The 91,248-nt window shown below is 73.7% G+C and carries 90 protein-coding genes (1 of these 90 only partly in view); 37 read left to right on the forward strand and 53 right to left on the reverse strand.

Annotation, left to right across the window (positions count from 1 at the left end; genetic code table 11):
• From AB0O21_RS10905 to AB0O21_RS10915, 3 genes are all read right to left on the reverse strand, one after another.
• Positions 1-36: the beginning of an NUDIX domain-containing protein gene (locus AB0O21_RS10905; protein ID WP_365168999.1), read on the reverse strand. It extends 516 nt beyond the left edge of the window; 36 of the gene's 552 nt are visible here — the first part of the coding sequence; the start codon lies at positions 34-36; its stop codon lies beyond the left edge, outside the window.
• Between the two features lie 37 nt (positions 37-73).
• Positions 74-1,600, reverse strand: a complete 1,527-nt coding sequence (lnt, locus tag AB0O21_RS10910; RefSeq protein ID WP_365169445.1) for an apolipoprotein N-acyltransferase — start codon at positions 1,598-1,600, stop codon at positions 74-76.
• Between the two features lie 142 nt (positions 1,601-1,742).
• Entirely contained in the window at positions 1,743-2,258 is a 516-nt protein-coding gene (locus tag AB0O21_RS10915) for a hypothetical protein (protein ID WP_365169001.1), read from the reverse strand.
• A 114-nt stretch (positions 2,259-2,372) separates the two neighbouring features.
• Here AB0O21_RS10915 and AB0O21_RS10920 point away from each other — a divergent pair, with 114 nt between their 5' ends.
• Positions 2,373-2,846: a VOC family protein gene (locus AB0O21_RS10920; RefSeq protein ID WP_365169003.1), complete on the forward strand. Its 474-nt coding sequence runs from the start codon at positions 2,373-2,375 to the stop codon at positions 2,844-2,846.
• A gap of 3 nt (positions 2,847-2,849) precedes the next feature.
• On the opposite strand, the gene AB0O21_RS10925 is transcribed toward AB0O21_RS10920, so the two are convergent.
• Positions 2,850-3,902: an NAD(P)/FAD-dependent oxidoreductase gene (locus AB0O21_RS10925; RefSeq protein WP_365169005.1), complete on the reverse strand. Its 1,053-nt coding sequence runs from the start codon at positions 3,900-3,902 to the stop codon at positions 2,850-2,852.
• Between the two features lie 96 nt (positions 3,903-3,998).
• On the opposite strand from AB0O21_RS10925, the gene AB0O21_RS10930 reads away from it, so the two are divergent.
• Both AB0O21_RS10930 and AB0O21_RS10935 read left to right on the forward strand, forming a co-directional pair.
• Entirely contained in the window at positions 3,999-4,574 is a 576-nt protein-coding gene (locus AB0O21_RS10930; RefSeq protein WP_365169007.1) for a TetR/AcrR family transcriptional regulator, read from the forward strand.
• Positions 4,571-5,512, forward strand: coding sequence for an ADP-ribosylglycohydrolase family protein (locus AB0O21_RS10935; RefSeq protein ID WP_365169009.1), 942 nt, complete (start codon positions 4,571-4,573; stop codon positions 5,510-5,512). Before AB0O21_RS10930 ends, AB0O21_RS10935 begins: the two co-directional genes overlap by 4 nt.
• Here the strand turns inward: AB0O21_RS10935 and AB0O21_RS10940 are convergent.
• From AB0O21_RS10940 to AB0O21_RS10950, 3 genes are all read right to left on the reverse strand, one after another.
• Positions 5,440-7,092 (reverse strand): ATP-binding cassette domain-containing protein, encoded by a 1,653-nt coding sequence (locus AB0O21_RS10940; RefSeq protein WP_365169012.1) that lies wholly within the window; start codon positions 7,090-7,092, stop codon positions 5,440-5,442. The two genes, AB0O21_RS10935 and AB0O21_RS10940, sit on opposite strands and share 73 nt — an antisense overlap.
• A gap of 136 nt (positions 7,093-7,228) precedes the next feature.
• The gene (locus AB0O21_RS10945) at positions 7,229-8,020 is read right to left on the reverse strand and encodes an aspartate/glutamate racemase family protein (RefSeq protein WP_365169015.1); all 792 of its coding nucleotides are present in this window, start codon (positions 8,018-8,020) and stop codon (positions 7,229-7,231) included.
• A gap of 432 nt (positions 8,021-8,452) precedes the next feature.
• Positions 8,453-9,193, reverse strand: a complete 741-nt coding sequence (locus tag AB0O21_RS10950; protein WP_365169018.1) for a nucleotidyltransferase domain-containing protein — start codon at positions 9,191-9,193, stop codon at positions 8,453-8,455.
• A gap of 152 nt (positions 9,194-9,345) precedes the next feature.
• Here AB0O21_RS10950 and AB0O21_RS10955 point away from each other — a divergent pair, with 152 nt between their 5' ends.
• The 5 genes from AB0O21_RS10955 (at position 9,346) to AB0O21_RS10975 (ending at position 15,596) form a co-directional block, all read left to right on the forward strand.
• The gene (locus AB0O21_RS10955; protein ID WP_365169020.1) at positions 9,346-10,524 is read left to right on the forward strand and encodes a glycosyltransferase; all 1,179 of its coding nucleotides are present in this window, start codon (positions 9,346-9,348) and stop codon (positions 10,522-10,524) included.
• A gap of 257 nt (positions 10,525-10,781) precedes the next feature.
• Positions 10,782-11,309 carry a DUF6643 family protein gene (locus AB0O21_RS10960; RefSeq protein WP_365169022.1) on the forward strand — a complete coding sequence of 176 codons (528 nt, stop codon included), beginning with the start codon at positions 10,782-10,784 and terminating at the stop codon, positions 11,307-11,309.
• Positions 11,310-11,361: 52 nt separating this feature from the next.
• Complete coding sequence (locus AB0O21_RS10965; protein WP_365169025.1) at positions 11,362-12,186, forward strand: MOSC N-terminal beta barrel domain-containing protein; 825 nt, start codon at positions 11,362-11,364, stop codon at positions 12,184-12,186.
• A 251-nt stretch (positions 12,187-12,437) separates the two neighbouring features.
• The gene (locus tag AB0O21_RS10970) at positions 12,438-13,049 is read left to right on the forward strand and encodes a hypothetical protein (protein WP_365169027.1); all 612 of its coding nucleotides are present in this window, start codon (positions 12,438-12,440) and stop codon (positions 13,047-13,049) included.
• Between the two features lie 99 nt (positions 13,050-13,148).
• On the forward strand, positions 13,149-15,596 hold the full coding sequence (locus AB0O21_RS10975) for a right-handed parallel beta-helix repeat-containing protein (protein WP_365169030.1): 2,448 nt from the start codon (positions 13,149-13,151) through the stop codon (positions 15,594-15,596).
• Here AB0O21_RS10975 and AB0O21_RS10980 read toward each other — a convergent pair.
• On the reverse strand, positions 15,547-17,937 hold the full coding sequence (locus tag AB0O21_RS10980) for a hypothetical protein (protein ID WP_365169448.1): 2,391 nt from the start codon (positions 17,935-17,937) through the stop codon (positions 15,547-15,549). The genes AB0O21_RS10975 and AB0O21_RS10980 overlap by 50 nt on opposite strands.
• A gap of 184 nt (positions 17,938-18,121) precedes the next feature.
• On the opposite strand from AB0O21_RS10980, the gene AB0O21_RS10985 reads away from it, so the two are divergent.
• Positions 18,122-18,610 (forward strand): SRPBCC family protein, encoded by a 489-nt coding sequence (locus AB0O21_RS10985; RefSeq protein ID WP_365169033.1) that lies wholly within the window; start codon positions 18,122-18,124, stop codon positions 18,608-18,610.
• Here AB0O21_RS10985 and AB0O21_RS10990 read toward each other — a convergent pair.
• The 3 genes from AB0O21_RS10990 to AB0O21_RS11000 form a co-directional block, all read right to left on the reverse strand.
• Positions 18,604-19,413: a hypothetical protein gene (locus AB0O21_RS10990; RefSeq protein WP_365169036.1), complete on the reverse strand. Its 810-nt coding sequence runs from the start codon at positions 19,411-19,413 to the stop codon at positions 18,604-18,606. The two genes, AB0O21_RS10985 and AB0O21_RS10990, sit on opposite strands and share 7 nt — an antisense overlap.
• Before the next feature lie 138 nt (positions 19,414-19,551).
• Positions 19,552-20,364: a hypothetical protein gene (locus tag AB0O21_RS10995; protein ID WP_365169039.1), complete on the reverse strand. Its 813-nt coding sequence runs from the start codon at positions 20,362-20,364 to the stop codon at positions 19,552-19,554.
• A 131-nt stretch (positions 20,365-20,495) separates the two neighbouring features.
• Positions 20,496-21,677: a PLP-dependent cysteine synthase family protein gene (locus tag AB0O21_RS11000; protein WP_365169042.1), complete on the reverse strand. Its 1,182-nt coding sequence runs from the start codon at positions 21,675-21,677 to the stop codon at positions 20,496-20,498.
• A 200-nt stretch (positions 21,678-21,877) separates the two neighbouring features.
• On the opposite strand from AB0O21_RS11000, the gene AB0O21_RS11005 reads away from it, so the two are divergent.
• Entirely contained in the window at positions 21,878-22,420 is a 543-nt protein-coding gene (locus tag AB0O21_RS11005; protein ID WP_365169045.1) for an ATP-binding protein, read from the forward strand.
• A gap of 168 nt (positions 22,421-22,588) precedes the next feature.
• On the opposite strand, the gene AB0O21_RS11010 is transcribed toward AB0O21_RS11005, so the two are convergent.
• Positions 22,589-23,845, reverse strand: a complete 1,257-nt coding sequence (locus AB0O21_RS11010; protein WP_365169048.1) for an ROK family protein — start codon at positions 23,843-23,845, stop codon at positions 22,589-22,591.
• A gap of 42 nt (positions 23,846-23,887) precedes the next feature.
• The gene (locus tag AB0O21_RS11015) at positions 23,888-24,553 is read right to left on the reverse strand and encodes an alpha-ketoglutarate-dependent dioxygenase AlkB (RefSeq protein WP_365169051.1); all 666 of its coding nucleotides are present in this window, start codon (positions 24,551-24,553) and stop codon (positions 23,888-23,890) included.
• 36 nt (positions 24,554-24,589) lie between these two features.
• On the opposite strand from AB0O21_RS11015, the gene AB0O21_RS11020 reads away from it, so the two are divergent.
• The 3 genes from AB0O21_RS11020 (at position 24,590) to AB0O21_RS11030 (ending at position 26,257) form a co-directional block, all read left to right on the forward strand.
• Positions 24,590-25,333: a maleylpyruvate isomerase family mycothiol-dependent enzyme gene (locus tag AB0O21_RS11020; protein WP_365169054.1), complete on the forward strand. Its 744-nt coding sequence runs from the start codon at positions 24,590-24,592 to the stop codon at positions 25,331-25,333.
• Between the two features lie 71 nt (positions 25,334-25,404).
• Positions 25,405-25,656, forward strand: coding sequence for a DUF6332 family protein (locus AB0O21_RS11025; RefSeq protein WP_365169057.1), 252 nt, complete (start codon positions 25,405-25,407; stop codon positions 25,654-25,656).
• A gap of 55 nt (positions 25,657-25,711) precedes the next feature.
• Entirely contained in the window at positions 25,712-26,257 is a 546-nt protein-coding gene (locus tag AB0O21_RS11030) for a hypothetical protein (RefSeq protein WP_365169060.1), read from the forward strand.
• 6 nt (positions 26,258-26,263) lie between these two features.
• On the opposite strand, the gene AB0O21_RS11035 is transcribed toward AB0O21_RS11030, so the two are convergent.
• Both AB0O21_RS11035 and AB0O21_RS11040 read right to left on the reverse strand, forming a co-directional pair.
• A complete protein-coding gene (locus tag AB0O21_RS11035) occupies positions 26,264-27,235 on the reverse strand; it encodes a spherulation-specific family 4 protein (RefSeq protein WP_365169063.1) in 972 nt (323 codons plus the stop codon).
• Between the two features lie 759 nt (positions 27,236-27,994).
• Entirely contained in the window at positions 27,995-28,693 is a 699-nt protein-coding gene (locus AB0O21_RS11040) for a TetR/AcrR family transcriptional regulator (RefSeq protein WP_365169066.1), read from the reverse strand.
• 162 nt (positions 28,694-28,855) lie between these two features.
• Between AB0O21_RS11040 and AB0O21_RS11045 the strand changes: the two genes are divergently transcribed.
• Entirely contained in the window at positions 28,856-29,314 is a 459-nt protein-coding gene (locus AB0O21_RS11045; RefSeq protein WP_365169068.1) for a nitroreductase/quinone reductase family protein, read from the forward strand.
• A 33-nt stretch (positions 29,315-29,347) separates the two neighbouring features.
• Here AB0O21_RS11045 and AB0O21_RS11050 read toward each other — a convergent pair whose 3' ends face one another.
• Entirely contained in the window at positions 29,348-30,289 is a 942-nt protein-coding gene (locus tag AB0O21_RS11050) for an aldo/keto reductase (protein WP_365169070.1), read from the reverse strand.
• A 70-nt stretch (positions 30,290-30,359) separates the two neighbouring features.
• On the opposite strand from AB0O21_RS11050, the gene AB0O21_RS11055 reads away from it, so the two are divergent.
• On the forward strand, positions 30,360-31,367 hold the full coding sequence (locus tag AB0O21_RS11055; RefSeq protein WP_365169450.1) for a winged helix-turn-helix domain-containing protein: 1,008 nt from the start codon (positions 30,360-30,362) through the stop codon (positions 31,365-31,367).
• Between the two features lie 349 nt (positions 31,368-31,716).
• On the opposite strand, the gene AB0O21_RS11060 is transcribed toward AB0O21_RS11055, so the two are convergent.
• Positions 31,717-32,949 (reverse strand): geranylgeranyl reductase family protein, encoded by a 1,233-nt coding sequence (locus AB0O21_RS11060; protein WP_365169453.1) that lies wholly within the window; start codon positions 32,947-32,949, stop codon positions 31,717-31,719.
• Positions 32,950-33,194: 245 nt separating this feature from the next.
• Between AB0O21_RS11060 and AB0O21_RS11065 the strand changes: the two genes are divergently transcribed.
• Together AB0O21_RS11065 and AB0O21_RS11070 are read left to right on the forward strand one after the other, a co-directional pair.
• On the forward strand, positions 33,195-34,559 hold the full coding sequence (locus AB0O21_RS11065) for a dipeptidase (RefSeq protein ID WP_365169072.1): 1,365 nt from the start codon (positions 33,195-33,197) through the stop codon (positions 34,557-34,559).
• 108 nt (positions 34,560-34,667) lie between these two features.
• Positions 34,668-35,366, forward strand: a complete 699-nt coding sequence (locus AB0O21_RS11070) for an MBL fold metallo-hydrolase (protein WP_365169074.1) — start codon at positions 34,668-34,670, stop codon at positions 35,364-35,366.
• 10 nt (positions 35,367-35,376) lie between these two features.
• On the opposite strand, the gene AB0O21_RS11075 is transcribed toward AB0O21_RS11070, so the two are convergent.
• Entirely contained in the window at positions 35,377-36,414 is a 1,038-nt protein-coding gene (locus tag AB0O21_RS11075; protein WP_365169077.1) for an NUDIX domain-containing protein, read from the reverse strand.
• A gap of 189 nt (positions 36,415-36,603) precedes the next feature.
• On the opposite strand from AB0O21_RS11075, the gene AB0O21_RS11080 reads away from it, so the two are divergent.
• Positions 36,604-37,596: a LacI family DNA-binding transcriptional regulator gene (locus tag AB0O21_RS11080; protein ID WP_365169456.1), complete on the forward strand. Its 993-nt coding sequence runs from the start codon at positions 36,604-36,606 to the stop codon at positions 37,594-37,596.
• Positions 37,597-37,651: 55 nt separating this feature from the next.
• Here AB0O21_RS11080 and AB0O21_RS11085 read toward each other — a convergent pair whose 3' ends face one another.
• The 5 genes from AB0O21_RS11085 to AB0O21_RS11105 all read right to left on the reverse strand — a co-directional run bounded on the left by AB0O21_RS11085 (position 37,652) and on the right by AB0O21_RS11105 (position 42,293).
• Complete coding sequence (locus AB0O21_RS11085) at positions 37,652-38,950, reverse strand: aldolase (RefSeq protein ID WP_365169079.1); 1,299 nt, start codon at positions 38,948-38,950, stop codon at positions 37,652-37,654.
• Positions 38,951-39,132: 182 nt separating this feature from the next.
• Positions 39,133-40,095 carry an electron transfer flavoprotein subunit alpha/FixB family protein gene (locus AB0O21_RS11090; RefSeq protein WP_365169082.1) on the reverse strand — a complete coding sequence of 321 codons (963 nt, stop codon included), beginning with the start codon at positions 40,093-40,095 and terminating at the stop codon, positions 39,133-39,135.
• Positions 40,096-40,152: 57 nt separating this feature from the next.
• Entirely contained in the window at positions 40,153-40,938 is a 786-nt protein-coding gene (locus tag AB0O21_RS11095; RefSeq protein ID WP_365169085.1) for an electron transfer flavoprotein subunit beta/FixA family protein, read from the reverse strand.
• Between the two features lie 201 nt (positions 40,939-41,139).
• The gene (locus AB0O21_RS11100; RefSeq protein WP_365169088.1) at positions 41,140-41,673 is read right to left on the reverse strand and encodes a flavin reductase family protein; all 534 of its coding nucleotides are present in this window, start codon (positions 41,671-41,673) and stop codon (positions 41,140-41,142) included.
• Between the two features lie 284 nt (positions 41,674-41,957).
• Entirely contained in the window at positions 41,958-42,293 is a 336-nt protein-coding gene (locus AB0O21_RS11105) for a thioredoxin family protein (RefSeq protein WP_365169091.1), read from the reverse strand.
• Between the two features lie 259 nt (positions 42,294-42,552).
• Between AB0O21_RS11105 and AB0O21_RS11110 the strand changes: the two genes are divergently transcribed.
• Positions 42,553-43,275, forward strand: coding sequence for a lysophospholipid acyltransferase family protein (locus AB0O21_RS11110; protein WP_365169094.1), 723 nt, complete (start codon positions 42,553-42,555; stop codon positions 43,273-43,275).
• A 130-nt stretch (positions 43,276-43,405) separates the two neighbouring features.
• Here AB0O21_RS11110 and AB0O21_RS11115 read toward each other — a convergent pair whose 3' ends face one another.
• Positions 43,406-43,966: a CGNR zinc finger domain-containing protein gene (locus AB0O21_RS11115; RefSeq protein WP_365169097.1), complete on the reverse strand. Its 561-nt coding sequence runs from the start codon at positions 43,964-43,966 to the stop codon at positions 43,406-43,408.
• Between the two features lie 80 nt (positions 43,967-44,046).
• On the opposite strand from AB0O21_RS11115, the gene AB0O21_RS11120 reads away from it, so the two are divergent.
• Positions 44,047-45,285 (forward strand): MFS transporter, encoded by a 1,239-nt coding sequence (locus tag AB0O21_RS11120; RefSeq protein ID WP_365169100.1) that lies wholly within the window; start codon positions 44,047-44,049, stop codon positions 45,283-45,285.
• Here AB0O21_RS11120 and AB0O21_RS11125 read toward each other — a convergent pair.
• The 6 genes from AB0O21_RS11125 to AB0O21_RS11150 form a co-directional block, all read right to left on the reverse strand.
• Positions 45,221-45,820, reverse strand: coding sequence for a transglutaminase family protein (locus AB0O21_RS11125; RefSeq protein ID WP_365169103.1), 600 nt, complete (start codon positions 45,818-45,820; stop codon positions 45,221-45,223). The genes AB0O21_RS11120 and AB0O21_RS11125 overlap by 65 nt on opposite strands.
• Before the next feature lie 75 nt (positions 45,821-45,895).
• Positions 45,896-46,972: a low specificity L-threonine aldolase gene (locus tag AB0O21_RS11130; RefSeq protein WP_365169106.1), complete on the reverse strand. Its 1,077-nt coding sequence runs from the start codon at positions 46,970-46,972 to the stop codon at positions 45,896-45,898.
• Positions 46,969-47,730: an SDR family oxidoreductase gene (locus AB0O21_RS11135; RefSeq protein ID WP_365169109.1), complete on the reverse strand. Its 762-nt coding sequence runs from the start codon at positions 47,728-47,730 to the stop codon at positions 46,969-46,971. Before AB0O21_RS11135 ends, AB0O21_RS11130 begins: the two co-directional genes overlap by 4 nt.
• A gap of 26 nt (positions 47,731-47,756) precedes the next feature.
• Positions 47,757-49,163: a DUF6421 family protein gene (locus AB0O21_RS11140; RefSeq protein ID WP_365169111.1), complete on the reverse strand. Its 1,407-nt coding sequence runs from the start codon at positions 49,161-49,163 to the stop codon at positions 47,757-47,759.
• An 81-nt stretch (positions 49,164-49,244) separates the two neighbouring features.
• Positions 49,245-50,297 carry an alpha/beta hydrolase gene (locus tag AB0O21_RS11145; RefSeq protein WP_365169113.1) on the reverse strand — a complete coding sequence of 351 codons (1,053 nt, stop codon included), beginning with the start codon at positions 50,295-50,297 and terminating at the stop codon, positions 49,245-49,247.
• Positions 50,297-51,418, reverse strand: coding sequence for an LLM class flavin-dependent oxidoreductase (locus tag AB0O21_RS11150; RefSeq protein ID WP_365169115.1), 1,122 nt, complete (start codon positions 51,416-51,418; stop codon positions 50,297-50,299). Before AB0O21_RS11150 ends, AB0O21_RS11145 begins: the two co-directional genes overlap by 1 nt.
• A gap of 49 nt (positions 51,419-51,467) precedes the next feature.
• On the opposite strand from AB0O21_RS11150, the gene AB0O21_RS11155 reads away from it, so the two are divergent.
• Positions 51,468-52,082 (forward strand): PadR family transcriptional regulator, encoded by a 615-nt coding sequence (locus tag AB0O21_RS11155; protein ID WP_365169118.1) that lies wholly within the window; start codon positions 51,468-51,470, stop codon positions 52,080-52,082.
• 191 nt (positions 52,083-52,273) lie between these two features.
• Positions 52,274-52,957 carry a glycerophosphodiester phosphodiesterase family protein gene (locus AB0O21_RS11160; RefSeq protein ID WP_365169121.1) on the forward strand — a complete coding sequence of 228 codons (684 nt, stop codon included), beginning with the start codon at positions 52,274-52,276 and terminating at the stop codon, positions 52,955-52,957.
• Between the two features lie 21 nt (positions 52,958-52,978).
• On the opposite strand, the gene AB0O21_RS11165 is transcribed toward AB0O21_RS11160, so the two are convergent.
• A complete protein-coding gene (locus AB0O21_RS11165) occupies positions 52,979-53,518 on the reverse strand; it encodes a GNAT family N-acetyltransferase (RefSeq protein ID WP_365169123.1) in 540 nt (179 codons plus the stop codon).
• A 181-nt stretch (positions 53,519-53,699) separates the two neighbouring features.
• Here AB0O21_RS11165 and AB0O21_RS11170 point away from each other — a divergent pair, with 181 nt between their 5' ends.
• From AB0O21_RS11170 to AB0O21_RS11185, 4 genes are all read left to right on the forward strand, one after another.
• A complete protein-coding gene (locus AB0O21_RS11170) occupies positions 53,700-54,221 on the forward strand; it encodes a DUF5134 domain-containing protein (protein ID WP_365169125.1) in 522 nt (173 codons plus the stop codon).
• 79 nt (positions 54,222-54,300) lie between these two features.
• Complete coding sequence (locus AB0O21_RS11175) at positions 54,301-55,239, forward strand: M56 family metallopeptidase (RefSeq protein ID WP_365169128.1); 939 nt, start codon at positions 54,301-54,303, stop codon at positions 55,237-55,239.
• Between the two features lie 49 nt (positions 55,240-55,288).
• Positions 55,289-55,936: a phosphatase PAP2 family protein gene (locus tag AB0O21_RS11180; protein ID WP_365169131.1), complete on the forward strand. Its 648-nt coding sequence runs from the start codon at positions 55,289-55,291 to the stop codon at positions 55,934-55,936.
• A 103-nt stretch (positions 55,937-56,039) separates the two neighbouring features.
• Complete coding sequence (locus tag AB0O21_RS11185) at positions 56,040-56,660, forward strand: helix-turn-helix domain-containing protein (protein WP_365169134.1); 621 nt, start codon at positions 56,040-56,042, stop codon at positions 56,658-56,660.
• A 22-nt stretch (positions 56,661-56,682) separates the two neighbouring features.
• Here the strand turns inward: AB0O21_RS11185 and AB0O21_RS11190 are convergent, their stop codons facing one another.
• Positions 56,683-58,170: a hypothetical protein gene (locus AB0O21_RS11190; RefSeq protein WP_365169137.1), complete on the reverse strand. Its 1,488-nt coding sequence runs from the start codon at positions 58,168-58,170 to the stop codon at positions 56,683-56,685.
• Between the two features lie 84 nt (positions 58,171-58,254).
• Between AB0O21_RS11190 and AB0O21_RS11195 the strand changes: the two genes are divergently transcribed.
• The 3 genes from AB0O21_RS11195 to AB0O21_RS11205 are packed head-to-tail and all read left to right on the forward strand — an operon-like array spanning position 58,255 to position 60,795.
• Entirely contained in the window at positions 58,255-58,938 is a 684-nt protein-coding gene (locus AB0O21_RS11195; protein WP_365169459.1) for a DUF305 domain-containing protein, read from the forward strand.
• 52 nt (positions 58,939-58,990) lie between these two features.
• Positions 58,991-60,349, forward strand: coding sequence for an FAD-dependent oxidoreductase (locus AB0O21_RS11200; RefSeq protein WP_365169140.1), 1,359 nt, complete (start codon positions 58,991-58,993; stop codon positions 60,347-60,349).
• Between the two features lie 35 nt (positions 60,350-60,384).
• A complete protein-coding gene (locus AB0O21_RS11205; RefSeq protein WP_365169142.1) occupies positions 60,385-60,795 on the forward strand; it encodes a hypothetical protein in 411 nt (136 codons plus the stop codon).
• Here AB0O21_RS11205 and AB0O21_RS11210 read toward each other — a convergent pair.
• The 3 genes from AB0O21_RS11210 to AB0O21_RS11220 form a co-directional block, all read right to left on the reverse strand.
• Positions 60,792-61,136 carry a transcriptional regulator gene (locus AB0O21_RS11210; RefSeq protein WP_365169144.1) on the reverse strand — a complete coding sequence of 115 codons (345 nt, stop codon included), beginning with the start codon at positions 61,134-61,136 and terminating at the stop codon, positions 60,792-60,794. The two genes, AB0O21_RS11205 and AB0O21_RS11210, sit on opposite strands and share 4 nt — an antisense overlap.
• Before the next feature lie 74 nt (positions 61,137-61,210).
• A complete protein-coding gene (locus tag AB0O21_RS11215) occupies positions 61,211-62,329 on the reverse strand; it encodes an NADH:flavin oxidoreductase/NADH oxidase (RefSeq protein ID WP_365169147.1) in 1,119 nt (372 codons plus the stop codon).
• An 80-nt stretch (positions 62,330-62,409) separates the two neighbouring features.
• Positions 62,410-63,765 (reverse strand): wax ester/triacylglycerol synthase family O-acyltransferase, encoded by a 1,356-nt coding sequence (locus AB0O21_RS11220; protein WP_365169150.1) that lies wholly within the window; start codon positions 63,763-63,765, stop codon positions 62,410-62,412.
• 208 nt (positions 63,766-63,973) lie between these two features.
• Here AB0O21_RS11220 and AB0O21_RS11225 point away from each other — a divergent pair, with 208 nt between their 5' ends.
• Positions 63,974-65,062: an exo-alpha-sialidase gene (locus AB0O21_RS11225; protein ID WP_365169153.1), complete on the forward strand. Its 1,089-nt coding sequence runs from the start codon at positions 63,974-63,976 to the stop codon at positions 65,060-65,062.
• Between the two features lie 59 nt (positions 65,063-65,121).
• Here the strand turns inward: AB0O21_RS11225 and AB0O21_RS11230 are convergent, their stop codons facing one another.
• Positions 65,122-66,711 carry a von Willebrand factor type A domain-containing protein gene (locus AB0O21_RS11230; protein WP_365169156.1) on the reverse strand — a complete coding sequence of 530 codons (1,590 nt, stop codon included), beginning with the start codon at positions 66,709-66,711 and terminating at the stop codon, positions 65,122-65,124.
• 165 nt (positions 66,712-66,876) lie between these two features.
• Entirely contained in the window at positions 66,877-67,554 is a 678-nt protein-coding gene (locus AB0O21_RS11235; RefSeq protein WP_365169159.1) for a uracil-DNA glycosylase, read from the reverse strand.
• A 187-nt stretch (positions 67,555-67,741) separates the two neighbouring features.
• On the opposite strand from AB0O21_RS11235, the gene AB0O21_RS11240 reads away from it, so the two are divergent.
• Positions 67,742-68,656, forward strand: coding sequence for a hypothetical protein (locus AB0O21_RS11240; RefSeq protein WP_365169162.1), 915 nt, complete (start codon positions 67,742-67,744; stop codon positions 68,654-68,656).
• A 15-nt stretch (positions 68,657-68,671) separates the two neighbouring features.
• Here AB0O21_RS11240 and AB0O21_RS11245 read toward each other — a convergent pair whose 3' ends face one another.
• The 4 genes from AB0O21_RS11245 to AB0O21_RS11260 all read right to left on the reverse strand — a co-directional run bounded on the left by AB0O21_RS11245 (position 68,672) and on the right by AB0O21_RS11260 (position 72,200).
• Positions 68,672-69,808, reverse strand: a complete 1,137-nt coding sequence (locus AB0O21_RS11245) for a lactonase family protein (RefSeq protein ID WP_365169170.1) — start codon at positions 69,806-69,808, stop codon at positions 68,672-68,674.
• 47 nt (positions 69,809-69,855) lie between these two features.
• Entirely contained in the window at positions 69,856-71,001 is a 1,146-nt protein-coding gene (locus AB0O21_RS11250; protein WP_365169173.1) for a nitric oxide synthase oxygenase, read from the reverse strand.
• Positions 71,002-71,228: 227 nt separating this feature from the next.
• Entirely contained in the window at positions 71,229-71,810 is a 582-nt protein-coding gene (locus AB0O21_RS11255) for a GNAT family N-acetyltransferase (RefSeq protein WP_365169176.1), read from the reverse strand.
• Positions 71,811-71,954: 144 nt separating this feature from the next.
• Positions 71,955-72,200: a hypothetical protein gene (locus AB0O21_RS11260; RefSeq protein ID WP_365169179.1), complete on the reverse strand. Its 246-nt coding sequence runs from the start codon at positions 72,198-72,200 to the stop codon at positions 71,955-71,957.
• Positions 72,201-72,269: 69 nt separating this feature from the next.
• Between AB0O21_RS11260 and AB0O21_RS11265 the strand changes: the two genes are divergently transcribed.
• The gene (locus AB0O21_RS11265) at positions 72,270-74,237 is read left to right on the forward strand and encodes an ATP-binding domain-containing protein (RefSeq protein ID WP_365169182.1); all 1,968 of its coding nucleotides are present in this window, start codon (positions 72,270-72,272) and stop codon (positions 74,235-74,237) included.
• 14 nt (positions 74,238-74,251) lie between these two features.
• On the opposite strand, the gene AB0O21_RS11270 is transcribed toward AB0O21_RS11265, so the two are convergent.
• The 3 genes from AB0O21_RS11270 to AB0O21_RS11280 form a co-directional block, all read right to left on the reverse strand.
• On the reverse strand, positions 74,252-75,754 hold the full coding sequence (locus AB0O21_RS11270; protein ID WP_365169462.1) for an FUSC family protein: 1,503 nt from the start codon (positions 75,752-75,754) through the stop codon (positions 74,252-74,254).
• Positions 75,755-76,123: 369 nt separating this feature from the next.
• Complete coding sequence (locus AB0O21_RS11275; protein ID WP_365169185.1) at positions 76,124-76,309, reverse strand: hypothetical protein; 186 nt, start codon at positions 76,307-76,309, stop codon at positions 76,124-76,126.
• A 98-nt stretch (positions 76,310-76,407) separates the two neighbouring features.
• Positions 76,408-77,037: a TetR/AcrR family transcriptional regulator gene (locus tag AB0O21_RS11280; RefSeq protein ID WP_365169187.1), complete on the reverse strand. Its 630-nt coding sequence runs from the start codon at positions 77,035-77,037 to the stop codon at positions 76,408-76,410.
• A 74-nt stretch (positions 77,038-77,111) separates the two neighbouring features.
• Between AB0O21_RS11280 and AB0O21_RS11285 the strand changes: the two genes are divergently transcribed.
• On the forward strand, positions 77,112-77,501 hold the full coding sequence (locus AB0O21_RS11285) for an ester cyclase (protein ID WP_365169190.1): 390 nt from the start codon (positions 77,112-77,114) through the stop codon (positions 77,499-77,501).
• A 57-nt stretch (positions 77,502-77,558) separates the two neighbouring features.
• Here the strand turns inward: AB0O21_RS11285 and AB0O21_RS11290 are convergent, their stop codons facing one another.
• Entirely contained in the window at positions 77,559-78,662 is a 1,104-nt protein-coding gene (locus AB0O21_RS11290; protein WP_365169193.1) for an NAD-dependent epimerase/dehydratase family protein, read from the reverse strand.
• Between the two features lie 268 nt (positions 78,663-78,930).
• Here AB0O21_RS11290 and AB0O21_RS11295 point away from each other — a divergent pair, with 268 nt between their 5' ends.
• Positions 78,931-79,206: an isoamylase early set domain-containing protein gene (locus AB0O21_RS11295; RefSeq protein WP_365169196.1), complete on the forward strand. Its 276-nt coding sequence runs from the start codon at positions 78,931-78,933 to the stop codon at positions 79,204-79,206.
• 27 nt (positions 79,207-79,233) lie between these two features.
• Here the strand turns inward: AB0O21_RS11295 and AB0O21_RS11300 are convergent, their stop codons facing one another.
• Positions 79,234-80,646, reverse strand: coding sequence for an FAD-binding oxidoreductase (locus tag AB0O21_RS11300; RefSeq protein ID WP_365169199.1), 1,413 nt, complete (start codon positions 80,644-80,646; stop codon positions 79,234-79,236).
• Positions 80,647-80,913: 267 nt separating this feature from the next.
• Here AB0O21_RS11300 and AB0O21_RS11305 point away from each other — a divergent pair, with 267 nt between their 5' ends.
• Both AB0O21_RS11305 and AB0O21_RS11310 read left to right on the forward strand, forming a co-directional pair.
• A complete protein-coding gene (locus AB0O21_RS11305) occupies positions 80,914-81,120 on the forward strand; it encodes a hypothetical protein (RefSeq protein WP_365169202.1) in 207 nt (68 codons plus the stop codon).
• On the forward strand, positions 81,117-81,419 hold the full coding sequence (locus AB0O21_RS11310) for a hypothetical protein (protein WP_365169205.1): 303 nt from the start codon (positions 81,117-81,119) through the stop codon (positions 81,417-81,419). Before AB0O21_RS11305 ends, AB0O21_RS11310 begins: the two co-directional genes overlap by 4 nt.
• An 82-nt stretch (positions 81,420-81,501) precedes the next feature.
• Here the strand turns inward: AB0O21_RS11310 and AB0O21_RS11315 are convergent, their stop codons facing one another.
• On the reverse strand, positions 81,502-81,906 hold the full coding sequence (locus tag AB0O21_RS11315) for a pyridoxamine 5'-phosphate oxidase family protein (RefSeq protein WP_365169208.1): 405 nt from the start codon (positions 81,904-81,906) through the stop codon (positions 81,502-81,504).
• Positions 81,903-82,595 carry an NAD(P)H-binding protein gene (locus AB0O21_RS11320; protein ID WP_365169211.1) on the reverse strand — a complete coding sequence of 231 codons (693 nt, stop codon included), beginning with the start codon at positions 82,593-82,595 and terminating at the stop codon, positions 81,903-81,905. The genes AB0O21_RS11315 and AB0O21_RS11320 overlap by 4 nt, the downstream gene beginning before the upstream one ends.
• A 76-nt stretch (positions 82,596-82,671) precedes the next feature.
• On the opposite strand from AB0O21_RS11320, the gene AB0O21_RS11325 reads away from it, so the two are divergent.
• On the forward strand, positions 82,672-83,298 hold the full coding sequence (locus AB0O21_RS11325) for a TetR family transcriptional regulator (RefSeq protein ID WP_365169214.1): 627 nt from the start codon (positions 82,672-82,674) through the stop codon (positions 83,296-83,298).
• Positions 83,299-83,350: 52 nt separating this feature from the next.
• Here AB0O21_RS11325 and AB0O21_RS11330 read toward each other — a convergent pair whose 3' ends face one another.
• The 5 genes from AB0O21_RS11330 to AB0O21_RS11350 all read right to left on the reverse strand — a co-directional run bounded on the left by AB0O21_RS11330 (position 83,351) and on the right by AB0O21_RS11350 (position 90,987).
• Positions 83,351-84,337, reverse strand: a complete 987-nt coding sequence (locus AB0O21_RS11330; protein WP_365169216.1) for a helix-turn-helix transcriptional regulator — start codon at positions 84,335-84,337, stop codon at positions 83,351-83,353.
• Between the two features lie 97 nt (positions 84,338-84,434).
• Positions 84,435-85,376, reverse strand: a complete 942-nt coding sequence (locus tag AB0O21_RS11335; protein ID WP_365169219.1) for an NAD(P)-dependent oxidoreductase — start codon at positions 85,374-85,376, stop codon at positions 84,435-84,437.
• The gene (locus tag AB0O21_RS11340) at positions 85,376-85,672 is read right to left on the reverse strand and encodes a phosphopantetheine-binding protein (RefSeq protein ID WP_365169222.1); all 297 of its coding nucleotides are present in this window, start codon (positions 85,670-85,672) and stop codon (positions 85,376-85,378) included. Before AB0O21_RS11340 ends, AB0O21_RS11335 begins: the two co-directional genes overlap by 1 nt.
• A gap of 81 nt (positions 85,673-85,753) precedes the next feature.
• Complete coding sequence (locus tag AB0O21_RS11345) at positions 85,754-87,034, reverse strand: MFS transporter (protein WP_365169224.1); 1,281 nt, start codon at positions 87,032-87,034, stop codon at positions 85,754-85,756.
• Positions 87,031-90,987 carry an amino acid adenylation domain-containing protein gene (locus AB0O21_RS11350; protein WP_365169227.1) on the reverse strand — a complete coding sequence of 1,319 codons (3,957 nt, stop codon included), beginning with the start codon at positions 90,985-90,987 and terminating at the stop codon, positions 87,031-87,033. Before AB0O21_RS11350 ends, AB0O21_RS11345 begins: the two co-directional genes overlap by 4 nt.
• Positions 90,988-91,248: the final 261 nt, after the last annotated feature.

A 91,248-nucleotide genomic window follows, 5' to 3' on the forward strand; every position in this document is an offset into this window, starting at 1 on the left:
GGCACGGATTTCGCGGATGAAATCGGGTGTGGTCATCCCCCGACCCTACGAGGCTCCGGACACCCCTCGGGGGTCAGGCCGACCGGCGTGCGCGGATCCGGCGGGCCAGGGCCAGGCCGAGGCCGCCCGCGGCGAGCAGCACCAGCGCGTACTCCGGCAGCGGGCCCAGCCGGGTGGCCGGGGTCTCGGTGGAGCGCAGCGGGATCTCGGCGACCAGCGCGTCGGCGGTGAACATCTTCGTCTGCTGGACGATCTTCCCGTCGGGGCGGATGACCGCGCTGACTCCGCTGGTGACGGGGACGACGACGGTGCGGCTGTGTTCGACGGCGCGGATCCGGTCCATGGCGAGCTGCTGGTAGGTCATCTGGGTCCGGCCGAAGGTGGCGTTGTTGCTGGGTACGGCGATCACCTGGGCGCCGCCCCGGACGGTGGAGCGGACCGCGTCGTCGAAGGCGGCCTCGAAGCAGGTGACCATGCCGACGCCGGTACCGGCCATGTCGAAGACGCCGGGGTCCTTGCCGGGGCCGAAGTCGCGGCGCACCCGGTCCACGTCGGAGCTGAAGATCCGGACGAAGGAGCGCATCGGGATGCGTTCGCCGAAGGGCTGGATCTTGCGCTTGTCGTAGGTCTCGGTGGGGCCCTTGACCGGGTCCCACAGGATCATCGTGTTGCGCAGCGGCCCGGTCTCCGGGGACACGACGGCTCCGATGGCGACGGGCACGCCGATGGCCTTGACCGCGCGTTCGATGGCGTCGTACGCGTCGGGCTGGGAGTACGGGTCGAGGTCGGAGGAGTTCTCGGGCCAGACGACGAAGTCCGGCTTGGGGACGCGGCCCGCCTTGACGTCCTCGGCCAGCTCGACGGTGCGGTTGACGTGGTTGTCCAGGACCCGGCGGCGCTGGGCGTTGAAATCGAGGCCCAGGCGCGGCACGTTGCCCTGGATGACGGCGACGACGGCCGTGCCGTCCTCCGCGGAGTCGGAGACCAGCGGGCGGGCGGCGAGCCCGGCGCCGATGGGGGCGAGGAGGCTGAGCGCGGCGAGGGCGGCCGTGAAGAAGCCGGGGTTCTCGCGGGCCGCGCGCAGCACCGCGTACAGGCCGAATCCGCACAGGGCGACGGCGAAGGAGAGCAGCGGGGTGCCGCCGAGGGCGGCGAGCGGGGTGAAGACCCCGTCGGCCTGTCCGAAGGCGAGCTTGCCCCAGGGGAAGCCGCCGAAGGGGACCCGGGCGCGCAGGGCCTCCCCGGCCACCCAGACGGCCGCGGCGAACACCGGCCAAGCCGGGAGCCGGCTGACGAGGGCGACGCCGAGGCCGGTGAGCCCGATGAAGAGGGCTTCGACGGCGGCGAGGGCCAGCCACGGCACCGGACCGACCTCTTCGCCGGTCCAGATGAGGAGGGGCAGTAGGAAACCGAGCCCGGTGAGGAGGCCGAGCCCGAAGCCGGCCCGCGCGCGGCGGCCGTGGAGGCAGCCGGCGAGCAGGGCGAGGGCGGGGGGTGCCAGCCACCACAGGGGGCGGGGCGGGAAGCTGAGGTAGAGCAGCACACCGGCGAGCAGCGCGAGCGGGACGCGCACGAGCCACAGGGTGGTCCGCGGTCCCATCCGGGAAAGGAAGCCGCCTTGGGTTCCGGGGGCGCCCGCGGCCGGCTCGGCGGGCTTCGCGGGCTCGTTCCCGGCCGTGCGGGTGACACTGCTGCTCATCTGGCGGAGTGTACGTCCCCTTGGACAAAGGGCTGGTAAGGACCTATCGCGCGAGGGCCCGAAGGTGGGCGCGGATGACCCGGACGGCGTTCTCGGCGTCGTCGACGGTGACCGTGAACAGCTTCCCGTCGCCGAGTCTCAGTTCCATGCCCTCGCCGCGCCGGACGATGACCGCGGTGCCCTTCTCGGGGCGCCAGCGGTAGCCCCAGCCGCCCCACTGCTGCGGGGTGATCCGGGGGAGGAACTCGGCCGAGGCCACCTCCGTGAGCCGGATCCTGCGGCGGGGCAGCCCGACGTGGCCGCAGCGTACTTCCAGGGCCTCGGCGTCGATGGTGACGGCCACGTGCACGAAGGCGAGGGTGCCGAAGAGGATCAGCAGCCCGGCCGCGAGACAGCCGATCACGGACATGAGCAGGGGCACGTAGCCGGAGGTCCAGGCGTTGTCGACGGCGAGTTCGACGCCGAGCGCCAGGCAGGCCGCACCGGCCGCCGCCAGCAGCCACTGCACGCGGTTGGAGGCCCGGCCCGTCCAGAGCGGACCCGGGGGGTGAACCGTCATGTTGTGCAGCGTACTCACCTTCCGCACGGACGCCACCGCCTCTCGCCCACTCGCCGCAACGCGCGTCTGCCCGCGCTTGACCTCGACCAAACTTGAGGTCCTACGGTCCTCTCCATGACCACTCAGCAGGCAGTTGAGAACGTTGGCGGCACCGTCCCCGAGCACTACCGCACGGCGGTGGTGCCGCACATCATGGTGGCTGACGCGGCCGCCGCGATCGCCTTCTACGTGCGGGCCTTCGGGGCCGTCGAGGAGTTCCGCCTCGACCACCCCGACGGGGGCGGTGTGCTGCACGCCGAGATACGGATCGGCGAGGCGGTGCTGATGCTGGGCGACATCTCCGAGGGGCCCTTCACCGCGCCTTCCGCCCTGGGCGGCACCTCGGTCGCGCTGCACGTGTTCGTGCCGGACGTGGACGCGCTCGCCCGGACGGCGGTGGCGGCCGGCGCGGAGCTCGTACAGGAGCCGGCGGACCAGTTCCACGGCGACCGGACCGCCATCCTGCGGGATCCGTCCGGACACCTGTGGGTGTTCCTGACCCACCTGGAGGAGGTGTCCCGGGAGGAGCTGGCGCGACGCCTCGGATAGGTGTCAGCCCGGCAGCAGGCCGACGAGCGCGTCGCGCAGGGCCGGGCGGCGGGCGGTCATGAAGCGGTGCAGGCTGCGCGAGCCGAAGGCCACGCGCTGCGCGCTGCGGCGGCGCTCGGCCTCGTACGCCCGCAGCGCCCCCGGCAGCCCGGCCACGCCGTGTTCCGCCACCGCGCGGGTCAGGGCCTCGGCGTCGAGCAGTGCGGTGCAGGCGCCCTGCCCGAGGTTGGGCGTCATGGCGTGGGCGGCGTCGCCGACGAGGGCGACCCGGCCGGCGTCCGTGAAGGCGGGGAGTGCGGGGTAGAGGTGGCGCATCTCGTACCGGATCCACGTCGCGGGGTCGGTCTCGCCGAGGATGCGCGGAATGGGATCGTGCCAGCCGGCGAAGGCGCCGCGCAGTTCCTCGGCGGTGGTGGCCTCGGGGACGGTGGCGTACCAGTTGGTCCGGCCGGGCTCGACGGGGGTCATGCCGAAGAAGCGGCCCGCGCCCCAGGTCTCGCCGTACACGCCCGTCTCGAATCCGGCGGTGCCGATCCAGGCGACCGTGCCGACGTGGTGCGGGCGGCTGCGGGGGCCGAAGTGGGCGGTGCGGACGGCGCTGTTGATCCCGTCGGCGCCCACGAGGAGGTCGACGCCGGGCGGCACGGCGGCCGTGTCGGCGAGGGGCTGCCCGTACTCGATCTTCGTGCCGCCGAGCCGGTCGAGCTCGGCGAGCAGGGCGTCGATCAGGTAGGGGCGGGAGATGAGGAGCTCGGGCCGGCCCGCCTTGCGCTCGATCCGTTCGAGCGGGAGGGCGGCGAGCACCGTGCCGTCGGGCCGCCGGATCCGCCCCTCCCGGTACGGGACGGCGCGCGCCCGCAGCGCGTCTCCGAGGCCGAGCCGGTCGAGGGCGGACTGGGCGGTGGGATGGATCCCGAAGGCGGTTCCGTAGCGTTCGAGCGCGGTCCGCCGTTCCAAGACGGTGACCTCCCAGCCCGCCCGGCGCAGCCCGATGGCGGAGGCGAGTCCGCCGACTCCGGCACCGATGACGAGGGCCGTACCGCTGTTGCCGCCCATGACCTCACCCCTTCAACCCCGACCTACGCGACCTAGCCGATCACCACATCCGTGGTACTACACCTGTGGTACCACGGATGTGGTTAAGCTGGCAAGGTGAATCAGGACCGAAGGGACCGGCTGCGGGACGCGGCCGTCGCCGTACTGGCGGAGGCGGGCGGGCGCGGGCTCACGCACCGGGCCGTCGACGCGGCCGCCGACGTGCCGACGGGCACGGCCAAGAACTACTACCCGACCCGCGACGCGCTGCTGCGGGCCGTCGCCGAACGCTGCCTGGAGCAGTACCTGGCGCTGGCCGCCGGACCTCCGCCGGGCGACGCGGAACAGCTGGCGGCCCTCATCTCCGGGCTGCTGCGGAACGTGGCGGGCCCCGGGCGGCCGCGCGTGCTCGCATACCTGGAGCTCCAGACCGAGGCCACGCGGCGGCCGTGGCTGGCGGCGCTGCTGGACCCGATCGGCGCCGCGGACTTCGCGGCCCACGCCCACCTGCTCCGCGCGGCAGGGCTCCCGGCCGGGCCGGAAACGGCCCGCGCCCTGACCCTCGCCCTGCACGGCGCGATCCCCCACCTGCTGGCGGGCGCGCCGGACACCCTGGCGGCCTCCGGCCTCGACGACCTGGACCGCTTCACCCGCGAACTGCTGGCCGCGGTATGCGCCGGGGAGGCACCGTGACCACCCGGCTCGACCGGGCGGTGGGCGCGGTCCTCGGCTCGGCGGTCGGAGACGCGCTCGGCGCGCCGTACGAGTTCGGCCCGCCCGGAGCCCTGACCGCGCGCGGCGAGGAGATGTGCGCGGGCGGCGGCTGGGATCCCGGCGAGGCCACGGACGACACCCAGATGGCGGTCCTGGTCGGCGAGTCGCTGCTGGAGCGGGGCGGCCTGGACCTCCCGGACCTCTTCGCCCGGTTCCAGCGCTGGGCGGCGGGCGAGCCCAAGGACATCGGACTGCAGACCGAGGACGTGCTGACCAGCGGGGAGCCGTGGGACCTGGCGGCGGCGCTGCACTTCCAGGTCAACACCCGCGCGGCGGGCAACGGCTCCCTGATGCGGGCGGCCACCTCGGCGGTCCGCTTCGCGGCCGCAGGGCGCGCGGAGACCATGGCCGCCGCCCGCCGCATCGCGGCGCTGACGCACGGCGACCGGGCCGCCTGGGAGGGGACGGCCGTGCTGCACGAGCTCGTACGGGTGGCCCTGGACGGGGGTGATCCGGTGGCGGCGCTCCCGGCGACGCTCGCCGAGGTCCACCCGGCCCACCGCGAGCGGTACGGGCGCGTGCTCGCCCCCGACTGGCACCCCGGTCTGGCCACCGAGTTCAACGGGGCGGTGTGGCCCTGCCTGGGCTCGGCGGTGTGGGCGCTGCGGACCACCACCGGCTTCGCGCAGGCGGTACGGGCCGCCGTGGACCTGGGCGGGGACACCGACACGGTGGCGGCGGTGACGGGGGCCCTGGCCGGGGCGGTGTACGGCCAGGGCGCGATACCGGAGCGCTGGACGGCCCCGCTCCACGTGCCGCTGCCGGGCTTCGGAGGCCGGGTCCTCTATGCGGCGGACCTGCGCGGGCTGGCTGAGCGGCTCGCCGGGTACCCGCCGGCGGCGGCCGGTTCGCGCTGAAGCTCCAGGCGGCGGCCCTGGAAGGCCGCGCGCAGCCGCCGGTCGTGCGTGACCAGCACCAGGGTCCCGGCGAACCGTGCCACCGCGGCCTCCAGTTCCTCCACCACGGCAGGGGCCAGGTGGTTCGTCGGCTCGTCGAGCAGCAGCAGGTCGAGCGGCCGCTCCAGCAGCCGGGCCAGTTCGAGCTTGCGGCGCTGCCCCGCCGAGAGGGCCCGCACCGGGCGGGTGAGGTCGTGCGGGGCGAGCAGTCCGTGTGCGGCGGCCCGGTCGGCGTACTCCGCACCGAACACCTCGACCGCGGAACGGGGTTCGTGCGCCCAAGGGTCGTCCTGCCGGAGCAGCCCGACCTGTGGGGGCGTGCGTACGAGGCCGTCCCCTGAGCGCAGTTCACCGGCCAGGAGGTGCAACAGGGTGGACTTCCCTGCCCCGTTGGGCCCCGTGACCAGCAGCCGCTCCCCCGGCGCGAGGCTGAGGGAGACCGGTCCGAGCCGTCCCGGCACGGCCGCGCCGGCCAGTTCCACCGCCCCGGCGGCGCCCGCGGCGAACCGGCCGGTGAAGCTGAGCGGCCGGGCCGGCGGCGCGACCGGGTTCTCGGCCAGCCGGTGCAGCCGTTCGCGGGCGGCTCGGATCCGGCTCGCGGCGCCGTGGCCGCGCGACCGGGCGCGGAAGGCGCCGGCTCCGCTGAACCCGCGGGGCAGCTTGCGCGGGATCGCTGCGAACCGCCCGATGTTGGTGTCGGCGAGCCGCTCGGCGCTCTTGACCTCCTCGCGCCACTCCTCGTACTCCCGCTGCCTGCGGGCCCGTTCGGCGGCGCGGGCGGTCAGGAACCCGGCGTAGCCGTCTCCGTAGCGGCATACCGTCCGGCGGTCCTGGTCCACCTCCAGGACGGCGGTCGTGACGCGGTCGAGGAAGAGGCGGTCGTGGGTGACGGCGACGACGGTTCCGCGGTGGCCGCGCAGATGCTCCTCCAGCCAGCCGACCGCCTCGTCGTCGAGGTCGTTGGTCGGTTCGTCGAGCAGCAGGAGTTCCGGCTCCGCGGCGAGGGCGGCGGCGAGGGCGAGCCGGGAGCGCTGACCGCCGGACAGGGTGCCGAGCCGCCGGTCCGGGTCCAGCGCGGTGCGTTCGCCCAGCCGGCGCAGGGTGGTCGCGACACGCCGCTCCGCGTCACGGCCGCCGCGCGCCTCGTGGGCGGCGAGGAGCTCCGCGTAGGCGGCGAGTTCCTCGGGACCCGCCTCGTGCAGCAGCGACTCCGCGGCGCGGATCCGGCGCTCCAGGGCGCGCAGGTCGGCGAGCGCGAGGTCGACGGCGTCGCCGACGCGGGCGGAGGGCGGGAGGTCGAGGGTCTGCGCGAGGTGGCCGATGCCGCCGGGCGCCGCGACGGCTACCTCCCCGTGGTCGGGCCTCTCCCGTCCGGCGAGGAGGCGGAGCAGGGTGGATTTGCCGGAGCCGTTGTCGCCGACGACACCGACCCGCTCGCCGGGCCGGACCGTCAGGCTGACGCGATCCAGGACGACGCGGGTGACGTAGCTCTTGGTGACCTCGGTCAGGACGATCTGGGTGGAGGCGAGTGGAGCGCGCAAGGGCGGCCCTTTCGATCGACGACTGGAGTGCGAGACGATACGAACCGTCTCGTCATGCACTCAACGGTAAACGACGTCGGGGCATCATGCAAGACGCTCCGTCTCGCCGGTGTGATGGGCGGCCTGCGGCCGGGGGCTATCCGACGGGTGCGACGTCGCCCGCGAGCAGTCGCCCTTCGGCGTACCCGAGCGCGGCGGCGGGAAGGGCCCCCTCGCGGCCGCTGCGCAGCACGGTCAGTCCGCCCGTACGGGGCAGAGCCGGCTCGGGCCGGGCGCCGATGCGGCGCAGCGCCTGTACGGCTACGGGCTCGGCGGAACCGTGGAAGACGAGCTCCGCTCCCTGGGTCCGCTCGGCGAGCGCGGCCCGGATCGGGGCCTCGACCAGCTCGTAGTGCGTGCAGCCGAGCACCACGTCGGTGACATCGGGCGGAGTCAGCGCGGCGGCCGCGGCGACGGCAGCCGTCACGGCGGCTTCATCGGCCGCCTCCACGGCGTCGGCGAGCCCGGGGCAGGGCACCTCGGTGACCGGGACCCCGGAGGCGAAGTCGCGGATCAGCCCGCGCTGGTACGGGCTGCCGGTGGTGGCGGGGGTGGCCCAGATCGCCACCCGGCCGCCGCCCGCCGCGGCGGGCTTGATCGCCGGTACGGTCCCGATGACCGGGATGCCCGGCTCCAGCTCCGCCCGCAGGGTGTCCAGGGCGTGCACGGAGGCGGTGTTGCAGGCCACGATCAGCGCGTCCGGGCGGAGCGCGGCGGCGGCCCGGGCGACGGCGAGCGCCCGCTCGGTGAGGTCGGCCGGGGTACGCGGCCCCCAGGGCATCCCGTCGGGGTCGGAGGACAGCACGAGCTCCGCGTCGGGCCGCATCCGGCGCACAGCCGCGGCGGCCGCGAGCAGGCCGATTCCGGAGTCCATGAGGGCGATCTTCACCCGGCCACCTTAGTCGACGCCCCGCCGGCGCCCTGCGGGGCCGCGTCGTTGCGGGGCCGCGTCGTTGCGGGGCCGCCTCGCTGCGGGGCCGCCTCGCTGCGGGGCCGCCTCCCTGCGGGGCCGCCTCGCTGCGGGGCCGCCTCCCTGCGGGGCCGCCTCGCTGCGGGGCCGCCTCCCTGCTGGGCTTCAGTGCGGCCAGGTCGGTTGGGGTCGGTCCGCGGTGCCGCGCCGGGGTGTCTCCTCGTCCTCGCGCCTGCGGGCACCTCGCGGCCGCCAAGGGTGGTTGCGCGCTCGTCCTGCGGGGACACCCCGGCACGTCCCCACTCCCCTCGGCCGCAGCACCCGTCGGCACACCACGGCCGGGGCGGGGACACGGCGGAGTGTCCCCGCAGGACGAGCGCGCAACCACCCTCACGCGACGAAGCAGCGCCCTCACGGACACCGCCCCGCAGGGAGGACGCGCCCCGGCCAGGTCCGGCGGTAGCCCTCGCGCAGGGGGCCGCCGGCCAGGTCGAGGATCTCCGACACCGCGTCGATCATCGGCGCGGGGTCCCCCGACTCGCACAGGTGCAGATGCCCGGCCAGCAACGCGCCCCCGCGTCGCGCGTCGGCCGCCCGCAGGCGCCTCGGCAGCCACTTCCCCCCGCCGCTCCACGCGTGGTGGTGGTCGAGGAGCAGTTCGGCGGCGGCTGCGAGCACGACCCCGGCCACCGCGAGCCGCTCGACGTGATCGCCCGCGTCCGCGAGGTCGTCCAGCGCGTCCGTCAGCCCGTACCTCTTCGTCTCGACCGTCGCCGCATCCAGCGCCGGCGGGCCCTGCCGGAGGTCCGCCTCGGCCAGTGCACGGGCCCGGCCGGCCTCGCCGTCCACGTCGGCGAGGACGAGCCCGGTGGCGTACATGCTCTGCAGGACCCCGCGCCGCGCGGCGACGTCCGCGGCGAAGAGTTCCGACAGACCGGTACGGGTGTGGACGAAGAGCTCCACCACACGGCCGTCGACGCGGAGCGTCTCCCGGTAGGTCTCGCCGCCGTCCCCGACGAGCACGGCGATGTCCAGGTCGCTGGTGGCGGTGGCCCGCCCGGCCGCCGTCGATCCGGCGAGGATGACGGCGAGCGCGTCCGGGAAGAGCTCGGCGGCGATACGCCGCGCCTGGTCGATGGGGTCGGTGTTCACCCGGGTCAGCGTGGCAGAGCGGGCAGATCGCGGGCCACCGGATTCCCCGCAGCCGACCACCGACCGCCCGCCGCCCCGCGGGAAAGCGCCGCCCCGTGAGGCAGCGGCGAGGCGACGGCGACACTCCGGGCGGGGCGCGGCAGACTGCCGACATGGGCCTCACCACCGCCGCCTGCGCGGCCTACGCCTCCCTCGCCGCATGGCTCTGGCTCACCCTCGCCCAGGGCATGTTCTGGCGCACCGACGTCCGACTCCCCCACCGCACCGCCCCGGCCCGCTGGCCGTCCGTGGTGATCGTCGTGCCCGCCCGGGACGAGGCCGAGGTGCTGCCGCGCAGCCTGCCGTCGCTGCTGGCCCAGGACTATCCGGGCGAGGCCGAGGTGGTCCTGGTGGACGACGGCAGTACGGACGGCACCGCCGCCCTCGCGCTCCGCCTGGCCCGCGAGCAGCCCGGGCTCCCGCTGACCGTCGTCTCCCCCGGCGAGCCCGACCCCGGCTGGACGGGCAAGCTCTGGGCGCTGCGCCACGGCATCGCGCACGCCCGCACCGCGCGCGCCGTCGAGCCCGACTACCTGCTGCTCACCGACGCCGACATCGCCCACGAGCCCGACAGCCTGCGGGAGCTGGTCGCCGCGGCGACCTCCGCCGGCCTCGACCTGGTCTCCCAGATGGCCCGGCTGCGCGTGGTCAGCTTCTGGGAGCGGCTCGTCGTACCGGCCTTCGTGTACTTCTTCGCGCAGCTCTACCCGTTCCGCCGGATCAACCGCCCGGCCGCCCGCACCGCCGCGGCCGCCGGCGGCTGCGTCCTGCTGCGCACCGGGGCGGCCGTGAAGGCGGGGGTGCCCGATTCCATCCGGCAGGCCGTCATCGACGACGTGTCCCTCGCCCGCGCCGTGCAGCGGTCCGGCGGGCGGATCTGGCTCGGGCTCGCGGAGCGGATGGACAGCGTGCGCCCGTACCCGGTGCTCGGGGACCTGTGGCGGATGGTCTCGCGCAGCGCGTACGCGCAACTGCGCCACCAGCCCCTCCTGCTGGCGGGCACCGTCGCCGGGCTGGTGCTCGTCTACCTCGTGCCCCCGGCCGCCCTGCTGGCGGGCCTCGCGACGGGCCGTCCGGCCGTCGCCTGGGCCGGCGGTCTGGCCTGGCTGCTGATGGCCGGCACGTACCTGCCCATGCTGCGCTACTACCGCCAGCCGGCCGCGCTCGCGCCGCTGCTCCCGTTCACCGCGTTCCTGTACCTGCTGATGACCGTCGACTCGGCCGTCCAGCACTACCGGGGACGCGGCGCGGCCTGGAAGGGCCGTACCTATGCCCGCCCCAGCGACGCCTGAAACCGGGACCGGTCGACGAACTGCGGGCAAAACCAACGTCATCCGAGGTCACCGGGTTGTGACACTGCGTCAGCGACAAATCCGTGCACCACACAACCGGCGGGAACGAGTGGGAACAAGATGGTGCGGACGTGGCGAATCGTGCACGTGAACTCCAAGTGAAAGGTGTGGCTCTGACCTGCGAATATGCAGGTCAGAGCGGTGTTGGTGACACCTCGCTATGGACCCGGTGAAGTCGTGGGCTTAACTTAGGTCCCATGACCTCCCCCCGCTCCACTTATGGCGGCGGTTACTACTCCGCGCCCTCCTTCCCGGACACCCCCATCTACGACTCCCTCGTCGCCGAACGCGGCACTCCGCAGATCGCCCCGATCCGCGTCCCGGCCGCCTACGAGTCCCCCAGTGCCGGGTATTCGAGCGGTGGGTACCTCCCGGCCCTCGCCTCGGCGCTTCCGGCCCTGCCGGCGGCGCTCCCCCCGGCGGCGTCCCAGCAGCAGCCGGGGTACGGGTATCCGTACCAGCAGCAGGCCGCTCCGCAGCCGATGCCGCTGCAGCACGCGCCCGCGCCGTTCATCCCGCAGCAGCAGCCGGTCGGCGCCCGCGCCGGATACGTGCCGCAGCCCCAGCCGCAGCAGCCCCGCCCGGTGGCCGCGGCCACCGGCTACGAGGCCATGCGTCCGGCCGCGCCGCGCCCGATGCAGGTTCCCGTGCAGGTGCCGGCACCGGTCCAGGGCGCCTCGTACGAGGACCCGTACGGCCGCCCGTACCAGGGGCGCGGCTACTGACCGATTCCGTGACAGTTGCTTGGACGGCGGACGGGGCTGGCAGTATGCCCCTATGTCGAACTTGTATGTCCAGGCGCTCCATGTCCATCCCGTCAAGTCGGTAGCGGGCACCGCTCCCGACGAGGCGATCGTGGAGCCCTGGGGTCTGTCCGGGGACCGGCGGTGGGCGCTGGTCGACGCGGAGGGCATGGTCATCACCCAACGCCAGCAGCCGCGGCTGGCGTTGGCTTCGGCCCGTCCGCTGGACGGCGGCCGGATCGCGGTGTCCGCCCCGGGCATGGCCGAGCTGGTGGTGGAGGTGCCCGGACCGGGGCCGTTGGAGCCGGTCGTGCTGTTCGGGCAGAAGATCGAGACGGTGCCCGCGGCGGACGCCGCGGGCGACTGGTTCGGCGCGTACCTCGGCGTGCCGGTGCGGCTCGTGCACATGGACGAGCCGGCCGTACGACGGCCCGTGGACCCGGACTACGCGCTGCCCGGCGAGACGGTGAGCCTGGCCGACGGCTACCCGCTGCTGCTCGCCACCCTCGCGTCGCTGGACGCGCTCAACTCGCTGATCGCCCGGGGGGACCATCCCGAGGAGGGTCCGCTGCCCATGAACCGGTTCCGCCCCAATGTGGTGGTCGCCGGGGCGGAGGCATGGGCGGAGGACGGCTGGCGGCGCGTGGCGATCGGCGACGCGGAGTTCCGCGGGGTCCGCGAATGCGGGCGGTGCATCGTGACCACGACCGACCAGATGACTGCCGAGCGGGGCAAGGAGCCCCTGAAGACCCTGGCCAGGCACCGGCGGATCGGCAAGTCCCTGGCCTTCGGCCGCCTGCTGGTGCCGGTGCGGCTGGGTACGGTGCGCGTCGGCGACGAGGTCCGCGTCCTCGAATGACGCGGGATGACGCGGGATGACCCGCGTGGGCCCGCCGGAATGACACCTTCGGGGGGCTCTGGGTCCCGGCTGGAACCAACGGACACGACCACGCCGTTGGATCAGTCGAGACAGGTGGACGGCCGGGGACGGGGACGGCACCGGATCGGGTGACACATGTCTCGCGCGTCCCGGAATGCGCGTTACCGGGGCGTGCGGGAGGCTTGGACGCGCAGGCAGCCGGAGCTCGCGGAGGCAGGGGGAGCCAAACCGTGTGGACAGCAATGGGAGTGTGGCGCTGGCGGCGCAATCCGCTGCGCCGACCGACCGATCTCTTCGAGGCATGGGTGGCGTTCGCCGCGGTGGTGTGCGTCCTGGTGGTGGCTCCGGCGCTCGGCTGGCTCACGGGGCTCCAGGTGGACGGCACCTTGCAGCGGGCCGCGCGCGAGCAGCGGCAGGAGCGGCACCTCGTACCGGCGGTGGTGGTCCGGGAGGCCCCCGCGCCGGCCTCGGCCGACTCCGCCGACCCGTCGGCGCAGCGGACGGCCCCGCGCCGGACGCAGATCGTGGCCTCGTGGACGGCGCCCGACGGCAGCAGCCACCAGGGCACCGTGCCGGCCGCGGAGGAACCGCCGCGGCCGGGCGACCGGTTCCGGATATGGACCGACGAGCGCGGCCGCCTGGTCGGGCAGCCGCTCGACCCGTCGTCGACCGCCCTGCACGCGGGGGCAGCGGGCCTGGCCATCGCGATCGGCGTGGCCGCGCTCGTGGAAACGGTCCGGCGGCTGGTCGTACGCAGGCTCATGCATCGGCGGTACATACTCCTGGACCGCGCCTGGGCGGCCGCCGGGCCCGACTGGGGCAGGGCGGGCGCGGGCAGTTGACCTGGCCACTCACGGGCGCCGCGCGCGCTACGGTGGGGCGGCCAGACCAGATCGGTCGCATCGGCACGGCGAGTACGAGGGCGGGGGCACGACAGCACCATGGCTCAGGGCACGGTCCAGGTGACGCACGGCGGGTCTTCGCGGTGGCGGCGCCGCTCCGGTGAGTATCCGACGCTGACCGCCGCGCTCGCCGTCGCGGGCGACGGGGACGTGCTGTCGATCTCCCCCGGCACCTACCGGGAGAACCTGGTGCTGGACCACGCGGTCACCCTGCGCGGGCCCGAGGGCGGGCTGGGGTCGGTGCGGATCGCCCCGCCCGACGGGGTCGCCCTGACCGTGCGCGCCTCGGCCGTGGTGCAGGACCTGCACCTGGAGGGCCAGGACCGGGCGGCGCCCGCGCTGCTGGTCGAGGACGGCTCTCCCGAGCTCACGGACCTGCGGCTCAGCACGCGTTCGGCGGCCGGCATCGAGGTGCGCGGCGCCGGGGCGCGGCCCCTGGTACGGCGGTGCACGGTGGAGAATCCGACCGGTGTCGGGATCGCCGTACTGGACGGCGGCGGCGGGGTGTTCGAGGAGTGCGAGGTGGTGGCCGCCGGGCAGACCGGCGTCTCGGTGCGCGCAGGCGGCCGGCCCCGGCTCGAGCGCTGCCGGATCCACCACGCCACGGGCGCGGGCATCGCCGTCACCGGCGAGGGTTCGGGCCTGGAGGCGCTGGGCTGCGAGGTGTACGAGATCAAGGGCGCCGGCGTGCAGATCGCCGCGCGGGCGGCGGCCCGGCTGACGGACTGCGCGGTGCACCGCACCTCGGCCGACGGGGTCACCCTCGACACCGACGCGGTGCTCACCCTGGCGGGCTGCGACATCCACGACATCCCGGAGAACGCGGTCGACCTGCGGTCCCGTTCGGTGCTCACCCTGAGCCGCACGACGGTGCGCCGGTTCGGCCGCAACGGCCTGTCGGTGTGGGACCCGGGGACCAGGGTCGACGCCGAGTCCTGCGAGATCCACGACAGCACGGGCGACTATCCGGCGGTGTGGATCAGCGACGGGGCCACCGCCTCCCTCGCCTCCTGTCGGGTGCACGACGTGCCGGACGCCCTGTTCGTGCTGGACCGGGGCTCGCGGGTGGACGTCGTCGACAGCGATCTCTCGCAAGTGCGCAACACCGCCGTCTCGGTGAGCGACGGGGCCACCGCCCAGCTCGACGACTGCCGGATCCGCGAGGCCGGGACGGGCGCCTGGTTCCGCGACCACGGCAGCGGCGGCACCCTCGCCAACTGCACCGTCGACTCGGTGCAGACCGGTGTGATCGTCACCAAGGGCGCCGACCCGGCCCTGGAGCGGTGCACGGTGACCTCCCCCGCCGAGGCCGGGTTCTACGTGTCGGCGGGCGGTCGCGGAACCTTCACGGCCTGCCGGGTGGAAGGCAGTTCCGGTTTCGGCTTCCACGTCATCGACGGCTGCCGCACCACGCTGACCCGCTGCCACACCGAGCGCTGCGCGCGCGGGGGTTACGAGTTCGCGGAGGACGGGCCGGCCGCCGAGGACTGCACCAGCGACCAGTCGGGGACCCGGCCGGCGGCCCAGTCGGCTTCCGGCGCGGCCTTCGCCGGGGAGCGCGCGGGGATCCGTACGGTCACGGCGGCGCGGGGAGACGTCCCGGCGGCGGCCGAGGTGCCCGTGCCGCGCCCGGCGGGCGGGGCCGACGGCGGTGCGGCGGGGGCCGCGCGGGGCTCGGGCGAGGTGCTCGGGCAACTCGACGCGCTGGTGGGCCTGGACAGCGTCAAGCGAGAGGTCCGCGCGCTCACCGACATGATCGAGGTGGGCCGGCGGCGGCAGCAGGCGGGTCTGAAGGCGGCCTCGGTGCGCCGGCACCTGGTCTTCACCGGCTCTCCCGGCACCGGCAAGACCACGGTCGCCCGCCTCTACGGGGAGATTCTCGCCTCCCTCGGGGTGCTGGAGCGCGGTCACCTCGTCGAGGTGTCCCGGGTGGACCTGGTCGGCGAGCACATCGGGTCCACCGCGATCCGTACGCAGGAGGCGTTCGACCGGGCGCGCGGCGGCGTGCTGTTCATCGACGAGGCCTACGCGCTGGCCCCGGAGGACTCGGGCCGGGACTTCGGGCGCGAGGCGATCGACACGCTGGTCAAGCTGATGGAGGACCACCGGGACGCGGTGGTGGTGATCGTCGCCGGGTACACGGCGGAGATGGAGCGCTTCCTGACGGTCAACCCGGGCGTCGCCTCCCGTTTCTCACGGACCATCACCTTCGGCGACTACGGGCCCGAGGAGCTGCTGCGGATCGTGGAGCAGCAGGCGGAGGAGCACGAGTACCGGCTCGGCGGGGGCACGTCCGAGGCGCTGCTGACGTACTTCACGGAGCTGCCCAAGGGTCCGGCGTTTGGCAACGGCCGCACCGCGCGCCAGACCTTCGAGTCGATGGTAGAGCGGCACGCGGGGCGGGTGGCGCAGCTGTCGGAGCCGAGTACGGACGAGCTCACCCTGCTGTTCCCGGCGGATCTGCCTGCGCTGCCCGCGCCTTGCTGATGGCGGGCCTCTGGGCCGGTACTTCGGATCGTGCGGCCGCGTCCAACCGGGCGAGCAGTGCGTCGCGTTCGGCGGCGAAGGCCGGGTCGGCCTGGTAGTCGGAGTGGCCGAGGATCGGCGCGGGCAGCGGGTGCCGGTCGCTGCGGCCGTAGGCGACGGGGTCGGCGAGCGGGCCGCGGTCCACCTCCTGGCCGGCTCCGGGGAGCGCCGGGCCGCCGATGGGGTCGGTGGCCCGCCAGAGGTTGCGCCAGCAGTCGAGCTCGCCGTGCAGCGCGGTGAGCGGACCCGGACCGAAGTAGGCGGGGAACCAGCGGCCGTAGAGGCGGGCGAGCGGGGATCCGTAGGTGAGCAGGGCGACCCGGCTGCGGGTGGCGGGCGGCAGTTGCCAGACGGCGGCCGCGGCGAGGACGCTGCCCTGGGAATGGCCGGAGATGACGAGGCGGCCGCCGGTGCGGCCGGTCCATCCGGTCATCCGCCAGGTCAGGTCGGGGACGGCGCGCTCGGCGTAGCAGGGCGGGGCGAAGGGGTGGGCGGCGCGCGGCCAGAAGGTGCCGACGTCCCACAGGATGCCGATGGTGCGGCGGGCGGCGGGGTCCCGGTAGGCGCGCCGGCCCCAGGTCACGAAGAGGACGAAGCCGAAGCCGATGAGCCAGGACCCGGCGTCCTGCGCGGTGCGGGCGGCGGCTTCCAGCAGCGGCCCGCTCCCCCGGGCCGCCTCGCCCGGCACCCGCCCGCCGATCCAGGCGCCGGCCAGCGCTCCGGCGCCGAGCAGCAGGGTGATCCCGGAGACGGCCGCCACGAACCAGGGGGCCGAGTCGGTGAGCGCGGCGGCTGCCCGTGCCCCCGCGATCCGGCGGCTGCGGGGCCCGTCCGGGGTCTCCCCCGGGTACTCGGCGGCGATGCCGGCGGCGATCCTGCGCCGGGCGCGGGCTCCGCGCACTCCGAACCAGGCGGCGAGCAGGGCCGGCACGAGGAGCAGCGGGGGCAGGACGGCGGCCTGCCAGGACAGCAGCACGGGCGGCCCGGGCAGCGGCGCGCCGGCCGTCCCGGGCGTGGCCGGGCCGTCCAGCCAGTCGGCGACGCGCTGGGCGACCCCGCCGGACATCACGCCGCCGAGGGCGCAGCCCAGCATGGCGACGGCGGGCCCGCCGAGTCCGCCCAGGGCGGCGGCCGGGTCGGGGGCCCGGCGGTGCAGGTGGCGGGCGACGGCGGCGAGGGCGAGCACGCAGCCGCCCTGGGCCAGCATGAGCACGCCGAAGGCGAAGTCGCCGGGGAGCCGCCCGGTGGAGGTCCAGGCGGGGCGCGCCCAGCAGGCGTGCACGAGGACGGCGACCAGCAGCGCGAGGGCCGCGCCGGGCAGCAGGGTCACGGCGGCCCGGTCGAGGTGGTGGTCGGCCCGGGCCTCGGTGCGGCCGCGCCGGCACACGACCCAGGCGACGGCGAGGGCTCCGGCGGCGAGCAGGGCCTGGGTGGCCCAGCCGAGGGCTTCGAGGACGGGGGTTCCGGACCGCCGGTCCTGCCGGGCGGTGGGCACGGAGACGGCCACCGCCACGGTGAGCAGGCCCGCCGCGGTGTGCGCGGCGCGCAGCCGGGCCACGAGGCGGCGTCCGTACCAGAATCCGGGGCGGCCGAGCGCGGGCTCGGTGTCCGAGGCGGTGTCCGGGTCGGCGGCTCCGGCGGGCGGCGGCTGGGACTCGTAGGCGCTCCAGGTGCGGTTCGACAAGTACCAGAGCAGCCCGGTCAGCGCGGCCGGGACCAGCGCCCCGAGCGCGAGGCGGCGGCCGGGCTGGGCCCACCAGCCGCCGCCGGGCGCGAGAAAGCGGAGCCAGGAGCGGGACCCGGAGCCGGCGCAGCCGCCGGAGCCCGCGCACTGCCAGGCGAACAGGTCGAGGGCGACCTCGCAGGCGGCCGCGATCAGCAGCACCGTCAGGCTGAGCGCGAGGAGACGTACGAGGACCCCGTACGCGCGGACGGCGCACGGCGCGGTGCCCGTCGTACCGGCGGGGCGGGCCCAGTGGGCGAGGTTGGCCACCATGAAGGGCAGGAGCAGCAGCCACAGCGCGCGGGCGCCGTTGCCGGAGGTGAGCCGGGACCAGCAGTAGGCCTCGGGGACGGGCCGCCCGGCGTACCGCTCGGGGTGCGCCTCGGCGTCGGCGTCCTCGGTACGGCGGAACACGGCGGCGGTGGAGTCGCCGGTGACGCGCACGGTGCGCGGGTCGCCGAGCAGCTCGGCCGGAGCGGCACCGGCGACTCCGTGGACGAGTAACTCCAGTGCGAGGACGGGTGCGCCCGCCGGATCCGCCCCCTCGTCCCCGCCGGCCGGCGGCAGCGGGAACGGCATGGGCGGCGCGGGCGTGTCCGGCACGGCGGCCTCCGCTCTCGGGGGGGGAACTCCAGCATCCCGCCCGGCGGGGCGGCTTGCCAGCACCGCGTCCACATCGGTGTCCGGACCGTGCGGACTTCTGTGCGGGGGGCGGCTATGGTGTCGCCGCGCACGACCGCACTCGAACCCAGGGGGTACCGCCATGGCTCGCCGACTCCGCCCGGTGGGGCTGGACTTCATCGAGGACGCGCAGATCCGGCTGGTCTTCGCCGCGGAAGTCGCGGCGGCGCCCGAGGACGTGTACCAGGCGCTCGCCGAGGAGGTGGAGGGCTGGCCCCGCTGGTTCAAGGCCGTGAGCCTGGCCCGCCCGACGCACGGCGGCGCGGGCCGCGAGATCAAGCTGCTGGGCGGGGTCCGCTTCGAGGAGACGGTCATGGCGGCGGATCCCGAGCAGCGGTACGCCTACCGGGTCGACACGACCAACGTCCCCGGTGTCCGGGCCCTGTTGGAGGAGTGGCGGCTGACACCGGCCGGTTCCGGCACCCATGTCCGCTGGACCTTCGCGGCGGACGGCCCGACCCCCTTCCGCTTCGCCCTCACCGCCGCCCGCCCGGCCCTGGGCCACTCCTTCCGCCAGGCGGTCCGGGCGCTGGACGCCCGCCTGGCCGCCCGGCGCGCGGCCGATCAGTAGCCGGGATCGGGGTCCAGGTCCCGCACCTGGCCGGTCACCCGGTGCACACGGGCCAGGTCTCCGTAGCCGCCCGCGTCCCACATCCGCGTACGGAACTCCTGAAGGGTCATCGCCGGACCGCCGGCGAAGTGGACGGTCGCACACCGGGCGCAGCACCAGCCCCGGGACCAGACCTCCTCGGCCGCCTCCCTCCCGGCCGCGATCCGCGCCCGGAACGCGCGCTGGATCCGCACGGCCGAGCCGATGAGCAGTGCTGCCGCCAGCAGGGCGAGCGCGGAGATCCAGCCGAGGAACAGGAGTTCGGCCTCAGGCTCTGACGGGGCGGCCCAAGTGGCGCCGCCCCACAGCTGGAGCGACCCGTGGTCCTCCGGCTCGGGCGCGTCCGCGAACCACTTGCCGCCCAGGGCGCCACCGATGAACGTACCGATCGACACCAGCACCAGCAGCACGCCCAGGGCGGTCCGCCCCGCGGTCACCGGAGGCGGCGGGGTCGAGGCCAGCGCATCGGCCAGGCGCGGGACGACCTCGCTGGTGTCCGTACGCTGCTCGGCGCCACCGGTGCCGGCCTCGTGGAACCGGCGGTGCCCGCTCAGGCACACGGCCGGGACGGCCCGCACCTGGTCGGACCGGTGACAACTCGGGCACTCCAGCCCGCCCGTGATCGCCCCGCGCTCGACCCCGCCCCCACCCTGGGGCTCGATCTCTCCGCCGCCCCGGCGACCGGCCGCACGCCCCGGCGTGCGGCCGGTCTGGGCCCGCGTCCGCGCGTCCCGCTCCGGCCTGTTGTACCCGATCCCCGCCATGACTCCCCCGATCCCCGCCGTGCTGCCGAGTCGGCCGAGTCGGCCGAGTCGGCCGAGCGTAGCCAGTCAACTCGCCTGGGAGCAGGGCGATTTCGTCACCGCCCCGTCACAGTGCCGTCACGGGACCCGGGGCCGATGTCAGCCCTGGCCCTTGTTCGCGTTCTTGAAGGCCTCGGTCATGTCGGCCGTCTCCGAGGCCGGCGGCACGGAGATCTCCTTGGCGGCCCCGAAGGACAGGAAGTCGATCGAGACGGTCGAGGGGCCGACGGCCTGGGTCAGGCGGGCCGGCATGCCCTTGTCGTCCACCCAGACGTCCGTGACGAGCTCGCTGCTGCCGCCTCCGAGCGCCTCGTACATCGCCCCGGAGTTCTTGTCCAGCTTGTCCATCGGAATGGTGGCCTTGTAGTGGACGGTCGGCTTGCCGTTCACGTCCTCCTTGCCGATCTTGTCGACGCCCTTCGCCCACTTGAGCATCTTGAGGCCGGCGGTCGGGTCGTTGTTGGGGCCGTTCATCGCGGCCGCGCCCTGATCGCCGAGGATCGCGGAGGCTTCCACCTTCAGCCAGGACTTGCCCTTGAACTCACCGGACTCCGCCGGGTCGACCTGGTAGTAGTACGCGCCCTGGACCATCCGGTAGGTGACCGTGCCGTCCTTGACCAGGTCCTCCATCTCGAGGTCCTTGGCCGGTACTTCGGCCTCCATCGCAAGGCCGTTGCCCCACGAGTAGACGCCCGTCATGACCGTCGGCTTGCCGCCCGTGTCGGGCGAGGTCACCGACATCTTGACCTCGGCGGAGCCCGCCTGCGAGGCCGCGTCGGAGGCCTTCGTGAGGGATGCCACCATCGCCTCGGCCGTGTCGGCGGCCTGCTTGGTCGCCACCGAACAACCCACGGTCCCCGCGGACATGACCATGATCACCGCGGCACCGGCCACGGCCTTTGCTGCCTTCATTCGCCCACCCCTGAGTCTTGCTGCGGTCTTCTGATTCGCCGGAGCAATCTACAGGGGCGGGCTCGCACACTCCTTCGCCTTTTCGGCCCCCCGGACACGTTTCAAGCCATACGAGCGCGTCCGAGCCGCCCTCAGGAGGCCGGCTCGCGCCAGACCCCGGTCGTCAGCAGCGTCTCGATCGTCTTCGCGTACGGGGCCAGGTCGAGCCCCTGGTCCGCGAGCCACTGGTCGGAGTAGTACTTGTCCAGGTAGCGGTCGCCCGAGTCGCAGAGCAGCGTGACGACGCTGCCGGTGCGGCCTTCCTCCACCATCTCGGAGACGATCTTCAGGGCGCTCCACAGGCCGGTTCCGGTGGAGCCGCCCGCCTTGCGGCCGATCGCCCGCTCCAGCGCGCGGCACGCGGCGACGCTCGCCGCGTCCGGGACCTTCATCATCCGGTCGAGGGCGCCGGGTACGAAGCTCGGCTCCATGCGGGGCCGGCCGATGCCCTCGATGCGCGAGCCGCAGTCGCTCGTCGCGTTCGGGTCGCCGAGCGTCCAGCCGTCGAAGAAGCAGGAGTTCTCCGGGTCCGGGACGCAGATGCGGGTGTCGTGCTGCATGTAGTGCACGTAGCGCGCGATGGTCGCGGAGGTGCCGCCGGTGCCGGCGGTCGCGACGATCCAGGCCGGTTCGGGGAACCGTTCCAGGCGCAGCTGCTGGTAAATCGATTCTGCGATGTTGTTGTTGCCGCGCCAGTCCGTGGCCCGCTCCGCGTACGTGAACTGGTCCATGTAGTGGCCGCCCGTACGGGCGGCGAGCTCCGCCGACTCCTCGTACATCTTCATCGAGTCGTCCACGAAGTGGCATTCACCGCCGTGGAATTCGATGAGGCGGCACTTCTCCGGGCTGGTGGTCCGCGGCATGACCGCGATGAACGGGACGCCGATCAGCTTCGCGAAGTACGCCTCGGAGACGGCCGTGGAGCCCGAGGACGCCTCGATGACCGGGCGCCCCGGCCGGATCCAGCCGTTGCAGAGGGCGTACAGGAACAGCGAGCGCGCGAGGCGGTGCTTGAGCGAGCCCGTGGGGTGCGTGGACTCGTCCTTGAGGTAGAGGTCGATGCCCCACGCCTCGGGGAGCGGGAAGCGCAGCAGGTGCGTGTCGGCCGAACGGTTCGCGTCGGCCTGCACCTTGCGAACGGCTTCCTTCAGCCACGCGCGGTACTCCGCGTCGCTGCGGTCCACGTCGACGGTCGTGACGGTAGTGCCGCTCGTGCCGCTCGTGGCGGTCGTGGCGTGCGTGGCGGCCGCGCCGGTTGTGCCGGTGGTGCTCATGCGCCGTGCTCCTTCGTGCGTGTACTTTCGCCCCCTGCTTTCGCAATGTACCCCCCTCACCTGCGCAAACAGTCGCTTTGGGTTTCTGTTCGGATCGCTTTCGGACGCGTTCGGTTGCACTGTGGCGCACCGTGGGTGACCCTGGTGGAGCATTACCGAGGGTGCAGCACCCGTAACACTCATGTCGGGGAGTCGCAGCCGTGATCAGTCATTCCCGCAGGCACTGCGTCGTCGAACTGCAGGCCTTGCCGTCGCGGATCGGCCAAATCCGCAGGATCGTCTCCGCGCAACTGCGCCACTGGCAGCTCGATCCGCTCATAGACCGGGCTGCGCTCGGCGTGACGGAGCTGCTGAGCAACGTCCACCGCCATGCGCAGCCGGACAAGACCTGCACGGTGGAGATCGAACTCCGCCTCGGGCGCCTCACGGTCTCGGTCATCGACAGCGATCCGCGGCTCCCCGTGCCGCAGACGCCCGGGGCGCTGGAGACCTGCGGGCGAGGGCTCGCCCTCGTGGCGGCGGTCAGCGAGGCCTGGGGGGCGCGCCACCGCTCCGACGGCCCCGGCAAGGCGGTCTGGTTCTCCCTGCGGGCGGCCCCCGCACCGCAGGCTCCGCCGCAGCCGGTACGGATCTCCTCCAAGCCGGTACGAGAGCCCGCGCGAGCGGTGTCCGTCGCCGTGGACCCGGAGGCGGTCCCGGCACCGCTGCCGGTAGCAGCCGCGGTCGGCACCAGGCCCGGGTAACGCACGGCCGCGGCACCCCCGCCCGCGGCGCCTGTCGGAGGGCCGGAGCCCGCAACGCCGCAGCCCGTAAGCGCCGAGCGGCCGCGGTGGCCACCAGCGGCACTGCGCCGAGGGGCAGACCCGCGCCGCCCGGCACACACCCACCCGGGTCCCGCAGCCGGACACCCCCTAGGCCAGGGCGAGGGCCCCCAGCGGGTCGTCGAGCACCGGCTGCCACGCCAGTTCGGCCGCGCCGACGAGGCTGTTGTGGTCGAGGGTGCACGGCAGGATCGGGACTCCCCCGCTGCGGCCCCACAGGCTGCGGTCCGCGACGACCGCGCGCAGCCGCTCGGGGTCGGCGTGGAGCAGTTCCCGGTGCAGGCCGCCGAGGATGATGCGGTCCGGGTTGAGGATGTTGACCAGGCCCGCGAGGCCGAGCCCGAGCCGGTCGATCAGCTCCTCGGTGGCCGCCCGCACCCCCGGCTCCCCGGGCTCGTCGCGCAGCAGGTCGCGGGCCTGCTGGAGCAGCGACACCTCCGGGCCGGGCGTGCGCCCCGCCGCGGTGAGGAAGGCCAGCGGGTCGGCCTCCACGTCCAGGCAGCCGCGGCCGCCGCAGTGGCAGGCCCGCCCCTCGGGGTTCACCGTGAGGTGTCCGACCTCCAGGGCCAGGCCCGAACTCCCGCTGTGCAGGCGTCCGTCCAGCACGAGCGCACCGCCGACCCCGCGGTGCCCGGTGGCCACGCACAGCAGGTGCTGCGCGCTGCGCCCCGCGCCGTGCCGGTGCTCGGCCAGCGCCGCGAGGTTGACGTCGTTGCCGGTGAGGGCCGGGCCGTCGATGCCGGCGGCCTTCACGCACTGCTCGAAGATGGCCCGTACGGGAGAACCGGGCGGCCAGGCCAGGTGCAGCGGGTTCAGCGCCGTGCCCTCGGGCTCGGCGACCGCGGATGGCACGGCGAGTCCGGCGCCGACGCAGCGGCGGCCGCTCTCCTCGAGCAGCCGCGCGCCCGCGTCGACCACCGCGCCGAGCACCTGCGCCGGGTCGGCGGAGACGGTGAGCTTGCCGGGGGCGGTGGCCACGATCCGGCCGCCGAGGCCGACCAGCGCGGCGCGGAAGCCGTCGGGGTGCACCTGGGCGGCGAGCGCGACGGGGCCGTTCTCCTCGACCGAGAGCCGGTGCGAGGGGCGGCCTTGGGTGCCGCCCGCGCCGCCGGGCCGGGAGTCGACGCGGATCAGTCCGAGCGCCTCCAGTTCGGCGGCGACGGCCCCGGCGGTGGCCCGGGTGACTCCGAGCTCGGCGGTCAGGACGGCGCGCGTCGGGGCGCGGCCGGTGTGGACCAGTTCCAGCGCCGGGCCCAGCGCCCCGCGGCCGCGCTCCAGCCTGGTCCGCGCGGACGCGGACACCGTGGTCACATCCCCCACCCGCGGCGGGGCCCCGTTGCCGTTCATGGCATCGATCCTCGCATGATCGGAGGGCGCCGGACGCCGCCGCTACGCCCCGTCCCCGCCGAGGCCGCCGACGCGGAGGGTGATGTTCAGCCGGCCGGTGAGGCCGAGCCCTTGCGGGGCCGTGCCCGGCAGGACCTTCGGCACGCCGTGATAGGCCAGACGGCTCGAATCCCCGAAGACGAACAGGTCCCCGCTGCGCAGCTCGACGTCCCGGTACGGACGGCCGCGGGAGGCGGTGTTGCCGAAGCGGAAGACGCAGCTGTCGCCGAGGCTCAGCGAGACCACCGGAGCCCCGGACTTCTCCTCGGCGTCGCGGTGCATGCCCATGCGGGAGTCGCCCGTGTAGAAGTTCACCAGCGCGATGTCGTAGGCCTCCGCGGGCTCCGGTGCCCTGCCGTAGGCGGCGGCCACCGCTTCCCCGCCCAGATCGGCGAGCCATCGCGGCATGGGCTTGACGGGGGCGCCGTCCCCGTCGACTGCGGTGCGCGCGTACCCGTACGGGTACCAGTGCAGTCCGAGGCACACCTGCCGGGCGGTCATCACCCCGCCGCCGGGGGTGCGGACGGTGCGCAGGCCGGCCGGCGGGCGGGCCCATTCCCGGCAGGCGTCCAGCAGCTCGCGCTGGCGCTGCGCCGTGAGCCAGTCCGGCACGTGCACGGCGCCGGGGGCGATCACGACCCGCTCGCGCGCGAAGAGTTCCCCGTCCATGGCTCCATTGTCGGCTTCGTTTGCGAGACTCCCGGTATGGAGATCACCGAATATGTGAAGACGGTCGCGCAGGAGGGCGAGCTGCTCGCCGACATGGCCGAACGGGCCGGTACGGACGCCCTGGTGCCCACCTGTCCGGGGTGGCGCGTGGCAGATCTGCTGCGGCACACGGGGTCCGTGCACCGCTGGGCCGCCGGGTACGTCGGGGAGGCGCTGGTGGAGCCGGTCGGGTTCCCGGAGGCGCCCGAGCTGGCCGGCGGCGAACTGCTGGCCTGGTTCCGTGAAGGCCACGCCGAGTTGGTGCGCACCCTGACCGAGGCCCCGGCGGACGTCCAGTGCTGGACCTTCCTCCCGACGGCCCCGCCGTCGCCGCTGGCGTTCTGGGCGCGGCGTCAGGCCCATGAGACCTCGGTGCACCGGCTGGACGCGGAGTCGGCGCTCGGCGTGCCGTTCTCGCCCGTGGACGCGCGGTTCGCGGAGGACGGGGTCGACGAGCTGCTGACCGGCTTCCACGCCCGCCCGCGCAGCCGGGTCCGTACTCCGGAGCCCAAGGTGCTGCGGATCCGGGCGGCGGACACCGGCGCGTCCTGGACGGTCCACCTGTCGCCCGAGCCGGCCCGCACGGTCGTGGGTACGACGCTGGACCCGGCCGACTGCGAGCTGACGGGCCAGGCGTCCTGGCTCTACGCGGCCCTGTGGAACCGCCTCCCCCTGGCGGGCCCGGGCGTGACGGGCGACCTGTCGCTGGCCCGCCTGTGGACGGAGACGGCCGGGATCTGACCCGGACCCGGGGGGCGGTGCGTGACGTACGCGCCCTTGTGACGGGCAGTGGGCGCTGTGACACTGCCCGTATGGGGCGGAGGACGCAGGCGGACCGGGACGCGATCACGATCGAGATCGGCTACGCCTTCGTCAGCGCCTCCTTCGCCGCGGCCCTCGCCTTCGGCGCGGTGTACGGGCCCGCGCTCGTGTTCCCGCTGTCCCGGGGGGCGGACCGCGCGCTGGCGGTGGCGGGCGGGTGCCTGGCCGCGGCGGTGTTCGTGCTGCGGGTCACCCACGTCCTGCGGGGATTTGCCCGGCGGCCGGAGAACGACGGCGACTGAGGCGACTGGAGCGGGTAGGGTCGGCACCTCGTAACGATCACGGGGGTAGTAGTCGATGTTCGGTTCCACGGTGCGGCGCACGGCCGTGCTCGCGGTGGTCCTGGCCGGGTTCGCGGTCGCGTGCGGCGGTGACCCGGCCCCGTCCGCCGCCACACCGCCGGCCGCCGCGGCCCCGGCGGCCTCGGCATCGGCCTCCGCCATCCCGGGCGCGGCGACTCCGGGCGCGGCGAGCCCGAGTGCGGCGGCTCCGAGCTCCTCGGCCCGCGCGTCGGGCTCCCCTTCGGACAACGAGCCGGTCTCGCTGGTCCGGGACGCCTTCGCGGGGCTGCAGGCGACACTGAACGACTCCTGCACGCCCGGCAACTGCGCGTACTTCCTCGGGCGGGTCTACGACGAACTCCACCGCCTGGACCGGGCGATGAAGGCCGACCCGAAGGGCCCCGGCCACTTCCCCGAGCCGATCTCCCTGATCGCGAAGCTCGACAAGGAGCTCGGCGGCGACCGGAGCTTCGAGAACCTCAAGAAGCACCAGACCCTGCTGATCGGCACCCGCGACAAGATCAACACCTGGATGCAGGGCCACCCCGACGACTACCGCTGAACCCGGTCACTCCCCGAGCGTGGCGGCGTACGCGGTCTGCGCGCGATACGGCCAGGCCGGCGCCGCGTTCCAGGGGTTGGGCATGGTAGGGCTCGTCGCGTACGCGTAGCCCGCGCCGCGGCTGAAGGCCGTCCGGAGGGTGCCGCGCATCGCGTCGGCGTCGGGGACCGCGTGGACGAGGTGCCAGAACGCCGTCCCGGTGGGGTCGAGTTCGGCGCCGGAGCGGTAGCCGCCGACGGGGTCGAAGACGTTCCCGCCCAACCAGCCGCCGCTCGCGTAGGCGGCGTGGGTGTCCTCATAGGTGACGAAGACGTCCGCGGTCCGGCGGCCCGGCTCCAGGAAGCAGTCGGCGATGGCGGTTCCCGGGTTGTCGACGACCAGGTCGGGGACGCCGGGGTCGACGGCGTCCATGACGGCCTGCACGTAGCGGCGCAGCTCCAGGTAGTGGTCGCGGGTGGCGTTGCCGGGGCCGCAGTCGCGGCTGACCACGTCGAAGAAGATGCCGTCGACGTGGAGGCGGCCGTCGCCGTCGGCGGGCCGGAGGTAGTTGTCCACGGAGGCCTTGACGGCGGCGATGTCGCGGTTGCCGTGGTCGGTGTGGACGTAGCCGAGCACCTTGGTCTTCTCGCCGGTCGCGGTGGTGCCGCGGCGCAGGGCGTCCGCGCGGGCCTGCCAGGGGGCGTCGAAGGGGGAGTCGCCGTTGCCCGGGTTGAGGACGACCACCGAGGGGGCCGGGCGGGTGGCGGCCAGGTCGGTGAGCACCGGGTCGTCCGCCCAGACGTAGGCGGGGACGGCGATCTCCAGGCCCCGTACGCCGGATATCCGGGGCGCGGCGACCGGTTCCGCGGCGAGCGCGGCCGGGGTGTCGGCCGGGGCGGTCGGGGGCGCGTCGCGCGCCGAGGCGGTGACGGCCGGCGCCGGCGCGGCGAGTAAGGCGGTGACGAGGATGGCGTACAGGGCCTTCACGGCGCGGGGCATGAACGTTCCTCCGGCGGCGGCAAGGGGTGGGCGGCCCGAGGAACACTAGCCGGGCGGCCCCTCGTCCATGCGGGAACCGCCCGCATTCATACGAGGAACAGACAAGCGAACAAGCCGCCGCGCCACCGCCGGGTCGGCGGTGGCGCGGCGGCGGCCGTGCCGCCCGGGCCGTGGGAGCGGTTTCGCCGCAAGCTGCCGGTCATGATCGCGATGGCCTGGCTCGGTTCGCGGCATTGACGAGCGCCCCCGCCGCGTTCGCGGCAACGGACGGTTCGGGTCCACGACCCGGACCGCCACGATGCGGCGGAAGCGAGCCGCGCGCGAACCGAGGCACTGCACGGCTCAGGGCCGCGGACCTGTTCGAGGTCGCGTACGTCCAGACCCACCCGGCCCTGCGCCCGCGCCCGCGCCCGCGCCCAACGGCCTGATCATGGAGCCCTGGCAGTACGGCCTCGCCTTCGGACTGCCGCGTATCAGCGGCCACATCGGATCACGGCCGGCCCCCGGCTCGTCACGCGGTACGGACGCCCCGGCGCGGCCGTGCCCGTCATCGTCGTCGAGTTCGGGCTGATCACCTGCACGGGCGTGTGCAACCCGGGGTTCGCCACCTGCCGGCTCGGGCAGACCGCTGCGGACCGAGTCGCCCGGACCCTGTCCGCGTGGCGGTCACCGGCAAGGCCGCATGGCCGCGCCGACCGCCCCGTGGGGCTGCCGGCCCGCCTGGCCGGCCCCGCAGCGCGATCGTGCTCGCCGAGCCCGTCACACGGCGGGCAGTCCGACCCCGTGGGCCAATTGGCCCGCGGCGTGGGTGAAGAAGGCCGCCCGGTCCTCGACGACCCGGTTGAACTGGCCGAACAGCTCGAAGGAGACGAGCCCGGCGAGCTGCGCCCAGGCGGCGACCAGGGCGGCGGTGACCTCGGGGGGCAGTCCTTCGGCGAAGTCGGCGGTCATCCGCTCGGCCTCGGCGCGCAGCGCGGGCGGCAGTGGCGGCAGTGCGAGGCCGCGGCCCTCGTAGGCGGCGCGGACGATACCGATGAGGGTGTTGCCGAGGCGGGAGGCGGGACCGACGGTGTCGACGGGGGCGCTGTAGCCGGGCACGGGCGAGCCGTAGACGAGGGCGTACTCGTGCGGGTGCGCCAGCGCCCAGGCCCGGACGGCCTCGCAGACCGCGATCCAGCGGGCGCGGGGCGCGGCCCCGGCGGCGAGGGCGTCGGCGTCGGCCTGTTCGGCGGCGGCGCCGAGGCTGTCGTACGCGTCGATGATGAGCGCGGTCAGCAGCTCGTCACGGCTGGGGAAGTAGCGGTAGAGGGCCGAGGAGACCATGCCCAGCTCGCGGGCGACCGCGCGCAGGGACAGTTTCGCGGCGCCCTCGTCGGCGAGCCGGCGCCGGGCCTCGTCCTTGATGGCGGCGGTGACCTCGATGCGGGCCCGTTCCCTTGCCCCTCGCACGGTGTTCATGCGGGCCAGTCTGCCATGCGAGTGGAGCACTGCCCAAGATTCGGAGCGGCGATCCATTCAGAGAGCACTGCTCTTGCTTTGGAGCAGAGATCCGTGCACACTGTTCTCAAGCGAGAGCAGTGCTCTCCCACACATACGAGAAGACCCGTCCCGGAGGTCACCATGAGCGCGCCCACCTCGTACTACATGCAGGCCACCCCCCTCGCCACCCGCTTCAACGCCCTCGTCGGCAAGCTGGCCCGCCTCGGCATCAGCCTCGCCGGCACCGCCGAGCTGTCGGTCCGCGGCCGCAAGTCCGGCGAGATGCAGCGCATCCCGGTCAACCCCCACACGTACGAGGACGCGCAGTACCTGGTCTCGGCCCGCGGCCACTCCCAGTGGGTCCGCAACATGCGCGTCGCGGGCGGCGGCGAGCTGCGCGTCGGCCGCAAGGTGCGCACCTTCACCGCGACCGAGATCAGCGACCCGGTGGAGAAGGCCGCGATCCTTCGGGCCTACCTGGAGAAGTGGGGCTGGGAGGTCAACCAGTACTTCCAGGGCGTGACGGCGAAGTCCTCCGAGGCCGAGCTCCAGGCGGCTGCCGCGGACCACCCCGTCTTCCGCATCGCGGTCTCGAAGTGAGCCCGGCCGGGGCCACGGGGGCCGCCGCGCCCGCTACTCCGCCGGCTCCGTCGCGGTGAGGCCGTGGAGGGTGTCCAGCGCGGCGAGCTGCTCCCGGGACAGGCGCAGCGAGCCCGCCGCCACGTTGGCTTCCAGGTGGTCCGGGTTTCCCGTTCCGGGGATGGCCAGCACGTGCGGCCCGCGGTGCAGCGTCCACGCCAGCCGGACCTGGGCCGGGCTCGCCGCGTGCTCCCGCGCCACGGCGAGCACCTCGTCCGGTTCGGCGCCGCCCGTGCCGGCCGCGGCGCCCGCGCCGGCCGTACGCCCCGTGCCCGCGATCGCGTAGAACGGCACGAAGGCCACGCCCTGTTCGCCGCAGGAGCGTACGAACGCGTCGTGCTCGGGCCGCATTCCGATGCCGTACTGGTTCTGCACGCAGACCACCGGCGCGATGCCCTGCGCCTCGGCCAGGTGGTGCGGGTGGATATTGGAGAGGCCCAGGTGCCGGATGAGCCCGGCTTCGCGCAGCTCGGCCAGGGCGCCGAAGCGCTCGGCGATCGAGTCGGTGCCGACGATGCGCAGGTTCACCACGTCGAGGTGGTCGCGCCCGAGCTGGCGGAGGTTCTCCTCCACCTGGGCGCGCAGCTGTTCGGGGGTGGCGTGCGGCAGCCAGTGGCCCGAGGGATCGCGACCGGGGCCGACCTTCGTGGTGATGACGAGGCCGTCCGGGTAGGGGGCCAGGGCCCGGTTGATCAGTTCGTTGGCGGAGCGCAGCGGTGAGAAGTAGAACGCGGCGGTGTCGATGTGGTTCACCCCGAGTTCGACGGCTCGGCGCAGCACGCCGATCGCCTGCTCGCGGTCACGTGGTACGGCGTCGGCGATGAGCGCCTCGCCGGTCTGCGGCAGGCGCATCGTGCCGAAGCCGATCCGGTTGATCTTCAGGTCTCCGAGCGTCCAACTGCCGGAAGCCGCAGCGGTGATCGTGTCCGAGGTCATGACGGGGATGGTGTCCGCCCCCTAGGCTGGCCGCAATTGATTCGTACATGTGTGAATCCTCGGGGTGGCCGTGCTGGCGGAGCTGGCGTTTTCGACGAGTGATCTGGCGCAACTGCGGTTCGCCGTCTCGCCGATGTGGGAGGTCGGGCCGAGCTTCCGACTGCTGGCCTCGGGCGCCGCGCGCCCCGCGCGCCCCGTGCACCCCGTGCACCGGCCCTGGATCGAGCAGGTGCGGCCGCGGGTCGCGGACGCCGGGCTGGACCGGGGCTGGCTGGCCGAGCTGATCCCGCCCTCGGGTTACGTGCCCGACTTCCTCAACCCCGCGCCCGCGGGCCCGGCGCCCACGCTGGCGCGGGAGCTGGCCGGGATCCTGGCCGCTCCCGACGACCGGGTGCGCCGGGACCTCGACCGCCTGGGCCACGAGCAGGGCGGCCTGGGGCCCCGTTCGCGGAGTCTGTACGCGGAGCCGAAGACCCGGCGGGAGCGGCTCGTGGAGGAGATCGAAACCTACTGGGAGCTGGCGCTCGCCCCTTACTGGGCGCGGATCCGGGGCGTCCTCGACGCCGATGTCTTCCTGCGGGCCCGCCAGGTCGCCGAGCAGGGTCCGGGCCGCCTGTTCAACGCGCTGCACCCGTCGCTGAGCTGGGACGACGACGCGCTGCTGCTGGGAAACCGGCAGCGGGCGCTGTCCCGGAAGGCCGCCGGTGCGGGGCTGGTGCTGATCCCCTCGGTGTTCACCGGGCCGGTCCCGTTCACGCGGGTCTCGCCGCCGGAGCCGCCGCAGCTGGCCTACCCGGCACGCGGTACCGGCGCGCTCTGGCAACCCCGGAGCGCGCCGAGGGCCGAGGCGCTCGCCGCGGTCCTGGGCCGTTCCCGCACCCGGCTGCTGACCGAGCTGGACACGCCCGCCTCCACCACGGTGCTGGCCCGGCGCACGGGGCTCTCCCCCTCCGGGGTGTCCCAGTACCTGACGGCGCTGCGCGACGCCGGACTGGTCAGCGCCCATCGCGCCGGCCGGTCCGTGCTGTACGCGCGCACCTCCGTCGCGGAAGCCCTCCTCGCCGGCGTCCCCGCGTAGCCGCTCCGCGGGGGCGCCCATGCCTCGGGGTGCGCCGGGGCCGGTTCCGCCGGGGCCGGGCGTGCGCCGGGGCCGGTTCCGCCAGGGCCGGGCGTGCGCCGGGGCGCCTCCTCGGACGTCGAACGTTTCCAGGGGCCGGAGGGCCGAGGGTGCTTGTGTTCGACGCCCTGCGGGGGCACCCCCGCACACACCCGACCCCGTCGGAAGCCGCGGGTGCCGGAAGGCCAAGGGGGGCGGTCGACACCCTGCGGGGGCGCCCCGGCTCGCACCCGGCCCGTCGGAACCCGCGTGCGGAAGCCCGTGGGGATCGCCCCCGCCCTGCCGGCCCGGCGGCCCCGGCCGGCCGGAGTTATCCCCGGCCGGCCGCGCGCGCCGCCGCCTGGCGGGCGTCCAGCGCGTGCAGGGCCCGGCGCGCGAGCGAGTGGGTCCGCACCAGGTCCGCGAGGGTCGTCGAGCCGCGCGTGATCCGCGCGAAGGCCCGCCACGCCGGTCGGAAGCCCGTGATCGCCGCGTGCAGCAGCCCCGGCTTGGACTCGAACAGCGTCAGCATCCGCTGCCCGACGCCCATCTCCACGCCGAGCCCGGCCTTCACCGCGAAGGCGTAGTTCAGGGCCTGCCGACGCGCGTCCACCGCGTCCTGCGCCTCGGAGATCTTCACGGCCCACTCCCCCGCCAGCCGCCCCGAGCGCAGCGCGAAGGAGATGCCCTCCCTGGTCCAGGGCTCCAGCAGGCCGGCCGCGTCCCCCGCCACCAGGACCCGGCCGCGCGAGAGCGGCGAGCCGCTCTTGCGACAGCGGGTGAGGTGCCCGGAGGAGACGGCCGGCTCGAAGCCGGCGAGCCCGAGGCGCGCGATGAAGTCGTCGAGGTAGCGCTTGGTCGCGGCGCCCTCGCCCTTGGCCGAGATGACCCCGACCGTGAGGGTGTCGCCCTTCGGGAAGACCCAGCCGTAACTGCCGGGCAGCGGGCCCCAGTCGATCAGCACCCGCCCCTTCCAGTCCTCGGCGACGGTCTCCGGGACGGGGATCTCCGCCTCGAGGCCGAGGTCCACCTGCTCCATCTCCACACCGACGTGCGCGCCGATCCGGCTCGCGCTGCCGTCCGCGCCGACGACCGCGCGGGCCAGGACGGTCTCCCCGTCGGCCAGCACCACGGCGACCGTGCGCCGGTCGGGCACCGCGGTGCCGTGCTGCTCCACCCGGGCCACGGCGGTACCCGTACGGACCGACGCCCCGGCCTTCTCCGCCTCGGCGACCAGTTGGGCGTCGAACTCCGGCCGGTTGATGAGCCCGAACAGCATCTGCTTCGAGCGCCGGGTCCGGGCCAGCCGCCCGTCCAGCGAGAAGGTCACCGCGTGGATGCGGTCCTTGAAGGGCAGGACGAAGCCCGGGGGCAGGGCGTCGCGCGACGGGCCGATGATGCCGCCGCCGCAGGTCTTGTAGCGGGGCAGTTCGGCCTTCTCCAGCAGCAGGACGCTGCGTCCCGCCTTCGCCGCCGCGTACGCCGCCGACGATCCGGCCGGTCCGGCCCCGACCACGACCACGTCCCACACTTCGCCGGTCTCCCCGGCCACCTCGTCGCCCATCCCCTGCGCGGACCGCTCCGCGTTTGCGCCCGTGCCTGCGTCGCGTACGTCGTCGTCGCTGCTCACGATGTGTTGCCGCTCCTGATCACCCGTTGCTCCGATGCCGGGCAAATCCTAGCGAGACACCCCGTCACTTCGTTGTGCGAGGATCAGGGCTGTCCTTCGCCGGACCCGGCATCCGTACACCCCTGCGGATGCGAGGGGCCCACACAGAGCACAACGTCGCACCCAAAAGGAGCGTGCCCATGACCCGGAATCCGATCGCCGAGACCATCGCCTCGCTGATGCCCCGCGCCAAGCAGGAGCTGACCGAGCTGGTGGCCTTCCAGTCGGTGGCGGACTGGGCGCAGTTCCCCAGGAGCGAGAGCGAGGGCGCCGCGAACTGGGTGGCGGACGCGCTGCGCGCCGAGGGCTTCCAGGACGTGGCCCTGCTCGACACCCCCGACGGCACCCAGTCCGTCTACGGCTTCCTGCCCGGCCCCGAGGGCGCGCCGACCGTTCTGCTCTACGCGCACTACGACGTGCAGCCGCCGCTGGACGACGCCGCGTGGATCTCCCCCGCCTTCGAGCTGACGGAGCGCGACGGCCGCTGGTACGGGCGCGGCGCGGCCGACTGCAAGGGCGGGTTCGTCATGCACCTCCTCGCCCTGCGCGCGCTGAAGGCCAACGATGGTGTGCCGGTGAGCGTGAAGGTGATCGTCGAGGGCTCGGAGGAGCAGGGCACCGGCGGGCTGCAGCAGTACGCCGAGGCGCACCCGGAGCTGCTGACCGCCGACACCATCGTCATCGGCGACGCGGGCAACTTCCGCCTCGGCCTGCCGACGGTGACGGCCACCCTGCGCGGGATGTGCCTGCTGAAGGTGAAGATCGACACGCTGGGCGGGAACCTGCACTCCGGCATGTTCGGCGGTGTCGCGCCGGACGCGCTGGCCGCGCTGATCCGCGTACTGGACTCGCTGCGCGCGGCGGACGGTTCGACGACGGTGGACGGTCTGGCCTCGGACGCGGTATGGGAGGGCCTGCAGTACCCGGAGGCGGACTTCCGTGCCGACGCGAAGGTGCTGGACGGGGTCGAGCTGATCGGCGAGGGCACGATCGCGGACCGGCTGTGGGCGCGCCCCGCCGTGACGGTGCTCGGCATCGACTGCCCGCCGGTGGTCGGCGCGACGCCGTCGGTGCACGCGAGCGCGGGCGCGCTGATCAGCCTGCGGGTGCCGCCGGGCGTGGACACCGCGGAGGCCGTCAAGCTGCTGGAGGCGCACATGCTGGCGCACACCCCGTGGAAGGCGAAGCTGGAGCTGGAGGTCGTGGGGCAGGGCCAGCCGTTCCAGGCGGACACGGACAGCCCGGCGTACGCCTCGATGGCGGCGGCCCTGCAGGAGGCCTACCCCGGGCAGGAGATGCAGATCGCGGGCATGGGCGGCTCGATCCCGCTGTGCAACACGCTGACGCAGCTGTACCCGGACGCGGAGATGCTGCTGATCGGGCTCAGCGAGCCGGAGGCGCAGATCCACGCGGTGAACGAGAGCGTGTCGCCGCAGGAGCTGGAGCGCCTGTCGGTGGCGGAGGCGCTGTTCCTCGTCAACTACGCGGAGTCCAAGCGCGGCTGACGCCGCCGTGGGGTCGCGTGTACGCCCAGGGCGCAGTGCGCTCTGGGCGTACCGCGCTCCCGGCGAAGTCGTGCGCTCCGGGCGCCCGGCCGTGCGTACGTTCGGCGCATGGATCTCGTCGAAGTACTGCCCAACCGGCTCCACATGCTGCGCTTCCCCATCGGCCAGGCCTATCTCTGGCAGGACGGCGAGGCACTCACCCTGATCGACTCGGGCAACGCCGGTTCCGCCGCCGAGATCGAGGGGGCGATACGTTCCCTCGGGCTGGATCCCGGGCGGCTGGAGCGGATCGTCCTCACGCACTGCCACGGCGACCACACCGGCGCGGCCGGTGAACTCGCCGCCCGCTGGGGCGCGCGCGTCCTGGCCCACCGGCTGGACGCGCCCGTGATCCGGGGCGAGCGGCCCGTACCCGAACCGGTCCTGCTGGACTGGGAGGTCCCGCTCTACGAGCACGCCCTGACGGTGGTGCCCGAGGCCCCGCCCACCCCCGTCGACGTGGAGTTGGAGGACGGGGACGCGCTGGGCTTCGGGGACGGGGCGTACGTGGTCCACGCGCCGGGGCACACGGACGGCAGCATCGGCGTGCACCTGCCGCGCCACGGGGTGCTGTTCACGGGCGACTGCGTCGCCGCCGTCGGCCCGCTGATGCTGGGCGTGTTCAACGTGGACCGCGCCCGGGCCGTCGACTCCTTCCACCGCTTGGCCGCGCTCGCCCCCTCCGTGGCCTGCTTCGGACACGGCGACCCGCTGACCGCGGACACGGCGGCGGCCCTCGCCGAGGCCGCCGCCGGAACCACCGCCTGACGGGGCCCGGTCAGCCGACCGGCGTCCCCGCCTCCAGGTACAGCGGGTGGCCGCGCTCCCGGGCGCGCAGGGCCCAGCGGAGGCGTTCGTAGCGGTGCTGCGGGAGCAGGCCGGCGGCCTCGGACTCGGTGACGAAGCGCCAGGCGCGCAGCTCGGGGCCGGGCAGCCGGAGCCGCTCGGCGGCGTCCGGTGTCAGCCGTCCCCCGTCGAAGATCAGCCGCAGTCCCCCGTACCCGGGGGGCTGCGGGGCCTCCCAGTCGACGACGAGCAGGCCCGGCGGGTGGTCCAGTACGAGGCCCAGTTCCTCGGCGACCTCCCGTACGCCCGCCCGGGCCGGGGCTTCGCCGGCTTCGACGACCCCGCCGGGGAACTCCCAGCCCGCCTTGTACGTCGGATCGACCAGCAGCACCCGGTCCTGCTCGTCGAAGAGCAGCACCCCGGCGGCCACGGTCTCCCGCGTGGGCTCCGGGGTCTGCACGATGTCGCAGACCGGGGCGGCCTCGGTGCGGACGGCCTCGGCGATCCGCTCCGCGGTCTCGCGCACGGTCAGGGCGCCGTTGTCGATGACGTGCGCGTCGGCGGTGAGCCAGCCGAGCGCCTGCTGGTAGACGGGGATGTGGTCGTACGCCCACTGCCGCACCCGGAGGTCCACTTCCTCGGGCTCCCCCGGCTCCTCCCGGGTTGCGATGCGCTGCCGAAGGATCGTTTCCGCCGGGGCCAGCAGCACATGGCGCACCGGAATCCGGCGCGCCGCCAGCCCGCCGAAGATCTCGTCCCGGTACTCCTGGCGCAGCAGGGTCATCGGCACGACGAGCACCCCGCCCAGTTCGGCGAGCATCGCCGCGGCCGTGTCCACGACCAACCGGCGCCAGCTCGGCAGGTCCTGGTAGTCCGTGACCTCCTCCAGCCTCTTGCGCGGCAGCAGCACGCGCAGCGCGTCCCCGATGAACTCCGGGTCGAACAGGGTGCTGTCAGGCAGGATTCCGGCCAGTTCGCGGGCCGTGCTGGTCTTCCCGGCGCTGAAAGTGCCGTTGATCCAGACAATCACGTCTACACCTCTCCCCATGGCTCGTCCGGAGCCCCCAGTGGCTTGCCCGCACCACCCTGCCACGGAAACCCGTTAATCAGCCGACTGCTTATCCTCGAGGTCAGAGCGCCGCCCGATACCTCCGGAGGATTCCCCGCCGTGGCCCACAACCCCCGCCCGTCCGAGCCCCGCTACGGAAACCGGCCGACCATGAAGGACGTGGCGGCCCGGGCGGGAGTGGGGTTGAAGACGGTGTCACGGGTGGTCAACGGCGAGCCGGGGGTCACTCCCGAGACGGAGAAGCGCGTCCAGGAGGCCATCGAGGCCATGGGCTTCCGCCGCAACGACAGCGCGCGCGTGCTGCGCAAGGGCCGGACCGCCACCATCGGCCTGGTCCTCGAAGACCTCGCCGACCCGTTCTACGGCCCGCTGAACCGCGCGGTGGAGGAGGTGGCGCGGGCGCACGGGGCGCTGCTCATCAACGGTTCCAGCGCCGAGGACCCGGAGCGGGAGCGGGAGTTGGCCCTCGCGCTGTGCGCGCGCCGGGTGGACGGGCTGATCGTGATCCCCGCCGGGGACGACCACCGCTACCTGGAACCGGAGATGCGGGCCGGCGTGGCCACGGTGTTCGTGGACCGTCCGGCCGGCCGCATCGACGCGGACGTCGTCCTCTCGGACAGCTTCGGCGGAGCCCGCGACGGGGTCGCCCACCTGATCGCGGGCGGCCACCGCCGGATCGGTTTCATCGGGGACCACCCGCACATCCACACGGCGACTGAGCGTCTGCGCGGCTACCGGGCGGCGATGGCCCCGGCGGGCCTCCCGGTGGCCGATTCCTGGGTGTCCCTCGGATCCACGCACCCGGAACGGGTCGCGGCGGCGGCCCGCGCGATGCTCGCGGGCCCGGAACCGGTGACCGCCTTCTTCGCGGGCAACAACCGGGTGACGGTCACGCTGGTCCGGGTCCTCGCCTCCCTGGACCGCCCGGTGGCGCTGGTCGGCTTCGACGACTTCGAGCTGGCCGACCTGCTGCGCCCGGGCATCACGGTGGTCGCCCAGGACGCGGCGGCGCTGGGCCGCGTCGCCACGGACCGCCTCTTCCAACGCCTCGCGGGCGCCGCCCTCCCCCCGGCCCGCATCGAACTCCCGACGCGCCTGGTCGTACGCGGCTCGGGCGAGCTCCCGCCGGCCGGCCGGGGGTGAGAACGCCGCGAGGCCCGGCCGGGGCAGTCCCGGCCGGGCCTCGCGCATGCCTGGATCAGGCGGTCGCCGTCAGGGTCGCCGAGCGGCGCGGGATGGCGAAGGCGTCCAGTTCGGCGCGGGTCAGGCCGGTGAGGGCGGTGACCTCTTCGGCGCCGACGGCGCCGCAGTCGAGGCCGCGGACCAGGTAGCCGGCCAGGGCCTTGGCGGTGGCGGGCTCGTCCATCACGTCGCCCTCGATCTTGGCGACGTACGCCTTCAGACGCGCGGCGGCGGCTTCGAGGCCCTCGCGGTAGAAGGTGAAGACGGCCGCGTAGCGGGTCGGGAGGTGGCCCGGGTGCATGTCCCAGCCCTGGTAGTAGGCGCGGGCCAGGGCGCGGCGGGTGAGGCCGTAGTGCAGCTTCCAGGCCTCGTGGACCTTCTCGGTGGTGCCGATGGGCAGCACGTTGGTGGAGCCGTCGGAGACGCGCACGCCGGTGCCGGCCGCCGCGACCTGCATGATCGCCTTGGCGTGGTCGGCGGCGGGGTGGTCGCTGGCCTGGTAGGCCGCGGACACGCCGACGCAGGCGCTGTAGTCGAAGGTGCCGTAGTGCAGACCGGTGGCGCGGCCCTTGGAGGCCTCGATCATGCGGGCCACGGTGGCGGTGCCGTCGGAGGCCAGGATGGACTGGCTGGTCTCGATCTGGATCTCGAAGCCGAGGCGGCCCGTGCGCAGGCCGCGGGTGGACTCGAAGGCCTCCAGCAGCTCGACGAAGGCGGAGACCTGCTCGGCGTAGGTGACCTTGGGCAGGGTCAGGACCAGGTTGTCCGGGAGGCCGCCGTGGGCGAGCAGGCCGGACAGGAAGACGTCGGTGGTGCGGATGCCGCGGTCGCGGACGTTGGACTCCATGCACTTCATGCGGATGCCCATGTACGGCGCGTTGGTGCCGTTGGAGTACGCCTCGGAGATCAGGCGGGCGGCGCGGGCCGCGGCCTGGTCCTCCTCCTCGTCGGAGCGGACGCCGAAGCCGTCCTCGAAGTCGACGCGGAGGTCCTCGATGGGCTCGGAGGCCAGCTTGGCGCGGACGCGGTCGTAGACCGGCACGGCCAGCTCGTCGGGGATGCCGAGCACCTTGGCGAAGGTGGCGGCGTCCGGGGCGTGCTCGTCCATGGCGGCGAGGGCCTGGTCGCCCCAGGAGCGGATGGTGTCCGCTGCGAAGACGTCACCCGGTACGTAGACCGTGTGGATGGGCTGACGGGTGCCGGGGTCGCCCGGGTAGTGGCGCGCGAGCTCCGCGTCCACCGGCGCGAGGGAGGCGCTGATGCCCTCGCTGACCGCGCCTGCGAGGCTCGTCGCCACCTTCTCCTGCTGACCCATCCTGCACTCTCCTCTTTTCCGCTTCACGGAAGCTTAGATCCGCATAGCAGAATTTAGCCACGGGGTCCCTCTCCGTCAATGGTCCCTCGGCCGTCCTGGACAAACGACTCGGGGCCGTGCGGTGAGAATCACCACACGGCCCCGGAGAAGCCAAGCTGCGAAGAGAAGCGCAGGTCAGGCGATTAGCCCTTGCGCGCCTTGATCTCCTCGGTCAGCTGCGGGACGACCGCGAAGAGGTCGCCGACCACGCCGTAGTCGACCAGGTCGAAGATCGGGGCCTCGGCGTCCTTGTTGATGGCGACGATCGTCTTCGAGGTCTGCATGCCGGCCCGGTGCTGGATCGCGCCCGAGATGCCGGAGGCGATGTACAGCTGCGGGGAGACCGACTTGCCGGTCTGGCCGACCTGGTTGGAGTGCGGGTACCAGCCGGCGTCGACGGCGGCGCGCGAGGCGCCGACGGCCGCACCGAGGGAGTCCGCGAGCTCCTCGATGATGTGGAAGTTCTCGGCACCGTTGACGCCGCGGCCGCCGGAGACCACGATCGCGGCCTCGGTCAGCTCGGGGCGGCCGGTCGACTCGCGCGGGGTGCGGGAGACGACCTTGGTGCCGGTGGCCAGGGCGCCGAAGGTGACGGCGAGCGCCTCGACGGCGCCGGCGGCCGGAGCGGCCTCGACCGGGGCCGAGTTCGGCTTCACGGTGATGACCGGGGTGCCCTTGGAGACACGGGACTTGGTGGTGAACGACGCGGCGAAGGCGGCCTGCGTCGCGACCGGGCCCTCGTCACCCGCCTCCAGGTCGATGGCGTCGGTGATGATGCCGGAGCCGATGCGCACGGCCAGGCGGGCGGCGATCTCCTTGCCCTCGGCGGAGGACGGGACGAGCACGGCGGCCGGGGAAACGGCCTCGTACGCGGCCTGGAGCGCGTCCACCTTCGGCACCACGAGGTACTCGGTGAACTCGGGGGCGTCGGCGGTCAGGACCTTGACCGCGCCGTGCTCGCCGAGCACGGCGGCGGTGTCGGCGGCACCGGCGCCCAGGGCGACGGCGACGGGCTCGCCGATGCGGCGGGCCAGCGTCAGCAGCTCGAGGGTGGGCTTGCGGACGGCGCCGTCGACGTGGTCGACGTAGACGAGAACTTCAGCCATGGGACTGCTCTCCTGCTATTGCGAAGTGTCTGGGGGCTAGTAAGGGGGCTGAAGTTCTCAGATGAACTTCTGGCCGGCCAGGAACTCGGCCAGCGCCTTGCCGCCCTCGCCCTCGTCCTTGACGATCGTGCCGGCGGTGCGCGCCGGACGCTGCGCCGCGGCGTCGACGGCGGTCCAGGAGCCCTCGAGACCGACCTCGTCGGCCTCGATCTCCAGGTCCTCCAGGTCCCAGGATTCCACCGGCTTCTTCTTGGCGGCCATGATGCCCTTGAAGGACGGGTAGCGGGCCTCGCCCGACTGGTCCGTCACCGAGACGAGCGCGGGGAGGGAGGCCTCCAGCTGCTCGCTCGCGGTGTCGCCGTCACGGCGGCCGGTCACGGTGCCGTCCTCGACCTTGACCTCGGAGAGCAGGGTGACCTGCGGGACGCCCAGGCGCTCGGCCAGGATCGCCGGCAGCACGCCCATGGTGCCGTCGGTCGACGCCATGCCCGTGATGACCAGGTCGTATCCGGCCTTCTCGACGGCCTTGGCGAGCACCAGCGAGGTGGCCATGACGTCGGAGCCGTGCAGGTCGTCGTCCTCGACGTGGATGGCCTTGTCGGCGCCCATCGAAAGCGCCTTGCGCAGCGCGTCCTTGGCGTCCTCGGGGCCCACCGTCAGGACGGTGATCTCGGCGTCGTCGGCCTCATCGGCGATCTGCAGCGCCTGCTCGACGGCGTACTCGTCGAGCTCCGACAGCAGGCCGTCGACGTCGTCGCGGTCGACGGTCAGGTCATCGGCGAAGTGCCGGTCGCCGGTGGCGTCGGGCACGTACTTCACACAGACAACGATCCTCAGGCTCACGCCGGCTCTCCTACCGCATCGTCTTTTTCTGATACCGCCTTGTGCAGGCAGCATAGGCGCCTTGTCGGGCGGGTCCCGGTCGGGGCGGCCCGCGCTCCGATGGGAATGTTACTCGTCAGTACACCGTGGGTCCGGCCAAGTCGCAAGGCCGATGAACTGTGATCTGTCCAACGCCGCCCAACCCGCCCCAACAGGGACGATTCAGTCGCGCAGCGCGTTGAAGCGTCCCTCGTGGTACAGCAGCGGCCGCCCGTGCCCCGTCGGATCGCCGGCCGGGTCCCCCGCGACCGCCTCCGCGATGATCACACGGTGCTCGCCGGCGGGCACGCGCGCCACCACCCGGCAGACCAGCCAGGCCAGTACGCCGTCCAGCACCGGGACCCCGTGCGGGCCGGGGCTCCAGTCGGTGGCCGGACCGAAGCGGTCCGCTCCGCTGCGGGCGAACAGGCCCGCCAGCTCCCGCTGGTGCTCGCCGAGTATGTGGACGCCGAGGTACTCGCTGTCGCGCACCGCGGGCCAGCTGGAGGACCCGGTGCCGGTCGTGAAGGACAGCAGCGGCGGGTCCGCGGACACGGAGTTGAGCGAGGTCGCGGTGAAGCCGACCGGGCGCGCGCCGTCCGCCGCGGTGATCACGGCGACGCCGGCGGCGTGCCGGCGGAAGACGGAGCGCAGCAGATCGGGCGAGCCGGGGCGGGCGGTGTCCAGGCGGGGGGACGGAACCGTCGGGGCGGTCATGGGTCTTCCTTCTGCCGCGGCGGGCGCGGGCAGGTTCGGGGATCAGAGGTCGGGGCGTTCAGTGATCCCAACAGAGCGCGCTCGCGTGGCGGACGAGGTCTACGTGGACCCGGCCGAAGAGCAGGAGTTCATACCGCATGCCGCCAGCCTGGCGATCTCCCGTGTACACAGTCAAGCGGGACGGGACAGATGTCAGGCGCGTCACGCTGCGTGCGGGCGCGCGCACCGGCGCGTCCGGGCCCGGCGCGGGCCGGGCACCGACCGGCCGCCGACCGGGCACCGCGTCACACGGCGGCCCCGAGGGCGGCGATCACGTCCACCTTGCGCGGCATCCCGGCCGCCCGGCGCACGACGCGGCCCGCCGCGTCCAGCACGAGCACGGTCGGGGTCTTCTCGATGCCCAGGGCCCGTACGAGGTCCAGCCGCCCCTCGGCGTCGATCTCGATGTGCGCGACCCCGTCGACCATCGACGCGACCTCGGCGAGGATCCGCCGGGTGGCCCGGCAGGGCTGGCAGAAGGCGCTGGAGAACTGCACCAGGCTGGCCCGCTCCCCCGGGGCCGCACCCAGTTCCGCCGCGCCCAGCCTCGTCGGCCCGTCCGCTCGCCCGAGCACCCGCACTCCCGCCTCCGCCCGCCCTCGTCTGTCTTCGACCGTCTTCGTCCGCGTACATCATCGCCGTACGCTCGTATGAGAATCAGAGCGCGGCTCGGACCTGCGCGATTCCCGGCGTGACGAGAATCTCCCCGGGCACGGCCGTCTGGACTGGCCAGCAGCCCGCGTATGGGGCACGATCCCCATGGCCGCGTACCTACGCTGCCGTAACTTCCGGCCGGGAGCACCTCCCGCCTCCCCAGGCAGAAAGCGGGGTCTCCGCACCATGGCTGAGCTCGTCTACCCCCCGGTGATCGGCGCCGCGCACACGCTGTTCCGGGCGCTCGACATCCGTATCGACATGAAGGGCACCGAGAACATCCCCCGCCAGGGCGGGGCCGTCCTGGTGTCGAACCACATCGGATACCTCGACTTCATCTTCGCCGGGCTGACCGCGCGGCCGCAGAAGCGGCTCGTGCGCTTCATGGCGAAGGAGTCGGTCTTCCGGCACCGGGTGTCGGGCCCGCTGATGCGCGCCATGAAGCACATCCCGGTGGACCGCAAGCAGGGTGAGACGGCGTACCAGCACGCCCTCGACTCGCTGCGGTCCGGCGAGATCATCGGGGTCTTCCCGGAGGCGACGATCTCCCAGTCGTTCACCCTCAAGAGCTTCAAGTCGGGTGCGGCGCGGATGGCGCAGGAGGCCGGGGTCCCGCTGATCCCGGTGGCGCTGTGGGGCACCCAGCGGCTGTGGACCAAGGGGCGGCCGAAGGACCTCAAGCGCAGCCACATCCCGGTGACGATGCGGGTGGGCGAGCCGATCGAGGCGCCGACCGACCAGTACGCCGGCGCGATCACGCGCCGCCTGCGCGAGCGGGTGCAGGAGCTGCTGGAATCGGCGCAGAAGGCCTACCCGGCCAAGCCGAAGGACGCCTCCGACTCCTGGTGGCTCCCGGCGCACCTGGGCGGCACCGCGCCGACGGCGGCAGAGGTCCGCGAGGCGGGCTGACCGGCCCCGGACCCGGACTCGGCGAAGCGACGGCCCTGCGGTGCGGGGCCGTCGCTTCGCCGTGCCCGGCACCGAGCCGGGTCGGACTCCGCGTCGTCCGGGTCCGGGCCCGGGCCCGGGCGGGGAGCCGTCAGCCCTCGCGCTTCCTGCGGCGGTGCGCCGCGACCCTGGCGCGGGTGGCGCACGTAGTGGAGCAGTAACGGCGGGCGCTGCCCGGGCCGGTCGCCAGGAAGAACCGCCCGCAGCCCGCGCCGGCGCAGGCCCCCCAGGCGATCCGCCCGTACTCGGTGAGCAGTTGCGCGAGGCAGAGCGCGCCGGACGCCAGGAACCAGTCGCCCCACCCGGCCCCTTCGCCCCGGTCGACGTGCAGGTGCCAGGGATGGCCGTCGTGCCGGGTGAGCCGGGGGCGGGTGGCGCTCTCCTCGAACAGCGCGTTGAGCGCCTCCGCGGCCCGGTCCTCGTCGCTCTCGGCGAGCACCTGCCCCATCCGCCGGGCGGCTGCGCGCAGTTCGGCCGCGCTCGCCTCGGGGAAGGCCGCCTCGGTGAGGTCGGCCGGGCGTTCTCCGTGTCCGGCGAGCAGCTCCGCGAGGTCGGCGCGCGGCAGGTCGGGGGTGGCGCGGACCGCCTCGGCCAGGTCGATCAGCCGCCGCGCAGCCGAGAAGCCCCCTCCGGTCCCTGCGGATTCCACCATGCCTGGATCCTTTCCCCTTACACTCGTATGACGTAACGTCTTGTCCACCTATCACGTTACACAACGCGGGGGAGTCCGGAATGGGCGGGTTCGGGCGTTACCTGGCGGCGGCGCTGGCCGCGCGGTTCGCCAACGAGGGCATGGGCATGGCCGTGGTGCTGCTCGCCCTGGAGCGCACCGGGAGCGCGGCGCACGGGGCGTTCGTCCTGACGGCCTGGCTGGTCCCGAACGTGCTCGCGGCCCCGCTCGCGGGCGCCGCCGCCGCCCGGACGCGCAGGCCGCGGCTGTTCCACGTCGGTGCGCTCGCCGGGTTCACGGCCGCCGTGGCCGCCCTGTCCGTGCTGCTGGGCCGGGCGCCCGCGGTGCTGGTCTTCGCGGTGGCGGTGCTCGGCGGCACCTGCGGGCCGATGGTCACGGGCGGGCTGTCGAGCCTGGTCACCGGGCTGGTCCCGGCGGGGCCCGGGCGCGACCGGGCGTACGGCTGGGACGCCTCCAGTTACAACGCCGCCGCGGTGACCGCCCCGGCCGTGGTCAGCCTGGTGGCGGCCGTGGTGGCGGCCGGGCCGGCCATGGGGGTCCTGGCGGCATCCGGGGCGCTGGCGGCAGCGCTGGCGGCGACCCTCCCGTACGAGGAGCCGGGCGCGGGCGGACCACGGCGCGGGGCCCTGGCCGGGGCGGGCGCGGGTCTCGCCGCGCTGTGGCGGGTGCGCGAGCTGCGGGCGGTCACCTCGGCCACGACCCTGGCCTTCGTCGGCATCGGCTCGCTCACCACCACCTCGGTCCTGCTCGCCGCCGGGCTCGGCAGCCCGGGCGCCGGGGGCGTGCTGATGACGGCCTTCGCACTGGGGGCCCTGGCGGGTTCGCTCACGCTGGGCCGGATGACGTCGGTGGAGCCTGGCCGGCTGGTGCGGTGGGCGCTGGCCGGGACCGGGGCGGCCCTGACGGCGGCCGCGTTCACGCCGTCCGTCGCGGTCACGGCGGTGCTGTTCGCGGTGGCCGGGGTGTGCGACGGGCCGCTGCTCACCGCCACGCTCCGGATCCGCTCGGAGCACTCCCCAGACGGGGTGCGGACGCAGGTGTTCACCCTGGGGGCGGGGTTGAAGATGACGGCCGCGTCGGCCGGCGCGGCCCTGGTGGGGCTCGCGGCCGAGGCGCCCGCGGGGCTGCTGCTGACCGGGATCGCCGGACTCCAGTTCGCCGCCGCGCTGCTGCACGTACTGACGGTGGGGCGACGGCCCGCCGCCGCGAAGGCGGCTACAGGGCCGTCGGCAGGTTTTGCCACAGCTCCGGCCGGTCGGCGGAGTCCTGGAGGGCCTTGAGGGCGGCCGGGTGCGGGGCGGCGTACAGCTCGGGGTAGTCGATCTCGCCGAGTTCCGGGCGTACGGGGAAGGCCAGCTGCTCGGCCTCCAGGCTGAACTGGGCGTCCACGCCGGGTATGTTGCCCCGCGGGTCCACCCGGGCCCAGTGCTCACTGCCGGGCAGCCGCAGGGCGACGAGCCCGTGGATCGCGGGGTTGCTCCCGTCGTCGTCGGCGAGGCGCTGGTAGCAGAGTCCCGCCGGGATGCCCTGGGCGCGCAGCAGGGCGACGAGGGCGTGGGACTTGGCGTAGCAGATGCCGTTGCGCGTGGCGAGGACGTCGGAGGCGCGCCAGGACACCCGCAGGTCACCGGAATCGGCCGAGTGCGGGATGGTGTCACGGACGAACTCGAAGGCAGTTTTGGCGTATGAGTATGCGTCGCCAGTGGCGAACCAGAGTGCGTCGGCGGTTTCCTGCACCAACGGATGCCAGTGGTCGATGGCCGCATCCGATGCCAAATAGGCGTGGACGTCGGGGTTGAGTTGGATCAGCTGCATGCCCGGAGCATAGACAAGCCCCAGCCGTAGATCAATAGATTTACGGCTGGGGGCATATCTATGCACACACCGGCGTCAGCGTGCCATCTCTTCCTTCAGGGCTTGCAGGAAGGCGTCGACGTCCTCTTCCTGCGTGTCGTAGCTGCACATCCAGCGGACATCGCCGGCGCTCTCGTCCCAGAAGTAGAAACGGAAACGCTTCTGCAGTCGCCGCGACACCTCGTGCGGCAGCCGAGCGAACACCCCGTTCGCCTGCACCGGATAGAGGATCTCCACCCCGTCGGTCTCACGGACGCCCGCCGCCAGCCGCTGCGCCATCGCGTTGGCGTGCCGGGCGTTGCGCAGCCACAGGTCCTTCGCGAGGAGGGCTTCCAACTGCACCGAGACGAAGCGCATCTTGGACGCCAGCTGCATCGACATCTTGCGGATGTGCTTCATCTGCCGGACCGAATCCGGGTTCAGCACCACCACGGCCTCGCCGAACATCATGCCGTTCTTCGTGCCGCCGTACGAGAGCACGTCCACGCCCACCGCGTTGGTGAAGGCGCGCATCGGCACGTCGAGCGAGGCCGCGGCGTTGGCTATCCGGGCGCCGTCGAGGTGCACCTTCATGCCCTTGGCATGCGCGTGCTCGCAGATCGCGCGGATCTCGTCGACGGTGTAGACCGTGCCGAGCTCCGTGTTCTGGGTGATCGACACGACCTGCGGCATGGCGCGGTGCTCGTCCTCCCAGCCCCAGGCCTGCCGGTCGATCAGCTCGGGGGTGAGCTTCCCGTCCGGGGTCGGGACGGTGAGGAGCTTGAGACCCGCCATCCGCTCGGGCGCGCCGCCCTCGTCGACGTTGATGTGCGCCGTCTCGGCGCAGATCACGGCGCCCCAGCGGTCCGTCATCGCCTGGAGTGCGGTGACGTTCGCGCCGGTGCCGTTGAAGACCGGGAAGGCCTCCGCGTACGGGCCGAAGTGGCTGCGGAAGATCTTCTGCAGGTGCTCGGTGTACTCGTCGTCGCCGTAGGAGACCTGGTGGCCGCCGTTGGCGAGCGCGACGGCGGCCAGGACCTCCGGGTGCACCCCCGCGTAGTTGTCGCTCGCGAAGCCGCGTACCGCGGGATCGTGGTGGCGCCGGGCGTCGGTCTTCCCGGGATCGGTTCTCACGGTTGCGGAGTGAGCCACAGACGCTGTCCGTTCACATCGATTGCGGGCCGCTCCCAGACGCCGGCGATGGCCTCGGCCAGCTCCTTCACGTCGGTGAAGCCCGCGAACTTCGCATTGGGACGCTCGGCGCGCATCGCGTCGTGCACCAGTGCCTTGATCACCAGGATCGCAGCCGCGGCCCCCGGACCCTCGTCTCCCCCGGCCTTGCGGAAGGAGTCCGCCATGGCCAGGGTCCACGCCTCGGCCGCCGCCTTGCCCGCGTTGTACGCGGCGTTGTTGGCGACCGGCTTGTGCGCGCCGGACTGGCTGACCAGGACGAAGCGGCCGCGTTCGCTGCGCAGCAGCCCGTCGTGGAAGGCGAGCGAAGTGTGCTGGACGGTGCGGATGAGGAGCTTCTCCAGGAAGTCCCAGTCCGCGAGGTCGACGTCGGTGAAGGTCTTGCTGCCGCGCCAGCCGCCGACGAGGTGGACCAGGCCGTCGACCCGGCCGAATTCCTTCTCGGTCTGCTCGGCCCAGGCCTTGGTGGCCTCCAGGTCGAGCAGGTCGACGGTGTCACCGGTGATCGTGGCGCCGCCGTGGGCGTAGCGCGCCGCGTCCACGGCCTCCGCGAGGCGCGCCGGATCGGCGTCGGAGGCGACGACGATCGCACCCGCCTCGGCGAGGCGGAGCAGGGTGGCGCGGCCGGCGGGCCCGCCGGCCCCGGCCACCGCCACCACCGCTCCGTTCAGCTTTCCGTTGCCGTTCCCGGAGCCGTTCATCTGTGCAGCCTCCTGTGGGCGAGTGCTCACGCGGCGACTCGCTCGACCTGATCGGCATTCAGGGCGGTGATGCCCTTCGTGGAGGCGATCACTCCCTTGAGCTTCTTGGCGAGCGCCTCAAAGAACATGCTGAGCGGAAACTCGTCCGGAAGCACGTCGTCCACGAGCTTGCGCGGCGGCTGCGTCATGTCGAGGGCGTCGGGACCCTTGGCCCACTTGGAGCCCGGGTGCGGGGCGAGGTACGTCGAGACGAGCTCGTAGGCCTTGAACCAGTGCACGAGCTTCGGGCGGTCGATGCCGGCCCGGTAGAGCTCCTCGATCTCGGCGCACAGCTGGTTGGTGACCTGCGGGGCGCGCATCCAGTCGATCTTCAGCTTGTTGTCCGTCCAGCGCACGACGTCGTGCTTGTGGAGGTACGCGAACAGCAGCTGGCCGCCGAGACCGTCGTAGTTGCGGGTGCGGTCACCGGAGACGGGGAAGCGGAACATCCGGTCGAAGAGGACGGCGTACTGCACGTCACGGCCGTGCTCGTTGCCCTCGGACTCCAGCTTCACGGCCTCCTTGAAGGCGGTGAGGTCGCAGCGCAGCTCCTCCAGGCCGTACATCCAGAACGGCTGGCGCTGCTTGATCATGAAGGGGTCGAACGGCAGGTCGCCGTGGCTGTGGGTGCGGTCGTGGACCATGTCCCACAGGACGAACGCCTTCTCGCAGCGCTCCTGGTCGGTGACCATGGCGGCGATGTCGGCGGGCAGCTCGACGCCGAGGATGTCGACGGCGGCCGAGGTGACCTTGCGGAAGCGCGCGGCCTCGCGGTCGCAGAAGATGCCGCCCCAGGTGAAGCGCTCGGGGGCCTCGCGCACGGCGATGGTCTCCGGGAAGAGGACGGCGGAGTGGGTGTCGTAGCCCGCGGTGAAGTCCTCGAAGGTGATGCCGAGGAAGAGCGGGTTGTCGTACCGGGTGCGCTCCAGCTCGGAGAGCCACTCGGGCCACACCATCTTGAGCGCGACGGCCTCCAGGTTGCGGTCCGGGTTGCCGTTCTGCGTGTACATGGGGAAGACGACGAGGTGCTGGAGTCCGTCGGCGCGCTCGGCGGCCGGGTGGAAGGCCAGCAGCGAGTCGAGGAAGTCGGGCACCTCGAAGCCGCCCGCGGCCCACTTGCGCAGGTCGCTGACGAGCGCCTCGTGGTAGGCGGTGGCATGCGGAAGCAGCGGGGAGAGCTCCTCGACGGCGCGGATCACGCGGCCGACGGCGGCCTCGGCCGTGTGCTGGGCGGGAGCGCCCTCGGCCTCGAAGTCGATCGAACCGTCCTTGGACTGCCAGGGCCGGATCTCCTCCACGGCGGCCTTGAGCTCGGGCCACGCCGGGTGGTCGACCACCCGCGCCCCGGCGGTTATTGCGGCGCCGCCGATGCCCGGCACAAGAGTTTCCGTCATGTCACTTCCTCCACAGGAGAACCTCACGTCAAGGCAGCGTATGCATATGAGGCTCTCCCGTTCAAGAGGTGATGCGGGAAATTATCCTGCGTCACCCCCTGCTTCGCCGGAAGTCTTCCCGTTCGAAAGGGTGGAACGGATAGCTCCGCCCAGTCGCTCCAGCGCCTCGCGGGCCTCTGGCAGTACGCCTGCCAGTGCGAGGAAGCCGTGGAACAGCCCGGGCCGGTCGTCGAGGACCGATGTGACCCCGCTCTCGTTCAGCCGGCGGTGGTACGCCGCCCCGTCGTCCCGCAGCGGATCGCACCCCGCGACGACCACGTGCGCCGGCGGCAGCCCCGCCAGGTCCGCCGGGTCCGCGCCGAGCGGGGAGGCCAGCGGATGGTCCGCGGGGCCGTCCGGCCCGAGGTACTGCGCCCAGAACCACCGCATGTGCGCGGCGGTCAGGAAGCACCCCTCGGCGTCGGACCGGTACGAGGCGCTGTCCTGGGCCGCGTCCAGGGCGGGATAGACCAGCACCTGGAGCGCGACGGCCGGTCCCCCGCACTGGCGGGCGAGCAACAGCGAAGCGGCGGCGAGGTTGCCGCCCGAGCTGTCCCCGGCGACCACCAGGGCCTCCGGGGCCCCTCCCAGCTCGTCGAGGTGGGCGCCGGCCCAGCACAGGGCCGCGTGGGCGTCCTCCAGGGCGGCCGGGAAGCGGTGCTCGGGGGCCCTGCGGTAGTCGACGGAGACCACGGCGGCGCCGGCCGCCCGGGAGATGTTGCGGGCGGTGGTGTCGTGGGTGTCGAGGTCGCCGAGCACCCATCCCCCGCCGTGGCAGAACACCACGGTCGGGCGGGGCCCGGCCCACTGCTCCGGGTCGGGCAGGTAGATCCGTACGGGGACCGGCGGGGCTCCCGCCGGGCCCGGGAGGGTCCGGTCCTCCACGGCGCCGACCCGGGGGCGCGCGGCGGCCGGGCGCGGCCCGGCAGCGAGGATCCGGCGCGCCTCGTCGGCGTCGGTGACGCGCCCGCCGATGTCGGGGAAGGCGGCGGTGAGGGCGTCGAGGTAGGGCCGGGCGGCGGGATCGAGGCGGGCCCCCGGATCGGGGCAGGCCGCCGGATCGAGGCGGGCGGGCGGGTCCGAGGCGTCTGTCATCACGCCCCCCGGAAGTGCGGGATGACCTTCTCGCCCCACTGGCGCAGGGTCTCCAGGCAGGCCTCCTGCTCCACCGTGCCCATCTGGATCAGGCACATGATCTCGTCGGCCCCCGCCGCCCTGAGCCGTTCCACGTAGGCGATGGCGTCGTCGGCGCTCCCGTAGGCGTGGTCGGCGTTGAAGGTGGCGGTGGAGGTGGGCCGTACGGGGATGTCGAGCTCGTGCAGCCGGGCCACCACCTGCTCGGCGGCCTTGCGCATCTCCGCGGCCTCGTCGGCGCCCGCGACCACGGCCTCGTCCGGAATGCCGGCCCCGCCGTACCAGTGGCCGATGGACTGCGCGAAGAACCGCTGCCCGCGGATGCCGATCCGCCGCGCCTCCTCCCGGTCGTCGAGCACGATGGTCGGGCAGAGCACCGAGAAGTGGTCGTTGACGACGGTGGAGACGAACCGGCTGCCGTCCCGCCCTGCGATCGCCGCGTCGTAGACGGACCGCATCCCGGCGATCGACCCGGGTCCGGCGAAGCCCATCACCAGGGCGCCGATCCCCAGCTCGGCGGCCTGGACGAGGGTCTCGCCCCGGCTGCACGCGAGGAACAGCGGCGGGTGCGGCGTCTGCTTCGGCCTCGGCAGGATCGGGTGCGGGTCGATGTCGATCAGCTCGCCGTGGTACTCGAGCTCCTCTTCCTGCCAGGCCTTGCCGATGATCCGCAGCGCCTCCTCGACCTCCGCCGTGGTGCGGTCCCGGTCCACCCCGCACAGCGAGGTCTCCTGCTCGGTGCCCCCGCGCCCGGCGCCGAGGTCGAGCCGCCCGCCCGAGAGCAGGTCGAGCATGGCGGCCCGCTCGGCCACCCGTACCGGATGGTTGAAGTTGAAGGGCATGCACACGACGCCGTGCCCGATGCGTATGGTGTTCGTCCTGGCCGCGACCCAGGTCAGGAAGATCTCGGGAGCACTCATGTGGGCGTACCACTTCAAGGAGTGGTGCTCCACGGCCCAGATCCGGTCGAAGCCCATGCGCTCGGCGAGCACGGCCTGCTCGACGCAGTCGCGGATGACCTGGTGCTCCCGTTCCACCGTCGGGTCCGCAAGCTGAGCCTCGAAGATTACGGAGAATTTCACTGTGCCTCCAGGGTTGCGTCCGGTGCCTGGCCTCACTTCAATTCGGAATATGACTAGTAGTCAGGAGCCGAAGAAGCAAGAGCTGCCGCCGACCGCGTGGGCCGTGCTCGGTCTCCTCTCCTTTCCGGGCGAACGGACCGGCTACGAGCTGAAGAAGTGGGCGGACTCCTCCCTGCGCTTCTTCTACTGGTCGCCGGCGATCAGCCAGATCTACGCGGAACTGCGCCGCCTGGAGGAACTGGGGTACGCCTCCTCCGCGCGCTCGGGGCCCGAGGAGGCACGGGCCAAGCGGCGCTACGCCATCACCGACGCGGGCCGCGAGGCCCTCGCCGGGTGGGCGGCCGACACCGCCGAGGCCGGCCCTCCGGTGCTCAAGCACGGCCTGCTGCTGCGGGTCTGGCTCGGTCACCTGGCCGAGCCGGACCGCCTGCGCGCGATGGTCGGCGAGCACATCGAACGCACGCGGGCCGAACTGGCCGCCGTGCGCGAGGCCATGGAACACGCGGCCGACGTACCGGAATGGGCGTTCCCGACCCTCGCGCTGCGCTGGAGCGAGCGGCAGCACCTGAGCGAACTGGACCTGGCCGAGGCCCTGCTCGCCGACCTGGCGGAACTCGACGCGCCGGGGCGTCAAGCCGACGGGGACGCGCCCACGCCCGGGTGACGCGATGGCGCCGGCTCCGGCCGCGCGGGACCGTACGACCCCTGCGGCAAGCGGCCGGTGCGCCCTTTTCGGGGCGCTGCAAGGGCGGTCCCTTCGCACCCGGGGCGCACTAGCATGCGTCCTCATCGCGCGCGGCCGGTCGGGACACCGGGACCGCGCGGGGAGCCGCCGTCGACGGAAGCGAGAGAACCTTGACTTTCCTCACCATCGGTCACCGCGGGGTCATGGGTGTCGAACCGGAGAACACCCTGCGGTCCTATCTCCGAGCGGAACGTTCAGGCATGGACGTCATCGCCCTCGACCTGCGACTGAGCAAGGACGGCACCCTCGTCGCCCTGCACGACCCGGAGGTGGGCCGGACCACCGACGGCTCGGGTGCCGTCGCCGACCTGACCCTGGCCGAACTGCGCGAGCTCGATGCCGGGCAGGGTGAGCGCGTGCCGGTCTTCGAGGAGGTCCTGGACGCCGTCCGGTCCCCGCTCCAGGTGTCCGTACGGGACCGCGCCGCCGTCGGGGTGCTCGCGGAGCTGCTGCTGCGGCGCGATCTGACCGGCCGGGTCGAGGTGGCCTCGCCGGACGCGGCGCTGCTGGCCGAGACGGCCCGGCTGGTACCGGGAGTGCGGACCGCCCTGCGGGCCGACTCCCCCGGCGGGGAGGTCATCGCGCGGGCGCTGGACGCCGGTGCCGCGACGCTCTCGGTGGACGTGCGGCGCCTCACCCTGGAGGCCGTCGAGGAGGCGCACGCGGCCGGGCTGCGGATCGTCGGCGAGGAGGTCGACACCCTGGACCTGCTGCGCCTCGCGCGTGCCCTCGGGCTGGACGGCGCGGTCACCGGCTTCCCGGAGGTCCGCAGCACGGGCCGCTTCACCGCCTGACCAGGCCCCTGACGGGGTCTCCTACAGCGGCTTGACCAGCAGCTCGAAGGCCAGGTCGTCGCGGAGCGGCACCCCGAAGCGCTCGTCACCGTAGGGGAAGGGGCTCAGCTCGCCGGTGCGCCGGTAGCCGCGCCGCACGTAGTAGGCGATGAGCTCCTCCCGTACGTTCACCACCGTCATCCGCATCTCGCGGGCGCCCCACGTCTCGCGGGCCCGGCGTTCGGCCTCGGCCAGGATCTCCTTGCCGAGGCCCCCGCCCTGGAGCCCGGGGCGGACGGCGAACATGCCGAAGTAGGCGTGGTCGCCCCGGTGTTCGAGCTGGCAGCAGGCGATGAGCTCGTCCTCGCGCTCGACGACGAGCAGGGTCCCGTCGGGGCCGTTGATGATCGCGCGGACGCCTTCCGGGTCCGTGCGCTGCCCCTCCAGGTAGTCCGCCTCCGTGGTCCAGCCGCCGCGGCTGGAGTCGCCCCGGTACGCCGACTCGACGAGCGCCACCAGCTCGGTCACGTCCCCCTCCACGGCACTGCGGAAGCTGAGGGCTGCGGGCTTGGCGGTCGACATCGGCGGCTCCGTTCTGGGCGGTGGCATATGACATGCCGGGTACGGCAAGGAGAGCCTAACCCGGCACCGCGTGAGCACCGCGTGAGAAGGGCATCTCTTCCCCTGACCGTCTCTTCCGTGACACCGACGAGCGCCGACCGGCGCCGCCATAACGGGGGGTTGTGCCGTGCACGGTTCCGCCATGTCCCTCTCCGCGTCCGTCTCCGCCTGGCTGCTGGTGCTGCTGTGCGCGGTGAGCGGTGCCTACTGCCTCGGGCGGGTGCGGAGATCGGGCGGCGCCGCGGCCGGGGAGGCCGTGATGGGCTTCGGCATGGCGCTCATGGCCGTGCCGCTCGGGCACGGCGGCGGCTGGCAGGCCCCCGTGCTGGGGCTGGTGTTCTGCGGGACGGCCCTGCACGCCGTGTGGCTGCTGCGGGGCGGGGCGCACCACGCGCACCACCTGGTGGGCTCGCTGGCGATGGTCTACATGGCGCTGACGGCCGCGTACGGGTCGGGGCACGGCGGCGGCCTCCCGCTGCTGACCGGGGCGCTGCTCCTCTACTACGCCGGCTACGTGGTGCTCGGCGGGGCGCGCCTGATCACGGCGGGGACGGCGGTCGCGCATTCCGCGGGGTCCGCGGGCCCGGCCGGCTCGGCGGAGTTGACCCGGGCCTGCCGACTGGCCATGGGAATGGGGATGTTGGCGATGCTGCTCGCGATGTGAGGCGCGCCGGGACGTGTCCTGCGTCACCAATCCCCCGAGGCCGTACCCGCAGGTAGCCGGGGCTCATAGGCTGACGTCCATGATGGTCCCCGCCGCTCTGCTCCTGCTCGGCGCCCTGACCGCGGTGCTCGCTCCCCGTCTGCTGGCACGGGCCCGTTGGCCCGAGCGCGAACCGGTCGTGGCGCTGTGGGTGTGGCAGTGCGTGGTCGGCGCGGTGCTCCTGTGCTTCGGGCTGTCGATGCTGCTGAGCGCGGCGGCGGCCTGGCAGGCGGTCCGCGGGTGGGTCTTCGCCTCCGCGCCGCACGGGGTGGTCGACGCCTACGCCCTCGGTCCGTCCGGCGGCCCCTGGGCGGCCGGTACGGCGCTCGCGCTGGCGGGCGGCGCGCTGTGGACGGGTGCGATGCTGACGCGCGAGGTGCTGAGGGCGCGGGCCCGGCGGCGCGCGCAGGGCAGCGAACTGCTGGTGCGGGCCCCGCTGCTGCCCGGGGAGGACCCCGGGAGCGCGCGGCTCGTCGTACTGGAAGGCCCTCGGCCGGACGCGTGGTGGCTGCCGGGGGCGGCGCCGCGGCTGGTGGTGACCACGGCGGCGCTGGGGCGGCTGAAGGGGAGCCAGCTGGACGCCGTGCTCGCCCACGAGCAGAGCCACACGGCGGCCCGGCACGACTGGCTGCTGCACTCCTCGCGGGCGCTGGCCGGGGGTTTCCCGCAGGTGCCGGTGTTCGCGGCCTTCGAGGCGGAGATGCACCTCCTCGTCGAGCTGGCCGCCGACGACGCGGCCTCCCGGCGGTACGGTCGGCTCACGGTGGCCCTCGCGCTGGTCGGACTCAACGAGGACCGGGGGGCGTTCGGGCCCGGCGCGACCCCCGACGCCCACGTCGGGCAGCGGGTGCGCCGGCTGCTGGCGGCGGAGCCCCGCCTGCCGGCGGGCCGTCGGCTCCGGCTCACGGCGATGGCCGCGCTGCTGCCGGCGATCCCGCTGCTGGTGGCTTTCGTACCGGGGCTGAGCGCCGTGGCCTGAGGTGGGCCCTGACGCTCCCGGTACGCGTGCCGGTGCGAGGATCATCCGCATGCGGAACGATCACTTGCGGTGGGCGGGCGTCGGCTGTGCGCTGCTCGGGGGCGTCCTGACGGTGCTGGTGGTGGTCCCGTGGCAGCCGCTGCCGGCCTACGACGAGCGGGTGGCCCGCGATCTGCACGCCCATGCGGTCGCCCACCCCGGTGCGGTCCGGCTGACGGGGGTGCTGACGGACTTCGTGTGGGACCCCTGGACCATGCGGGCGCTGGCCGCCGCCGCCTGTGCGGTGCTGTGGCGGCGCGGCGACCGGGAGCGCGCGGTGCGGGTGGCGCTGGCCGTGGTCGCGGCGTCGGTGGTGCAGCAGGGGGTGAAGGCACTGGTGGGCCGGGAGCGTCCGGTGTGGCCGGACCCGGTGGACTCGGCGCAGTACGCGGCCTACCCGTCCGGCCACGCCATGACGGCGACGGTGGTGTGCGGGCTGCTGCTGTGGCTGCTCCCCCGGACCACCTCGCCGTCGAGGGCGGGGGCCGCCTGGGCGCTGGCCGCGGTGTCGGTGCTCGGGGTCGGGTTCACCCGGATCTACCTGGGGGTGCACTGGCTGTCGGACGTGGTCGGGGGCTGGCTGCTGGGCGTGGCCCTGCTGGCCCTGGCGACGTCGGTTCCGGTGCGCCGGCACGGGTCCGGCGCCGCCGGACCGTGAAGATTCGGGTGTGCCTGCTCTGGGCGATCCCCCGTGTCACCCAGAGCAGGCGACCCCGCGCGCTGAGTATATTGGCTCTGAGCCAGTCAACGCAGGAGTAAGCATGTCCCCGCGTAGCCCATCGGTCAATGAAGAATTGCGCAGACGTTCCCGGGAGCGGCTGCTCCAGGCCACCGTCGAGCTCGTCGCCGAGCGGGGGTACGAGGCCACGACCCTCGGCGACATCGCCGACCGGGCGGGCGCGGCGCGCGGCCTGGTCTCGTACTACTTCCCGGGCAAAAGGCAGTTGCTGCAGTCCGCCGTGCACCGGCTGATGCACCTGACCCTGCACGCGGCGCTGGAGCGCGAGCCGCGCACGGACGACGGGCGGGAGCGGCTCGCGCGGGCGATCGACGCGATCCTCGGGCTGGCCCGGGACGAGCCGCTGCTGATGCGGACGCACATGGCGGGCATCCTGACGGCCGAGGGCTTCGTGCAGTGCCCGGAACAGCAGCGGCTGGCGGAGCTGCTGCGGGACACGGTCGCCCGGTACGGCTCGCCGGACGTGGACGCGGACTACCCGCTGCTGCGGGCGCTGCTGATGGGCGCCGTGGTGGCGGTGCTGCTGCCGGGCGCGCCGATGCCGCTGGCGCGGCTGCGGGCGGAGCTTTTCCAGCGGTACGGGCTGGACTGGGAGCTCGGCGTTCCGCCGGACGGGGTGCCGCCCGGCGGAACGATTCGCTAGTACTTCGGACCCACGGTCCCCGTCAGTGGTATTCGGGCTGGCTCTGCACGTTGAGCCGCTCCATCCACACCCACTTGGCGCTCTCGGTGCGCCAGTCGTCGAGCCTCAGCACGTCGAGGCCCTTGGCGATGTCGTTCGAGTAGATGTGCCCGTTGTAGTAGTACGCCGACCAGGATCCGCCGAGGCCCAGCTTGTCCGTGGTCAGCGGTCCGCGCTCGAAGTACGCGATCTCCTTGGGCTGGGCGGAGTCGGTGAACTCCCACACGGAGATGCCGCCCTGGTACCAGGCCTGCACCATGATGTCGCGGCCGCCGCCCACCGGGATCAGGGAGCCGTTGTGGGCCACGCAGTTCTCCGTGTCGGCTTGGTGGCGCGGGATCTTGTAGTAGCTGCGGAAGGCGAGTTTGCGCTGGTCCCCGCTGCCGGTGATGTCGTAGATCCCGTCGGCGCCCCGGTTGGGTCCGGTGGCCGCGTTGCAGGTGGCGCCGCTGCCACCGCCGAGTTCGTCGGTGAACACCACCTTGTTCGCCCGCTCGTTGAAGGTGGCCGAGTGCCAGAACGCGAAGTTCACGTTGTCCTGCACCCGGTCGATGACGCGCGGCTGCTCGGGCTTGCTGATGTCGAAGAGGATGCCGTCGCCCATGCAGGCGCCGGCGGCCAGGTTCTTCGAGGGCAGCACCGTGATGTCGTGGCAGCCGGTGGTCTTGGAGACGCCCGGGTTGGTGGGTGCGCCCGGGTTGCCGCCGTCGGGGAAGAGGATCGGGAAGGCGACGACCGCGGCCTGCGTCGGCGCCTTCTTCGGGACCTTCACGACCGAGATGCCGTCGTGCGGCGGCTTGCAGTCGGGGAAGGCGTCGTTCGGGGAGTACGAGGCCACGTAGAGGTAGATGTCGCGGCCGCCCGGCACCAGGGTGTGGGTGTGGGAACCGCAGGCCGTCTCCACGGACTTGATGTACTTGGGGTTCTTCTTGTCCTTGATGTCGAAGATCTTGATGCCCTCCCACGAGGACTTCTCCGTCGCGGGCTGCGAGACGCTGTTGCAGGAGTCGTCGCTACGGGAGGAGTCGGTGGAGAGGAAGAGCAGGTCTCCGAGGACGGAGATGTCGTTCTGGCCGCCGGGGCAGAGCACCTGGGTGACGGTCTTCGGCGCCTTCGGGTTGGCGATGTCGTAGATGGTGAAGCCGCTGTAGCTGCCCGCGTAGGCGTACCGGCCCTGGAACGCGATGTCCGAGTTGATCACGGCGGGGTCGGCCGAGGGGATGTTGGCCAGGGGCTTGATGTTGGCGCTGTGGACGATCTCGTCCTGGCCGGGGATCTCGCCCGGGGCGAGCTCCCGGCCGGCGGTGAGGCCCGCAGCGCTCTGCCGGCTGCCGAAGCCGGGCGCTAAGTCGCCCGGGTCCGGGGTGGCGGCGGCCGGTGCGGCCATCAGCAGCGTGGTGAGCAGTCCGGCCGCCGCGACGGCCGCCCCCACCCTCCCGTTCCGCAGTCTCCTGTTGTGGTGCGAGGTCACTGTGCCCTCCCATGGGAGTCCGATCGATTCCGTTCGGGGTGGGAACGGAACCAGGACCCCGGCAGTATCTTCCTTTCCATGGACATGGCAATAGCCCCCTGCGGCCGCACGGCCTTACCGGCACGGCTTCGCCGCTTCATCGCCGCGGCCGCGCTCGCCACCGGCCTCCTGCTCCCCCTCACCGGGTGCGACGCGGACGGCGGGAAGGACCGGGCGGACGACGGAGCGGCCGTCGTGATCGCACCCGGCAGACCGGGCGAGGAGGCACGCACCCTCACTCCCGAGCAGGCCGCGAAGGAGAAGCCCGACGACACTCCGAACGCCGCCGACCACGCCTACGTGCAGGGCATGGTCGAACACCACAGGCAGGCCCTGACGATGAGCGCGTTGGCCCCGCAGCGGGCCTCGGCGGACGGGGTCAAGCGGCTGGCGGAGCGGATCACGGCCGCCCAGCAGCCCGAGATCGGGGCGATGGAGAAGTGGATGGCCCTGCATCCGGCGCCGCCCGCGGGCTCCGGCGGGCACTCCCACGACCACTCCGCGATGCCGGGGATGGCGACGGAGCAGCAGCTGAAGGAGCTGGCCGAGGCCACCGGGCCCGCGTTCGACCGGCTCTTCCTGAAGCTGATGACCGCCCACCACGAGGGCGCCCTGAAGATGGCGGGCGAGGCGCTGGCCGGCGGCAACAACGTGGCGGTCGAGGAGATGGCCACCGAGGTGGTGGCCACGCAGAGCGCCGAGATCCACCGGATGCGCGCGATGGGCTGACGGCGGAGGGGGCCGGTGTCATGCTGGGACCACCTGCGGGAGGAGCTCCGCCGTGCTTCGTGTCGCCGTCGTCGGATCGGGCCCCAGCGGGGTCTACGCGGCCCAGACGCTGGTCCAGCAGCGTGAGGTGCCCGGGGTGCTGGTCGACGTACTGGACCGGCTGCCCGCGCCCTACGGGCTCGTACGGTACGGGGTCGCGCCGGACCACGAGAAGATCAAGTCTCTGCAGGGCAGCCTGCGCACCGTGCTGGAGGACGAGCGGATCCGCTTCCTCGGCAACGTCGAGGTGGGCGGGCCCGGACTGCCCGCGCAGCGGCTGCTGGAGCTCTACCACGCGGTGGTCTACTGCGTGGGCGCCGCCCGCGACCGGCTGCTCGGGATCCCGGGCGAGGAACTGGCCGGGGTGCACTCGGCCACCGCGTTCGTGGCCTGGTACAGCGGACACCCGGACGCCGTCGACGAGAGCTTCGACCTGCCCGGGGTGGACTCGGCGGTGGTGGTCGGCGCGGGCAACGTCGCGGTGGACGTGACGCGGATCCTGGCCCGGGGCCGGGCCGAGCTGGAGCCGACCGACATGCCGCAGCCGGCGCTGGGCGCGCTCGCGCTCAGCGGGGTGCGCCGGGTGGCGATGGTGGCCCGACGGGGGCCTTCGCAGGGCAAGTTCACCACCAAGGAGCTGCGGGAGCTGGGCACGCTGCCGGGCGTGGACGCCGTGGTCGACCCGGCCGAGCTGGCCGTCGACCCCGCGTACACGGATCCGGCCGCGGCCGCCGCCCTGCCCGCGGTGGCCCGGCGGAACCTGGAGGCGCTGCGCGGCTGGGCCGGGGCCGGCCCCGGCGAGGGCCCGCGCCGGATCGCGCTGCGGTTCTACCTGCGCCCGGTGGAGATCCTCGGCGGACCCGACGGCCGGGTCACCGGGATGCGCTTCGAGCGGACCGCGCCGGACGGCCGGGGCGGAGTGACCGGGACGGGCGTGTACGAGGACATCGAGGCGCAGCTGGTGCTGCGCTCGGTGGGGTACAGGGGCGTCCCGCTGGACGGGCTGCCCTTCGACGCGGCCAAGGGCACGGTCCCGCACGCGGCGGGGCGGGTGCTGCGCGCGGGCCGGGCCTCGGTCGGCGAGTACGTGGCGGGCTGGATCAAGCGCGGCCCGACGGGCGTGATCGGCACCAACCGGCCCTGCGCCAAGGAGTCCGCGTCCTCGCTGCTCCAGGACGCGGGCGCGCTGGCCCGGCGGGAGCTCCCCGGGGACCCGCTGGACGCCCTCCGGGCGGCCGGCCTGCACCCGGTGGAATGGCCGGGCTGGCTGGCCATCGAGACGGCCGAGGCCGAGCTGGGCCGCTCCCTGGGCCGCGGCTCGGTGAAGATCCCGGACTGGGCCGGGCTGTTGGGGGCCGCGGGGCTCCCGTAGGGTGGCTGACTCCACTGGGGTCGAGGGGGTTCACGATGGGGAAGGCTGCACGCCGGGCCACGTGCGCGGCGTTGGCGGCGGTCGCGTGCGCCGCTCTGCTCGCGGGCTGCACGCAGGAGGACCGGGCGGCCGCCACGCCCGGCCCGACGGCGACGACCACGGTCGCCCCACCGGAGGCCGCCGCGCTGGCGGACCGCTACCGGGCCGCCGGCGGGGACGCGGACGTGTACGGCATCGAGTCGGTGTTCATACGGGAGAGCCATCCGCCGTACGTCGTGGTCCGCACGCACAACCCGGACACGGACGACGCCCTGTTCAAGAAGCAGGCGGCCTCGATCGCTTCCTTCCTGACCAAAGAGGGAGAGCTGCCGTCGGGCACCCCTTACCTGATGGACGTGTACGGCCCGGACGGCCGCCTGCTCCACCGGTGGGACACCACGCCCTAGCCGACCCGCTCCGCCTCGGCCGCCGCCGCCGTCAGGATGGCGTCGAGCAGGCCGGGGAAGATCGACTCCAGATCGTCCCGGCGCAGGGCGTTGAGCTTCGTGGTGCCGCGGTAGGTCTGGCGTACGACACCGCTTTCGCGCAGGACGCGGAAGTGGTGCGTGGTCGTCGACTTGGTGACCGGCAGGTCGAAGTACGAGCACGCCAGATCCGCAGGCGAGGCGTCGAGATCGCGGACGATGGACAGCCGGACCGGGTCGGAGAGCGCGTGCAGCACGCCCTCCAGGCGGATCTCGGCCGCCTCGGGGTGGGCGAGGGTGCGGGCCGCTTCCCGTTCCGTCATGTCCCTGCTCCGCTCACTCGGTGGCTCCGACCGTCATCGTACGAGAACCGTCGTAGGAGCCGTACCGCCCGTGGTCACCAGGAGCGGTGGTACTGCTGGGGCGTGCGCACGTCCCCGCCCAGCTCGGCGGCCGCGCGGCGGGCCCAGTACGGGTCGCGGAGCAGCTCCCGGCCCAGCAGGACCGCGTCGGCCTCGCCGTTGGCCAGGATCTTCTCCGCCTGCTCCGGTTCGGTGATCAGACCGACGGCGGCCACGGGCAGGGAGGTCTCCGCCTTGACCCGGGCCGCGAAGGGCACCTGGTAGCCCGGCCCCACGGGGATGGTCACCCCGGGGGCGAGGCCGCCGGTGGAGACGTCGAGGAGGTCCACGCCGTGCTCGTGGAGCAGGGCGGCCAGCCGGACCGTCTCGTCGGCGGTCCAGCCGTCCTCCTCCAGCCAGTCGGTGGCGGAGATCCGGAAGAACAGCGGGAGCTCCTCGGGCCACACCTCCCGTACGGCGTCGACGACTTCGAGGGCGAAGCGGGTGCGGTTCTCGAAGGAGCCGCCGTAGGCGTCGGTGCGCTTGTTGCTGTGCGGGGAGAGGAACTCGCCGATGAGGTAGCCGTGGGCGCCGTGGATCTCGACGACCTCGTAGCCCGCGGCCAGCGCGCGCTCGGTGGCCGCCACGAACTGGCCCTTGATTTCGGCGATCTCATCGAGCGTCAGCTCGTGCGGCACCGGGTGGCTCTCGGCGAACGGGACGGCGCTCGGGGCGAGCGGCTGCCAGCCGTGCTCCTCCGGTCCGACCGGGGCGCCGCCCTTCCAGGTGCGGTCGGTGGACGCCTTGCGGCCGGCGTGCGCGATCTGGATGCCGGGGACGGCGCCCTGGGCCTTGACGAAGGAGGTGATCCGGCGCAGCGCCTCGACCTGCGTGTCGTTCCAGATGCCGAGGTCATAGGGGGAGATCCGGCCCTCCGGGGAGACCGCGGTGGCCTCCTGGATGATCAGGCCGGTGCCGCCCGTGGCGCGGGCCGCGTAGTGCGCGAAGTGCCAGTCGTTCGCCACGCCGGCGTTCGGTCCGAAGGCCTCGGCGCTGTACTGGCACATGGGGGCCATCCACACGCGGTTGGGGATGGTGACCGAGCGGAGGGTGTGGGGCGCGAACAGGGCGGCGAAAGCAGCGGGGGCGGCAGGGGCGGCGGAGGCAGCACTCATCAGGGATCTCCAGATGTCACCGGGCGCGCCGGGGATCGGCGGCTAAGTACGAGAGTCACCGTACTACGAAATCTCTCGTACTACGAGACCTGCCGTACAAGCTCGTCGAGCTCGGCGCGCAGCGCCCCGGTCAGGGCCGCCAGGTCCGGGACGGCGGCCGCATCGGCGACCAGGCCGTAGTGGACCGTGCCCTGGTAGGTGGAGACGGCGACGGCCAGGGACTGGCCGCAGGCCAGCGGTGCAAGGGGGTAGACCGCGCGGACCCGGCTGCCGCCGAGGGTGAAGGCGATCCCGGGCAGCGGGACGCTGGTGACCAGGATGTCGAAGAGCAGTCGCGCGGCCTGGGCGACGAGCGGCCCGCCGAGCCGGTGGCCCAGAGGGTGGACGTGGTCGGCGAGCAGGGCGACGGCCCCGGCGCCGCGCGCGGGGCCCGCGTCCTTGTTGCGGTCCATGCCGGCGCGTACGGAGTCCAGGCGGCGCAGCGCGTCGGCCTCGGCGAGCGGGAGCCGCAGCAGGTAGCCGGAGAGCCGGTTCCCGGCGCCGGTGCCGGGCCTGCCCCGGCGGGACACGGGGATCAGGGCGCGCGGGCCCGGCCCGCGGGGCGCGGGGTCTCCGCGCTCGGCGAGCCAGCGCCGCAGCGCGCCGGCGACCAGGGCGATCAGCACGTCGTTGACGGTGCCGCCCGCGCCCTTGCGGACCAGGTTGACCTCGTCCAGGTCGAGCGCGAGGCCCGCGACGGCACGGCCGCCGCTGGCGCCGCCCGCGCCCGGGTAGTCGGCGACGAGGGCCGCGGGAACGCCGAGCGGGAGTCCGCCGCGGGCCACGGCGGCGCCGATCTCCAGGGCCTGGCCGACGTCCTGGACCCGGGCCGCCAGGGCGCCGGGGAGCCGGCGCAGGGCGGAGCCGGCCCGCTGCTCGGGGACCGGGCGCGCGGGGGTCCGCAGGGGCGATGCCTGGTCGAACCCGTCGAACAGGGCTGCCGCGAGGGCCAGGGCGCCCATGCCGTCGGCGAGGGCGTGGTGGAACTTGAACAGGACCGCGAAGGACTGCGGATCCGGGCCCGCCAGCACGTGCGCCTCCCAGGGCGGCAGTTCCCGGTCCAGCGGGCGCGCCATGAGCGGCCCGGCGGCGGCGTGCGGGTCCGCGGCGTCCGTCCGTACGAGGAACACGTGGCGCGCGGGATCGAAGCCGGGGTCCGGCGACCAGGCGGCCGCGCCGACGGGCAGCAGCACGTCGCGGATCCGGCGGCGCAGGCCCGGCACGGCGGCGCAGCGGTCGGCGAGCAGCGCGGCGGCGCGTTCCGCGGCGGACACGGCTCCGGGCCCCGCGGGCCCCGCCGCCTCGAAGACGGCGAGGGCGCCGAGGTGCATGGGGTGGGCGGCGGATTCGATCCGCCAGAAGGCGAGGTCGAGCGGGGAGAGGTGCTCGGTGGCCACGTACGTCCTCTCGCGTGCGGCGGTGATGGCCTGAAGTCAATCCATTCCGAACACCTACATGCAAGTAGCAATCATTTCCTATCGGTAAATGATCAGTGTCAATCAGCTACGCGGGGGCCCGCCGGACCGCCGGGCCGCTGTCAGTGGGCGGGTGCAGACTGGCCGGAAAGAACCGGAAAGAAGTGGTCCGAGTCCGGAGGTGCCGGCCATGGCCGAGGTACTGCTGCTCGTGGGAACCCGCAAGGGACTGTTCATCGGCCGTCGCCGCGACGGCGGGCCGTGGGAGTTCGACGCGCCCCATTTCAACGCCGAGGCCGTCTACTCGGTGGCCGTCGACCGGCGGGGTGCGGCACCCCGGCTGCTCGTCGGCGCGGACAGTTCGCACTGGGGGCCGTCCGTCTTCAGCTCCGACGACCTCGGGAAGACCTGGCGGGAGCCCGCGGCGCCCGCCGTGAAGTTCCCCAAGGACACCGGCGCCTCGCTGGAGCGGGTCTGGCAGCTCCAGCCGGCGGGCCCCGAGGCCCCGGACGTGGTGTACGCGGGGACGGAGCCCGCCGCACTGTTCCGCTCCACGGACCGGGGCGAATCCTTCGAGCTGGTACGCGCGTTGTGGGAGCACCCGAGCCGCTCGCAGTGGCAGCCGGGCGGTGGCGGCGAGGGTCTGCACACGGTGATCACCGACCCGCGCGACGCGGAGGCGCTGACCGTGGCCGTGTCGACCGCCGGGGTGTTCCGCACCAAGGACGGCGGGACCAGCTGGTCGCCCTCCAACGAGGGCGTCTCGGCGGTGTTCCTGCCGGACCAGCACCCCGAGTTCGGCCAGTGCGTGCACAAGATCGCCCCGGACGCCGGGGACCGGGACCGGCTGTACCTGCAGAACCACTGGGGGGTCTACCGCAGCGACGACGCGGGTGCCCGGTGGACGGACATCGGCGGCGGGCTGCCGTCGGACTTCGGCTTCGCGGTGGCCGCCCACCCGCACCGGGCGGACACCGCGTTCGTCTTCCCCCTCAACGCCGACTCCGACCGGGTGCCGGCCGAGCACCGGTGCCGCGTCTTCCGCACCCGGGACGCGGGCGACACGTGGGAGCCGCTGTCGAAGGGGCTCCCGGCCGGGGACCACTACGGGACGGTACTGCGGGACGCCCTGTGCACGGACGACGCGGACCCGGCGGGGGTCTACTTCGGCAACCGCAACGGCGAGCTGTATGCCAGCCACGACGACGGCGAGAGCTGGGAGTTGCTGGCCGGGCACCTGCCGGACGTGCTGTGCGTACGGGCGGCAGCGCTGCACTGACGGGCGCCCCGGTCGGAGCCCGGGCCGGGCCCCGACCGGCCGGGGCTCCGACCGGCCCGTCAGCCCGTCAGCCGTCCGGCCTGGCGCACGGCCTGCGCCAGCTGCCGCACGTCGGGGTCCTCGGTCCGGCCGGCCAGCCGTTCCGCGTGCCCCGCGAGGGTGCCCAGCGGGACGGCGCCCGGCACCCGCTCCCAGCCGCCGCCCCGTTCGCGCAGCGCCGAGGCGAAGTAGGCCGCCACCGCGGTGATCTGCAGCCGCGGCGGCGCCTCGCTCCACAGGTCCCCCGCCAGCGCGGCGGCTTCGACCCGGCCGGACTCCTCGTGGGGCGCCCGGGTGCGCGGGTCCAGCCAGCGCACGGTCGCCGTCGCCACGTGCCCGGCGGCGCCGGGGCGCAGCTTCACCGCGTAGAGGGCGGTCACCGTGTGACCGGAGCCGACCTCACCGCCGTCCACGGTGTCGTCGCGGAAGGCGTCGTCGGCGACGCGGCGGTTGTCGTAGCCGATCAGCCGGAACCGCTCGACGGTCGCCGGGTCGAAGGACACCTGCGCCTTGGCGTCGCGGGCCCGCAGCTGCACCTGCGCGGGGAGGTCGTCGCAGAAGACCTTGCGGGCGCCGTCGATGTCGGAGACGTAGGTGGTGTGGCCGTCGCCCCGGTCGGCGAGCCGTTCCATGAAGGCGTCGTTGTACTCGCTGCCGACGCCCACGCCGAACAGCGTGATCCCGTGCGCGGTCCGGGCGTCGGCGACCCGCTTGAGGATGGTGTCGGCGGAGGTGGCGCCGGTGTTGGCGAGGGCGTCGGAGAGCAGGACGACCCGGTTGGTGGCGCCGGGCCGAAGCGACTTGACCGCGACGTCGTAGCCGCGCGTGACGCCCGCTTCCACGTTGGTGGAGTCGGAGGTGCGCAGTGCGTCGACGACGTCGTGGATCAGGTCGCGGTTCCCCCCGACCCGGGTCATCGGCAGCCGGGTCTGGGCGCTGCCGCTGAAGGTGACGACGGCGACCGAGTCGTCCTCGCGCAGCCGGTCGGTCATCAGGTTCATGGAGGTGCGGACGAGGTCCAGGCGCCCGGGCTCGGCCATGGAGCCGGAGACGTCCACGACGAAGGTGAGGGCGGCGGGCTGCCGGCCCCGCGTCCCGTCCGCACCGCCCCCGGCGGAGCGGGTGGCGAGTCCCACCCGGACCAGCGACCAGCTCGGGTCGGTGGTCCGGGCGCCGTCGACGGTGACCGAGAAGCCGTCGCCGTCGGGCTCCCGGTAGTCCTGCCGGAAGCTGTTGACGAACTCCTCGGGACGCACGGTGGCGGGGTCGGGCAGGCTGCCGTCGGCGAGGGTGCGTCGGGCGTAGCCGTAGCTGGCGGTGTCCACGTCGAGCGCGAAGGTGGAGAGGTAGTCGGCGGGCGGCCTGGTGGCGCTGCGTCCGTCGCTCTCGCCTTCCTGGCCGCCGCCACCGGGGAAGGAGGCGTCGGGCCTAGGCCGGGCGTCGGTGCCTTTCACCCCCTGGTCGGCGCTCCGGTTCCCGCCGCCGTAACCGCAGCCGGTCAGCAGGACGGCGCCGGTGGCGAGCGCGGCGATCAGCCGCGCGCCGGTTCGGGTCGCTCTCGTGCGGGGTGCTCGGGATGCTCTGGGCGTGCGGTCCTGATGGGGCTTCATGCCGTCTCCCTCGAAGCGTCGTCGGTCTTGAATCTGACGCGCGGGAGGGGCTGTTGGAGCCTTCGGAGGGGTTGCGAACGAGTATCGAAGCGACAACGGCAGGCGGAATGTCAAGCTCAGATGTCGATCGCGACGAGGTCGCGCATCGACGAGGTCCCGAAACGGCTACGGGAGGCGCCAGTCCACCGGTTGGGCCCCCTGGCGGGCCAGGAGGTCGTTGGTGCGGCTGAAGGGACGCGAGCCGAAGAAGCCGCGGTCCGCCGACATCGGGGACGGGTGGGCGGACTCGATCGCCGGGAACTCCTGGAGGAAGGGCCGCAGGTTGCGGGCGTCCCGCCCCCACAGCACGGACACCAGCGGCTTGCCGCGTGCGGCCAGGGCGCGGATGGCCTGCTCGGTCACTTCCTCCCAGCCCTTGCCGCGGTGGGCTCCGGGGTTGCGGGGCGCGGTGGTGAGCGCCCTGTTGAGCAGCAGGACGCCCTGCCGGGTCCAGGGCGTCAGGTCGCCGTTGGAGGGCCGGGGCAGCCCGAGGTCCGTGTGCAGTTCCCGGAAGATGTTCTCCAGGCTGCCCGGCAGCCGTTGCACGTCGGGCGCGACGGCGAAGCTGTGGCCGATGGCCATGCCCGGCGTCGGGTAGGGGTCCTGGCCCACGATCAGGACGCGCACCTCGTCGAAGGGCTGTTGGAAGGCGCGCAGGACGTTCGCGCCGGCCGGGAGGTAGGTCCGGCCTGCCGCGATCTCTGCGCGCAGGAAGTCGCCCATGGCTGCGATGCGGCCGGCCACGGGGCGCAGCGCCTCGGCCCAGCCGGGCTCGACGAGTTCGTTCAACGGGAGAGCTGCCACAACGCGTCACTCTACTGGCGCAGGGGGCCCACTCCCGAACCCGGTCGCCGGGATAAAGTACGACCGCTCGGTTTCCGCCCCCGGGCCGCTGACGGTATCTGATATTCCTCGGATAAATGCGGACAGATGCCGCCCGAGTGGGCCCTCCCGAACACCTGGTTCCGATAAGCCAGTAGCATGCGGCGCCATGAGCTCCCCCACTGGGCCCGCGAATGGCCTGCCCGTACGAATGCCGCGACCCCGCCAGACCGGACGGCACCGCCGGCCCGAGCCAGCGGCGGCGCCCGAGGGCGCGCCCGCGCTGGTACTCGCCGTGCCCGGTGCCCCTTCGGCCGCCTCGCGGGGGCTGGCGGAAGAGATCATCAGCATCGGCCGTTCCGAGCTGCCGGGCCTGGACGCCCGGATCGGCTTCCTCGACGGTGACGACGATTCCGAGTTCCCCTCGCTGTCCGGCGTGCTGACCGCCGTCGCGACCGAGCGGGCCGCGCGTGCGGAGTTCGCCCGCGCCGCCGGCCACGAGGTGCCCGCGCCGACCGGCCCCGACGCCGTGGTCGTGCCGCTGCTGGTCGGTCCGGACGGCGGTCTGCTGCGCCGGGTCCGCCAGGCGCTGATGGACTCCTCGGCGGCCGCCGAGCTGGCCGACGTACTCGGTCCGCACCCGCTGCTCGCGGAGGGCCTGCACGTGCGGCTCTCCGAGGCCGGGCTGTCCCGCGCCGACCGGGCCCGGCTCTTCTCCGTGACCACGGCCGCCGACGGCATCATCCTGGCCACCACCGGCGGCGAGGAGGCCGTGCAGGCTGCCGGGATCACCGGCATGCTGCTGGCCGCCCGCCTCGCTGTGCCCGTGATGGCGGCCGCGCTGGACGCGGAGGGCTCGGTGGCCGCGGTCGCCGAGCAGCTGCGCCGCGAGGGTTCCACGCAGCTGGCGCTCGCCCCGTACCTGATCGGCCCGGAGGCCGCCGAGGGGCTGCTGGACACCGCGTGCAAGGAGGCCGACTGCGCCGCCGCCGAGGTGCTCGGCTCCTACGGGGCGCTCGGCAAGCTGGCCGTCGCGCAGTACTCCGCGGCACTGGGGATCACGCTGGGCGCCTCGGCGCACTGACGACCGGCCGCCGCGTCACGCATGCGTGGGGCCCGCCCCGGAAGTTCCGGGGCGGGCCCCACGCATGTCCCGGTCACAGCACTGGATCAGGACGCAGGTGGCGGCGGGGACCGGCAGCGATCCGGCGCGGCGGGGCTGCCCTGTCTCCGGGTCCACGTCGAACCAGGTGACGTCCCCCGAGCGCTCGTTGGCCGCGTAGAGCCGGTTCCGGTAGAGGTCGATGGCGAGGTCGCGCGGCCAGTGGCCCCCGCAGTCCACCGCGCCGGTGAGGCGGGGCTTGTCGGAGCCGTCGGCGAGCGAGAGGGTGGCGAGGACGTCCGCGCCGCGGACGGCGACCCAGAGGAAGCGGCCGTCGAGCGCGACCGCGGCGGCGGAGGGATAGGCCCGGGCGGCCCCCGAGGAGGCCTCTGAGCCGCCCTCCGCGACGAGCGGAACCTCCCCGACCGGTTCCAGCCTCCCCGCCTCCGCGTCCCATCGGCAGACGGTCAGCAGCGGCCGCAGCTCGTTCACCACGTACGCCACCTCCTCGTCCGGATGGAAGACGAGGTGGCGCGGGCCGTTGCCGGGGGTCAGCGCGGTCTCGGAGTGCGGCCGCAGCGTGCCGGTGTCGTCGTCCAGGGCGCAGACCCGTACGGAGTCGGCGCCCAGGTCCACGCTGAGCACCCAGCGGCCGCTCGGGTCGTGCAGCACCTGATGGGCGTGCGGGCCTTCCTGGCGCTCGGGGTCCGGGCCCGATCCGTGGTGCCGCAACACCTGCGCGGGCCCGGCCAGGGAGCCGTCCTCGGTGATGGCGACCGCGCCGACGCCGCCCGAGGTGTAGTGGGCGGTGAGCAGCCACGGCCAGGCCTCCGCGAGGTGGGTGGGGCCCGCGCCGCCGACCGGTACGGGCGCTCCGAGCGGCCTCAGCCCCCGGCCGTCCGCGATGAAGGCGCCGACCGCGCCCTCGCCGCGCTCGCTCACCGCGTAGACCACGCCGATGTGCACGCCTTCGACGAGGTACGAGGGGTCGGCCAGCGCGTCGGTGGTGGAGAGCTCCGTGAGGGCTCCGGTCTCCGGATCGAGGGCCGCGGTGGTGATGCCGCGGCCGCCCGACGAGGTGAACGAGCCGATGTAGACCCGGTGTTCCGCCTCATCGGCCTCTTTGTCGCCCATGCCGTGTCCCTCCGCCGATCGGTTCGGAGCCGACCGTAACAGAAGGTCTAGACCAAGTCGCGCCCCTGGGCCCTTTCCTGCGCGCCGGTGTGGTGGACGTACGCCGTGCTGCTCGGCCGGTCCTCGTAGGTGCGGTGGAAGACCGGGGTCGCGGAACCGGAGATCGGCGGCACGATCCAGGACCAGTCCGCGCCCACCTCGCGCCCCTTGCGCTCCTCCCGTTCCATGTGGGACAGGAAGCGCCGGGACTCAGTGTGGTGGTCGGCGATCGTGACGCCGGCGCGGTCGAAGGAGTGCAGCACCGCCCGGTTGAGCTCGACGAGCGCCCGGTCCTTCCAGAGCGAGCGGTCGCTGGCGGTGTCCAGGCCCAGGCGGCGGGCGACCGCCGGCAGCAGGTTGTAGCGGTCGGTGTCGGCCAGGTTGCGGGCGCCGATCTCGGTGCCCATGTACCAGCCGTTGAAGGGGGCCGCCGGGTAGTGGATGCCGCCGATCTCCAGGCACATGTTGGAGATGGCGGGCACGGCGTGCCAGCGCAGGCCCCAGTCCGCCCAGCCGTCGCCCTCGGGGTGCTCGATCGGCACCTCCAGCACGGCGTCCGCCGGGAGGTCGAACCAGCGGGGTTTGTCATCGACGCCCTGGACCACGAGCGGGAGCAGGTCGAAGGGGGTGCCGGAGCCGCCGGTCCAGCCGAGCCGGAGCAGGGATTCGGTGAGCGCCGCGTTGCGGGCGTCGCCGACCGTTATCGACGGGTGGTCGCCGTAGCCGGCGTACCGGACGAGCTGCTCGCTCCAGATCAGGGGGCCGGGGCGGTCCGGGGCGTCCGGGGCGAAGACCGTGATCGTGGGCCGCACCCGGCCTCCGTTGGTGGCCTCGCGCAGGTGCTCGAAGCACTCGTCGGCGATCTCGTCGGCGCTGACGAGCTCGCGGCGGTCGCGGACCCGGAGCGAGTTCCAGTAGAGCCTGCCTATGCAGCGGTTGCTGTTGCGCCACGCGACCCGGGCCCCGTGGACCAGTTCCCCGGGGGTGTGCCGGTAGGTGCCGGTCTCCGCGAGCTCGGCCCGCACTTCGGCGAGCCGGGCACGCGGATCGCCGGCGTCAGCGTTGCCGGCGTGCTCCCTGTGGAAGAGTCGGATGAACTCCTCGGCCGCTTCCCACACCTGAGCGGTGGTGGAGCGCTGTTGAAGTGTTTCCATTCCGGGCGGTTACCCCCTGTCCGACCAGATCCACCCTGTACATGCCGGATGAATGTGCAATAAACAATCACCCTTTGTACATGCCGCAGGTCAGCGCCGTGTCGCAGGCGCGCCCGGAACACTCCTCTGTGTGATCTTCGCCGATCGGGCTGCGGGGCAGGCCCTCCGGGGCGTACGATCCGCCCGATTCCACGAGTTGACCGTGTGGCACCGTGGGCGGAGGGCGCTCAGCGGCAGGGCCTGGCCATGAAGAGCGCCCGCTCGCCGGCCGACGGCGTGCCCCCGTACAGGGTGGTGTCGAGGCCGCACAGGACGAATCCCATGCGCCGATAGGCGTGCACGGCCGGGGCGTTGACGCTGCTCACCTCCAACCAGAGGTGTTCGGCGCCGCGTTCGCGGGCGAACTCCGCCGCGCACTCCATCAGCGCGCGCCCGACGCCCCGGCCCCGGTGGCCGGGCGAGACCTCGATGTCCTCGATGGTGAGGCGGCGGTTCCACGCGGCGTAGCCGACGGCGACGAACCCGCACAGCCGCTCGCCGTCGAGGGCCACGTACGTGCACGCGTCCCCGCCGGCGCCGGAGCCGCGGCCGAGCCCCTGCTCATCGTGCTCCTCGGGCGGGAACTCCTTGTACACCGGCGGGTTCGCCGGGACCTCGTGGAGCAGGAAACCGAGGCCGGACTCGGCGGGGGCGACCTCGAAGACCGTGGCGGTGGTGAAGGAGCCGTCCAGGGCCTCGATGGCACCCGCGTCCTCCGGGCCGGCGAGGCGGTAGACAATGCCGTCGGCTGAGCCGTTTGCGGTGGTCATGGAAACCACGGTACGCAAAAAATCCCCCGGCCGAATTCGCTGCCGAGGGAGGAGAGAGCGTATATTGATTGATTCACGCCGCCACTGGAAACAAAAGCGTGAGCAACCTTACGAGGACACTGTAGCGCGGCAGGAGTGCAATTGTCAACCGAGGAATTCCGGAAAGAGCAGCAATTCGTCACGGACCTCTATCGGCGCCTCGACGACCTGCGTGACCAGGCCGAACACGCCGTCGAAGGAGCCTTGCGCGATGTCGGTAACGGTGCCCAGGCCCGCCTGGAGCGCGATGTCCTGGTGGCCGAGCAGTCCGGGCTGCTGGCCGCTCTGAATGCCGGAGAAAACGGCCTTTGTTTCGGCCGTCTGGAGTTCTCCGACGGCCGCGACCACCACATCGGAAGGATCGGAATCCGCGCGGACGACACGGAGCGCACGCCGCTCGTCCTGGACTGGCGCGCCGACGTGGCCCGCCCCTTCTACCTCGCCACCGGCCACACCCCGATGGGGCTGCGCCGCCGTCGGCACATCAGCAGCCGGGGGCGGGTGGTGACCTCCCTGCACGACGAGATCCTCGACCTGACCGACCCGGAGCGCACCGGCCACGAGGGCGCCGACGCGGACGCCGTGCTGCTCGCGGCGCTCGACGCCGCGCGCACCGGCCGGATGCACGACATCGTGCGCACCATCCAGGCCGAGCAGGACCGGATCATCCGCTCCACGCACCGCGGGGTGCTGGTGGTCGAGGGCGGCCCGGGCACCGGGAAGACGGCGGTCGCGCTGCACCGCGCCGCGTACCTGCTGTACGCCCACCGGGAACTGCTGGCCAAGCGCGGCGTGCTGATCGTCGGACCGGGCCCGGCCTTCCTCGGCTACATCGGCGGGGTGCTCCCGGCGCTCGGCGAGACGGGGGTCCTGCTCGCCACTCCCGGCGAGCTGTTCCCCGGGGTGCACGCCACCGGGACCGACCGGCCCGGGGCCGCCGCCGTGAAGGGCCGGGCCGCAATGGCGCAGGTGCTGGCCCGGGTGGTCGCCGACCGGCAGCGCCTCCCGGAGACGGTGCCGGCGGGCAGCGGCGAGGAGTACGACACCGTCCCCGAGCCCGCGCTGGAGATCGACCACGACGACTACGGGACCCTGCTGCTGGACCGCACGATGGCCCACGAGGCCCGGGACCGGGCCCGCGCCACCGGGCTTCCGCACAACCAGGCGCGTCCCGCCTTCGCCTTCCCGATCATCGACGCGCTCACGGCGCAGCTGGCCGACCGGCTGGGCGCCGATCCCTACGGCGGCCCGAACCTGCTCGGCTCGGACGACGTAGCCCAGCTCGGCAAGGAGATCGCGATGAGCCCCGCCGTGCACGCGGCGATCGATGCGCTGTGGCCCTCCCTGACCCCGCAGCAGCTGGTCGCCGACTTCCTGGCGGAGCCCACGCACCTGCCCCCGCACGAGGCCGCACTGATCCGGCGCACGCCGTCCGCGCGACCGGACTGGACCCCGGCGGACGTACCGCTGCTGGACGAGGCCGCCGAGCTCCTCGGCGAGGACGACAGCGCGCGGCGGGCCGCCGAGGAGCGGGCGCGGGCCCGGCGCATCGCGTACGCGCAGGGGGTGCTGGACCTCTCCCAGGGCTCGGAGTCGTACGAGTTCGAGGACGAGGAGAACGAGTACCTCGCGGCGCACGACATCATCGACGCCGAGCGGATGGCCGAGCGGTACGAGGAGGCCGACCATCGCAGTACGGCCGAGCGGGCCGCGGCGGACCGCACCTGGGCCTTCGGGCACGTCATCGTGGACGAGGCGCAGGAGCTGTCGGAGATGGCGTGGCGGGTGCTGATGCGGCGCTGCCCGACCCGGTCGATGACCCTGGTCGGCGATCCCGCGCAGACGGCCGAGGAGGGGGGCTGCGGTTCCTGGGAGCGGATCCTGACCCCGTACGTCGGCGAGCGCTGGGAGCTGGTCCGGCTGGGGGTCAACTACCGTACGCCCGCCGAGATCATGGAGGTCGCTGCGGCCGTGCTGCGGGAGCGCGATCCCGGCTTCCGGCCGCCGAGCTCCGTACGGTCCACGGGGGTACGGCCGTGGGCCCTCGCGGCCGGGGAACTCGCGGGCGCGACGGCGGAGGCCGTGGAGCGGGAGCTGCCGGCCGAGGGCCGGCTCGCGGTGATCGCCCCGCGCGCGCTGCACGCGGAGCTCGCGGCCGTCCTGCCGGGGGTACGGGAGGGCGCGGAGCCGGACCTGACCCGGGAGGTGGTCCTGCTGGACCCGCGCCAGGCCAAGGGGCTGGAGTTCGACACGGTGATCGTGGTGGAGCCGGACGGCTTCCCGCCGAGCGACCTGTACGTGGCCCTGACCCGGGCCACCCAGTCCCTCGGGGTGCTGCACTCCCCCGGCCGGCTCCCCGAGGGCCTGCACCGGCTCGAACGCCGCTGACGCGGTGCCGGCCGTCAGCTCCGGCTGGCGGCCAGTCCGCGTGCGGGGGCTTCGGACAGGGGCACGGCGAGTTCGGCGAGGGCGCGCTCCAGGCCGTGCAGGTGGGCCAGTGCGGGCTCGGCGGCGGCCGGCCGCGGCGTCGCCTCCGGGGCCGTGGCCGTTTCGAGGCGCCGCTCGCCCGCGGTCAGCGCCTCCACGGCCGCCTCGACGCGCCAGCAGGCGGCCGCGAGGCGGGCGTCGTGGCTCGCGTCCGGGTCGGCGGCGACGGCCACCAGGCCGCGGACCTCGCGGGCGCAGTCGTCGAGCAGCGCGATGACCTGGCCGGCCCGCGCCTTGCGCCCCCGGAACGGGCTCAGCGGGTGCACGAGCGGGGCGAGCGCCATCCGGACCCGCGCCAGCAGCACCTCCAGCTCGGCCGCGTGCGGCGCGGGATCCGCGGTGGGGGAACCGGCGAGCCGGGCGGTGGCTTCGGCGGTCGCCGCGTGGACGCAGCGCAGCGCGCGCTGGATCCAGGCGTCGTTGGTGGCGTGGGTGGTGACCGGCAGGATGAGGACCACGGCGAGGGCGGCCCCGAGGGCGCCGATCGCGGTCTCCTGGAACCGCAGGAGCAGCAGACCGGGGTGCAGGACGCCGAGGAGGCCGTAGAGCAGCCCTGCCATGACGGTCACGAAGAACATCATCCAGGAGTACGAGGGCGCGGCGGTGTAGAAGATCCCGAACACGCACAGCGCGACGAGTACGGCGGTGGGCGCGGGAGCGCCGTGCAGCGGTACGGCGATCAGCAGGCCCGCGGCGATGCCGAGGACGGTGCCGAGGACCCGGCGGAAGCCCCGTACCAGGGTCTCGCCGCGGGAGGCGGTGTTGACGAAGATCCACCAGGCGGTGCCGACGGCCCAGTACCAGCGGTCCTCGGAGAGCGCCTGGCCGATGGCGAGCGCGAAGGCGCAGGCCGCGGTGGCCTGGACGGCCTGCCGGGTGGTGGGCCGGGCGAGCCCGCTGCCCGGCAGCCCGGGCGGGGCGGCGGGCGGCGGGGTGCGCCGTTCGATGGGCCACAGCACGAAGCGCACGGCGCCGGAGGCGAGGAGCGCCAGTCCGACGGCCGCGTACAGCTCGGGCAGCTGCGCGGGCACGGCGTGCAGGAACTGGGTGACGAAGAACATCATGAAGCCGAAGATGCCGAGGGCGTGGCCGCGCGGCCCCCAGCGGCGGGCGTACACCCCGGCGAGGACGACGGCGAGGAACGCGGCGTCGCGGGCGAGGGGGACTCCGTGCAGGGTGGTGGCCAGGGCCAGGACCGGGAACCCCGCGACCGGCAGCAGGGCGGTGGTGACCGCCTGGCGGCGCACGGTCGCGTCCGTGACGGTGAAGAGGGCGAGCAGAGCCGCCAGTCCTCCGGTGATGGAGGCGGTCAGCGAAAGCCCGGCGAGTTCCGCCGCGGCGACGGCGAGGCCGACACCGATCACGGCGCGCAGCGAGTTCCTCAGCCTGGTGCGCCCCGGATCCGGAGCCACGAACATCCTCTTCACGGCGGTGTGCCGCCCCCCTTGCAGTGGTGCGCGCCGGCCCGGCGGCCGCCCGGGGGTGGTGGGCGGCGTACGGGCACGGCGAAGGCGCCACGGTCCGGAACGGCCTCGTTGCCGCCCCGGCGCTGCGCGGCGCCGAAAGTACATGGATATGACACAGATAAGCATCAGAGGGCCCAGTGGCTCAACTCGACGTCGGACCACTGGTCCATTGGCCCAGGAAACTGCCGCGATCTCCGGCCACCAGGGTGCCAACGGCCGATCGCCGGCCGCGGGCGCGCCACCGGAGCCGCGCATGACAGGACCCGGCCGGGGTGATGGTGAAACGGGCCCGGCCGGGTCCTGCGTGTGGTCCGTCCGAGGTCAGAGCTCCTCGTCGCGCATCTCGTCCCGCTCGCGCCGCATCTCGTCCTGGCGCAGCCTGAGCTCCTCCGGGCTCTTGCCCCGGCCCCCGGTCTCGGGGTGGACCGGATCCTGACCCGGGCGCGACATGCGCTGCTCCTCGCGGCCCTTGCCGGGCTGCTGCCCCTTGTCCTTCTTACCGGCCATGACGGTGACTCCTCCGTGCGTGTTGATGGGGTGTTCCCCTCTCACGTTCACACGGAAGGTGACGGTACGCACCATTTGCGTCACCGCGGTCCGACCCTTCAGGAGCCCGGGGCCGGCGAGGTACCCACGAGCTTGCGCAGGAAGCGGTCGACCTGCTGCTCCAGCGGGGGCCAGGGCCCGTCGGGCTGGTTGACCCGCATGGAGACCGCACCGTGCACGGCCGACCGCAGATCGAGGGCCACCATCGAGGCGTCGTCGGCGGGAGCCAGGCCGGCGTCCATGCACCTCTGGACCGCGGCCGTGGTCGTACGCCCGAGCTCTTCCTTGAAGCGCATGTCCGTGCGCTGGTTGAGGGTGCTCTCGTGCAGCACCTTGTAGAGCCCCGGGTGGTCATGCGCCCAGGTCCCGAGCACGAGGGTCCGCGCCCGCAGCTGGGCGACCGGGCCGCCCTCGGTGAGCTCGGCCCGCTGGACGGCGAGCATCAGGTCCCGGTGGCAGCGCTCCAGCGCGGCCAGGACGAGTGCGTCGCGGTCGGGAAAGTGGAGGTAGACCGACGTCGCGGCAACGTTGATCTCCCGGGCGACCGCCCGGAGCGACAGAGCCTGGTCGTCACCGAGCTCGTCGAGCATGCGGAGGGTTGCGGCGACGACCTCCTCGCGGAGGAGTTCGCCCTTGCCCCGGGGGTTGCGCCCGCGCGGTGGCCGTTTGCTTGGTGACGTGGCATCCACGGTGATCGATTGTATCCGCACGACCGTTGCCCTACAGTCGTAGCGCTACAGCTGTTCACTTATGAGGGGGAACGATGCCGCACGCACGACGACTCGAAGAGAACAAGAGGATCGTCCTGGCCTTCTACCAGGCCGCGATCAACGACAAGGACCACGCTGCCGCCTCGAAGCTGCTCAGCGACGGCTACGTCCAGCACAACCCCCGGATCGCCGACGGACTGGAGGGCTTCCGGGAGTTCGTCGAAACCCTCAAGGAGGACTTCCCCCACCTCCGGGCCGAGGTGAAGCGGATCTTCGCCGAGGGCGACCACGTGATGGCCCACGTCCACGGCGTCCGGGTGCCGGGCGGCCCCGGAACGGCGATCGTCGACATCTTCCGCCTGGAGGAGGGGCGGATCTCCGAGCACTGGGACGTCATGCAGCAGATCCCCGACGAGGCGCGGAACCAGAACGGCATGTTCTGACCGTGCGCCGGCCCCGGGCGGGCGGGCTCGCGTCCGTGCCGGGTGCGGGCCGTCGCTTCACGCGCTGCCGACGCGGTCGGCGGCGGCGCGGGGGTGCCGTACGGCCCTCCGGTCCGGGGCCAGTGGGGCGGTGTCCATGCCCGCCCCCGAGCGCAGCCCGTCGAGGAACTCCCCGACCGCCTCCACGGAGGTGTGGCGGGGCTCCCAGGACAGTTCGTCCGCCGCCCGCGTGCAGTCCATCAGCGGCAGCCGCAGGACGGCGTCGAAGAGGCCCGGGGAGGCCGGTACCAGGTGCAGCCGCCAGGCGGCGGCGAGCGCGGCCCGGACCGGGCGGACCGGCATCGAGCGGCTCCGCGCGGCGAACACGCCGGCCAGCGCCTCGGCGTCCAGGGGCGGCTCGGCAGCCAGGTTGAACGCCCCGCGCACGGGGAGGGCGACGGCCGCACGGTAGGCGGCGGCCGCGTCGTCGGTGTGCAGGGCCTGGAAGCGCAGCCCCGGCAGGTCGGGCACGACGGGGATGAGTTCGGGCCGCACGAGACGGCTCGGCAGCAGCCTGCCCGCGAAGATCCTCCGCTGCTCGGAGGCGGCCGCCCGCTTGAAGAGGAATCCCGGCCGCATCCGGACCACCCTGATGTCCGGGTGGGTGTGTTCGTACGTGTCGAGGACCCGTTCGAGATAGGCCTTCTCGCGCGTGTACGCCGCCTGCGGCCAGCCGTGGGTGGGCCAGGACTCGTCGACCCGGCGGTCCTTCGGGCCCGGCGAGTACGCACCGACCGAGGACGCGTGGATGAGGGCGGGCACCCCGGCGGCGGCCACGGCCTCGAAGACCCGCAGGCTCCCGAGGACGTTGGTGCGCCAGGTCTCGGCCGGGTGGTGGGTGGGCTGGAACTTCCACGCGAGGTGTACGACGGCGTCCGCGCCCGTGAAGATCGGTACGAGGTCGTCGCCGCCCGGCTCGATGTCGGCGGCCAGCCAGTGCGTCTTGTCCGGCTGCCAGCCGGGGACCCGGCGTGCCAGGCCGAGCACGGATTCGACGGCCGGGTCTTCTGACAGCGCCTGGACCACGCTGGTCCCGACGTTCCCGGTGGCCCCGACGACCACCACGCGGCTTCCCCTCCCGTCGGCCCCCGTGGGCTGCTCGGCGGATGTACGAGGCGTCATCGTGTCGGCTCCTCTCCCGAAGGAACGGCTCGCCCCGGAGCATCGGCGGAACCGTACGGTCGGCTACGGGTGGCACGTCCGGCGCCTGCCCGGCACGCCGCGCTTCAATCACCCCGCCCCACAGCACCCCCCGGCACCCCGGGCGCAGTGGAAACGTGGTGTGCGGGTGATGCCGGTGCCGTCCTCGCGGCGTCGGCGTGCGGACGGGAGGGGAACCACCGACGATGGGCGCCGTACCGTTTCATCCGCCGCTGCCAGGAGGCTGCACATGCTGGAACGCACGTTGCGCAAGGGTCGGACCGAGGTCACCTTCATCCTTCCCGCCGACACCCCGCCCGGGCCGGTCAGCGTGGTGGGCGACTTCAACGACTGGCAGCCCGGCGCCCACACCTTGAAGCCGCGCAAGGACGGCAAGCGGGCCGTCAGCGTCGAGCTGCCCGGCGAGCGCACCTATGCGTTCCGGTACCTGGCGGCCGGGGACTACTGGTTCAACGACGACAGCGCCGGCGACCAGGACGGGCCCAACTGCCGCCTGCACACCTGATCCGCCCGCGGCCCCGAGTCGGGAGGGTCACGGGAGCAGCGGCGCGAGTGCTCCGGTGGCGTCGTAGCGGTGTCGCAGCGCCTGGAGCCGGGCCAGGTTGCGGCCGTACGCCGCCCGCGTCTCGGTCCCGGTCTCGGGGAGGCCGGGCCGCAGTTCGACGTTGTAGAGCCCGACCGTGTGCCCGGCCAAGGCCCGCAGGGTGTCGCGGGCCCAGGCCCGGCAGGCCTCGCCGTCGTCGGCGTCGTCCCAGATCGCGTTCAGCGGGACGCTCCATTCGGCGGTCCTGCCCCAGAACGCGGTGGCGGTGTCGTCGACGTCGGCCAGGGCTCCGCCGGTGTGCTGGAAGTCGATGCGGCACGCCCGCGTGGGCGCGGCACGGATCCGCTCCGCGAGGGCGTCGGCGACGGCGGCGTCGAGGGTGGGACCGGTGAAGGCCGCCTTGCCGAAGAACGAACCGCGCGGACCGTCACCCGGCCGCGGCAGCCGGATCGGTTCGGGCTCGGCGCCGCCGGCACCGGGAAGGGCGAACTCGGGCAGCCCTGCCAGGTATCGGCCGGAGGTCTCCGAGCGGTAGTACGGGGAGGCGCCCGAGCCGGCGACGACGGCGGAGGCCGCTGCCCTGGCACGCGCAATCGCGCTGTCGTCCCGGCTCGCGCACACGGTGTAGAGGAACAGGACCGGCTCGTCCGGCGCGTGGGAGGTGTGGCCGAGGACCGCGCTCATGGAGGTGTCGCGCGGCAGCTCGGGAGCCACCCGGAAGTAGGTGGCGAGCGCGTCCAGTCCCACGAGCGCCCGGTCGACCCAGACCGGGCCGAGCTCATGGGTGCGGAACGTCGCGGAGGTGGCCACCCCTACGGACGGGGCGCCGCCGCGGACGGCCCACCACAGCTCGGCTTCCTCGCCCGAGCTCCGCTCCGTGAGGTGGACGAGGTCGCCGGAGGGGAGCACGAGCTCGACCCCGACGAGATGATCGAGGGTGAGCCCCAGGGACCTCGTCAGGTAGCCGATGCCCCCGCGGGTGGCCATCCCCAGGCCGGCGTGGCCGACGACGCCGGCCGGCACCACGCGGCCTGCCGGGGCGAGGGCGCCGAGCATGGCGGACATGGTCGCCCCGCCGTCGACGACCACGCGGTCTCCGTCCGGACGGGCCTCGTTCAGGTGCTGTGAGAGGTCCAGCATGACGGCCCCGTCGGCGACGCAGTTCGAGCTCAGACCGCCGCCGCGCACGGTCACCCCGGCTTCCGCCGCCGTCGCGGTCCGCATGACGGCCGCGACGTCGTCGGCCGTGCGGGGCACCACGACGCACGCGGGCCGTCGACGGGCTGCCTCGGGAAAGAAGACCGTCGCGAGGGCGTTCGCGTACCCCGTGGTTCCCGGTGCGTGCACCGCCGGTCCGAGCGCGGATCGCAGCTGCCCGACGATGTGGTCCGAACCGGTCACGGTGGCTCCCGTTCCCTGTGATGGGTTTCGGGCGGGGAGCCTTCGGTTGTCCCGGTTGGATGAAGTGGCTTCCCCGGGAGGGTAGATGAGCCGGAAACCCCGCACAAGGATCCGGGCCCGGGCGGCTCGCGGGCGGCGTCCTGCGGGCGGTGGCAGCAAACTGCAGGCCCGACGGCAGTTTGCTGGCGCCGGGGGCCATTGGAGCGGGGCTCGGGGGATGACAGATTTCTTCTTGTCGCCAGCACGACAGCCCACTCGGAGGAAATCATGAACGCCCAGCTCACCACCCGCGCCAAGGCCGCCGCCGCCCTGATCGGCCTCTGTACCGCCCTGGCCCTCGGCATCGCGGCCGGGACGGACGGGTCGTCGGCCCAGGCCGAGAACGGGTGGCAGTCGACGACCTCCACCGTCGTCCTCGCCGAGAACGGCTGGCAGGTCGCCCCGCTGGACAAGACCGAGAACGGCTGGCAGTGACCGCCCGCCTGGAACACCCCGCCCCCGTGCGCAGCCGGCAGATCGAGCTGGTGGCCCGCGCGGATTCACCGGCCAGGGCCGAGAGCGCCGCGCTGAGCGTGGTCCGCTGGCTGGCGCTGCTGCCCGCCGCGTGGCAGGCGGATTTCCACGGCCTCACGGACGACGGGCTCTCGATCGTCCTGCGGTTCTCGCGGGAGCGGGAGGTACCGGTGCGGCGCGCCTGCGCCGAGGCGCGCCGGGCGCTGAGCGATCCCGCCATGGACGGCTGGGAGTTCCTGGCGTGCCGTGAGGTCGGGTGAGGCGCGGGGCGGGGACGGACGTACGGACGTACGGAGCAGGGCCTGATCCACTGGGTGCAGTGGTCAGGCCCTTTTTGCGGCCTCAGAGGTTGAGGCTGAGGACGCGGTCCACCGCGATCTCGACGACGACCAGGTCCGGTGGGGTGGGCGGGGCCGCGCCGTAGCGGATGGTGTAGCGGCGCACCGCCTCGGCCAGCCGGGCGGGGTCGTCGGTGACGGTGGCGCGGCCTTCGAGGGTGACCCAGCGGAAGCCGTCCGCCTGGCAGAGCGCGACGCGGGCCGCCGGGCCGCCCGCCGCCACGTTCCCGGCTTTGCGGGCGCCCGCCCGGGTGGTCACCCGGGCCAGGCCGGCGGTCGCGTCGTAGGTGAAGCGGACGGGCGTCACGTGCGGGGTGCCGTCCGGGCGGAGGGTGGTGAAGGCGGCCTGGTGGGGGCGGGTCAGGAAGGCCCGGGTGGTGGAGGCGAGTTCGGTGGTCACCGGGCTCATTTCTTCTTCACTCCCTCGTTCCAGATCAGCTTGGCGATGTTCGGCTTCACGGCCGTGGTGATGACGCCCATGGCCGTCCGGACGTACTGCCGCTCTTCCAGCTCGCGCAGCATGCTCGCGGCGAGGTCGGCCCGGGCGGTGAAGACGCCGTCGGCGCTGGATTCGGCGGTGTGGAAGTCCGTGACGACGGGGTGCTCGAAGAGGCCCGAGGGCCGGACGAGGGTCCAGTCGAGGTCCGACTGACGGATCACGGCCTCCATGCGGCGCATGTCCTCGTGGAGGGTGCGGCCGAGGCGCCGGTTGACCAGTGGGTCGAGCACGTGATTGAAGAAGTGGGCGCCGGTGGGGCGCCAGTTCGGGTCGGCGATGCTGGAGCTGACGGCGAGCAGCCGCTTGACGCCGTGGCGGGCCATGGCCCCGGTGATCGCGGTGGCGCTCGCGGAGTACGTGGTGATGGCCTCCTTGCTGAAGCGGGCCCCCAGTGCCGAGAGGACGGCGTCGGTTCCGTTTACCGCGGCGTCGACGGCGTCCGGGTCGGTCGCGTCGGCGACGGCGACGGTGAGGCCGGGCCGCGCGGGGATCGAGCCGGGGCGGCGGGTGACCGCGACGACCTCGTGGCCGTTCGCGAGGGCTTGTTCGGTGAGGTGGCGGCCGGTCGGTCCGTTGGCGCCGAAGACGGTGATGCGCATGGTGTCGGGTCATCCCTCCGTGTGACGTGTGGAACGCCCTTGACTCTGCCGATCACGGAACGCAGGCTCAACGCTGATGAATAACGACTCCCCCGCCTCCCCCGCCCCCGGCCGCTCCCGGGGCCGCCCCCGCGGGAACCCGCCGACCCGCGAATCGATCGTCTCGGCGGCCCGGGTGCTGTTCCTGGAACGTGGCTACCGGGGCACCACCCTGCGCGCGGTGGCCGCGGCCGCCGGGGTCGACGCGGCGCTGATCTCGTACCACTTCGGCTCGAAGAAAGGCCTGTTCGCGGACGTGATGCAGGTCCAGTGCGCGAACGCGCTGGCGGTGGACGAGGTGCTCGGCGGCGACCCGGCCGGCCTCCCGGGCCGGCTGATCGACGCGGTGACGGGCCTGTGGGAGGACGCCGGCTTCCGCCGGCTCACCCTCCAGGGCGGCGAGGCCGCCGAGGTGCTGCGCGAGTACCTCGAACACGAGCTGCTGGCCCGGCTCGTTGAATTTCTCGGCGGCCGGGACGCGACCGTCCGCGCCACGGCCGTGGTGACGGTCCTCGGCGGTCTCATCTACACCCGCTACCTCAACCCCCTCCCCACCCCGGCCGCCCTCAGCCCGGCCGAGGCCCGCCGCGTCCTCACGCCGGCGCTGCGCGCGGCGCTGGCGCCTGGGCCGGGGCCGCGCGGGGGGTACCGGGCCGCACCGTAGGGAGTCCGCGGCCACGCGGCGGCGGCGAGCGCAGGGCGGCGCCGGCGGGCGGCTACATCCAGCCGCGGTCCTTGGCGAGCATGGCCGCCTGGAAGCGGTTCGAGGCTCCCAGGCGCAGCAGCAGGTCGGCCACGTGCCGCCGGAAGGTACGGATGGAGATGCCCATCTCGCGGGCGGCGACCTCGTCCTTGTCGAAGCGGGAGAGCAGGGTCAGCACTTCGCGGTCGGTGTCGGTGATGCCGTCGGGGCTCTCGCTCTCGTCCCTCCCGGGCAGCACGTCCGCCGAGGCCCATACCTTCTCGAAGAGGGCGACCATGTTGGAGACGAGTCCGCTCTGGCGGACCAGGAGCGCCCCGCGGGCGCTGTCGGACGGGTCGAGCGGGACGACGGCCGTGGCGCGGTCGTAGATGACCATCCGGTCCATGACCTTGTCCACCACTCGGAATTCGGCCCCCAGATCGGCCATCTCGTACAAGTAGCCGCAGGTGGTGGGGTCTTCCAGGGCTGTGCGCAAAACCACCGTTCGCATGGTGATCCCGCGCCTGATACATCGGAGGTCGAGCGGGCGGGCGGCCTCGATGAAGGCCGGTGTCAGCGGTCCGTCGGGCTGGAGCGCGAACATCTCCCCGCGGGCGAAGAAGGCGAGGTCGTCCAGCCGGGCCCGGATCTCGGCCAGTCCGTCGATCCGTTCGATCCCGCCCGCCGGGCTGTCCGTGCGCTCCGCCGCGCGCGCCTCTTCCACCAGTTCGGGGATGAGCGAGCGGGCCGAGGAGACCAGCCGCAGCTGCTCGTTCAGCTCCCCCAGCCGCTGCTCGATCAGCCGCTCTATCCCGAGGGCGGGGTCGATGGGGACCCACCGCCCTTCGCCGGCTTCCCGGACCAGCCTGTAGCGGGACAGGCTCCGCAGGACGGAGTCCGCTTCGTCCTGGCTCATCCCCAGCTTCTCGCCCATGGACCCGGTGCCGAGATCAGGCTCGCGCAGGAAGTGCCGATAGACGCTTTCCTCGCCCCTGCTCAGCCCCAGACTCATCAAACTCATGATGCGTTCCCCCTGGCACGTCTGATGAATTCAGGCCGCATGCTACCGCAGGGGGCTGTTTTTGGATAAGTATTTTCGCATCGTGGAAGATCTGTGGTCAGGCTGTGAGCTTGAGCCGTTCCAGCGGAGTCAGGGCCTCGTCCAGCAGCTCCACGACCCGCTCCCCGATGCGCCGCTGGGCCTCCTGGGTCAAGGCCCCGATGTGCGGGGTGAGCACCACGTTGTCCAGCTCGGCCAGCGCGGTCGGGGATCCTTCGCGCGCGAGCACGTCGGTCGCCGCCCCCGCGAGCGCCCCGGACCGCAGCGCCTCCAGCAGCGCCTCCTCGTCGACGGTGCCGCCCCGGGACACGTTCACCAGGTACGAGTCCGGCTTCATCAGGTCCAGTTCGGCCCGCCCGATCAGGCCCCGGGTGTCCGCCGTCAGCGGTACGGACAGGCAGACCACGTCCGCGGCCGGCAGCAGGTCGCCCAGTGGCACCAGCCGGATCCCGCGCTCGGCCAGCTGCCGCGCCCGGTCCTCCCCCGGCCGGGCGACCGACACGGCCACCTCCATGCCGAAGCCCTGGGCCAGCGAGGCGATCCGCGATCCGATGCCGCCGAAGCCGATCAACCCCAGTGTCTTGCCGCGCAGTTCACTGCCCATCAGGCCCTGCTTGTGCCAGACCGTGGACCGGGTGTGCCGGTCCCCCACCACGATCCGGCGGCACACCGCCAGCATCAGGCCGAGGGCCAGCTCGGCCACCGCATCGCTGGAGCCGCCGGGCACGTTGCGCACCTGCACCCCGGCCCGGGCGGCCGCGGCGAGGTCGATGTTGTCGAGCCCCACCCCGGCCCGGATCACGGTCCGCAGCCGGGGCGCCGCGGCGATCACCTCCTCCGTCACCCGCACACCGGCCCGCAGCACCAGGGCGTCCGCGGTCCGGGCCAGGGAGACGAGCTGCCCCGGCGTGGGTTTGGGGTGCAGGGCCACCTGGTAGCGGCGGCGTAGGTCGTCGAGGGCGTCGGGGTGGATCGGGTCCACCATCAGCACGCGGGCCATCACGCGGCCGTCACGAGAACGCGGCCCGGGGCCGGGGCGCCGACGTGCAAGGCGAAGTCGGCCAGCGTGTCGGCGTCGAACAGCTCGTGGACGGATGGGCGGGTGCCGGTGAACCGCTCCACACCGGCACAGATCCGCACGGCGAGCATCGAAGTGCCGCCCAGCTCGAAGAAGTTGTCCTCGCGGCCGATCGGCCGGACCTGGAGCGCCTCCTCCCAGAGCCGGACCAGAGCGGCCTCGGTCTCGTCGGCGGCGGGCACGGCGGGCGCGTCGGTGAACAGCGAGCGGTCGTCCATGGGTTCCTCCAAGGGGATGTGCGTACGGGTACGGATACGGGTGAACGGAGCGTCGAGCAGGAGCGGTTGGGGATCGGAGGCTCAGGCCTCCGCGGCCGGCCAGGCGAGGCCTCGTACGGCCGGCACCAGCGCGGTCGCCGCGCTGACCACCAGCGCGACCGCCGCGGCGGTGATCAGTACGGTGGCGGGCGCGCCGTACGTGAGCAGGTGCGGGACCGCCACCAGGGCGAGCGGGGAGACGCCCAGCGAGATCAGCCAGTCGACGCTGGAGACCCGGCCGATCAGCTCACCGGGCACCCGGCTCTGCAGGGTGGCGGCCCAGGCCACGGTTGCGGCCGACAGCACGGCTCCCACCACGGTGGCCACCGCGACGGAGGCGGCCACCGACGGGGACAGGCCGAGCAGGACGAAACCGCCGCAGACGACGGTCATCCCGCCGAAGATCAGCAGGCCGGGCGGGATCCGCCGCAGCCGGCCCACGAGCACTCCGCCGAGCAGCGCGCCGGCGGCCTGGCTGCCGACCAGCAGGCTGTACGTGCTCGCGCCGCCGCCGAGCACATCGGCCGAGGCCAGCGGCAGCAGTGCCTTGGCCGGGGCGACCACGAGCGCCACGCTGACGCCGAAGCTGCCGATGGACACCCACAGCCAGGGGTGGGAGAACACGTAGCGGATCCCGCCGGTGGCCTCCTTGAACAGGCCGTCCCCCGAGGCGGGCCGGTCGGGCACTGCCCACCGTCCGGCGAGCAGCACCAGCGCCAGCGCCAGCGCGAATCCCGCCGTACCCAGCCACAGCGAGACGGAGGCGCCGGCCGCGGCCAGCAGCACCCCGCCCAGCGCCGCTCCGGCGATGCCGGCCGTGCGCAGGGCGATCGCCTGGAGCGAGTTGGCGGCCAGCAGCTCGGCCTTGGGCAGCAGCTCGGTGAAGGCCAGGGTGAACGCGGGCTCGAACGCCCCGTCGCCGAGGCCCAGCAGCAGTCCGCACGCGGCGATCGCCCACACGCTCCGGCCGCCCGACGCGACCTGGGCGGCCACGCCGGCGGTGGCCAGGACCCGGGCCAGGTCGGCCCAGAGCATCACCTTGCGGGCGCCGAACCGGTCCGCGAGGGCCCCGCCGGCCAGCAGCATGAGCACGGTGCCGGTGGCCTGCCCGAAGAGGGTGTAGGCCAGCAGCGCGGGGCTGCCCGCGGTGACCGCGTACCCGGCGAGCGACACCTGGAAGACGAAGTCGCCGGTACGGGAGAGGCACTGGCCGGTGTAGAGCAGCCGGAAGCGGCGCCTGCGCAGCGGTGCCCGCAGCCCGGTCCCCGCGCCGCTGCCGGCCGCCCGCTCCTCCGTGCGCGCGGGTTCGGTCGCGGCGCTCACCGGTGGGCCGCCAGCTCGGCGTCGACCAGACCGCAGAGCGTCTCCAGCGGACCGCCCGGGTCCAGCATGGTGAAGTGCGTTCCCGGGGTGTCCCGGACGGTCAGCCGGCCGCCGCACCGCGCGCCCCAGCCCAGGTCGTACGGTTCCTCGGTCACGTCCGCGCTGCGGTCCTCGGCGCGGAACAGCACCACCTCCCCGTCGAAGGGTTCGATGACGTGCCGCTCCAGGGCGCTGCCGTTGTGCCGGTATGCCTCCAGCATCCTCCGCAGCCGGTCCTCGTCGTAGTCCGCGGGCAGCGAGCCCGCGGCGACGCCCTGTTCCAGGAGGTACCGGATGCGCTCCGGCTCGGGCATCGCGCCGAGTTCGGCCAGGTCGAGGTCGAGCTTGAGGGCCATGGTGACGAGGATCCGGGTGGCGTAGTCCTCGTTCGGGTCCAGGTCCATCCGCGGGTTGGTGTCCAGGAGGCCGACCAGGCCGATCTCCTCGCCGGCGGCCTTCAGCTGCCGGGCCGCCTCGAAGGCGATCACCCCGCCCATCGAGTACCCGCCCAGGTGCCAGGGGCCGCCCGGGTGGACCTTGCGCATGTGCTCGATGTAGACGCGGGCCATGTCCGTGAGGGAGGAGCAGGCTTCCTCGCCCGGCTGGATGCCCGGCGACTGGAGTGCGTAGACGGTCTGCCCCTCGCCCAGCGCGCGGGCCACCGGCGCGTACCGCACCACCGTGCCGGCCAGCGGCGGGAAGAGGTACAGCGGCGCCGTCCCGTCGCCCGCCCGCAGCCGCACGAGCGGACCCGCCGCCTCGGCTTCCGCGCCGTCGCGGACCCGGCGGGCCAGCGCGGCCACCGTCGGGGCGCGGAACAGCTCGTTGAGCTCCAGCGCGGTCCCGAAGTGGGCGCGGACCGAGCCCATCAGGCGGACCGCGGTGAGCGAGTCCCCGCCGAGGTCGAAGAAGTCCTCGTCGATGCCGACCGAGGCGCGGCCCAGGGCCTTGGCCCACAGGTCGCACATCTCGAACTCGACGCCGTCGCGGGCCCCGGCCGCGCCGCCTGCGCCGTCCGCGCCGTCCGAGCCGGGCAGCGGGCGGGCCGCGAGGGTCTTGCGGTCGACCTTGCCGCTGGGGGTCAGCGGGAAGCTGTCGACGGTCACGTAGGCGGCGGGCAGCATGTAGTCGGGCAGGACTCCGCGCAGGGCGCGGCGCAGCTTCTGCGGGGCCAGTTCGGCGCCGGCGGCCGGCAGGCAGTGCGCGATGAGGCGCTTGCCGCGGGTGGGCGAGTCGTCGACGACGACCACCGCGTCGGCCACCCCCTCCTGGCGGCGGACCTGGGCCTCGATCTCCCCCAGCTCCATCCGGTAGCCGCGGACCTTGACCTGGCCGTCGCGGCGGCCCAGGCACTGGATGCGGCCGTCGGGCAGGGTCCGGCCGAAGTCGCCGGTGCGGTAGAGGCGGTGGCCGTCGCGGACGACGAACCGTTCCGCCGTCATCTCGGGCTTGCCCCGGTAGCCGTCCGCGAGGGCCGCGCCGAAGACGCAGATCTCGCCGGGCACGCCCGCCGGCAGCGGCTGCTGGCGGTCGTCGAGGATCTCGACCCGGGTGCGGTCGACGGCCAGGCCGATGGCCGGCAGGTCCGGCCAGGTGTCCGGGGTGCCCGTCAGCCGCTCCGCCGTCACGACGTGCGTCTCCGAGGGGCCGTACTGGTTCTCCAGGAAGGCCGGCACCCGGGTGAAGAAGGTGCGCAGCGCGTCGGTCACCTGGAGCTGCTCGCCGGCGGTGACGACCTCGCGGAGCGACTGCGGGTAGACGCCGGTCTCGGCGGCGGCGTCGGCCAGCTGCTGGAGCGCGACGAAGGGGGCGAACACCCGGTGCACCCGCTGGGTGTCCAGGTAGTCGAGGAGCCGGGCCGGGTCGCGGCGCACCGATTCGTCGACGAGGACCAGCGTGCCGCCGCTCGCCCAGGTGGAGAAGTGCTCCTGGAAGGCGACGTCGAAGCTGAACGCCGCGAACTGGAGGGTGTTCCAGCCCTCTTCGGAGGCGGAGCGGCCGAGCTGCCAGTCGATCAGGTTGGCGAGCGGGCCGTGCGGCATCTCGACGCCCTTGGGCAGGCCGGTGGAGCCGGAGGTGTAGATGATGTAGCCGAGGCCGTCGGCCGCGGCCTCCTGCGGTGCATCCTGGGCATCCGGTGCGTCCGGTGCGTCCGGTGCGTCGAGCCCTTCGAGTACGTCGTCCAGCAGGAGGACGCGTACGCCCTCGGGCACCGTGATGGTCCCGGCCACGTCGGAGTGGGCCAGCAGGAGTTCGGCCCGGCTGTCCTCCAGCATGTAGTCGAGGCGCTCGCGCGGGTAGGCCGGGTCCAGCGGCACGTAGCCGGCGCCGCTCTTGAGCACCGCCAGCAGGGCGACGGCCAGTTCGGGGGAACGGTGCGCGCACAGGGCCACCGCCCGGTTGGTCCCGAGCCGGCGGGCCAGCCGGTCCGCGGCGAGCTTGAGGCGGGCGTAGTCGAGCTCGCCGCCGTCCCAGCGCAGCGCGGGGGCCCCGGGGATGCGGGCCGCGGTCCGGTCGAACAGCTCGTGGGCCGGCGCCAGGTGCTCGGCCGCCCCGCCCACCTCGGCCGCGGCCGACGCGGTCAGCGGGAGTGAGCCCACCGGGGCGAGCGGATCCGCCGCGGCGCCGCTGAGGAGGGTGAGCAGCGCCCGTACGAACTCCTCGGCGGCCGCGGTGCTGTAGACGTCGGTGGCGTACTCCAGGGTGCCGCGGTAGCCGTCCGCCGCGTCCGGGACCAGGGTCAGCGTGAGGTCGAACTTCGCGGTGCCCGAGTGCAGCGGGACGGCGCGGCCGGTCGCCGCGCCCAGGCTCAGCTCGGCCTCGGGCGCGTCCTCCACGACCAGCATCACCTGGAAGAAGGGCGAGCGGTCCAGGCTGCGGCCCGGTGCCAGTGCCTTGACCAGGGCCGGGAACGGCAGGGCGGCGCGGCCCAGGTCGGCCCGCAGCTCCTTGCCGGTCCGGGTGACCAGGCCGGCGAAGGACTCCTCGGGCGAGATCCGGTTGCGCAGCACCACCGTGTTGGCCAGGTAGCCGATGAGCTGCTCGGCGGCCGCGTGCTCGCGCCGGGCCACCGGGGTGCCGAGGGCGACGTCGGTGCTGCCGTCCTCCGCGGCGGGCTCCTGGGAGACCCGGGCCAGCAGCAGCTGCAGGGCGGCGGTGAACACCGCGAACGGGGTGGTGCGCTGCTTGCGGGCCAGGGTGCGCAGCCGGGCGGCCAGCTCGCCGGGGATGTCGAAGCCGGCGGTCGCGCCCTGCTGGGTGGCCGCTTCGGGGCGCGACAGGTCGTGCGGCCAGGTGCTTTCGGCGGGTGCTCCGGCCAGCCGCTCCGTCCAGTACGCCAGTTCCTCCGGGTGGCCGCCGGCCGCCTCGGCCAGCGCGATCCGGTGCTGCTCGGCGTAGGCCGGCAGTTCCCCGGCGGGCAGCGGGGCGCGGGCCAGGGCCGCCTCGTACCCGGCGGTGAGCTCCCCGCGCAGGACCTCGATCGACCAGCTGTCGAAGCACCCGTGGTGCACGACCAGGACGAGCAGGGCGGCCTGGTCCTCGGTGCGCAGGAGCAGTGCGCGCAGCAGCGGGAGCGCGGACAGGGACAGCGGACGGGCGGCGAACTCCCGCGCCGCGTCGGCCGTTTCCGCGGCCGGGCGGCCGCGCAGGTCCCGTACCTCCAGCGGCACGTCGGCCGGGGCGGCGGTGACCATCGACGGCTGCCCGTCGGTGACCTCGACGCGGCTGCGCAGCGCCGGGTGCCGTGCGACGAGCGAGGTCAGCGCCTGGGCCAGGGCGCCCGTGTCGAGGGCGCCGCGGATCTCGTAGGCGACGGGGACGTTGTAGACGGCGGACTCGCCGCGCAGCGATTCGTCGAGCCACAGCGACTGCTGGCCGGAGGAGAGCGGGACGGCGGCGGAAACGGGGTTCATCGAATCGTTCCTCGAAACGGGGTGGGGGCGCGGCCGGACCGCGCGGGAAGAAGCGGGTGCATGCGGATGGGCCCGGAGGGCCCGGTCATCCGAAGCCCGTGGGCCCGGAGGCCGGTGGGCCGGCTGGTGGCCCGTGACCGGAGGGCCGTGACCGGAGGGCCGTGGCCGGAGGGCCGTGGCCGGAGGGCCGTGGCCGGAGGGCCGTGGCCGGAGGGCCGTGGCCGGAGGGCCGTGGCCGGAGGGCCGTGGCCGGAGGGCCGT

It is taken from the genome of Streptomyces sp. NPDC091371, assembly GCF_040684275.1.
Lineage (GTDB): Bacteria > Actinomycetota > Actinomycetes > Streptomycetales > Streptomycetaceae > Streptomyces.

Bases quoted from the DNA above. Each gene is read 5' to 3' on its own strand.
- AB0O21_RS11085 (WP_365169079.1), bottom strand. From the start codon at position 38,950: ATGGGTCAGCAGGAGAAGGTGGCGACGAGCCTCGCAGGCGCGGTCAGC.
- AB0O21_RS11205 (WP_365169142.1), top strand. From the start codon at position 60,385: ATGGGGAAGGCTGCACGCCGGGCCACGTGCGCGGCGTTGGCGGCGGTC.
- AB0O21_RS11210 (WP_365169144.1), bottom strand. From the start codon at position 61,136: ATGACGGAACGGGAAGCGGCCCGCACCCTCGCCCACCCCGAGGCGGCC.
- AB0O21_RS11285 (WP_365169190.1), top strand. From the start codon at position 77,112: ATGCCGCACGCACGACGACTCGAAGAGAACAAGAGGATCGTCCTGGCC.
- AB0O21_RS11275 (WP_365169185.1), bottom strand. From the start codon at position 76,309: ATGGCCGGTAAGAAGGACAAGGGGCAGCAGCCCGGCAAGGGCCGCGAG.
- AB0O21_RS11135 (WP_365169109.1), bottom strand. From the start codon at position 47,730: ATGAACGGCTCCGGGAACGGCAACGGAAAGCTGAACGGAGCGGTGGTG.
- AB0O21_RS10975 (WP_365169030.1), top strand. From the start codon at position 13,149: ATGGCTCAGGGCACGGTCCAGGTGACGCACGGCGGGTCTTCGCGGTGG.
- AB0O21_RS10990 (WP_365169036.1), bottom strand. From the start codon at position 19,413: ATGGCGGGGATCGGGTACAACAGGCCGGAGCGGGACGCGCGGACGCGG.
- AB0O21_RS11250 (WP_365169173.1), bottom strand. From the start codon at position 71,001: ATGGAAACACTTCAACAGCGCTCCACCACCGCTCAGGTGTGGGAAGCG.
- AB0O21_RS11335 (WP_365169219.1), bottom strand. From the start codon at position 85,376: ATGGCCCGCGTGCTGATGGTGGACCCGATCCACCCCGACGCCCTCGAC.
- AB0O21_RS11120 (WP_365169100.1), top strand. From the start codon at position 44,047: ATGGGCGGGTTCGGGCGTTACCTGGCGGCGGCGCTGGCCGCGCGGTTC.
- AB0O21_RS11090 (WP_365169082.1), bottom strand. From the start codon at position 40,095: ATGGCTGAAGTTCTCGTCTACGTCGACCACGTCGACGGCGCCGTCCGC.
- AB0O21_RS11025 (WP_365169057.1), top strand. From the start codon at position 25,405: ATGGGGCGGAGGACGCAGGCGGACCGGGACGCGATCACGATCGAGATC.
- lnt (WP_365169445.1), bottom strand. From the start codon at position 1,600: ATGGGACCGCGGACCACCCTGTGGCTCGTGCGCGTCCCGCTCGCGCTG.
- AB0O21_RS10995 (WP_365169039.1), bottom strand. From the start codon at position 20,364: ATGAAGGCAGCAAAGGCCGTGGCCGGTGCCGCGGTGATCATGGTCATG.
- AB0O21_RS11010 (WP_365169048.1), bottom strand. From the start codon at position 23,845: ATGAACGGCAACGGGGCCCCGCCGCGGGTGGGGGATGTGACCACGGTG.
- AB0O21_RS11175 (WP_365169128.1), top strand. From the start codon at position 54,301: ATGATGGTCCCCGCCGCTCTGCTCCTGCTCGGCGCCCTGACCGCGGTG.
- AB0O21_RS11045 (WP_365169068.1), top strand. From the start codon at position 28,856: ATGAGCGCGCCCACCTCGTACTACATGCAGGCCACCCCCCTCGCCACC.
- AB0O21_RS11100 (WP_365169088.1), bottom strand. From the start codon at position 41,673: ATGACCGCCCCGACGGTTCCGTCCCCCCGCCTGGACACCGCCCGCCCC.
- AB0O21_RS10955 (WP_365169020.1), top strand. From the start codon at position 9,346: ATGGGCCTCACCACCGCCGCCTGCGCGGCCTACGCCTCCCTCGCCGCA.
- AB0O21_RS11070 (WP_365169074.1), top strand. From the start codon at position 34,668: ATGGATCTCGTCGAAGTACTGCCCAACCGGCTCCACATGCTGCGCTTC.
- AB0O21_RS11065 (WP_365169072.1), top strand. From the start codon at position 33,195: ATGACCCGGAATCCGATCGCCGAGACCATCGCCTCGCTGATGCCCCGC.
- AB0O21_RS11155 (WP_365169118.1), top strand. From the start codon at position 51,468: ATGACTAGTAGTCAGGAGCCGAAGAAGCAAGAGCTGCCGCCGACCGCG.
- AB0O21_RS11185 (WP_365169134.1), top strand. From the start codon at position 56,040: ATGTCCCCGCGTAGCCCATCGGTCAATGAAGAATTGCGCAGACGTTCC.
- AB0O21_RS10965 (WP_365169025.1), top strand. From the start codon at position 11,362: ATGTCGAACTTGTATGTCCAGGCGCTCCATGTCCATCCCGTCAAGTCG.
- AB0O21_RS11125 (WP_365169103.1), bottom strand. From the start codon at position 45,820: ATGCAGCTGATCCAACTCAACCCCGACGTCCACGCCTATTTGGCATCG.
- AB0O21_RS11060 (WP_365169453.1), bottom strand. From the start codon at position 32,949: ATGGGCGACGAGGTGGCCGGGGAGACCGGCGAAGTGTGGGACGTGGTC.
- AB0O21_RS11315 (WP_365169208.1), bottom strand. From the start codon at position 81,906: ATGAGCCCGGTGACCACCGAACTCGCCTCCACCACCCGGGCCTTCCTG.
- AB0O21_RS11165 (WP_365169123.1), bottom strand. From the start codon at position 53,518: ATGTCGACCGCCAAGCCCGCAGCCCTCAGCTTCCGCAGTGCCGTGGAG.
- AB0O21_RS10960 (WP_365169022.1), top strand. From the start codon at position 10,782: ATGACCTCCCCCCGCTCCACTTATGGCGGCGGTTACTACTCCGCGCCC.
- AB0O21_RS11170 (WP_365169125.1), top strand. From the start codon at position 53,700: ATGTCCCTCTCCGCGTCCGTCTCCGCCTGGCTGCTGGTGCTGCTGTGC.
- AB0O21_RS10980 (WP_365169448.1), bottom strand. From the start codon at position 17,937: ATGCCGTTCCCGCTGCCGCCGGCCGGCGGGGACGAGGGGGCGGATCCG.
- AB0O21_RS10920 (WP_365169003.1), top strand. From the start codon at position 2,373: ATGACCACTCAGCAGGCAGTTGAGAACGTTGGCGGCACCGTCCCCGAG.
- AB0O21_RS11110 (WP_365169094.1), top strand. From the start codon at position 42,553: ATGGCTGAGCTCGTCTACCCCCCGGTGATCGGCGCCGCGCACACGCTG.
- AB0O21_RS11350 (WP_365169227.1), bottom strand. From the start codon at position 90,987: ATGAACCCCGTTTCCGCCGCCGTCCCGCTCTCCTCCGGCCAGCAGTCG.
- AB0O21_RS11180 (WP_365169131.1), top strand. From the start codon at position 55,289: ATGCGGAACGATCACTTGCGGTGGGCGGGCGTCGGCTGTGCGCTGCTC.
- AB0O21_RS11195 (WP_365169459.1), top strand. From the start codon at position 58,255: ATGGCAATAGCCCCCTGCGGCCGCACGGCCTTACCGGCACGGCTTCGC.
- AB0O21_RS11330 (WP_365169216.1), bottom strand. From the start codon at position 84,337: ATGAGTTTGATGAGTCTGGGGCTGAGCAGGGGCGAGGAAAGCGTCTAT.
- AB0O21_RS11305 (WP_365169202.1), top strand. From the start codon at position 80,914: ATGAACGCCCAGCTCACCACCCGCGCCAAGGCCGCCGCCGCCCTGATC.
- AB0O21_RS10925 (WP_365169005.1), bottom strand. From the start codon at position 3,902: ATGGGCGGCAACAGCGGTACGGCCCTCGTCATCGGTGCCGGAGTCGGC.
- AB0O21_RS11245 (WP_365169170.1), bottom strand. From the start codon at position 69,808: ATGGGCGACAAAGAGGCCGATGAGGCGGAACACCGGGTCTACATCGGC.
- AB0O21_RS11270 (WP_365169462.1), bottom strand. From the start codon at position 75,754: ATGTTCGTGGCTCCGGATCCGGGGCGCACCAGGCTGAGGAACTCGCTG.
- AB0O21_RS11230 (WP_365169156.1), bottom strand. From the start codon at position 66,711: ATGAAGCCCCATCAGGACCGCACGCCCAGAGCATCCCGAGCACCCCGC.
- AB0O21_RS11240 (WP_365169162.1), top strand. From the start codon at position 67,742: ATGAGCTCCCCCACTGGGCCCGCGAATGGCCTGCCCGTACGAATGCCG.
- AB0O21_RS11225 (WP_365169153.1), top strand. From the start codon at position 63,974: ATGGCCGAGGTACTGCTGCTCGTGGGAACCCGCAAGGGACTGTTCATC.
- AB0O21_RS11000 (WP_365169042.1), bottom strand. From the start codon at position 21,677: ATGAGCACCACCGGCACAACCGGCGCGGCCGCCACGCACGCCACGACC.
- AB0O21_RS11115 (WP_365169097.1), bottom strand. From the start codon at position 43,966: ATGGTGGAATCCGCAGGGACCGGAGGGGGCTTCTCGGCTGCGCGGCGG.
- AB0O21_RS11145 (WP_365169113.1), bottom strand. From the start codon at position 50,297: ATGACAGACGCCTCGGACCCGCCCGCCCGCCTCGATCCGGCGGCCTGC.
- AB0O21_RS11040 (WP_365169066.1), bottom strand. From the start codon at position 28,693: ATGAACACCGTGCGAGGGGCAAGGGAACGGGCCCGCATCGAGGTCACC.
- AB0O21_RS11340 (WP_365169222.1), bottom strand. From the start codon at position 85,672: ATGGACGACCGCTCGCTGTTCACCGACGCGCCCGCCGTGCCCGCCGCC.
- AB0O21_RS11255 (WP_365169176.1), bottom strand. From the start codon at position 71,810: ATGACCACCGCAAACGGCTCAGCCGACGGCATTGTCTACCGCCTCGCC.
- AB0O21_RS10985 (WP_365169033.1), top strand. From the start codon at position 18,122: ATGGCTCGCCGACTCCGCCCGGTGGGGCTGGACTTCATCGAGGACGCG.
- AB0O21_RS11020 (WP_365169054.1), top strand. From the start codon at position 24,590: ATGGAGATCACCGAATATGTGAAGACGGTCGCGCAGGAGGGCGAGCTG.
- AB0O21_RS11320 (WP_365169211.1), bottom strand. From the start codon at position 82,595: ATGCGCATCACCGTCTTCGGCGCCAACGGACCGACCGGCCGCCACCTC.
- AB0O21_RS11215 (WP_365169147.1), bottom strand. From the start codon at position 62,329: ATGAGTGCTGCCTCCGCCGCCCCTGCCGCCCCCGCTGCTTTCGCCGCC.
- AB0O21_RS11295 (WP_365169196.1), top strand. From the start codon at position 78,931: ATGCTGGAACGCACGTTGCGCAAGGGTCGGACCGAGGTCACCTTCATC.
- AB0O21_RS11050 (WP_365169070.1), bottom strand. From the start codon at position 30,289: ATGACCTCGGACACGATCACCGCTGCGGCTTCCGGCAGTTGGACGCTC.
- AB0O21_RS11035 (WP_365169063.1), bottom strand. From the start codon at position 27,235: ATGCCCCGCGCCGTGAAGGCCCTGTACGCCATCCTCGTCACCGCCTTA.
- AB0O21_RS11325 (WP_365169214.1), top strand. From the start codon at position 82,672: ATGAATAACGACTCCCCCGCCTCCCCCGCCCCCGGCCGCTCCCGGGGC.
- AB0O21_RS11080 (WP_365169456.1), top strand. From the start codon at position 36,604: ATGAAGGACGTGGCGGCCCGGGCGGGAGTGGGGTTGAAGACGGTGTCA.
- AB0O21_RS11140 (WP_365169111.1), bottom strand. From the start codon at position 49,163: ATGACGGAAACTCTTGTGCCGGGCATCGGCGGCGCCGCAATAACCGCC.
- AB0O21_RS11290 (WP_365169193.1), bottom strand. From the start codon at position 78,662: ATGACGCCTCGTACATCCGCCGAGCAGCCCACGGGGGCCGACGGGAGG.
- AB0O21_RS10915 (WP_365169001.1), bottom strand. From the start codon at position 2,258: ATGACGGTTCACCCCCCGGGTCCGCTCTGGACGGGCCGGGCCTCCAAC.
- AB0O21_RS11030 (WP_365169060.1), top strand. From the start codon at position 25,712: ATGTTCGGTTCCACGGTGCGGCGCACGGCCGTGCTCGCGGTGGTCCTG.
- AB0O21_RS11015 (WP_365169051.1), bottom strand. From the start codon at position 24,553: ATGGACGGGGAACTCTTCGCGCGCGAGCGGGTCGTGATCGCCCCCGGC.